Raw genomic sequence first — 91,506 nt, forward strand, 5'->3', positions numbered from 1 at the left:
CGCAGGAACAACGCATGCCCCAGCAACTCCTCCAGCCTGCGAATCTGCTGGCTCAGCGCGGGCTGCGCGATCTTCAACTGCTGCGCTGCCCGCGTAAAGTGCAGCGAATCCGCCACCGCGAGAAAGTACCGCAGGTGTCGCAGCTCGATCTCTTCATTCATAAGCCCAGCATATCAATACCAGCATTTCAGTTATTGGACGTATATACACCCCTTTGCGTAGCTTGGAAATAGAGGAGAGACGCATGCCCCTGCTGACCGAAGACGTGAAGCCCACCCGCAGCGAGATCGCCATCCGCGAGTTCCAGCCCGGCGACGCCGCCGACTTCCGCCGCCTCAACGAGGAGTGGATCACGCTCTACTTCAAGCTCGAGCCCAAGGATCGCTACACCCTCGAGCATCCCGAGGAGACGATCCTCGCGAAGGGCGGCCGCATCTTCTTCGCCATCCGCGAAGGCGTCGCGCTGGGCACCGTCGCACTCATCCCCATCGCACCCAACGAGTACGAGGTCGCCAAGATGGGCGTCACCGCAAACGTGCGCGGACTCGGCATCGGCAGCCAGCTCATGCAGGCCACCGTCGAAGCCGCCCGCGCCAGTGGTGCCACGCGCCTCTATCTCGAGACTAACCACGCGCTGCTGCCAGCCATCCGTGTCTACACCGCAGCCGGCTTCCGCGACGTCCCCGCAGACCGGCTCACACCCTCGCCCTACCAGCGCGCCGACGTCTTCATGGAGCTCTTCCTGTAGCGAAGATGCGCCGCAAACAGTAAGGGCATGGCGTATGCCATGCCCTTGCTGTTTGTCCGAGCAGACCCTCAGCCCCAGTCGTCGCGCACTGCGGCCTGGTCCGCAAAAACGTTGTCGAAGCGGTCCGTCTTCTTCAGCAGGATCTCGCCGTTCTGCTCGGTCTGATGCAGCAACAGCGCCTGCAGGCGCACCAGCTCCAGCATCGCGAGGAACGTGCAGATCAGCGCCCGCTCGCTCTTCACGCTGCTCAGCATGCGACGCAGGCTCACCGGCTTGTCTTCCATTAGCAGCCGTCGCTTCACAAAGTCGATCATCTGCGCCACGGTGACCGCGTCTTCATTGATCGAGTGCACCGGGCGCTCACGCAACCGATGCAGAATGTCACGGAAGACCAGCAGCAGATCGTTCGTGGTCGCTGCAATCTCGCGCTCGCCGTCAGGCGAATCCAACCCCTCTTCGCGGAGGAAGCTTCGCATGCCGGGCTGCGACCAGCTCGCGTCCTCGAGCATCTGCTTCTGCTGCAGCATCTGCGCCGCTGCCTTGAAGCGCTCATGCTCCAGCAGCCGCTCCACCAGCTCGCGCCGCGGATCTTCATCCGTTCCCGCAGCAACCTCCATCGGATCGCGCGGCAACAGCGTCTTGCTCTTGATGTGGATCAGCATCGAAGCCACGTAGACGAACTCACCCGCGGCGTCGACGTCAGCCTCGCGCAGATGGTGCGTGTACTCCAGAAACTGCGCGGTGATCTTCGACATAGGAATGTCGTAGATGTCGAGGTTCTGCTTGCGGATCAGATCCAGCAGCAGATCGAACGGCCCGTCATATACCTGGCCGATGGTGATCGAGAACGGAGACTGCGACGCCTGCTCCGGCGTGGGCTTCTCCTTCGCAATCTTCTTCGGCTCAGGCGCAGGAGGCACAGGCTTCGGCGCCAGCACCAGCGTCTCGCGCGGCGTGACGGAATCGATTGCTGCTTCCGCCTTCGCTTCGTCTTGTAAGTAAGCATTCAAAGCGCGGGCCTCCTGTTCTGAGGGCTCAGGAGCGACTCCTTTACTCTGTTCGTCGTTAGAGGATTCCATAAGCCTGCTCGGTCTCCGTGATGTCGAAGCTCGGAGTATATCCGCCGATGTTCAGGTAATAGCGGTCGTTTTCCCGTTCTATCGAAAAGGTGATGTTCCCCTTGCCCGCAGCTCGTTTTGCCAAGACCCAGTGTCCGAGAAAGATCTTCTGCGGCACAACGAAGTCATGCAGCATGTCGCGATCATCCCAGCACAACAGAACGATGATCTCGTACGTCTTCGGCTTGGTAGAAAATATCCATGCTTCATCGAGCCCGTTTTGTGTCGCGGCAACTACCAGAACGCGGCGCTTGTTCTGCGTTAGCCATACCCCTTCGCTCTCCGGGGTCAAAGCGGCCTCGGTCGGCAGAACCTCTTTTCTCCATAACTCGCGCACATTTCGCTGCAGGATTGCAGGGGCAAGGCCACGCCAATCTTGCATGTTCGAAAGGTCTCTGGAATTGCGGGCGTTTTCTGTATGCCACTGAGGAGTATGAATCCGCACTCCCTCAAGCCCGCGGGAGAGACCCGTAGCGTTACGGATCGCCGTCATGGTGTCAAGAGCTGCCTGCTCAGCACGCCGCGCGCCCTTCTCCAGCACTTCCCACACGAACCCCGGCTTCTCCTGCAACTCGGCTCGACGTGTCTGGATCGGTTGCAAGTGAGCGAAGACCGAGGCCCCCATCACCATCTTGCATCTGTCGCAGCGCAGGGTGGCTGTACGGCAACCCTCCCGAATCTGCTGGTCGATCTCAGGCTTGGAGAAAACACGATGCAGATCCCCCACAGGGCAAATTTCTGGGTCGCCGGGATCCTTCTGCGTCGGACGCTGCCCCCCGTTCGTCATGCTCTCCGCCTTCTGCATGACAACGGGCATAGGATCGGAGAGATAGATCGCGTTGCCGTAGCTCTTGGACATCTTCCGTCCATCCAGCCCCGGTAGCTTCGGGGTCTCCGTGAGCAATACGTCGGGTTCGCGCAGCAGCAACCTGTCCGGGTCGAGCTCAATTTCAACCCGCGAGGCGTCAAGCCCCAGTGAGCCAGAGCTAACTCGCTTTGGAGAATAGAGAGCATTGAACTTCCGCGCTACCTCTCGCGTCAACTCCACATGGGCGATCTGGTCGGCTCCCACAGGAACGTAGTGGGGGCGGTATAGCAGAATGTCAGCTGACTGTAACAGCGGATAGCCAAGGAATCCGTAGGTGTTCAGATCCTTCTCTGCCAGCTGCGCCTGCTGGTCCTTGTAGGTTGGCACCCGCTCCAACCATCCGAGAGGAGTGAACATGCTGAAGATCAGATGAAGCTCTGCGTGTTGTGGAACATGGGACTGAATGAACAGCGTGCATACCTCTGGATCAAGCCCCGCCGCCAGAAAATCCAAAGTAACGTCGAAAACGCTCTGCTTAAGCCGACTGGGGTCGGCATAATCCGTTGTCAGCGCGTGCAGGTCGGCGATAAAGAAGAAGCAGTCATAGTCCTGCTGCAGCTGCACCCAGTTGTGCAGCGCGCCCATGTAGTTGCCAAGGTGCAGCCGGCCCGTGGGCCGCATGCCGGAGAGCACGCGCGGGCGAGGAACGATTCGGGAAGTGGAAGCAATCATGCGTATGTCAGGGAACGCCGCAGACCGGCTCAGGTCCTGCCAGGAACCCAGCCGCGGGCGTGGAACCTTCAGAATACAGGAGCCGCCCACAAGTCAGTCTCGAGTACGGCGCAGAACAGGCGGTCGACCGAATCGACTACAGGTCGGGGGCCCAGTTCTCCGTGCGCAACGGAGGCATCGCGTGCGAGAACGCCCCATCGGCTGAGACCAGCACCGCGCCAGCACTTAGCGCGTGAGCCGCGATCAGCATATCCAGTGCGGAAAGCGTGCGTCCCCGACGGCTAAGGTCCTCACGCAGCGCAGCGTAGGCCGCGGCTGCCGCGCTGTCCCACGGCAGCACCTGCAGGTTAGCGAGAAACTCGTTCACCAGCTTGTGCAGCTGAGTGGCGCCAGGCTTTCGCGCCAGGCCATACCGGACCTCGGCCTCCGTGATCGTCGAGATGGCGATCACGGCCTGCCCTGCACGCTCCATCAACGTGGCCCGCGCCTCCTGACTGCGTCCGTTCACGAGGTACGACACCATGTTTGTGTCCAGAAGATACAGAGGAGCTTCCGCCGTCACAACGAATCCCGTTCCGCTGCCTCACGATCGTCCCGAGGCACCTCAAGAACGCCATTCCTGGCCACGGCTTCATCCAGCGCACGGAAGAGCGCGGTCCAAGGGCGTCGCGGCAACGCCGCCGAGAGCGTAATGTCTCCGCTCGTCGGGTCCTGCCGAATGAACACCTCGTCCGTACTGAAGCGATAGCGGGCGGGGATGCGGACGGCCTGGCTCCGTCCGCTCATGAACACCTTGGCCTTATCCTGCGTCGCCATGGGTCGCCCTCCCTCCGTGTATTCTGCTATATATCATGATACATAACAAAGCCGCCCACTTGGGCAGTAGAGTCGCCGGTTACACTCGCGTGAATATTGGCGGCCGCGCATACGGTGCCACGTGCCGTTGCCTATCCTTGATCCATGTCTCCCCTGTACGCCTCCTCGCGTGTCGCCTCCGCGTGCCTTCTCGCGTCCCTGTTTGCTGCCGGTGCTGCCTCCGCCCAGTCGACTGAAAAGTCCCAGGCCAGGCCCCACAACGTCATCATCTTTGTGGCCGACGGCCTGCGCCGCAACTCCGTCACCCCGGAGACCATGCCGGCCTTCTACAAGCTCCGCTCCGAAGGCGTCGACTTCCAGAACAGCCACTCCGTCTTCCCGACCTTCACCACCGCCAACGCCTCGGCCATCGCCACAGGCCACGGCCTCGGCGATACCGGCGACTACTCCAACGTCATCTGGCCCGGCACCTGGCTCGCCCGTCCCGACGCCGTTACCGGCGCGGGCTTCATCACGCCCTTCCTCGAAAACGACGAGATCCTCGCCGACATGAACGCCATCTTCAACGGCAACTACCTCGGCGAGCGCACCCTGCTCTCCGTCGCCCGCGAGCACGGCTTCCACGTCGCGTCGGTCGGCAAGCTTGGCCCCACCGCCATCCAGCAGAACGACTCCCTCGCCTGGGACCCCACCGGCTTCATCGACAGCAAGGGCGCCATCGTCATCGACGACGCCACCGGCACCGACGCCGGTCTCGCCCTGCCCATCGACGTGCAGGAAGCCATGGAGGCCGCCGGCCTTCCCACCCAGGCTCCCACCCGCTCCAACGGCTACCCCGAAGGTTCGAAGTGGAACAACGGCTTCTCCGGCGACGCGAAGAACCCTGGCACCCTGCAGGCCAACTTCACCCAGCAGCAGTGGATGATCGACGTCACCACAAAGGCCCTGTTGCCCATGTTCACCAAGGCGCCTTCGGACCCCGCGGAGAAGGAAGCTCCCTTCGTCATCCTCTTCTGGTCGCGCGATCCCGACGCCACGCAGCACAACCAGGGCGATAGCCCGCTCGCGCTCACTCCCGGCATCAACGGCCCCACCTCAGCACTGGCACTGAAGAACGCCGACCACTGCCTCGGCGAGCTTCTCGCCTGGCTCGACAGGCACCCCGCAGTCAAAGCCAATACGGACGTCCTCGTCACCAGTGATCACGGCTTCGCCACCATCAGCCGCCGCGAGATCGACGCGACCGGCGCCACCACCTCGGCCCCCGCAGCCAACCTGCAGGACGACGTCGCCAACCCGCTCGCGCACGATCAGGAGCACATGCTCCCCACCGGCTTCCTCGCGCTCGATCTCGGCGCCCAGCTGGGCCTCCACGTCTTCGACGCCGCCAAGCGCTCCACCACCACCGCATCGGTATACGAGCAGGTCCCCCTCACCGACAAGGTGCACTTTCCCTCCAGCGGCAGCGCTCTCCTCGGCGACAAGGTCACCCGCCTCGACGGTCAGGACGCAAAGATCCTCATCGCCACCAACGGCGGCTCCGACCTGCTCTACTTCCCGGCCGGCGACACCGCCCTCATCAAGGACACCGTCGCCGTGCTCGCTTCCATGGACTACGTCGGTGGCATCTTCGTCGACGACAAGTACTGCGCGGACCCTTCAGTCTGCGCGGGTGCTCTGCCCATGAGCGCTGTCGGCCTCGTCGGCCACAGCAACGTGCCCCGCCCGGCTATCGCCGTCGCCTTCAAACACTTCTATCTCGAGCCCGGCAACCTGCAGTCCGGCATCCAGCTCTCCGACAACGCGCTGAAGGAAGGCCAGGGCATGCACGGCGGCCTCGCCCGCGATCAGACCTTCAACAACATGGCCGCCATCGGCCCCGACTTCAGGCAGCACTTCGCCGACAACGCGCCCTTCGGCAACATCGACCTCGTGCCCACCATCGCCCACATCCTCGGCATCGAGATGCCCTCGGCAGGCGCCCTCAAAGGCCGCGTCGCTACCGAAGCTCTCAAAGAAGGCAAGCCCGCCGAAAGCAAATCAGCCGGCGAGCACAAGACCCTGGAGTCCACACCCACCACCGAGGGCCTGCACACCGTCCTCGAATACCAGGAACTCAACGGCGTGAAGTACTACGACCAGGCCTGCCTCGTCGCCAAAGACACCCACACCTGCAAGTAGTGCTGGCTCAGCAACACCTGCGCTCTGAGAAGGAACGGCGCGAGAGCTGCTCGTGCCACCGCCTACCTCATGGCTCAGAACCTGGACACCTCATAGCTCAACAGCAAACCCGAACCCTGCACACTCCGGGTGCCCCACGTCTCGCTTCTGAGACGTGGGTTCGCACCACCCTCAGCGCCCCTACCCGACCACTACACCCATCGCGAACCCGTCATAGCCCTTGTCGCCCACCGTCTGCAGCACCGTCCCACGCAGCCGCGGATGCTTTCCCATCAGCTCGATCGCCTGCCGCTGGCCCTGCACGCGAACATCGTCGCTGGCAGCATTCGCAAGCTCGCCCTCACGCACCACGTTGTCGATCAAAATCACCGACCCCACGCGCACCATCTCCATCGCCATCGCCAGGTAGTGAGGATTGTTGTCCTTATCCGCGTCGAGAAACACCAGGTCGAACGGCTCCGGCTTCTCCGCAAGCAACGCGCGCATGGATTCCAGCGCCGGCCCCACGCGCACCTCGACGACATCCGCAAATCCCGCCCGAGCAATGTTGCCCCGCGCAATCTCCGCATGCCGCTCGCTGAACTCCAGCGAGATCACCTTGCCTTTGCCCTTAGGCAGTGCCCGCGCCAGGCATATCGTCGAGTACCCACCCAGCGTCCCCAGCTCAAGAATCCGCTTCGCCCCCATCGACAGCGCCAGCAGCTCCAGGAACCTCCCCTGCGCCGGAGACACATCGATCGAAGGCAGGCCAGCATCGCCGTTGGTGGCAAGCGTCTGCTCCAGCACCGCGTCGGTACCCAGCAGCACCTCGCTTACGTAGTCATCGACAGCGACCCACTCCCGCGGCAATTCCGCCATGTGCAGCTCCTTCGTGTGTTGTGCAGGCTCTAAAGCTACAGCCAGGACAGCAATCCGTCGAAGACCCCGATCAATGGCGAGAAGATGATTGAGATCATCGGCCCCGCCAGCAGGAAAAACCCTACCAGCATCCACATGCCCAGCTCTTCATACTTCTTGGCCGCGTTGTAGGGAAGAAAGTGCAGTAGCAGCCGTCCACCATCGAAGAACGGAAACGGCAGGATGTTCAGGCACAGCAGCATCAGGTTCATCGTGATCGAGAGGTACAGTAGCAGCATCACCGGAAAGATCCCCGGCAACGGCGGCAGCGCATCGACGGATACACCTTTGCCCAGAATCTGCGCCACCTGCAGCGAGATGATCCCGCCCTCCGCATGATGCTTCAGTACCACCATCACAATCAGCGAAACGACTGCCGCAACAAACTGAGCACAGGGGCCTGCCAGCACGGCCAGCATCTCGCCGTTCTTCGAATGGAAGTTGCGATACGTCGTGGGCACCGGCTTGCCCCAGCCCAGCGGCAGCCGGTTATGGAAAATGAAGATCGAAAGCAGCGGCGACAAGCCCATGCCCCACGCATCGAAGTGCGCCATCGGGTTCATGGTGATGCGGCCCATCATGCGCGCCGTCGGATCGCCCAGCCGGTTCGCCATCCAGGCCTGCGTCATGTCATGCAGTGAAATCGAAAACACCATCATCACGAGCGTGAAGACGATGATGGCCAGGGCAACGGGACTCTGCGGCATGGAATCAAGAATACGGGAATCTCGTCCCTCATACCCGCGTATCGATCTGGCACTATCCCGGGTGCCCCGGGTCCCTCAAGGGACCCGGGCTAACTTCACCTCGAACATCCGCGCTCAACGACAACCGGGTGTCCCATATCTCGAAGAGATGTGGGTTAGCAGGATTTCTCCGACAGCAGGAAGCTCTGACTCGCCGAAGGCCGGGTGCCCCACGTCTCGCTTCTGAGACGTGGGTGCGCAGGATTCCAGAGGAACCACCTACTCGATCGCAAACACAATCTGCACCGTAGCCTCTGACTGCACCCGCTCCGGCGAGATCGCCAGTGGCGCCGGCGCATTCGCATCAGCGAACATGGCCTTGGCCTTCATCTCATACATCGGCCGCACCACCGTCTGCGTCACGTTGTTTGTCGCATACACCGGCTTGCCCAGCGTAGCTCCCAGGCTCTGCGCCATCGTCATCGCCAGGGCCTTCGCGTGCTCTGTTGCCTTACGCAGAGCTTCCTCATCCAGCGCGAGATTGCTCTTCATCCGCCAGGTGATGTCTCCGCTCTGGTTCGCTCCCGCCTGCACCGCTGCGTCGAGAATCACCGCCGCTTTGCCCGGCTCCGTGCTCACGGTCCATGTCTGGCTCACGCGAAACTTCGCGCCCTTCTGCTGCTTCTGCTCGTAGTCGCTCAGCCGAGCCACCTGCTGGGCGCGGCTCTGCATCTCCGCTTTGGTCGCGCCCGCATCCAGCATCGCCTTCACAATCCCGTTGGAGCTCTCCGACGCTGCCTTGTACGTCGCCTCGAGCGTCGCTCCATACACCGTGTAGCCCACCGAGAGGTCGGCCACCTCGGCATCCGCCTCCGCCTTCTCGGTCGCGGAGATCGTCAGCGTGCGATTGTCCTTCGAGATCGCCAGCGCAGGGGACTGGCTCATCTGGGCAGCAGCAGGAAGAACCGTTGAAGCCAGCAGCGCAAGGGGAAGGGCAGCAGCAAAAGAAAACCGGGAAGTGCTCATCATGTGTTCCTCCTGAGACGGTTGTAGACGTATCCGTCTCTGTGATGAACACTTAGACGCCATTGCCTACCACTAGTCGCGAGAGGAAATCCCTCCCAGGCCACACTACTCATCGGGATCCTTGCTCAGCAGGTCCGTCAGCGTCTCCTTGTGCTTCGGCTTGGCCAGTGCCTTCGCCTTCGGATCGGGCAACACCTTCGACGCCGGGGGAGTACCCACGTGATCCCGTGCCGCCGCCTTCACCGCCGCTGTCACCGAGAAAACACTCTTCTTCTTTGCCTTGGGCATACACCCTCCGTTAGCCATCCAGCCTACACAATCAGGACCGCAGTGCCCGCCCGCACTCCTGTTGCCAGTGCAGATATGGGATACTGACCCGTGCGACGAGTGCGGTCCCGGGCCATCCTGCTCCGGCGGCGCAAGGCGCGACGGGCAAAGGAGCCCGGGAGTCTGATGGAAGAGCGCGATTTTTTCGAAGAGCGGACCGAGCAGAAGAACCACCAGCTCACTTGCCCTCACTGCAATCAGGCCAATGAATACCAGGTCACCTGGCTGGTTCGCCGCAAGCGTGCCCAGGCACCCCGCGGCGCCGATGAGCTCGACCGCGCCAAGTTCGCTAAGGCCCAGAGCTACATGGTCCGCCGCGACGACATGCTCGGCTGCAAAAATATCCGTTGCCGCAAGCGCTTCGAGGTCGCCGGCCTCCAGTCCGTCGTCCCCTTGCAGGAGGCTCCCGTCGGCACCACCGCGGACCGCGAAGCCCGCCTCCGCTCCGCCTTCGGCAAAAGCCGCATCGGCGGCTAGATAGAGGCTGTGCCTGCTTCCTCTGTCTTGTCTTGCTGGGCCGATCCCGGCTTTGTTGGGGAGGGGCTTCAGCCCCGCCGTAAAGGCCATGCCGCAAGGCGGCTTCAGCCGCTGACGGGTGCGGTCGACCCCTGCAAGGGAGTCTTGCGGGCCATCCTCTCCACGCGCTTGACTGTGCGGTCACCGGCCGTCCCCAGCGCTTCCATTTGTGATCTAATGTCGCTAGGCATGCCTCGCCTCGCACGCGAGACGCCACAGCTTTTCGCAACACCCCTCAGGAGCTACACGATGGCAAATACGCTGATCCCCGTGGAAGAACGCAGCTTGACCCCGGATGAGGTCGAAGCCCTCGATCGTCGTCGCCGCCGCGGCCAGCTCCTGCTCGTCATGGGCTTTCAGTTCACCATCATCGCCACGCTCGTCACCCTCTGGGCCGGGCAGGACGCCACCTACGGCCCTGGCTGGGTTCACCCCATGCTGTACTGGGATCTCCTCCTCTGGGCCGCCGCGTTCACCGCGTTCGTCAACGGCCTGCGCCTGCGCCGCGGCAGCAACGAGTTCTTCAGCTACTAAGTTTCGGCCTCCGGCGCTCTCCAACGCCACGCAGACTCCGCGGCGAGCCCCTCAGGGCTCGCCGCTTTGCTGTTTGCCCCCCGCATCGTGCTAGACTTCTCGGAAATGCAACCGAGGAGTTGCGCATGCCGACCGAACCTACCCCCAACGTCATCGAGCGCTCCATCGAAATCGCCGCCCCGGTCTCCCGCGTCTGGGCCGCCATCGCCGACCACAAGGCCTTCGGCGAGTGGTTCGGCGTCGCGCTCGACCAACCCTTCCTTCCCGGACAGCCCAGCACCGGCTTCATCACCGTGCCCGGCTACGAGCACGTCCGCTGGACTGCCACCGTCGCTGACGTCCTGCCCGAACGCCTGCTGAGCTTCTACTGGCACCCCTACGCCATCGATCCGGCCATCGACTACTCCGGCGAGCAGCCCACCCTGGTCGAGTTCCGCCTCGAACCCACCTCCACCGGCACCCTCCTCACCGTCGTCGAGTCCGGCTTCGACCACGTCCCCGAGGCTCGCCGCGCCACCGCCTACCTCATGAACTCCCGGGGTTGGACGACCCAGGTCGCCCGCATCAAGTCCTATGCAGAGTGACAACCCGCAGCCGGTCCAGCAGGCCGAGATCTTCCGCGCCCTCGGCGATCCCACCCGCCTCGGTCTGCTCTCCCGCCTGACCAGCGGCGAAGCTTCGATCTCCGAACTCTCCGAGGGGGCGAAGATGACCCGCCAGGCCGTCACCAAGCACCTCCGCGTGCTGGAGCGCGCCGGCCTCGTCCACGCCGAACGCCTCGGCCGCGAGTGCGTCTACCGCATCGATCCCCGGCCCCTCGATCACGGCCGCGCCTTCTTCGAGCAGTTCTCCGGTCACTGGGAACGTGCCCTGTCCCGCCTCAAAGCCATGGTCGAAAGCATCCCGGAATGACCTCCGCCTCAGCCGCAATCGACGCAGAATGACGGAGCTTTCATGCATGCCACGCCAGGCCGGAGAACTTTCCCGTAGCTTCCTGCGTCCAATGCTGTAAGACTGGCCCCAGCGGCCACCAACGCGACAACCAGCATGCGACCCCTCTTCGGAACCCGTCTGAGCTCCGATCGCCCGTTTTCTCGGGGCGCGGGACGCTGCACGCAATGGGTTGCGCTGATCTGCCTGCTCTTCGTCGCGCTCGCGAGCACCGCCCAGGCTGTCCACGTCCACGGCGCTGGCCTCCCCGGCCGTACCGCCCAGGTCGCCAAGCAGCACGCCGGAACCGTCGCACCCGACGATTCCGTCTGCCCGCTCTGCGTGGCCATGCACTCGGCGCTGCCCGTGGCCGCCCGCCACGCTGTCCCGCCGCCGCGGCTCGTCATCGCAGAAAGCGCTCCCTGGCGCCTCGCCTGTGTCCAGGAAACAGAACACTTCGCGGGGTTCTCCCGGCCTCCACCTGCGGTCTCCGTTCTGCTCGGATAGCTCCTCCCGTTGCTGGCAGGAGGCGGAAGTGCCACATTCATTCCGCCTGGGTGCATCGTCAGGGCTCCTCAAGGAGCTGACCTACCCTAGCCGCCCCGCAATCGGATGCTGAGCCTCCCCCGCCGGAAGGACTGCAGCCGAGTCCCTGGAACATCGCTTCCAGCGACCCTCAACACGGCCTTCTCCGACGCACATACGGCCCCGCAGCGGTTCTTCCGTTCTCCGCACCGGGCCCCCGACGCCGCGCATGCGACGCGTACGACGCCTTGCAGCCGGCCACACACAGGAGTCTCTCTTTGACCGTGCAACACCTGACCTTCGGCCACCTTCGCCGCCATTTCCGTGCGCTTGGCACCCTTCTGTTCGCCGCCGTCTTCGCCCTCACCGCGGCTGCGCAGTCGAACTCCGGTACCGTCTCGGGCACCGTCACCGATTCCACCGGCGCCGCCATTCCAGGCGCCTCGCTGAAGCTCTTCAACGCCGTCAGCGGCTACTCGCAGGCCACGACCTCCGATGCCCAGGGACACTTCCAGTTCCCCAACGTGCCCTTCCACGGCTATTCGCTCAACGCCGCGTCGACAGGCTTCCAGACCTTCTCCAGGGCGGTCTCGGTGGACTCCGCCGTCGGCGTCACCATTCCGATCACGCTCTCCATCGCCACCTCGTCCGAGACCATCACCGTCGATGCTCCCATGGACCTCGTCGAGTCCGACCCCACCTCCCATACCGACATCGACCGCTCGCTCATCTCGCACATGCCCATCGAGAGCGCCTCCAGCGAGCTCTCAGCGATCGTCACCCAGGCCTCGCCCGGCGTCGCCGCGGACTCCAACGGCATGATGCATGGCCTCGGCGACCACGCCGAAAACTCCTTCTCCATCGACGGCCAGCCCATCACCGACCAGCAGAGCAAGGTCTTCTCCAACTCCGTGCCCGCCGCCGCCGTCCAGTCCCTCGAAGTCATCGAAGGCGCACCGCCCGCCGAGTACGGCGACAAGACCTCCCTCGTCGTCAAGGCCACCACCCGCTCGGGACAGGGAGTCACCACCCCCACCGGCGAGATCAACGCCAGCTACGGCAGCTTTGGCTCCTCCAGCGTCGGGTTCGATCTCTCCTACGGCGGCAAGAACTGGGGCAACTTCATCGCCGCCAGCGGCCTCAATACCGCCCGCTTCCTCGATAGCCCCGAGTTCACCGTCCTCCACGATCAGGGCAACGAGACCAACCTCTTCGACCGCATTGACGTGCAGCCCGGCATCAACGACACGCTGCACTTCAACGTCCAGTACACCCGCTCCTGGTTCCAAACCCCCAACGACTTCGAGAACCTCGGCGTGCAGGACCAGAACGGCAACACCCTCGGCAACACCGACCAGCGCTCCAGGATCGAGACCGTCAACTTCTCCCCCAGCTGGACCCACACCATCTCCAGCACTGCCGTCTCCAACCTCGGCTTCTACGTCCGCCGCGACTCTTACAACTACTACCCCAGCCACAACCCTCTGCTCGACTTCGCTCCCTCCCAGCAGCAGGAGTCCGTCGCCCAGCAGCGCTCCCTGATGAACACCGGAGCCCACGGCGACATCTCCTACGTCAAGGGCATCCACAACGCCAAGGCCGGCTTCATGTATGAGCAGACCTTCCTGCGCGAGAACCTGCAGACCGGCCTCACCGATCCCGGCGCCAACGCTCCCTGCCTCGACTCGGACAACAACCCCGTCAACGGCTACACCTCCACCACGCAATGTTCCTCTGCTGGCTACTTCGCCAACAACGGCACCAACTACAACGCGGCCAATCCCAACGCCTCCGCGCTGCCCACACCCTTCGCTCCCGTCCTGCTCGGCTACGACTTCACCCGCGGCGGCAGCTACTACTCCTGGCACGGCCGCGCCGACGTCAAGCAGCTCGCCCTCTACGCGCAGGACCAGATCACCGCCGGCCCCTGGCAGATCAACTTCGGCGTCCGCGGCGACTTCTATAACGGCCTCACCATCCAGCGCCAGGCCGAGCCCCGCACCGGTCTCAGCTACACCATCAAGAAGACCGGCACCGTCCTTCGTATCTCCTACGCCCGCACCCAGGAGACGCCCTTCAACGAGAACCTCGTCCTCAGCTCCACCGGCTGCGCGGACGCGGTCATCTACGCGGTCTTCAACGTCACCGGCGGCTGCACCTCCAACACCGCAACGCCCTTCAATCCCGGCTTCCGCAACGAGTTCCACGCGGGCATCAGCCAGTCCATCGGCAGTCACTTCGTCTTCACCGGCGAGTACCTCTGGAAGTACACCCACAACGCCTACGACTTCTCCGTCTTCGGCACCACGCCCATCACCTTCCCCATCGAGTGGCACAACTCCAAGATCCCCGGCTACGCCATCTCCTTCGCCATGACCGACTGGAAGGGCATCTCCGGCCAGTTCAACGCCTCCAGCGTGGCCGCGCGCTTCTTCTCCCCGCAGATCGGCGGCGTCGGCGCCGTGCCCGCCTCGGCCAGCACCACCGCCAACGTCTACACACCCTTCCGCATCGACCACGACGAGCGATTCAACGAGACCACGCATGTGCAATACAACATGCCCTTCCGCAAGTCGCTCTGGTACGGCGTGAACTTCCGCTATGACTCCGGCCTCGTCGCCGGCGCTGCGCCCTGCTACAACGCCAACGCCAGCGCCAACACGGATTGCCTCGGCTTCTCGCTCGACGCCAACGGCAACCCGCTGACGCAGGGTGGCCAACCCCTCATCAACCTCAGCCGCCTCACCGCGGACCAGCAGTTCCAGGCCGGCCTCGTCTGCAACGGCGTCAAGGCCACACCCACCGCAGGCTTCGATCAGTGCCTCTCCTCGCAGCTCACCTCGAACCTCATCAAAATTCCCGCATCCGGTACCGAGGATGCCGACAAGAGCCCCACGCGCATCGCACCCCGCGCCCTCTTCGACATGGCCATGGGCGATGACGATCTCTTCCACTTTCACCACGACCGCTACAAGTTCTCCGCCCGCGTCACGGCCATCAACGTCACGAACAAGTACGCGCTCTACAACTTCCTCTCCACGTTCTCGGGAACGCACTACGTCACGCCCCGTTCGGTCACAGGAGAGCTCGCCTTCCACTTCTAACCAGCACAACAACGCAACAAAGGCCCGCTGCTCACCAGCGGGCCTTTGTCTTTCCATCATTCCTGCCGGAACCTGTCATCTCAACCGACGCCTCACTCCTCGCTTCTCCCTGGACACCTCACACCTCTACAGCTCGCACTCCGGTTTCCGCAGCCTCGACGCACACCGTATCCCACCCCAGCTCCCCGAGCCGTCTACCATAGACACTCGATGTCTCAACCCTCTTCATCCGCGCGTTCCCGCGACACACGCATCCTCCTCGCCTTCGCCAGCGTGTATCTGTTCTGGGGTTCGACCTATCTCGCCATCCATGTCGCGGGGGAGCACCTCCCCGTACCCGTGGTCGCCGCCTGCCGCTCGCTGCTCTCCACAGCGCTCATCATCCTCATCTGCTTCTTCACCGGCAGGAGCATGCGCGTCCCCAAAGGCGAAGGCTGGCGTCTCGCCCTCGCCGGACTGCTCTTCATGTCCGCCAACAACATGCTCCTTACCTGGGGAGAGAAGATGGTGCCCTCCGGCTTCGCTGCACTCGTCGTCTGCAGCACGCCCATCATGATCGGCATCATCGAGGTCCTCATGGTCATGAGCGGCCGCAGCGGTGAGCCGCTCAACAAGCGTGGCTGGGCAGGCACGCTCATCGGCATGGCCGGCATCGCCGTTCTCGTCCTGCCGTCCATTCGCGCAGAGCTCGCCCACAAGGGAATCGCCGGCTACTCCAACCCCACCCGCGGCGTCATCGTTCTCCTCGGTGCAGCCATCGCCTTCGCCACCGGGTCCGTCTTCTCGCGCCGCTGCCGCTTCCAGGCCGATACCCTCGTCGCCACCGGCTGGCAGATCGGCTCGGCGGGCCTCTTCAACCTCTGCATCGCTCTCGTCTCAGGCGGCTTCCATCGCGCCGCATGGACCTGGCAGGGCGCGACGTCCATCGTCTATCTCTCCATCTTCGGCTCGCTCTTCGGCCTGGTCGCCTTCACCTACCTGCTCCAGAACGTCGCTGTCACCAAGGTCTCCACCTACGCCTTCGTCAACCCCATGATCGCGGTCCTGCTCGGCTTCCTCATCCTGCACGAACGCATGGTGCGCGCGCAGCTGCTTGGCATGGGCATCATCGTCGCCGGCGTCGCCATGGTGGTCTTCAGCCGTCTCGACCTGGGCAAACGCGAGATCGTCGGGACCTCGGGCCAGGCAGTCGAATAACTGAGCGCAGGTCGCAGCGTAGCGGCGATCTGCGTAGACGAAACGGCTGTCATCCTGAGCGAAGCAGGTCGCTGCGCAGCAGTGACCTGCGGAGTCGAAGGACCCGCCACGCCGCTCATCTCTGTGAGTATTCAGCCAACCTCAGCCCCGAAATCCGGGCCCAGCCTGTTAGCCTGCACAGCATGACGCTCCCTCGTAGCGCATCGCTGTCTTTGCTCACTCTCATCGCGGCATCTCTCATCGCCCAAAGCCCGCAGGAAACCAACCCTCGCGTGCGCGAGCTCATCCACGAGCTGCATCTCTCCGTGTTGCCACGCGAGTCCGGCTACCTCGGCATCATCGGCGTCACGCCTCTGCAGGCTGACGTGCATGGCCGCTCCCTCAGCGTGCAGAGCCAGAACTACTACATGCTCACCCGCGCGCTGCCCATCAACTTCCTGCATCGCCTCGAGCCAGCCGACACCCACATCCTCATCGAAGGCGGTCCCGTCGACTACTACATCTTCCATCCCGATGGCCACGTAGAGAAGCAAACCCTCGGCCGTGATCTAGCTCACGGCGAGCGCCCGGTCATCGCCGTCCCACCCGGCTGCGCCAAGGCCCTCGTGCTGCGTCCGGGCGCAACCTACGCCCTCACCGCCAACACACTCTCACCCGAATTCACCGCCGACCGCGTCACCATCGGGGCAGGGAACGATTTCATCACTCGCTACGTCAACAAAGCGCCCTGGGCCACAAGAGAATTCCTTCGCCAGCTCATCGGGCCAAATGCCAAGTGAGTAGAGGTAAGAGATTAGTGAGCAAACGAGGAGCAATACACACGTGGCCAATCTCACCACCGCAGCCCTCTACTCTCTACTCACTGACCTCTACTCACTCGCGCAAGTTTACTTGCGCTTCCACCGGACTCCATCCTTCGAGTCCTCAATCAAAATCCCCTTCGCCAGCAGGTCATTGCGAATCGCATCCGCCTTCGCGAAGTTCCGCTGCTTCTTGGCCAGCGTGCGCTCCGCCACCAGCGCATCGATCTCTGCATCCCCCAGCGATCCCGCACCGAACTGCGCCAGCACCTCAGGAGAAGCCTCATCCAGGCGACCCTCCGCCTCGGCCCAAGCCAGCGCGCTCTTCGTCAGCTCGCCATCGCGATCCTCAAGCACCGCAAAGATCGAATCGAACTTCGCCAGCAGCGCCAGCGTAGCTTCAGCATCGGCCCTGCTCAGCGAGTTCTTGTCCGCCGCCGCATTCACCGCACGCAGCACGTCGAAGATTGCTGCCCGCGCCTCGGCGGTATTCAGATCGTTCTCCAGCGCCGCGACAAACTCAGCCTCTTTCGTCGCAATCATCGGAGCCAGTGCTGCATCGCCTTCCGCAAACGTCCCCGCCTTCATCCCGGCCAGCACTCGCTGATAGAACGTCCGCAGACGCTCCACCGCCGCCGTCTCCGCCGCCAGTCCATCAAAGGTAAAGTTCAGCTGCTGGCTGTACGGCACGCTCAGCAGCAGGAACCGGATCGCCGAAGCCTTGTGGCCCTTCAACAACAGGTCGCGCAGCGTGTAGAAGTTCCCTTCGGACTTCGACATCTTCCTGCCTTCGACAAGAAGAAACCGCACATGGAACCAGTGCCGCGCGAACGGCTTGTGCGTCGCTGCCTCACTCTGCGCAATCTCGTTCTCATGGTGCGGAAACATCAGGTCCTCGCCGCCCGCATGCAGGTCGAAGCTCGGTCCCAGGTACTTCATCGCCATTGCCGAGCACTCGATGTGCCAGCCCGGCCGCCCCACACCCAGCGATGTGTCCCAGCTCGTCTCGCCCGGCTTCACGCCCTTCCACAGCGCAAAGTCCCGAGCCGCGTCCTTGTCGTACTCATCGACATCCACGCGCGCGCCGTCCTCGATGCCTTCAAGGTCCTTCTTCGCCAGTTTGCCGTACTCCGGAAACTTCGCAATCCGGAAGTACCAGCTGCCGCCCTCGGCCTTGTACGCAATGTCCTCGCTGGCCAGCGTCTCGATCAGGCGCACCATCTCCGGAATATTCTCCGTCGCCTTCGCAACCGCCTCCGGACGCTCGATCCCCAGCGCGTCTGAATCTTCAAAAAAGGCGCGCGTGAACTTCTCCGTGTACTCCCCGATCGGCAACCCCGCCGCCGTCGCGTTGCGGATGATCTTGTCATCCACATCCGTCACGTTCATCACGTGCCGCACGCCCCGCCCGCCCAGCTTGATCGCCCGCCGCAGCACGTCGACGTGCAGGAACGTACGGAAGTTGCCAATGTGCCCGTAGTCGTACACCGTGGGTCCACAACAATAAAAGCGAACAGTGCCAGCCTCGGAGGCATACAGCTCCTCGACCTGACCAGAGAGTGTGTTGAACAGTTTAAGCGGCAAGTGTCTGGGACTTTCTCAATCGAAATTCGCTTTTCTATTGTAGAGCCGCACAATCCGGGTGCCCCACATCTCGATTCTGAGATGTGGGTTCGCAGGATGTTTCAGGATGACCTCAACTCTGGGTGCCCCGGGTCCGGATTCTCGGACCCGGGCTTAGGAATCCAAGGCTCTCCGCAACGCCATCACCTCACCGGTCGCGCGCGACCGATGCGGAAGCCTTCATCGCCTCGTCCCGCAATTGGGCAACGTCGGCGAGGAAATAACGCCCTATCGGCGTCAGAACTGATCCCTCCCACCGATAGGCAGCATGGTATCGCTGGCCATCGTTCCCCTCCATGATCCACTCAGTGCCATCTTCTCCGCCCGGATCCCCCGTAGCCACAGCGCTGATCTTCCAGAAGTCCGCCACGACCGCATGTATCTCGAGAATCTCGTCACGCGAAAGCGCACGCGTCTTCCGCGTGACGCCTGACTTCGGCGCGTAGCCTCCAGCCCAATCACCGATTTCGGACGTCGCCGTCCCCGTGCCGTCCTTCTTGATCTCGACCCGAACGGCAATCGGCTTTGAAAAAGAAGGCAGCAGTGTAAATCGGTACTCTTCAGAGATCTCGGTCGTAAGCTCGACCATCGGCCGCTCGCCCAGTGCATTCAGCTCAGAAGAAAACCACTCATTCAGAAAATTTCCATCGTCGCCGCCGTTCGTCGCAAAGGTGCGCGAAGGGAATTGCAGAGTGGTCCTTGTCTGGGCAACCGTTGAAATGGCAGTAGCAAACGAGATGATGCAACACGAGAAACTCAGCATGCGGGAAATTCTCATGCAGGCATGCTACCCCACCCCTGTCGCACCAACACCCAACACCCAACACCCAACACCCAACACCCAAGAACTCACAACTCACAACTCACAACTACCCTCACCCCAACCGCAACTGTGGCGTAGGCTCCAGCGTGTCCTCCGCAAACCTTCCCGCCACAAACTTCGGCCAAGCCGCCGCCGCGATCATCGCCGCATTGTCCGTGCTCAAAGCAATCGAAGGAAACGCAATCGCAATCCGCTGCTTCTCCGCCCGAGCCGACATCGCTGCACGCAGCGCGCTGTTCGCCGCCACGCCTCCCGAAATCAGCATCCCGTGCGCCCCAAAGTGCTCCGCCGCCCCAAACGCCGCCCGCACGATGTTCCGCACTGCCGCATCCTGAAAGCTCGCAATCAGGTTCAGCGTCGCCGCATCAAAATGCCCCAGCGCCGCCGCCAGCGCCTCACCCCGAGGCTTCGTCTTGTCCAGCCCCGCAGCCTTCAATGCCTCAAACCGCGCCGCAATCGCCGGCTGCATCCCGTGCAGCTCGACATATCGCCGCACCGCCGTCTTCAACCCGCTGAAGCTCAGGTCGAAGCGCGTCGCATCGTCAGGCTCCTGCTCTCGCGCCGCAGCATCCTTCACCAGCTTCGGCGCCACATGCCCCGTGGCCTTCTGCTTGATCTGGGCCACCGCAAACAGCTCGCGATCCGCCACCCCATGCCGCGCCAGCGCGTCAATCCACGGCCCGCCGGGGTAGGGAAGTCCCAGCAGCTTCGCCACCTTGTCGAACGCCTCGCCAGCGGCATCGTCCACCGTCCGCCCCACGTTGCGATACCGCCAAAGCCCCTGCACGTCCTTGCTCGCGAGATACAGATGCGTATGCCCGCCGCTCACGACAACAGCAAGTAGCGGAGCCTTGCCCTCAAACGCCCCCGCACTCTCCATCAGCACCGCATGGATGTGCCCCTCAAGATGATTCACCGCGATCAACGGCACGCCCGCCGCAAACGCCACCGACTTCGCAAACGTGATCCCCACCAGCAGTGCTCCCGCCAGCCCCGGACCCTCCGTCACCGCCACCGCCGCCAGGTCCGAATACTTCAACCCTTGCAAGTCGCCATCCTGCCCTTGCAAGTTGTCATCCTGAGGAGCAACGCGACGAAGGACCTGCTTCTCTGCCAGTACCGCCTCTCCCGCAAGATGCATCGCCTCCCGCGTCACCGGCACAATCGCCCGCAGATGCTCCCGGCTCGCCAGCTCCGGCACCACGCCGCCATAGCTCGCATGCACCAGCTGCGACGCCACCACATTCGCCAGCACCGTGCCATCCTGCCGCACCAACGCCGCCGAGGTCTCGTCGCACGAGCTCTCAATCCCGAGAATCAGCCGTCCTTGCACTCCTTCCATCTTAGCGACCCCACTCCCTCATGGCTCATCGCTCAACACCTCACACCTCGACAAACAAAGAGTCGGCTTCGCAAAGAGGCGGCCTCGCAAAGAAGTGTGTTCGCAAAGCGTCGGCTTCGCAGAGCGTCATGTTCGAAAAAATCGTCATTCCGAGGCGCAGCCGAGGAACCCCTGTATTCCCTCGCAGCCGCACCATGCCTCCGCCTCCGGACAACGTACCCCGGCACCACTCCACCCCAACTGGCTATCATCGAAGCAGCGAGATGCCACGCCTCGACAACCCGGCCTACGAAGCTGCCCTCTCCATCGCCAGCCGTCTGCACGAGCTCGGCCACGCCGCCTACTTCGCCGGCGGCTGCGTGCGCGATATCCTCCTCGGCCTCCAGCCCAAGGACTTCGACGTCGCCACCTCCGCCACCCCCGACATCGTCCAGGCCGCCTTCCTCCGCACTGAATCCGTCGGCGCGCACTTCGGCGTCGTCCTCGTCATCAATGAAGTTGCGGGCGAACGCATCGCCACCGAGGTCGCCACCTTCCGCTCCGACGGCGCCTACTCCGACGGCCGCCGACCCGACTCCGTCCGCTTCTCCACCGACGCACGCCACGATGTCCTGCGCCGCGACTTCACCATCAACGGCATGCTGCTCGATCCCGTCTCCTTCGAGCACGGCGATCCCCTCACCGTCGAGCACCCCGGCCGTACCGCCTGCTGCGTCCTCGATCTCGTCGGCGGCCGCGGCGACCTCGAGCGCCGCATCGTCCGCGCCATCGGTGAGCCCCGCACCCGCTTCAACGAAGACAAGCTCCGCATGCTCCGCGCCATCCGCTTCGCCGCTCGCCTCAACTTCACCATCGAGCGTAGAACCATGGCCGCCATCCAGGCCCAGGCGGGCACCATCCACCAGGTCTCCTCCGAACGCGTCCGCGACGAGCTCACCCGCATCCTCACCGAAGGCGGCGCCCGCCGCGGCTTCGAGCTGCTCGATGAGTCCGGCCTCCTGGTGGAGGTCCTACCCGAGATCGCCCGCCTCAAAGGCGTCGAGCAGCCGCCCGAGTTCCACCCCGAGGGCGACGTCTGGATCCACACCCTCATGCTCTTGGATCACCTCAAGAAAGGCGCGAGCACGACCTTAGCCTGGGGCATGCTCCTGCACGACGTCGGCAAGCCCGCTACCTTCACCCCGCCCGACCCAACAAAGCCCGGCGACCGCATCCGCTTCAACGGCCACGTCGAGGTCGGCGTCGCCATCGCGCGAACCATCCTCAATCGCCTCCGCTTCTCCAACGACGACTGCGACCAGATCCTCGCCCTCATCAAGCACCACATGCAGTTCGGCGACATCACGAAGATGAAGCAGTCCACCCTCAAACGCTTCCTTCGCCTCCCGCAGTTCGACGAGCACCTCACCCTCCACTACGCCGACGTCATGAGCTCCAACCGCAACCTCGGCCCGTACAACTACGCGCTGGAGCAGCTCGAAGACCTCGGCCACGAAGAACTCCGTCCTCAGCTCCTCATCACCGGCCGCGAACTCATCGCCGCCGGCTACAAGCCCGGCCCCCAGTTCAAAGCCATGCTCGTAGCCGCCGAAGACGCCCAGCTCGAAGGCCAGATCCACACCCCCGAAGAAGGCCTAGCGATGCTCCGTGAACGCTTCGGCCCCAGCGTCGAAACGAATAGCGAATAGCGAGTAGTGAATAAAGAATAGGCACGAAGGGTGCCCCGGGTCCGGATTCTCGGACCGGGCTAACCGGCACAAGCCTCGTTGGACAAGCAACACCCGGGTGCCCCACATCTCGAAGAGATGTGGGTTCGCAGGATGCACACCGCCACCTCGGTGCTCGTCCTCCAGAACCCCTCGCGTCGCAGCCCTGTAACCTCACCCCCGTCCCCGCATCTCATTTCCAGAGGTCGCGCATGACCAACATCCTTCGCTCCACCCGCACGCTGCTCTCGTCCGCTCTACTATCGATCGCCGTCCTCGGCTGCCAGGCCGCCACCCACGGCACCATCCCCGCCGCAAAGGTCGATGACACGCTAGCCGCAAAGCCCGGCCGCGAGACAGCCATCTTCGCCGGCGGCTGCTTCTGGGGCACGCAGGCCGTCTTCCAGCGCGTCCGCGGAGTCATCTCCACCACCGCCGGCTACGACGGCGGCCTCGCCTCCACCGCCACCTACGACCAGGTCACCACCGAGACCACCAACCACGCCGAAAGCGTCAAGGTCGTCTTCGATCCCTCCAGGATCACCTTCGGCAAGCTCCTGCAGATCTTCTTCGCCGTGCACGATCCCACCACCCTCAACCGTCAAGGCAACGACGTCGGCACCAGCTACCGCTCGGCCATCTTCTTCACCACGCCCGATCAGCAGCGCATCGCCCAGGCCTACATCGCCCAGCTCGATGAAGCCCACGCCTTCCCCCACAAGATCGTCACCGCGGTCACAAAGAATACCGGCTTCTTCGATGGCGAAGACTACCACCAGGACTACGCCCTCAAGAATCCCAACGACACCTACATCCTCGTCTGCGACCGCCCCAAAATCGCCACCCTCAAATCCGAATTCCCCGACCTCTTCGTCGAATACACCGGCAAAAAGTAACTCGAAGCTTCTGCTTGTTGTCATCCTCGAAGAGAATCTGCTTTTCGAAGTTGGTGCCCCGCGGTCCCCACTGCCCCCAAGGTCAGTGGGGACCACGGTCTAACCCCAAGCAGTCAACTCGCAGCTCGAAACCCACAACCCGAAACTCGATCACACGTTCTTCGCTCCCTCACCGGTGGACAATCCCTCCATCGGGGTTGCGAGTCGCTTCTCCCCAAAAAGAGTAGGGACTCAAACGAGCGTCTTTGCCCCACAGCTCCCCCGCATCTTTTCCCGGAACTTATCCCTCTCCATCGCGTACTCTCTTCCACACCGGAGACGCCGATGACATCGCTGAAGCGAACCGCCCGCATCGCCGGGCTGTGGTATCTGGGCTTCACCTTGGGACCGTTCTATCTCCTCTACGTGCCTTCCCACACCATCGTGCGCAACGACGCCGCCGCCACGGCGGCGAAGGTGCTCGCCCACGAAACCCTCTTTCGCTGGGGCATGCTCGCCGAATCGCTCGGCGCAGTCATCTTCATTGCCCTCAGCCTCGCGCTCTATCGCCTCTTCGAAGACGTAGACCGCGACCGCGCGCGGCAACTCGTGGCTCTGGTGCTGGTCTCGTCGGCCCTGAGCCTCGTCACCTTGGTCTTCAACGCCTCCGCTCTCCTCGTCTTTCGCGGAGGCCCTTCCTTCTCCGGCTTCGATGAACCCACCCGTCAGGCCGTCGGGATGCTTCTCATCCGCATGCACTCGCAGGCCAACAGCATCAACCAGATCTTCTGGGGCCTGTGGCTGTTGCCCTTCGGATCGCTCGTCGTCCGCTCCCGCTTCCTTCCTCGCTGGCTCGGATACTGGCTCCTCGTGGACGGCATCGCCTGGGTGATCGTCGGCATCACCTGGTTCCTCGCTCCGGACTCCACGGACGCTCTGTTCCGCTACCTCCAGCCGATATTCTTCGCCGAAATCGTCGCCATGCTCTGGCTGCTGATCATAGGAGCCAGGGAACCGGTCGCCGCTATCCCGGCAAGCATGGAATAGTCGACAGCCGCTGTCGCCGGACCGCCTGCCAAAGCGACGAACCCCCCGCGCTCTTCATCGATGGCAGGCAGGAAGTAACTCACCGCGGCGGCCGCTCACGAGAAACCCGTTTATCCGTACTAACGTCTCGATCAAAGCATTCCCCGCAGATTGTGCTCATAAGCGGATTGGATCTCATACGGGTAATCTTTAGAAATGGGAAACAGGATGAAATTGGGAAAGATGACGCCGACCAATGAGCTAACCGAGGACGGTTGGATAACGCAATTGAAACACATAGGCGGTCAAGTCACCCGCGTGCTCGACGTCTTCAATTTCCTTGAGGAACTAACCAGACTCAGCAATGAAAGCGAGGCCGCGCTAAGTGCCTTCAATGCAACTCCGTTGTTCTGGAACGTTTTCCGGGATAGCCTCCAAGAGTCAATGTTCATGGGATTGGGGAGGCTTTGCGACAATTCATCCGATGTGATCAATGTAAGTCGCGTGCTTGCAGGCGCGATGGGGCATCCTGAGTTCTTCTCGAAAGAAGCTCTGCGGATGAGGCTGCTAAAGCGAAAATTGACGGATAGTCTCGCGGACCATCTTCTGGAAAACGCCTGGTTTCCCGTGAGCGCGGAAGACTTTAAGCCCCTAAAGGGGGCTGTCTCTTTGCACCTGCGTCGGATCGAGAAGAACTATTTGCCCATCAGAGGTTCATATTACGGGCACCGATCAGTAGGAATTGATGCCCGCGCACTGTTTGAAAACACGAACTCAACTGAGCTAGGGGAATCGCTCGACACATTGCGCCAGTTGGTGGGCGGATTGCATTTTTTGTACGATAACGGGGCCAAACCAATGGTGGACGTGAAGGGAACGAAAGCGTTCGATCTGATGTCGAGACGTTGCGTTCGCGACGTGGTCAGGGCTGTCGCAGGGCGCGAGGTATAGCAAGCACTCAGAGCTCCGTCGGTGTTGATAAGTACCGACATGTCGGCCTATCGCCATTGAGACACGAAACGCGACGCCGCGGATCAATACCCTCAACTCTGATGCACTTCCTCATTCCCCCATCACTGCAACTTATAAGCCACCGCCGGCGCAACCACCACCTCCGGAGCCTTCGCTGCCTCGATCGTCACCGCACCCTCCAGCCCCCTGCCGGTCACATCCGCAATCGACAGCAGCGGCCCTGCATAACCCGTCACGTGAATGTCCTTCAGTACCACATGCCGCGCATGCGTCAGCGTGATCCCCTTCGCGCAAGTTCCCGTCACGTTCTCCAGCGTGAACCCCTCCAGCGGCTTCAGCGGATGCACATTCATCCCATCCACCAGCACCGGAACATCCTTCACGCGCACGTTCCGAATCACCAGCCCCTTCGCATTCGGAATCCCATCCAGCCCCGGAACAGGATCTTCACCCAGCAGTCCACTCGCCGTCAGGTTGAAGCGCAGAAACCCGCCTGCCATGCGGCTTACGTCTAGGTCCTCGGCAGTAATGTTCTCCAGCGAGTGCCCACGCCCCACGCGGCTCTTGATGTACAGCGCGAACGTCTTCGCTCCGGTGAACTTGCAGCGCTCAATCTTCACGTTGCGAATCCCACCCGACGTCTCGCTCCCAATCCCGATGCAAGCAAAGATCGAGTCTGCAAACGTACAGTCGCGAATGACCACGTTCTCCGTCGCCAGCCCCAGCACATAGGCCTCTTCGCCACGGCCCGACTTCAGCGAGATGCAATCGTCGCCCGTCGCAATGTCACACCTCTCGATCAGCACATCGCTGCAGGAGTCGATATCAATGCCGTCGCCATTCCCACCCGTCGACCGGATAAAGAGATTACTGATCCGAATATTTCGCGAAGCCGTAGGATGCACCGACCACATGCTGTGATAACTCGTCGAAAATCCATCCAGCGTCACGCCATCGCAGCGCAGAAACTCAATCAGCGCCGGATGCCGCAGCGGAGCCGTCTTCGTCGGTCTGCCACCCAGCGCATCGCAACCCGCAATCTTCCCCTTGCCCACGATCGCCACCTTCACCGCGTCGATGGCATACACCAGGGCCACATGCCCGGGAATCCACCGGCCCTCCCAGCGCACCTGCGACACCGCATAGTCCGCCATCTCGGGCGAGCCCACAATCACCGCTCCCTCATCCAGCCGCAGCGTGGTGTGGCTGCGGAGCTGCAGGGAACCCGTCAGGTAGTTGCCCGCCGGAACCACCACCGTACCGCCACCCAGCACAGCGCAGCGATCCAGCGCCGCCTGCAGCGCCACGGTGTCCTTGGTCGCGCCATCGCCCACGGCGCCAAAGCTCTCAGCGCGCACATTCAGCTCCACGCCTCCGGCCGTCGGCTCAGCGTTGCTCGCGGCCTTCGCCGGCTCCGGCCCGAGTCCTGAAGCTCGCCCAAGTCCAGTAACTGCCGCCGCAATCCCCGTGGCCGTGTTCTGAAGAAATCTCCGTCGCTGCACCCTGCGCCTCCTCCAACGGGCGCGGCCGCGCGTCATCTCCGGCGCGCCGCTGCCTCACCCTGTTCGGACGTACGCATCATACGGGCTATCCGGTAGTCCGGTCGCCACATCTGTCTTACCGCCGACCAGCCCCGCCTTCCTGATATCCCACCTCGGCACCGCTCGTCGTCGCCAGATCGCCTTTCCGTCCCCCAAAACCGGTGTTGTCCTTTAGACTAAGAGGCGGAGATACAGCCAGTTGCACGTGCGAGGGCGTTCGATCTCCCGCCTGGGCACCATCCAGCGGAGCCGACGGATTGCACCCGTCTGCAGTCGCAGTGTGCCCTCGCCAGGACCCGATGATGACTCCGATTTACTTCGATGGTGGGAGCACGCCTTCCAAACTGCCGCCAGATCTATACCGTGCCAGCGATCCGCTTCACGAGCCAAAGACGCCCCGCGTCCTCGTCGTGGACGATGAGACCTTGATCGCCGATACCATCGCCCAGATCCTCAATAAGAATGGCTTTCGCGCAACCGCCGTCTACTCCGGCGCTGCCGCCATTGAGTTCGCCCAGCGCGAGTGCCCCGATCTCGTCCTCTCCGACGTCATGATGCCCAACATCGACGGCGTCGAGGCCGCCATTGCCATTCGCCAGGCCTGCCCCGACACCCGCATCGTCCTCATCAGCGGACAGGCTGCCACGGTCGAGATCCTCTCGCGCGCCAGCGAACGTGGCTACCAATTCGAGCTGCTCGCCAAGCCCATCCATCCCACGCAGCTCATTCGCCACCTTCGCGACTAAGCTGCCGGAACGATGGCCTGGACCCCGCTCCACGGCTGCAAGCCCCGCCACACTCTCTGAAGACCAACGCTTAAACGCCTCGGCCAGCGGCCTGCGCGTTCATGTACCCTTGCGGGGACATGTCTCCCCGCAGCCCGCTCGATCGCCGCCGCTTCGTCTCCTTGTCCCTCGCCGCCACCGCCTCGGCCGCTGCCTCTCCGTGGACCGCTCTCGCCCAGTCTGCGACCAGGGCTACCCTCGTGCTGCATCCCGACCAGCCCGGGCCCAGCGTCCCGGCCAACTTCCTCGGCCTCAGCTACGAGACCCAGCAACTCTCCGATCCCACCTTCTTCTCGCCGGCGAACAAGGGACTCATCGCGCAGCTCCGCGCTCTTGCGCCGCACGGCGTCCTCCGCCTCGGCGGCAACACCTCCGACTACGGCTACTGGAAGCCAACGCCCGACTCGAAGATGCCTCCGCGCAAGCCGCGCGAGTACAAGGTCGGCGACCCCGACCCCAACACCGCCTACGCTGTCACCCCCGAAGCCGTCCACAACCTAAACGCCTTCCTCGACGCCACCGGCTGGACCTGCCTCTACGGCATCAACCTCGGCACCAACATCCCCTCGCTCGCCGCCGAGGAAGCCGCCTTCGTCACCAAAACCCTCGGCCCCAAGCTCGAGTACCTCCAGATCGGCAACGAAGCCGACCGCTTCGGCTCCACCATCCGCGACCCCCAAACCTGGGGTGTCGATGCCTTCCTCGCCGAGTGGCTGACCTTCGCCAAAGCCATCCTTGCGAAGGTGCCCAACGCCATGTTCGGTATGCCCGACATCGCCTCCAACGCAACGTGGTTCGCCACCATCGGTGAAAAGCTCAAAGACGATCCCATCCGCGCGCACATCGCCTGCCTCTCGCACCACTACTACATCGGTGGGCCGCCCTCGAACCCCGAGATGACCATCGACAAGATCCTGCGCCCGAACCCCACCGTGCTCAAGCAGGCGGAGATGACCTCCGCCGCGGCGAAGAAGCTCGACACCCACTGGCGCATGACCGAAGGCAACACCTGCTACCGTGGCGGCAAGCCCGGCGTCTCCGACGTCTTCGCCTCCGCGCTCTGGTCGGCCGACTACCTGCTCCAGCTCGCCTCCCTCGGCTACGCCGGCGTCAACCTGCACGGCGGCGATGGCCAGATGGTCGCCAACTCCCTCGGCGGCAAGCTGCCCGGCGATGAGCTCGTCCTCGCCGCCCACGGCAATCCCGCCGAGCATCCGCACCCGTACTACACACCCATCGCTCACATCGGCGATAAGTATGTGGCCGAGCCCGTGAGCGTTGGCATGCGCTTCGCCGGCATCTTCGCCGGCGCGCAACTCTTCGCTCTCGACTTCGATCCCGGCCCGGTCAACGCCACCGCCTACGCCGGCAGGCTCGCCAACGGCCAGCATGCCGTCGCCATCATCAACAAGGACCGCACCCAGCCTCTGGCCATCGATCTGGCGCGCTACTCGCTCGGATTCACGCTCACGGCGCCTGCACTCGACTCCCGCAGCGCCGAGCTTGGTGAACCGTCGCGCTTCCGCGAAGTAAGCATCGTTCCACCTTCCTCTGCCATCATCCTGTACTCAACGCAGGGTTAGAGAACTCCCGATTACGTGGCACGAACGGCTGGTCGCAGCTCCAGCCATGAGAAAAGCCGCACAAATCGACACGGCTTTCGCCACGAAGGAAATGCTCGTGGCTTTGTTCGACGCTCCTGCTGTTAACCCGTCAGGCCGGTTCATCGGCGTGACGGGTCGACAACTCTCTTAGAAACTTCGTCGCCGAAGAATCAGCGCTTCGGGTCGAGTCGTCGCCCAAGACCAGTCCTCACCTCTCCTCCCGACGTTTCAACTTACCAACCAGCGGGAATGATGCGTCCCTCGTGACGATTCCGTCTCCCGAAACCTTCGTGGTGCTCCCTGCGAACCGGGCGCAGAAGTTTCCTTGACAAAACAATTCCGCGGGGCGGAGTATGTTCGCCGATTTAGAACCAGCTAGACTTGCGCCGCGAGTGGTTATACCGGTTCAGCTCGATAGGCGCACAACATGAGTGATGTCGGAGCACGATTTCAATCTCCACCGACTTATGCATCGTGCTGCCACGGTAATAGCGCGGCGTAATCCGCCCCGCATGCCATGGCTGCAGCTCAACGACCCTTTTTGCCTGGAGGCAAACCCGATGGAATTTACCTGCCGTGCAGTCCGGAGACTAACAACCGGACTCGCCGCACTTCTGCTCGTTCTGACATTCGCGCTTGCGCCCGCCCCCGCGCAGGTCGCTGGCACCGGCACCATCCAGGGAACCGTTACGGATCCCGCAGGTGCCATTATCCCCAACGCTAAGATCACGCTGACGGCGGAAGCTACGAAGGTAACCCAGGTCATCCAGACCGATAGCCAAGGGGCCTACGTCTTTCCGAACATACCGATCGGAAGTTATACCGTCAGCGTCGCGGCGCCTGGCTTTCAGACCTTTGCCAGCAAGAACAACGTGCTCGAGGTCGGCAGCAACATCGCCGTCAACGTTAAGATGACCATCGGTCAGGAGACCCAGACCGTTACGGTGCAGGCCGAAGGCCTCGCTCTCCAGACCGAGGACGCCAGCTTCAAGCAGACCGTCGATCAGCAGGACATTACCGAGCTTCCGCTCAACTCCGCCAGCCGCCAGATCACTGGTCTTCTTCTTGTCTCAGGCGGCGCCACCGCCGCGCCCGCGGGCGACTTCACCGGTAGCAAGTACTCCTACCAGACCATCTCCATCTCCGTCGCCGGTGGCGCCGGCAACACCACCCTCTGGCGTCTGGATGGCGGCGATAACAACGACTACATGGGTAACGGCAATCTCCCCTTCCCATTCCCGGACGCTCTCAGCCAGTTCAGCGTTGAATCCTCAGTACTGGGCGCGCAGGATGGTATGCACTCCGGCGGTCTCGTAAACGCCGTCACCCGCTCGGGCACCAACCAGTTTCACGGCTCCGCATTCGAATTCATCCGCAACAACTACCTCGATGCGACGAACTTCTTTTCCACCAGCAAAGATCAGCTCCACCAGAATCAGTTCGGCGGGACCTTCGGTGGCCCCGTCTGGATTCCGAAGGTCTTCAACGGTCGCGACAGGCTCTTCTTCTTCGCTGGCTATCAGCACCTCATCAGCAAGCAGTTCTCAGCAACCACTCAGGCCCATGTTCCCACCGCGGCCAACCTCCTTGGAGATTTCTCGGTAACCGATCCAGCAATCGGTACCATCATCACTCCGACCTCCTGCGCCACCAAGACCGTTCAACTCGTCGACCCCATCACCGGTGTAGCGCTTCCCGGCAACAAATACACCACCACCCCCGCCTGGAACGCGCAGGCTCTGGCGCTGCAGAAGTACCTGCCCGCGATCAACCCTGCCATCGACGTCAACAATTGCGGTCTCGTCAGCTACGGTATCCCGCAAAACGTCTTCGACAACGAGTTCGATACCCGGGTCGACTGGAACATCAACTCGAAACATAACTTCTACGGCCGTTACTTCATCGACGGCTACCAGGCACCCGCGTTTTTCTCGCCCACCAACGTCCTCATTACGACGGCCTCAGGCAACGTAGAGCGTACGCAGAGCTTGACCTTCGGCGAAAACTGGACCATCAGCAGCCGTACCGTCAACAGCGCTCATCTCACTGGCTTGCGCCGCGTTAATAATCGTGGCTATGCTCCGAATGACATCAATGCCGCAACCCTCGGCATCAACATGTATCAGGGCGAACCCAACGGCCTCTATCTCGCCGTCACCAATAAGTTCACCCTCGGTGGTGGCACGAACTCAGTCGCTCACTTCAATGACAACACCATCACCTTCAATGACGATGTCACTCTGTTGCGCGGCAAACACCAGTTCGTCGTAGGCGGTGAACTCGCCCACAATCAGCTCAACATCTATAACTCGTATGAGGTGAACGGTGTATTCACCCTCAGCGGCGTCTACTCGGGCAGCGGTCCCGCCGGCGGTTCTATCACCGGAGACGGCAACCTCGACCTCCTTCGCGGCGCAATGAGCGCCTTCCAGCAGAGCAAGGCGCAGCAGAACGCCCTTCGTGGCAACGTGCCGAGCCTCTATGCACAGGACACTTTCCACGCTACGCCGCAGCTTACGTTGGTTGCCGGTATCCGTTGGTCGCCGGAGTTCATTCCCGTCGACTTCTTCAATCGCGGAACCACCTTCAGCATGAGCGCCTTCCTGGCCAACCAGGTCAGCACCGTCTATCCCAATGCTCCGGCGGGAACACTCTACTACGGCGATCCCGGAGTACCTCGGCAGTTCACCAAGAACTCGCCGTGGCAGTTCTCTCCCAACGCTGCTCTGGCGTATGACATCGGCGGCAAAGGCAAGACCGTCATCCGCGCCGGCGCCGAGCTGATCTACGACGAAGTCAACTTCTTCACCGGTCAGCGCACGCAGCAGAACCCCCCGTTCGCCACGGCTGTCAGCGAAACCCAAACCTCTACCTCCGGTCCGCTCAGCCTTAGCTCGCCGTGGTCTGTAGGTTCGCTTACCGCCAGCCCCTTCCCGCAACCGGCTGTCCCCACTCCGTCGCAGGCTCTGTACTTCGCACAATCGCAGTACATCGTCATGCCCACCCAGTTCCATCCCTCATACACCACGCAGTGGACCGCCAGCGTCCAGCACCAGTTTGGACACGGTTGGCAGCTGCAGGTCGACTACATCGGCAATAAGACAACCCACATGCCGATGGGTATACCGCTCAGCCCTGCTGTCTTTATTCCAGGTGTCTGGGGCGCCGGTGGAACAGGTTGCTCGCCCATCGTCACCACAGGTGCGGCTGCCGTAAAGCCTGGCGCCGCCGGTACAGCTTGTTCCACCGCCGCCAACCAGAACTCGCGCTTCGCTCTCACCATTGCTAACCCCGCGCAGGGCAACCAGTATCTCGGTGGCGGCGGAGGTTCGGTGCTCGTGGGTTACGGTGGCATGGGCAACTACAACGGCATGATCGCCAGCCTGCAGCATCGCCTCTCCGATAGCTTCAGTCTGCTCGCCAATTACACGTGGTCCAAGTGCCTCAACATCTATGACGCCCAGGGCGACTACGCTGGCACTGGCCCTGAAAATCCTGCCAACCCCGGCTTCGATTACGGACCTTGCGGCTCGGACTATCGCGACGTGGAAAATATCTCGCTCGTCGCGACCAGCCGCTTCCATCTCACCAACGGTATCGTCCGCGCCGTCGTCAACGGCTGGGAGGTCGCTGCCCTCACACACATCACCAGTGGAGCACCCTTCAACGTCACCACCGGCACCGACGTTTCTCTCACCGACATCGGCAACGATCGCCCCAACATCGTCGCCGGAGTCCCTATCTACACCCACCTCGCCAACCGTGCGGGCTCTGGTGCCGTCAACCGCGGTTACCTCAATCCCGCTGCTTTCTGCGCCACCGCTTGCGCCACCGCTGTTACACCTGGCACCTTCGGAAACATTAGCCGGAACGCCTTCCGTGGTCTCCCTCAATACCAGTTCGATCCGCAGATCTCGCGCATCTTCAAGATCTACGAAAACCTCTCCACCACCCTGCGTCTCGAAGCCTTCAACGCGCTAAACCATCCCAACTTCTCCACCCCCACAGCGGCTCTCAACTCAAGCACCTTCGGACAGATCGGCTCCACCAGCAACGCCGCCCGCGTCTTCCAGGGCTCCATCAAGATCAACTTCTAGCCGACACGGCTGTACGTCCCATCCACCCCAACCCAGGGCCCGTGCGACCTCCCGTCGCACGGGCCCTGCTGTTTCCCCCCCCGCATCCAACTCATCAGCCTCTACCCCGAGGCCGAATCTTTTCAGGCAGGTACACTCTCAGCATGTGCGGAATCGTTGGTTACATCGGACCCAAGGCTTGTGTTCCCGTCATCATGGAAGGCCTCGCGCGCCTCGAATATCGCGGCTATGACTCGGCAGGCATCGCCGTCGCCGGCGGCCTTACGCCCGATGGCAAGCCCAACCCGCTGCAGCTACGCCGCGCTCCCGGCAAGCTCCGCAACCTCGCCGCCATCCTCCAAAAGGATCCCGTCCACGGCACCTACGGCATCGGCCACACCCGCTGGGCCACCCACGGCCGCCCGACCGAAGAAAACGCCCACCCCCACCGCGACGGCACCGGCTCCCTCGTCGTCGTGCACAACGGCATCGTCGAAAACTACCTCGCCCTCAAGAACGCCCTCATCGCCAAGGGCCACAAGTTCATGTCCGAAACGGACACCGAGATCATCGCCCACGTCATCCAGGACGAACTCGAACTAGCGTCGAAGGGATTGGGTGCCCCGGGTCCGGATTCTCGGACCCGGGCTACCACCGACGCCCCCGACAGCAACGAATCCCAAACCGTCCTGGACGACCCTAATCCCTATTCCCTAATCCCTAATCCCTCACTGCCTCTGGAAGAGGCAGTGCGCCGCGCCGTCAAACGCCTCACCGGCGCCTTCGCCATCGGCGTCCTCTCCGCGCACGAGCCCGACAAGCTCGTCGCCGCCCGCATGGGCCCGCCCGCCGTCCTCGGCATCGGCGACGGCGAATACTTCGTCGCCTCCGACGTCCCCGGCATCCTCCACCACACCCGCGATATCTACTTCCTCCAGGACGGCGAGGTCGCCACCCTCACCACCTCGGGCATCCTCCTCACCGACTTCGAAGGCGGCCTCAAACCCCTCAAAACCCAACGCATCACCTGGGACCCCATCCAGGCCGAAAAAGCCGGCTACAAGCACTTCATGCTCAAGGAAATCAACGAGCAGCCGCGCGCCATCCGCGACACCACCCTCGGCCGAGTCTCCCTCGATACCGGCAAGGTCTTCTTCGACGAGTTCAACATCTCCGAAGACGAGTTCCGCAAGACCACCGGCATCACCATCGCCGCCTGTGGCACCAGCTGGCACGCCGGCCTCGCCGGCAAGTTCATGATCGAGCGCCTCGCCCGCCTCCCCGTCGACGTCGACTACGCCAGCGAGTACCGCTACCGCGACCCCATCCCAAATCCCACCGACCTCGGCCTGCTCATCACCCAGTCCGGAGAAACAGCCGACACCATCGCCGCGCAGCAGGAGCTCATCGCCAAGGGCTCCAAGACCATCGCCATCTGCAACGTCGTCGGCTCCGCTGTAACTCGCCTCGCCGCCGGAACCATCACCACCAACGCCGGTCCCGAGATAGGAGTCGCCTCCACCAAGGCCTTCTCCGCCCAACTTACCGCGCTCTTCACCTTCGCGCTCTATCTCGCCCAGCTCCGCGGCACAGTTACCGACGAACAATCCCTCGCCCTCGTCACCGAGTTAGCCCGCATCCCCGCAAAACTCGAAGAAGTCCTCCGCACGGCGGACGACGTCTGCTGCAAGTTAGCCAAGGAGTTCTCCACCGCCCGCGACTTCCTCTTCCTCGGCCGGGGCATCCACTACCCCATCGCCCTCGAAGGCGCCCTCAAGCTCAAGGAGATCTCCTACATCCACGCTGAAGGCTACCCCGCCGGCGAGATGAAGCACGGCCCCAACGCCCTCATCGACGAGACCCTGCCCGTCGTCGTCATCGCCACCAAAGACCCCTCCGACCCCTCCTCCGTCCTCAAGTACGAAAAGACCCTCTCCAACATCCAGGAAGTCACCGCCCGCTCCGGCCGAGTCATCGCCATCGCCATCGAAGGCGACCACGAAATCTCCCAGCTCGTGGAACACACCATCTGCATCCCCCCCACCCACGAACTACTCCTCCCCATCCTCGAAGTAGTCCCCCTCCAGCTACTCGCCTACCACATCGCCGTCCGCCGAGGCTGCGACGTCGACCAGCCAAGAAACCTTGCAAAGAGTGTTACCGTGGAGTAATCCACACTCAGGAGGAGAGAATGCCGCGATCCATTGCGCTTACGGCCGTGACATTGCGCAATTTTCGCGCCTTTGAGAGCGCAACCTTGCGACTCTCGCCGATCACGATTTTGGTGGGGCCGAACAACGCTGGAAAGAGCTCGATCATCAGCGCCTTGAGAGTCTTGTCTAATACGCTTAGCAGCGTCGACCCTGACACCAGTCTTCTTCTCGAGGAGCTGGGGACGTACAAAGACGCGGTCTACCGGCACGAGACAAAACGGTCAATAGGCTTCAACCTGGAATTCGAGCTAGACGGAAAGATATCGAGTATCGACCTGAACTATGGATATCGTGTCCAACGGCGGGAAGTGGTATTGCAGCAATTCGTCGCCAGCGAGTTTCGCGATGGGCAGCCAGAACCAGTGCTTAGGACGGCGTTTACCGTTTCCACAGGGCACCAGCTCATCAGGGAATTGAAAGGTCTTCCAGAAGCCGCAAAAGCAAAAATGCCATTGCCATTTGTGCATTTCATGCCGCGGCTAGGTACCCTTATACTGGACCGCTTGTATCGTAAGCTTGGGCCACAGACAAGAGAAGAGGCGGCGGCCACGAACCAGCTGGGACTTTTTAGTAAGCCGTATTCTGAGCTCAATCGCGCCTTCGTGCGTTTGAATCGATTTCTAGTTTCTCTTCAATACTTAGGGCCTTTTAGGGAAAGCCCCGCAAGGTTATATCCGTTCACCGGTGAGCGGCCGTCAGTCCTCGGAGAAACAGGCTCAGGAGCCACAGATGTGCTAATGAGCGATTTCTTTCGCCGCGGTAACAAGAAGGGCATATTAACTAATAAGGTAAAGAATTGGCTTCGCGGCGCGCAGATTGCTGGTGACCTCGCGGTGGAGGCTCTTGGCGATAGGCACTACCAAGTGCAGTTGAAACATCCAATAACCGGGGAATCATCTAACATTGCAGATGTGGGGTTCGGTGCATCCCAAGTCCTGCCAATTCTTGTCGCCGGATACGATATCTCCGAAGATTCACTACTGATGGTGGAACAACCTGAAATCCATTTGCATCCCCGAGCTCAGGCGGAACTCGGAGAGTTTTTCGCCGATGTTTATAAGCGTGGAATTCAGACGATTCTCGAGACTCACAGCGAACACCTGATTATGCGGCTTCAGACGAAAGTTGCGCTCGGAGAGATACCCAAAGAGGACATCACCGTTCATTATGTGGAGCCTACTCCAGACGGGAAGCGAATAGTGACGTTGTCGATGGATGATAGAGGCATATTTCAGCAGAAATGGCCAAATGGGTTTTTTGAAGAAAGGCTGACCGAGGCAGTCAACCTCGCGCGAGCACCTCTGATGCGGGGCGGGGGCAATTAGCCGTGAGCGCAATCACCTGTGATTCTTGTGTCATGCAACAGTTCGCCGAGCACCTGGTGACGCAATCGAATCCTGAGATACAGGCCCTGATCGATGGCATCGTGACCCATCACAAATTCGCGCTGGATCTTGGCGGGAAGATGCAGCACCAGTGGCTGGAGACCTGTGGCCTTGTATTCGGCGAATATCTTTACAAGTGGCTCCGTGAAGGCAACATTGAATTTGTCGCAGGAAAGCTGCACCAGCAGCACAAGAAACACCTGACTACTAAACTTGGGTTTCCCTTTTCAACGCGGCACGAAGGCACTTTCATTGAGGTGGCGGCAGAGGCGTTTCCCCACATTCTTGTGGGGCAGGACATTGACTTCTGGGAGCCTACGGAGAAGGGCTGTAGCTCAGAAAGGCGCCTCGAAATAATGGCGGCTGGATCAGGTGCTGTATGCCGTTATTTGGATAGAAAACTCGGTGTCAGAGTGGTTACAGTCGATCAAGCAATTCCGCTAGTTTGTCATGGGTAGGTCCACATCGGACAATATTCGACGGTTGGAGTGCTGGACGTCCCGCCTCGCAAGGCGGGTGCGCTTTCACAGCAACGCTGCATCTGAACAAGAACATCCCGGAAGGGCCCGGTTTCAACCGGGCCGTCACAACGCCTCCCACAATCCGGCTTCAGCCGCTGGGGCCCCTTGCGCGTGGCGGGTGGCCCACGTCTGATTCACCAACATATCGGGTGCCCCATGTCTCGCTTCTGAGACATGGGTTTGCAGGATGCGCATGAAAACCACCCGCGCCGGGCTTCGTGTATCGTGCGCAATGCCGCTGGCCTTCGAGTACGACCCCAGCAAAGCCACAAGCAACCTGGAAAAGCACGGAGCCTCGCTCGCGGAGGCCATGACCGTCTTCGCCGACCCGTTCGCGGAGACATTCCCCGACGAACTGCATTCAGAAGACGAAGACCGATAGATCACGTTTGGACGACCATCGAGCCAGCGATTGCCGGGTGTCCCACGTCTCGCCTCTGAGACGTGGACGTTCGATCAGGCTCCCCATCCCGGACAGCAAATACCGGAAGGGCCCGGTTTCAACCGGGCCATCCCGACGCCGCCCACAATCCGGCTTTAGCCGCTGAGGTACCTCTTCGCGTGCCGCATCGGGACACCGTGCCCATCAGGCCGTAAATCGATGGCATCCACATCCTGAGATCGATGTACAAGGTCAGGATGTTTCCCAAGGGAAGTAGCTACTACGCGGATTGGCGCGACGGCCATGGCCGGAGGCGTCGTAAATCCTTTCCCACGCCGGACGAAGCGCTGGCGCACGAGGCGGGGCAGAAGCAGCTGGGCCGAAAGCAGCGAGCCACCAGAAGGAACGCAGCCCGCCGCAAAGCCTTGGACGAGATCGCCGCAGGCACCAATGTCGTCCTCATCGACGCCGACCTGATGGACGCCTTCCCCGACTCCGACGCCGTGAACGAAGCCCTCCGCAGCCTCAAGACCATCGCCGATCGGACAAAGAAGCTCGCCTGATTTCAGTAAGCATAGCGATATCAACCATTTACCTGAAATTGACTGGACTTGCTCACTCCTGCAAAGCATCCTTGAGTAGCACCACAAGGGTCTCTGTATGTTTCACAAAATCGTTCGTCGCTTCGAAATCCAACCCGAAACACCCGCCTCCAGCCCCACCAACCTGCACGTGATGCCTGCCCCTACCGGGCGCGGGGTCGCTGGCTCTCGTCTCATCGACCTGGTCCTCATCGCCTCCCGCCGCTGCTCCGCCTTCTTCGCGGAGGCCGCCGTGCTCGTCCTGGTCTTCGGCATCCTCGACTACTTCATGCTCAAGGGACGCATCGAGCTCGGCTGGATCCTCGGCGCGCTGGCCATCTCCCTCGGTCTCCTCGCCGCCAGCATCGCCATGGACTTCACCGCGCATAGCTGGGTCAAAGCCCATCCCTAGCGTCTCCGCCAAAAACTCATCCGTTCCCCTCGAAGCCGATTCGGACTAGGCGCAGCGCCAGCGGCACGCTTGCGACCCTCCAGGCCGCGACATGGCGCCCCCATGCCCGGACGCACGCAAACCAAAGTCACCCCCCACCCGTTAACTCGCTGCGGCACAAGACTTTGCCTACATCGCCCTTGGAATCAATACTTTGCGATAGAGGTCCCCACCTAACCCCAAGCAAATCAACACTTACCCAAACAGGGAGGGGGAGGGGGACCACCCCGCGTAGCTTCGCATCCGGATAAATGTCTCCCGGAGATCGAAAATTCGAGCACGACACGAATCATGCGGCCCAATCTGCTCCGCCGCACAACCATCCCTCGCCCGGGCCCCTCTGACTATTTGATTGCAGGCAGTCAGAGGAGACACAAGTGACCATCGTCCAGCACCACTCGGTCAACATCAACCGGTACGTGCAGTCCGCCGAAGGTACGCACAGCCTCATCGTGTGGCTCATTGTCGGATTGCTGGCAGGCTTTGTGACCGGCAAGATCATGCGCGGCGCGGGCTACGGTCCGCTGGTCGACATCATCGTTGGCATCGTCGGCGCAGTCGTCGGAGGGCTCATCATGGTGAACCTGGGCTACGCCGGCTCCGGCGGCTTCCTGTACACCGTCCTTGTCGCAGTGATTGGCGCGGTTCTGCTCACACTCCTGCTGCGCCTCGTCACCGGTGGGCGCTTCCGGAACTTCTAGCCCGCATCACGAGTCGCGCGATCAATGCCCGTAGCGCGTCCCGCGAAACGGGATGGTGTATTTCACGCCGATGGTCCCCGCCTTCACCCACTGGTCGCCAGAGTTGGTGATCGGGGAGTTGAAGCGCTCCATCTGCCCATCCAGCTTCAGCGCCCAACTCGGCGATAGCAAGAAGTCAAACCCTACGCCGGCGGCCCATACATTCGAGTAGGACCTGTAGTAGTACAGCGTGCCATCCCGATTCAAGGTGAGGTCGTGATAGTCCATCGCCCCCCGCCCGAAGAGGAAGTCCCCGTACGGCCGCACGAAATGTACCTTTTTCTCGAGCTTGATCCCGCCCAGGATGTCTTTCACTGCCACCACCTGTCCATCATTGATGGGATAGGTTCCGCGCACTTCGATGGATGGTGTCAGGCCAAAGAGCTTCATCAAGGAGAAGTCCCCACCGGCGGTGACGCTCATATTGCGCCCGTTGTCGAGGTCAGTGAAGCTGCCCGTAAAGCCGCCGAAGACGGAGATCCTGGCGTCCCGTTCCGCAGTCGCGTGGGCCTGGGCGCTGGCGCTGCGGCCTGAGGCGAAGCTTGCTGCCGCGAGGATTGCGGCGGCTGCGCTGAGCAGGCGGTACGTCGAAGAACGGAACGAAGAGAAACGGGAATTACGGAGCCCACCGGCTACAGCCATCTGCATAAGAAAAATGGACGCAGATTCGGGGTCCTGGGCTGTGTCGTTTCGGGCGTTGCAGGCTGGTTAGGCCGCACTTCGATGTGGTTAGGCGAAGCCTAGCCTTGGTGTCGTCGCAAGTTTCGCGCAGGCCGTGATTTGGAGCAACGTCGCGAGGACGTTGCATCAGGCTACCGTTCGCCGCGATAGCCCTTCAGTCTCAACCGGTAGACTACGCCGATGGTCGCGGCCTTCGCCCATTCGGTGCCCGTGTCGGTGATGGGAGAACCGTAGCGCTGGAGCTGTACATCGAACTTGATCCCAAAGTGTGACGTGAGATCGAGGTCAGCTCCACCACCGGCGTCATACACGTTGGAGAGCGACTGGATGTAGACGGTCGAGCCGTCTTTACTCAGCAGGCCGCCGTTCTGGTAGTTCAATTCGCCGCGGCCGACGAGCAGGTTTCCGTAGGGATGGATGCGGCCGAGGCTCTTCTCCAGCCGAAGACCACCAAGAGCATTCTTCAGCGCGACCGAGTTGCCATCGGAGAACGGGTAGGTGGCGCGCAGCTCGATAGCAGGCTGAAAACCGAAGAAACGATGGAGTTCAAGGTCCGCGCCGGCAGTGATGCCGACGTTGCGTCCGTCATAGAGACCGGTATAGGTCCCAGTGGCTCCAGCGAAGACGCTGAAGCGCGTGGGGCGATCCGCAGTGGGGCGAGCCTGCGCGCTGGCCATAGGGACGGCAGCCGATGCGGCGGCAAGGAGCAGGACAGCAGAACGAAGCAACGTGCGCGTCAAGTGATTCAAAGCAGGTCCTCTTGTGGCTGGCAGGTCCACTCCATTATCGCCGCGGCTTTGACGCTGAGCCGAATGGATTTTTCCAGGATAGGAGATCTCCTGAGCAAACAGCACCAATGCGGTATGCGGTCGGACCCTGGGACTCAGTAGCGCACTACCTGATCGGCGTGACCGCGGAGCCACCAGCACGGTGCATTGCCGCCCTGGGGATAGAGCGAGAAGCTACAGGGAGTTGTCGCTTCTCCCTGGGGGAAGTATTCCTCCTTGTTGCCCTTTTCTTCCGCGGCGACCGATTGAAAGGTTTCGACTGTCCCCATCCCTGTGCCGTGGGAGACGCGGATCTTCCAGACGGCGAAGTCGATGGGATAGGCCGCGAGTGCGGCGACAAAGGCCCAGAGCAGGATCTGTCCCATGAGCCGTAGCCAGAATCTGGCCCACATTCGAATACCTCCCACTTGCGGAATGCTTTCAAGCTAGCAGACGGACACGTCGGGCATCGAGTCGCGGCAAGAGCGAAACGTCACGCGGTCCGAGCCGATAGGGCAAAGAGAACGTCGATGAACCACAGACAGTCGCTGAAACGTCCTATAGCCATGGGTAAACTAACACTGTGATGAAATTTCGCTTCTTCTGCGCCGTCCTGGCGCTCCCTATGGGGCTTGCGGCGCAGACTGGTGCTGTGCAGCCTGCAGCTCTGCTGCCGGATGCACCAGCTCCCCAGATCTCTGGCTCGTTCGTTTCTGCTCCGTTGGTAGAGCTCGCGCAGGCCGCAACACCGCAGGCGCCTGCGGCCCCGTCCAGCAGCTCGTCTTCAAGCTCGTCCTCCAGCTCCGCCGCCCAGAGCGCGGAGCCGCAGACCAGTCAATCGCAGGACGGCTCGGAGGCGGAAGATGCCCGTCGCAAGCGCGAGATTGCCGAGCAGGAAAAGCAGCGCGTGCTGGGCATCGTGCCGGAGTTCAACCTCGTCAGCAGCGGCCAGGCTGCCCCGATTGGCCCGAAGGAGAAGTTCAACCTCTTCTTCCATAGCGCCTTCGACCCGTTCCAGTTTGCGCTCGCCGGGATCGACTCTGGTATCGAACAGGCGGAGAATACGTATCCGGAGTGGCACCAGGGGTTCACTGGCTTTGCCAAGCGCTACGGTGCTTCCTACGCGGACAGCTTCGACGGCAACCTGTGGGGCAATGCGATTCTTCCTTCCGTGCTGCACCAGGATCCGCGTTACTTCCGCATTGGCACCGGTACCTTCAAGCACCGCCTGATGTTGTCGATGCTTTCGACGGTCCGCTGCAAGGGCGACAACGGGAAGTGGGAGCCGAACTACTCCAACGTCCTGGGCAACATCATCGGCGGCGCAGTCTCGAACATTTACTATCCGTCCTCGCAGCGCGGCGTGGGGCTGACCTTCGAGCGAGGGTTGACGGTGACCGCTGAGGGAACGTTTGGGGCATTCCTCGAAGAGTTTTATCCGGATTACATGAAGTGGAAGCAGCACCGTCACGACCGCAAGGTCGCCGCAGCGGCGGCAAAGCAACCCTAGTCTCGCGGATGCAGCGTTACAGGTTGAAGAGCTCGCGCAGCCGCTTCGTTTGTGAGCGGCTGACCGGGACTTCGGTCTGTTTGCGGTCATCCATGCGGAGCTGGTAAGTCGACTTGAACCACGGCACAACCTCGCGGATGTGCTGGATGTTGACGACGTAGCTGCGATGCGCGCGCCAGAACTGCTCGGGGTCAAGCTGGTCCATCAGCTCCTCGAGGGTGCGGCAGTTGGAGTCGCCTTCGACTGTGTTGGTGACGACGGAGATGCGACCCTCTTCGATGGAAGCAAAGCAGACGTCCTTCTGATCGACGAGCAGCAGGCGGTTCTGGGTGCGGACGACGACCTTGCCGCTGCGCAGGGGCTGGCCGTTGCGTTCGATCATGCGGAGCAGGGCATCGAGCTTGGCTTCGGCTCCGGCCACGATGCCGGCGATGGTGCCGCGTGTAGAGCCCGCAGCAACATCGGTGACGGTCTCCTCGAAGTCGCCATCGTCTTCGGCGGACTCGGTGACACGCAAGGTGGGCGCGAGCTCGGGTACGGGCTCGTGGGGGCGATCGGCGGCACGATCGATGGCGGTAGCTGAGAGCCGCGCGCGAACCTTGTCCAGCGTTTTGACGACACGGCTGGCATCGAAGGGCTTCAGCAGGTAGTCGACGGCGTTGACCTCGAAGGCGCGGACGGCGTACTGGTCGAAGGCTGTGGCGAAGACAACCTCGGGCAGGCGGGCGCGCTTGTCGAGCGCGAGGACCTTGCGGAGCACAGCGAAGCCATCGAGGCCGGGCATGCGCACGTCGAGGAAGACGACATCGGGCTTGAGGGTGCGGATCTGGTCGACGGCGTCGATGCCGTTGGAGACCTGCGCGAGCACGTTCACGTCCCCGGCGGCGTCCAGGAGGTACTGCAGCTCCTGCCGGGCCAGAGGCTCGTCATCGATGATCAGCGCTGTGAGCGGAGGGGCCATCGGAAGGGGCCGCTGTCTGCGGCTCGAGTCTGATTCTACGCGCGTTGATGAAGGATCCGGGCCTGTGGGTGAGCAGGCCGCCCTCATTGCTTCACGAAGGCAACAGGCTGGCCGTCGTCAGGATCGCCCAGGTATTCAATGATGAGAATCTGGCCGGCGTGATGATCGACGAAGAGGGACATTCCATAGCCTCCGGCTGGAACGCCTTGTTGTCCTGCGGAAAATGCCAGGAGCAGCCGTTGCTGGCGATCCTCAACCGGAAGCGTCCATTTGCCGGAACCTGCCGAAGGTTCCGGATCCGAGCCGGATGGAGGAATGTATCTGGCGGAGAAGGTGCCGTCGGAATGAAGCTCGATGGTAGGTGTAGCCGGAGGAGTGAGCGGGTGCCCGTGGATGTCGGTTCCCACCCAGGTGCCGGTCATCTCTTTCTTCGTGACGGTTCGGGCCCGGCAGCCGATCGCAGGAACGGCTGCAACCAGCAGGAGGGCGCCCAGAATTGCATGACGCATGGAGCCAGTCTACCGGGAATCTAGCGGATTAGTCGCCGTCCGAGTAGACGCGGAGGCGTTGTGGCGCGCCGTCGGAGGCAAGGTCGTGCCCGCACTGGGTGCAGTAGACGTCGGTGATGCGCACGCCGCGGTGGCAGATGCCGCAGACCGGGGCGGTCTGGAACTGGCACTGCGGGCAGAAGTTATAGCTCGACGCGATGGAGGTCGCGCAGTTGGGGCAGCGGGAGAGCTCAGGCTGGCGGAGCAGGAAGTACACTACCGCGCCGATGCCGCCGGGCAGGATCATGCAGACGAGCATCCAGAGGGCGGGGCTCATGCCACGGCGCTGGGTGTCGCGGCTGACGTAGCCGATAAGGAGCACGTAGCTCGCCCAGAGGGCGCCCCACGTGTAGCTCATCATCAGCCGGAGGGCCAGGACCTCATGCTTGTGGTGCGGCATGACGACGTGGAAGACCCATTGCATGGCGGCGAAGACGAGTACAGCGCCGACCATGGCCCAGCGCGGGATCATCCGCAGCTCATCGTCACCGAAGTTCGCGCCGTTATCCTGGCGTCCGCTCAACCAGCCGTTCATTACCGAGCCTCGAAGTTATCTGCGTGGCGTGTGCGCCCGAGACGGAACCATACCATCAGCAACAGGGCGACGGTAATGGGGAGAGACCAGATGGTGATCAGGAACATCTGGTCGCTGGCATCCGGCACGCCTGTCGGGGTGATGTCGTTGCTGTCCATCAGGAACCACACTGCATAGCAGATGGAGATCAGCAGGGTGGAGCAAAGACCGATGGGAACCCAGAGGCTGCGCTGGCGGCGGCGCTGAGCCTGCATCACCAAAGCCTGTTCGCGGATGACGCGGTGGGTGCGGTTCACCACCGAAGATCGCGCACCGTTCATGAAGGAATTATCGGGAGTGCGTGGCCCGTCGTTCATCGATCAGCCTCCGAAATTCGCAGCGCCCGCAGGCGGGTCAGTTCAGGTTTTAGTGCGGCAAGACCGCGATAGAGGCGGGACTTGACGGTGGAGAGCGGAGCCCGTGTGACCTGCGAGATCTCCTCGAGGGCCATCTCCTCGTGGAAGCGCAGGCTGAGCACCTCGCGGTAGCTGGGCTCGAGTGTCAGCATGACCTTCTGGAGCTCGGCGGCGTTCTCGCGGAACTCGAACTGGTCGAGCGGACTTGGGCTGTCTTCGACGATCTCGAAGGGGCGTTCGTCGTCTCCGCCTTCGCGCATCTCGTCGAGGGAAGCCATAACACGCTTACGCGACAGGTCGATGACCAGATTGCGCGCAATCGTGAAGATCCAGGTATCGAAGCGGGCACGCCCGTCATACTGCGAGCCACGCTTGAGGACGCGGATCCAGACTTCCTGGAAGAGATCCTCGGCGACCTCGCGGCGGCTGGTGAGGAACATCAGGTAGCGCATCAGACGGTGCTGATAGGTCTCGATCAGGTAATCGAGCAGCTCGGTGTCATGACGCTTGAGTCCGCGTGCAATGGCTGCGTTATCCAGCTCGCCCGCGTGGGCCAAAGCGATCGCACTGGAAACAGCGCCCCTCATGTCCGGTATGACGTCTCCCATATGGAAATAGTCTCTGAAGCACGGTTATCGTGCGGTAAAGGTTTGTAACGGGGTTGCAATAGAGGATATCAGCCGGTCCGGGGATCCCGCAGCCGGGGGAATGCCGGGAACGCCACCAAGGTTGTGCAGGTGCCTACCAAGGTGGGATTTGTGGGCGTTTTTCTCTGTCCTACTGTGGAGCAAAAGCGCGATTCGCGCGGCAGTTGCCGCCGAAACGCCAGAGCGAAGCGGAGAAACAGATGAAGCTCTCAGGATTGATGCGTATTGCCCTCTTGTTCGGGTCGTCCATGTTGCTGTGCCACACGGGAGTAAGCCAGGCGCCGCCCTCGGGTGGCGGAGCGTACCTGGACAGCTCGACGAACTGGGATTTTTCGCTGGGCGGATCGTATGCGCGGGTGCTTTCGGGCACGTCCACGGGAAATGTCGGGGGCTGGAATGCCACGCTGGCGAACTTTCCTTATGACTCGCACCCGTGGATCGGCGCCATGGTCGATCTGGGTGGGTATTACGTGAGCCAGCCGGGGAAAGACTCTCAGTATTACAGCGTGATGGGCGGCCCGGCGGTGACGCTGCGGGTCACGCGGATCCAGCCCTACGCGCGGGTGATGCTCGGGCGCGTGTTGAAGAGCGCTTCGAACTCGACCACAGCGAGCACGAACGGGCAGGGCATGCCGCGTGTTCTCGGCAGTGGGAGCGAGCCTGCTGCCGATGCCTCGACGACCGCGAGCACGGGCTGGCAAGGCTACTTCGGCCTGGATGCCGGCGGAGGCCTCGACTACCCGATCACCTCGCGGTGCGCGGTGCGTCTCGAGGCGGACTGGACTCCGTTCTGGGTCAACTCCCAGAGGCAGAACAACGTGCGGGCGGCGGTGGGACTGGACTGGCGTTTCTGACCACGCCCGGCTGAGCTGTCGCGGCTACACTAGAGGGATGGACGTTCTCTACGGTTTGCACCCGGTGGAAGAGGCGCTGCGCTCCGGGCTGCGGCGGCTGGATCACGTGGCAGTGGCTCGCGAGCGCGAGGCCCGGCGCGATCCCAAGCTGGAGCGCATTCTCGAGCTCTGCCGCGAAAAGCGCGTGCGTGTGGTCACGGAGCCGCGGGAGCAGCTGACCCGGCACACCAAGACGGATCTGCACCAGGGCGTCGTCGCGTTCGTGCAGGAGCGCAAGTTCCTGGCGCTGGAGGACTTGCTGGAAGCTCCGGCAGGGCCTTCGGGGCACAGGTTCTTCCTGGCGCTGGATGGGGTCGAGGACCCGCACAACCTGGGGGCCCTGCTGCGTTCGGCCGATGGCTCGGGCGTGGATGGGGTGATCCTTACGGAGCGGCGGTCCGCGCCGATTTCGGCGGTGGTGGCGAAGACTTCGGCTGGCGCGAGCGAGCATGTGCGGATCGCCAAGGTGACGAACCTGACACGGACGCTCGAGGTGCTGAAGAAGAGCAATGTGTGGGTCGTCGGGCTGGATGAGCGCGGCACGCCGGACTATTCGGACTTCGACTTCAGGCAGGATGTCTGCCTCGTGCTGGGCGCGGAGGGTGCGGGGCTTCACGATCTGGTGAAGAAGACCTGCGATTATCTGCTGCGGATCCCGATGGCGGGGAGTGTGAGCTCGCTGAATGTGTCGGTGGCGGGTGCGGTGGTGATGTATGAGGCGCTGCGTCAGCGGCGGCCGGGCTCTGCTGCCCAGCCCGTGGCGGCGGAGTCCAAAGCCAAGAAGCCGCGAAAGGGTTTAGGTTCCTGATGCAAGGATTTCTTCGGCTGCCGGCGGTGATGTTGCTCGCTGGCGCCACGCAGTTTGTGGGGGCGCAGACGGCGCCCTCCACCGGAAGCAGCACGCCCAGCACGACGCCGGCTCAGACGCCTCAAAGTGAGCAGAAGCCCGATGGCGAACAGGCGCCGGCGCCTCCCAAAGGTCAGGTTCTCTTTCAGAGTCACGGTGATGCGCCGGAGGCTCCGGACCAGACGGGCGTGGAGCCGCTTCCCGCACAGGGCGCTGATAACGGGATGTCCAGCAGCTCTTCGTCGAATCCTGGAGAGCCGGATGCGGCTCCTGCGCAGATTGGCGAAGCAGAGAAGCCGACTGGCCCGGAGCTGAGTGACGCCGAGCGGTCCGCGCTGACGATCACGGGCTATGACCTGGACGCTCGGCTGACGCCTGCGCGTTCGCGGCTGGCGATGCGTGCGGTGCTGACGGTGCGCAACGACGGCAAAGAGCCGATGACGCGGCTCGCGCTGCAGGTCTCGTCGACGCTGAAGTGGGACTCGGTGTCGCTGGTGACGCCGGCGGGGACGCAGAAGCTGGCCGTAGCGCAGCACCTGCTGGAGACGGACACCGATCACACCGGAAGGGCCAACGAGCTGGTGCTGGCGCTGCCTGCGCCGCTGGCGCCGGGCGGGACGCTGAAGCTGGATGCGTTCTACTCCGGCGCGGTCACGCAGAATGGCTCGCGGCTGGCTCGCATTGGCGCCAATGCCACGCAGGCCGCCGATGCGGACTGGGATTCAGCGGGGCCGCGCGAGATTGCGCTGCGGGGCTTCGGCGATGTGCTGTGGTACCCAGTGAGCTCGCCGCAGTACTTCCTGGGACAGGGCAATGAGCTGTTCGAAGCGATTGGCCGGATGCGGCTCCGGGAGGCGCAGGCCAGCGTGCGGCTGCGTCTTGCGGTGGAGTTTCAGGGCGAGGCCCCTGTGGCAGCGTACTTCAACGGCCGGCGCGCGGAGTTGAAGGCGATCTCGGACAATGCGGATGCGCCGGTGGCGACGAACGCGGGGATCGCCACGACAGAGTTTGCCGCGGAGCCGATGGGCTACCGCGCGCTCAGCCTGTTTGTGCTGAGTGACAAGGAGACGTTGACCGCGGCGCTTCCGCTGGGTGTGGCGCCGCCGCCTCCGATGGTGACGGCGGCACCGATGTACAGCGCGAAGACGGAGAGTTCGAGCGCGGCGGGTTCTAGTGCGGCCGGGGCAAGTGCAGCGGCCGCTCCCGTGGTTGAAGCTGCGAAGCCGGAGCCGGTCGTGGCGTCGGAAACGGAAGGGCGGCAAGGGCCGCCGTTGCTGGCGGTTTCGGGCGCGAGCGACCTGATCACGAACCAGCTTCGGGACGCAGCGGAGAACGTTGCGCCGGTGATCCAGGACTGGTTCGGGACGCATCCGCTCTCGGCGCTCACGATTGTGGATCATCGCGGGCAAGCCTTTGAGGATGGGCCGCTGGTGGTTGCTCCGGCCGCTGCGCTGGCTTCGCGGGAAGATCCGTCGGCGCTGGTCTACAGCATGGCGCACGCGTGGGTGCAGACGGGGCAGCCGTGGATCGACGAGGGGCTCTCGGGCTTTGCCTCGCTGGTGGTGACGGAGAGCCAGCATGATCGCGATACGGCCATAGCGCAGCTGAATGACCTGCTGCGGCCGTTGTTGATTGCGGAGCCGGAGTTCGATTCGCAGGAGGCTGCGAACGCTCCGGATGCGGCAAAGGGCCAGCCGCTGATCGCGGCGACGTCGGAGGTGTACTACCGGCGCAAGGCGGCGGCGGTTTTCTGGATGCTGCGTTCGCTGATTGGGGACGAGGCGCTGAGTGCGGCGATCAAGACACTGGTGACGGAGCCTCCCTCGCACGGTAGCGCTGAAGAACAGGCCGTGGCGTTTGAGAAGCTGCTGGAGAAGACGGGCACGAAGGACCTGTCGTGGCTTTTCCACGACTGGGTGCTGAATGATCCGGGGCTGCCGGACCTGAGCTTCATCGATGTGACACCGCGGTCTCTGCCTGCGGGCAAGGGACACGATTCGGGCTGGCTGGTGGCGGTGTCGGTGAAGAACGACGGTGGAGCGACGGCGGACGTTCCGGTGGTGGTGCGCTCGGGAAACCTGACGCACGCGGACCGGATGCGGATTCCGCCGTACTCGCAGGCGGTGGTTCGGATCCTGGTGGAAGGAGCGCCAACCCAGGTGCTGCTGAATGATGGAAGCGTGCCGGAGGTCCGGACGTCGCAACATATCCGCACGCTGGACGTCGCACCGAAGTAGGCCGACGCAGAACAAGCGCTGAAAGAGCGATGGCAGACGGCGGAGTCAAGGTTAGGATGTTCGGAGACCCCGAGGACAACCTATGCTGATCCGCCGTTCGTCTGTGCTCTTCTGCTCGCTGCTTGCCGTCGCGATCTCCTCAACCTGTGTTGCTGCGCAAGCTGCGTCCGGGCCGGTTCCGGCAGGAATCGAGACGTTTCAGCTGCCGAGCCATGGAGCCTTGCTGAATGCGTTCGTGTATACGGCTGCGGGCGCCGGGCCGCATCCTGCGGTGGTGCTGCTGCATGGATTTCCAGGGAACGAGAAGAACCTCGACCTGGCGCAGGACATTCGCCGCGCGGGCTGGGATGTTCTTTACTTCGACTATCGCGGCTCGTGGGGCTCGCCTGGGGATTTCAGCTTCGAGCACACGATGGAAGATGTGCCCGCGGCGCTGGCGTACCTGCGCGATCCGGCGAACGCGGCGAAGCTGCGGCTGGACCCCAAGCGCATCGCCGTGGTGGGGCACAGCATGGGCGGCTGGATGGCTCTCGAGACAGGCGCGGTGGACCATGATCTGCTGGGCGTGGGGATCATCTCTGGAGCGGACATGACCGGGCGCATCCCGGAGAACTTTCCGCCACAGGCCATGCCGATCGTAGAGAAGAAAGTTGCTGAGTCACTGGCTGCAGAGGGCATGGCTCCGTTGGCCGGGTGCACACCCGAGAGCCTGGCGAAGGAAGCCATTGAGCATCGCGTGGCGTGGGCCTTCCGCACGAGCGCCGCGAAGCTGAATCATGTGCCGCTGCTGGTGGTGTCGTCGGACGATGGGCTGGCGGATGCGGATAACGCGATGGCTGATGCCGCTGCGAAGGCTGGCAACACGAAGGTGGTGAAGGTCCACTACGCGACGGACCATTCGTACTCGGACAAGCGGCTGGAGCTGTCGCAGACGGTGCTGGATTGGCTGGGAACGCTGCCGGGACATCCACTGAAGTAGGAGAGCTCTTGTCGCGATCTCGCTAACGCTTGTGCTTGCCTTTGGCCTTCCCGGTGGCTGGGGGCGCAGTGGCTACGCAGGTCTGAGGGCCGCCCCAGGGGCGTCCGCAGGTGATGTTGATGGGCACGGCTTTGGCGGGTTCGTCCTTCGCAGCCTTGGTGTCCGCGGACTTTGCATCGGAAGCCTTTGCGTCGGGCTTGGCGGGCGCCAGCGGGGCCCAGGTTTGGTCCAGATTGTCGCCGAGCGGCGGAGCCATGGCGATGTAGTCGCGGATCTCCTGCGGGGTGGCGGAGCCGGTCAGTGTGAAGCTGTAGGAGCCCTGCGTGGCGAGGCCGCTGAGGTTGAGGGCGGGCTTGCCTTCTGCAGCGACGTTGATGGCGCCCAGAGCGAAGCCCTGGGGCGTGCCAGCGATGGTGGGCGCGGCGAGTCGCGGGTCGGCCACAGAGGCGGGCGGCAGCTCGCCGTGAGCTTCGCCCTTCCACCAGCCTGGCTGGCCGTTCTCGGCTGGGATCCACTCGCCGGTGGCGGAGATGGCGCCTTCAGGAGCGTGGATCGCCTGCATGCGGCGGCTGAAGAGCTTGGCCCACTCGAGCAGGTAATTGTCGGGCACGTGGGTCATCGTGACTGCAAGGCCTGAGCCGCGCAGGCCGAGGATGTCGAGCTTTGCAGCCTTCGCCTCTACGGCTCCGGGCTGGTCAAAGCCGTGGGCCTGGGGGGTGGCGACGCCACAGGCGGCGTTTTCGAGGCCCGCATCGGTGATGTTCAACGTGCCGTCGCAGCGGATGCTGAGATCGAGCGGATTTGCGGGGAGGAAGTCGGCGCGGCGGAGGTCGTTGACCGTGGCATGGGCACGGACGGTGGCGTGTCCCAGGCCGCCGGCCACGGCGACGTCGATGTGCAGGGTGCCGCGCCACTCGGCGTCCTGCCCGGTGACGATGCGGCTGGCTTCGCCGAGCGGGGCATCGCGCCAGGTCAGCTGCAGGTCAACGGGGACCCCGGCGAGCGTGGGCGCGCGTTGCAGGGAGCCTTCCACGCGGAGCATGCCGGGGTCGGAGATGTTGGTGTCGGTGCGGGCGGGCTTGGCGTCGAGACGGATGCGCCACTGCTGCGCGGAAGGAAGCCAAAGGGCGAAGTCGGCATCAGTGAGGGAGAAGGGCATCTTCTCCGCGCCCACCTTGAGGTTCACGCGAGCGCCGGTGGCTTCGATGTAGGGAAAGCGTGGGGACGTACCGGCTTTGGGCTGCGAGGTGGGGGCGGTGTCGAGCTGCGAGGCGTGCATGAGCAGGCTCTCGAGGTTCCACTTGCCGTCGGCGTCGCGGACGAGGTTGAGGCTGGGCTCGACGAATCGGATGGTGGAGAACTCCACCTGGCGACGCCACAGGGAGCTGGGGCGCAGGGTGGCTTCGACGACGTTGGCGCGGATGATGGGCTCGAATCCGAAGTGGGGGTCTTCGCTGACGACGAGGTTCTCCAGCGTGAAGCCCGGCATGGGCAGCAGGTGCAGGGAGACGCGATCGAGGTGAACCGGGCGGCCGAGGCTTGCGCTGATGCTGGCTGCAATACGCCGCTGGTAGCGGTTCACGTTAAGCATCGGGGGCGTAAGGATCAGCAATCCCAGCAGGACGAGTATGCCCAGCAGCACAAGCCAGTGCCAGCGCCGTGGGCGCATGCCCCTGGCGAGATCTTCATCGAGGACCGGATCGATACTGCCCCAGGCCGACATCTAAAACGAATCTCCTGTTGCTGAGAGCTTGAACGAGCGTGCCGCACCGTCTTCGCGGGGAGGACGGACGTGAAGGCGGCGGCTTCGTGTCGCGCCTTCAGGAGATGCGGCCTACTTCACGACGTGAAGCGTCCGCGACCAACGGGTCTGGTCGAAGATGTGGATCAGGACATGGAACATGAAGCTGACGCGCTCTCCGGTGCTGGTCTTGTTTTCTTCGTCCGCGGGGGTGAGGAAGGACCAGTAGACGAAGAGGGGCCGGCCCATGATGTTCTCGACGGGAACGAAGCCCCAGTAGCGGCTGTCGAGAGACTCGGTGCGGTTGTCGCCCATGGCGAAGACCTTGCCCGGGGGGACGACGACGTCGCCGTTGACGATGCGTGTGGGCAGCTCCTGCCGCCAGACTTCGGTCAGCTGCTGGCCGTAGTCCGGAGTGATGGCGGGGAAGTCGTCACGGTAGGGGATGTAGCCGTCCTGCGCACCGGGCTGAGAATCATCGGGCATGCGCGCGAATCCTTCCTGGACGGGCTTGCCGTTGATGAAGACGTGGCCGTGCTCGAGGTGGATGTGGTCACCGGCGATGGCCATGGCGCGCTTGACCAGGATCAGGTCGGGGCTCTCGGGATTGGGCTTGAAGAAGACGATGATGTCGCCGCGCTGTACGGGGCGATAGTGCACGAAGGGCGCCCAGGTGGTTGCGGGAGAGAGCGTCTCGCGATCGACGACGACGTGATCGCCGATGAGCAGCGTCTTCTCCATGGAGCCCGAGGGGATGACGAAGTTCTGGAAGACGAAGCCCATGACCCACAGGCCGATGGCGAGCACGAAGGCGATGGACGCAATGGCCTCGAGCGGGGTCTCGGTCTGCAGCTCCGGTTCGGTGGAGTGGATCGTCTGAGGCTCAGTGACCGGGTTCAGGGGGGTGGTGCTCACAGTCGTTCCAATCTCCTGGCGGGTCCGCGCCGGGCGCGAAACGGGCTCGCCTCAGTGTAACCGCTGGGTGGGAGGGTGGGACCGGAGATTCGCGGAGCTGAGAGCGAGTTGCTGTTGCCGGAACGGGCCCTGGGACGGCTTCTAGCGCAGGATGCGCGCGGCGCGGAAGCCATCGCCGAGGACCTTGCCGAGGCGGCCAAGCGTGGAGGCCGGTGGTGGCGGAGTCGGCTCGAACTGGCGAGCTTCGGCGGTCTGGCCGCTCTTCCAGGAGGTGGAGAAGTACACCACCAGCGGGCGTCCCACCATGTTCGCCTGCGGCACGAAGCCCCAGTAGCGGCTGTCTTCGCTGTTGTTGCGGTTGTCGCCGAGGACGAAGTAGTGGTCAGGGGGGACAACCACGTCCGCGCCCACGATCGACCGGCGCAGCATCAGCCACCAATGCTCATCGACGTCGGGATCGGCTTCGCGGAGATTGGGAAATTCGTCCCGAAAGAGGTTAGGCCGTGAGGGAGCATAGACCGCGTAGCTCTCGGAGATGGGCTGACCGTTGACCAGCACGCGGCCATCGCGGAGGCGGATGCGGTCGCCTGGGAGGCCGATGACGCGCTTGACGAGGTGGCGCGACGGGTCGGGAGGGAAGAGGAAGACGGCGAGATCGCCGCGATGCACCGGGGTGGCGGGGAGAAGCATGCTGCCAAGCCTGCCTTCGGCGGCGTAGGAGCGCTTGTCGACGAGCAGGAAGTCGCCGACGTTGAGCGTGGGCTGCATGGAAGCGGATGGAATGCGGAAGGGCTGGATGACGAAGGTGAGCAGGAAGAGCGCGATGATCAGCATCTCGGCCAGCGAGCGCACCATCGCGACCGGGCCGTAGTGCGGACCGGATCTCACGCGACGCCCCGGGTTGCGGCGACCTCGGCTGGCCCAAGCTCTTCGAGAGCGAGAGCTGCGGCACGCTGCTGCGCTTCCTTCTTGCTGGGACCTTCTGCGGAGGCGAGGATCCGCACGCCGTCGTCGGTCTCGAGGTGGGCTTCGACGGCGAACCGCTTCTGGTGGGCCGGGCCGCTCTCGCCGATGTCGACGTACTTGAGCTTTCCGGAGCCGGCGGCCTGGACGCGCTCCTGCAGCAGGGTCTTGTGGTCGCGCAGGGCGCGGCCCTCGCCGGAGGCTTCGAGCTCGCGGTGCAGGTTCTCGCGCTCGGGGCCGAGGAGATAGCGCTCGACGATGCGGCGGACCGGTCCGAAGCCTGCCGTGGCGGCATGTTCTCCGCCGGGAGCGCTGGCGTCGAGGTACATGGCGGCGATGATGGCCTCGGCTGCATTGGCGAGGACGGTGGGCTTCTTGCGGATGCCGTTGAGTTCGGCGCTGCGGCCAAGGAGCAGGTGCTTGCCGAGGTCGAGCTGCTCGCCCATCTCGGCCATGCGCTTGCGGCTGACGAGGCTGGCGCGCAGTCGGGTGAGGTCGCCTTCGCCGCACTGCTGGAACTCGGAGAAGAGAGCTTCGGTGACCATGAGGCCGAGCACGGCGTCGCCGAGGAACTCGAGCTGCTCGTTGTCGGTGCCGGGAACGTTGCGGGGCTCGCGCCAGCCGTTGGTCTGCTGGATGGCGAGGGTTGCGGCGGTCTGGCCGCCTTCGTAGGGGAAGGAGCGATGCGTGAGCGCGAGCTCGATCAGCTCGGGACGGCGGAAGCGGTACTCCAGCCGGTCCTCGAGCTCCGCCCATCGCGAGGGGGGCGTGTCCGTTGGGGTCGGCTCGGGCTCGGCTTTGCGCTTGCGGGTGCTCATCGCTCTTCAGCTTTCTACTCTACGCGCGGGACGGGGCGCCGTACTTCAGGGGCTGAAGCCCCAGGTTTCTCGAATGATCCACGATGTGTCATTTCGACCGGAGCGGGATAGTTTCATCGTCCTGCGTAGCGGAGAAACCTGCTGTTTGCCCGCACCGGCAAACAGCAGGTCCCTCGACTTCCCTACGCTCCGCTCGGGATGACACATTTTTCAGCATTTCATCAGTCCAGAGCCCGCCGAATCGATCAATACAGCCTAGTTCGGCGGGGTGCCGACGGGCGGCTTGGACGGCGGTGGGTCGGGCTGGTAGGAGTCCTTCTCCTTCTTACCGGTGGGATCGAAGTCCTTGTCGTCGTCATCGTCGGAGCTGGACTTCTGGGCGCGCTGGGGCAGCTTGTAGGGCCTGGCGATGCCAGCCTCGGCGGCGGCCTTCGTGTCGGGACGGCTGTCGCGGGAGGCGAGTGCAGCTTTGTACTCGGCGACGGCTTTGGCGCGCTCGGGGGTGCTCTCGGAGTCGTAGAGTCGGCCGAGGTAGATGTGCGCCCAAGCGACGGTGCGGGGATCGGGAGCAGCAGAGGCCTTGCTGAGATCGAGGGTCCTGGTGAAGCCTTCAAGAGCTTCGTCGGGGTGTCCCTGCATGAGTTCCACGCGGGCGAGGACATACTGGGCGTGGGCGTGGTCGCCTTTGGGGTCGGCCATCGCCTTGTCGGCGAGGTCGGCGGCGTCGCCGTCGTGACCCTGCATCAGCAGGATTTCGGCGCGGTCCATCGCTGTGAGCTGACGGGCCTGGGGCATGGACGGCCGCAGCGGGTCGGGAGGGACGGTCTTCACGAAGAGGACCTGCTCGGCGTGGTGGAGTTCACGCTGGACGTCCATGCCGTAGATCATGGGGGCGATCTCGTCGCGCAGGCCATCGCCGATGCGGCTCATGCTGGTGAGCTGGTTGTAGAAGTACTCAGTGAGAACCCAGCCCTGGGCCTCATCGACATCGATGAGTTTGAGGCGGGCGAGGTCGTTGGCCTTGTCCCAGGCGGTCTTCTCGGCCTCGTAGACGTCCATGTCGGAGCGTTCGTGGATGGTGCGCGGCTTGACGGGGCGCGGTCCGGGCACGACGTAGAGGTGGGCTTCGATGCCTTTGATCAGGCATTCGGTGAGCAGGGCCGGAGCATCGGACTTGTAGAAGAACTCGAGTGGGGCGTCCTGCACGCCACGCAGGATGGGCTGAATGCGCTCCATTGCCGAACCACGGCTGTAGACCATGGGCTCGACCGTGTAGTGCAGGTAGATGTGGCGGATTTCGTCCATCCTCACCGGGTCGCCGGCGGAGTTGTCGGGGGACATCTGGACGATGTAGTCGGTGCCGTAGATGCGGGCGTTGGTGATCTCGGGCGCGAGCATGGGCTCAAGCAGCACGAGGAAGCGGCGGCCGTCGTAGGTGGAGACCGGCTGGTGCAGGTAGATGTTGGTGTCGAGCACCATCTGCGCCATGGGATCGTGGACACGCGCAATCAGCGCCTCGTACTCAGGGCGATGACGGATCCAGATCAGGTGGAGGTCGATGTCTTCGGCAAACTGGCGGAGCTTCGGCAGGATGTTGATGACGGAAGCGGCCTGCGGAGGCAGCTGGGTCTCGTCCGCGTTGGGGGTGAGCTCCGGCGGGGGCGAGAGGTAGAGCGCGAGCGAGACATACTGGCCGACGTTGAGGCCGGAGTCATTCTGGCGATGCTGCTGGATGTATTGGCAGACGGCGTCGCGGCTGGTGCGTGCAGCCTCGGACTCCTCAAGGGCCTTGTTGAGCTCGGCGCGGATCTTTGCACGGACAGGCATGGACTGGTCGAGGCCCTGGTCGTAGCCGCAGACGTTGAGCGCGACGGCCATGTCGAACAGCGGCTCGTTGGTCTCGAGCGTTACGGAGGAGCTGCCGGGCTGGATCTGCGCGGCGCGCGGGCGGGCCACGGGGTTTGTCTGGTCGCTGGCGCGCTCACCGGGGCCGGACGAAGAGCTGGTGCCCTGCTGCTGGCCCGGAGGCAGCGTTGGGTCGTCGGAGCTGGACGAGGAGGCTGGCTGCGGCTTCTGCTGGTTGCTCAGCGTGGCCGGAGCTTGAGCTGACGGGGTCTGCGCCGGCAGAGCCAGCGAAAGGCTCAGCAGCGAACCGGCGGCGAGGGAGGAGACGGCGAAACGCATCGGGAAGAACGAACCCTTGGAGGGCGATGTCGCAAACGGGAGCAAGCGGGACACAGTACAGGTGTGACGCACCCCAACAGTGTATGGGAAGCAGCGCATGGCTGGACGGAAACGGGGATTCCGGGGGAAAGCGGTAAGAACCGGCTAGCCTAGCCGCGGACGGAGATACCCGAAAAGGTGACCACTACGTGGCCCTTGACCGGGACTCCGAACAACGTTGCGGGCTGAAAGACGCTGGTGAGCAGATTGCGCTCGATCTGGACGGAGGTGTCCTGATCCCTGGGGCCGGCGACGATGGAGTAGTCGTAGACGCGACCGTGGGTGTCGACCATGGCGTCGACGATCACCGGAACATCGTGGCGGGTCTCGACCGGCGATTGGGGCACTTGCGAATACAGGTACCTCGGCTGCACCAGGTGCGCCATGTTGTCGTCGTCGGCCAGTACCGCGTTGGAGAGGCCAAGAACCGAGACAGCGCTGCCGAGCAGGACGATGGTTGCGGAAAGGCCGCCAGCCAAGCGCAGCGCCAGGGGAGCGAGTTGGCGATCCCAGGCGAGGGCGAGCTGTTTGCGCAGGGGGAGATGGGTGCCGCGGGTACGCTCGAGGCTCAGAGCGTTGCGAAGGTCCTGTTGGAGACGCTCGGGAACGCGTACCGGAGCAGCGGCGGCCAGCGCCTGCTGCATGTTTCGAAGCTCTTCAAACTCCAGGGCGCAGGGGGCGCATTCCTCAAGGTGCGTAGCGATGGAGGCCATCTCCACACCGGTCGTGGTGCCATCGAGGTAGTCATCAAAGCAAGCGCGGACGTGGAGACACACCGCATCGATTCCATCGATCGCGTCGTGTTCGTTCCAAACGTTCTGCACTGCCAGACTCACCTTGTACCTGCTCTCAGGATAGATGTCGGACGGGTGGAAGAAGTCGCTGTGGAAGTTTCCCTCGAAGTTTCTCTTGGGGATTCCTTGGGAGGCATCAGGGCGACCTTCAGCGCGGCGCGGCCACGGGTCAGGCGGCTCTTTACCGTGCCGAGATTGACCTGCAGCATGTCTGCGATCTCTTCATAGCCGAAGCCTTCGATCTCACGCAATACCACTACCGTCCGGTAGGTCTCGGGCAGGGTTTCGAGTGCCGCCTCGACGCGCTCGCGCAGCTGCTTGCGGGCGGCGTTGTCGAAAGGAGAAGCGTCATTTGCGGCCAGCAGGTCAGCCAGGCAGAAGGTCTCGCCGTCGGCGTTCTCCTGTGGCGTGTCGACGCTGAGCTCGAGGCGCTTGTGGCGTCCCCACCAGCGACGCTGGTTGCTGGCTTCATGCAGGGCGATGCGATAGATCCAGGTGCGGAGGCTGGCTTCGCCGTGGAAGGTCCGGATGTTGCGGAAGACTTTGACGAAGACTTCCTGGGTGACGTCGGCGGCGTCGGAGGGATCGCGCAGGCTGCGGGCGATGAGGGCGTAGATGGGGTGGCTGTACTGCGCGATGAGCAGCGCAAAGGCCTGCTCGGAGCCGGCCTTCAGCTCTTCGACGAGGCTTTGCTCTTCCGCTCGAATTCCAATCGCGCTTGCCAGATCGCTCATCGCGTTCCTCGCCCGGTTGCCACGACGCTTGAAGCGGCGTCTCCCCAAAATTGGGGGGTGACGCTTAAAGTAGGGCCCCGATGCGGTTGCTGTCCAGCGTCGCCCCGGAGGTGCATCGATTTGAGACTGCTCTGCTGCGGAAATTCAGATCGAGAATCTGCACAAAATATGGTGCGCCGCCGGCGGCGGGGTGCTCGCTCACCCCCCACAATAGACACCGGGAATCAGCGATTTGTTCCCGATATTCGCACCGATCGAGGACTGAGAGCGATTTGGGCATGCCCTACGATGATCGTGTCTCGTTAGATATGTTTTCCAGGATCCGAATGCCATCGATCGTCTCTCGCTTTGTATGGTCCGCGACAAACCAGTTGCTCTTTTCCTGCGCGGCCCTGCTGGGTTGCAGGACGCCGGGGGAGAGCAGCGTTCAGGCTTCGGTGCCCGGCGTGAGGCCAGCTCCGGTGTCGGGCTACCGCGTGGTCGCCACGCTGCCGCACTCGGTCAGCAGCTTCACCGAAGGCTTCTTCTACCTGAACGGGCTGTTTTATGAGAGCACCGGACTGAAGGGGCATTCGGAGCTGCGGGTGACCTTTCCGAAGACGGGCGACCTGAAGCTGAAGGCCGGCCTTTCCCCGGATCTCTTTGGCGAAGGAATTGTGGATGTGGGGCGGTATATCTACCAATGGACCTGGCAGGCGCACCGGGGGATCATCTACTCAAACCGAACGCTGCAACAGGTGGGCTCGTTTACTTACAGCGGCGAAGGCTGGGGGATGACTCGGGATGACAGCGACATCATCACCAGCGATGGATCGGCGACGCTCAGCTTTCGCAATCCGGCTAGCTTCACGGTGACGCGGCAGATTACGGTGCGGGATGCGGGGCAGCCCGTCCCGATGCTGAACGAGCTGGAGTACATCAAGGGGAGCATCTACGCGAACGTGTGGCACACGAATCGCATCGCCAGGATCTCACCGAGTGATGGCCGCTTGCTGGAATGGATTGATCTGTCCGGGCTCGAGCCCGATGCAGAAGAGCGCGACCCGGAGGCCGTGCTCAATGGCATAGCCTATGACCAGAAGGGCGACAGGATGTTCGTTACCGGCAAGCTGTGGAAGCACATCTATCAGATCGAAGTCGTGCCGCCGACGAAGTGATCCTGAGCCTGCAGGGCTTGGCGGATGAGAGGCGTTGCAGCAGCACAGGCTCTTTCCTCTGTGGGCCGGTTTGACTTGAAGCGGCCGAGAAGCGACAATAAATGAAGTCCTTCCCTTGAGTGGGCCTGTGGCGCAGCTGGGAGCGCGCTTCCATGGCATGGAAGAGGTCATCGGTTCGATCCCGATCAGGTCCACCAAACAACCCCTTACAAATCAAATAGCTACAGGAAGCAGCACTCCTCCTTCCCTTAGCGACTTTGTGTCATTTTGTGTCAGAGACGTTTGCGCGCGTTTTGCAGCCTTGCGCCGGCCCTCGACCACTGCGCCGGTTGAATCCGACTTTTTCCGATTCGGAGCACTCAATCCGCGCAACTCACGATTAATCGAATTGATCGTCGATTGCACGCTCGCCGGAATCTCCTGCATATAGACGTCCGTGGTGGTCGCGGTACGCGAGTGCCGCATGACCCCCTGCACATCTGTTACAGTCCCCTTTTTCTGGGCCAGTGTCGCGATAGTTCTGCGAATGACCTGGAAGGTGAGCTTCGGCAAGTTGAGATCGCGAGCAAGTTTGTGAAGCACTCGCTTGCGATAGTTGTCCGTGTCCAGGAACCCTCCGACTTCATTAGCGAAGATGAAGTCCTCCTCAGACAGAGACGGCGACTTCGTCTTGTCCTTCGCCGCAGCTTCTTGAGCACGCTCTTCGCACTCAAGTCGCCACGCTTGCAGATCGTCGGCGAGCTCACGCGGGATATGGATGACCGTGAGACTCTTCTTCGTTTTCCCCCAGTCACGGATGTTGCCCTTATAGACAGTCTCCGCGACCGTGAGAGTGGACGCTTCATAGTCGAAGCGCTTCCATCGGAACGCGAACAACTCGCTCGGACGAAGCGCATTGGTCATATCAAGCTCAAGCAAGATGCGATCTCGAAGATTGAGCTTCGAGAGAGCCAGCCGAAGTTGATTCCATGTGAGTGTTGTCGTGTCCGTTGCTCGCAGTTGTGCAGGCACTTTGATCTTGCGTGCAGGATCCTTGACGAGGAAGTCCTGATCGACTGCCTCGGCAAAGATATCCCGAAGGTACGCACGCATCTGCAAGACACGGTCCTTTGATCCGGTTACGGCCAGCTTGTTGAGGTGGAGTTGCAAGCTGAACTTGTCGAAGTTGACCAGCGGGATCTCGCCCAAGGGTTCGACGAGATCGGACTGAATGAGGAACTTCTTGGTCTTAGCCGTTTCTTCTTTCCAAACGGCTTCTTTGAGTGGCAGGAATCGGTTCGTGACAAACCATGCGAAGGTAACGGACCCATCGTTCATGATTCGGGTCGGGGAACCGGGCTGCCCCAGTTGTTTCGTGATCTCACGTTCCAGGGTCTGACCGGCTTCGGTCTTCGTCATCTTCGATTTCGGCCGAGGCTCACTGGAATGCGAACGGACTTCTGCTCATTCGTGGCCGGATCGTTCACCACCTTTCGGTAGTATCCATACCACTGCTTTCCGCGAGGCGTGACGTAGCCTCGTTGGTGCGTTGTACCCATTTCATTTCCTCAGTTCTGTGGCGGGAAAGGATAGGGCCTATCTCGATTTTACCGGCGGTTTCCGCTGGAGAAAAGAGATAGGCCACGCGAGGTCGCCACGATTCGGATCGTTGGAGATCGGCAGGAAAGGTGTGTCCTCCGTTAGGAGGGGTAGGCTTTACGTCACCTCACGCGTCGACGCAACACGCTCAAGCGCTCCCGCTCTTCGATGAATGTTTCGATACCGCTCGCGCGATATCGCAAGGTCCCGTCTCCGATGCGTATCACCGGCAACCGCGGGGACTTGCGCGAGGAATGATCCCAGACCCAATCGGTGCTGACGTGGAGTCGGGCGGCGACTTCCTCTGCCGTGAGCAGAGGCTCGCGATCTGGCGCGGGCTGTGTAGAGGCGGCAGCTGACATGGGCATCTCCTGTGGATTCAAGTAGGCTTCGCCGGTTGTACCGGTGCCGTCAGCATGAGGTGGAGGGGAGCGCGAGTCCAATTGATGCTATTTATCGGGTGATATATGGCATGTATCGGATGGGCACGCGCGAGAGTAAGTTTGGCCACTTCGCGCAATTTCTCTTGTGACTTGTTCTTCCTCAGGCCAGGATGGCAGCGCGAGCGGCTTTCTGATTCAGGGCCACACTTGTTGGATCGTACGCAGTCACCGCTAATGCAGAGTCTTGACCTATGTACGATTGGGCTGAGTTCAGGCACTTCCGCTATCTGCTTGCCATCCTCGAAAAGGAAGGCTTCCGTGCTGCCGCGGAGTTTCTCTATACAACGCAGCCCAACCTAAGCGTGCAGGCCAGGCAGTTTCAGGAGAACCTCTCTGTTCGGCTGCGCTCCGCAGGTGGATCCGACACTCTTCCGCCGTGCGCGTGAGTTTCATCAAGAGCTGATGCCGTCCTGTACCGTTCAACCGATGTACGGGGACACCCTGCAGCTGGCAGATGAAGTTGCAAATGGATTCCTGGACGCAGCCCTCGTCCAATTGCCTGTCGACCATCCAGAGCTCCACATTGAACAGCTGCACCGCGAGCCGCTCGTCGTCTGCTTGCGCAATGACGATCCTCTCGCTACCAAGTCTCTCTTGAGAGTGGTGGATCTAAAGTCCCGTGCCGTGGTCTTCCATGATCCTCAACGCCATCCCAGAGCGCATGCGAGGCTGCTTGAACTCCTTGCCGAGGTGGGACTTTCGGTCGAACACTTCGCACGCGGTTCGAACCTGGCGGAGATGATGGAGTTGGTCAGAGAGGGATACGGCTTCGCTTTCATTCGCGAAGGCATGGCGCTCGACTCGGAACTGGTCGCACGTCCGATCGCCGGCGTCGACTGGACCGTCGATATCGCGATCGCATATCACCGGGAGCGCCACCCCAATACCGCGCCGATCATTGCTCGAAAGCTTCGGCAGCCGCAGGGGCTCCTCCATCAAATCGAGGGCAGGGATACACAGCTGCCCTCTGCAGGTCGCAACTCTCTTCCGCCGAAGCGGCCCCCTCAATCTGTGGGCGCGAATGCTTACGTCGCGCGACCTTCTCGACGGAAGGCCTAGTGCATCCATGTCTACATCTCCGCGATAAATGCGAACTATCACCCCGATAAATACGAACTATTGGACGAGGTCGAACAACGCGCCCATGATCTCGGCATGACGCGGCGAGTGAGCCGTCGCTGGAGGCATCCATGTCCGAGACTAATCCGATTTACTTGGAGTCAAGCGAGACAGCCACGCAGGCGAAGCTGATCTCGGAGCTCGCAAGCCTTCCTCCCAAGCCACCTCGCTCCAAGCTCGAACCGCATCGCGAGCTGATCCGCGACCTCCGTCGCAAAGGGCGCACCTATCGCGAGATCTCGAAGTTGTTCGCAGATTGCCTCGGACTGATGGTGGCCCACAGCACGCTCCACTCCTTTGTGAAGGTCCGCGCCCGTCATCGCAAGCAAGTTCAATTTGAACTTCCCGCACCCGAAATAGTTAGCACATCCTCCTCAGTGAGCAAGCCCATAGCCGCTCTGAAGCAGAAGCCGTCTGCCCCACAGACTGGGCGCCCGCGCTTCGTCTTCCGCGAGAACGAACCCCTGACTCTCAAGCACCCGGAGATTTCGCATGAGTAGCGAGCGTGTCATCTTCACGATGAGTGGAAAGGGCGGCGTAGGTAAGACCGGTGTCATGGTCGCGCTCGCAGAATGGTTCACAGCGAACGGCATCACAGCCAAGCTCCTCGATCTCGACACGGAAAACAAGGCGCGCGGCTCTCTGAAACACTTCTTCAATGGCTCTGTCACCAAGGTCAACATCCACACGCCGGCGGGTCTCGACGCATTTGTCGATCACCTCGACTCCGGAGCCGAGATCATTCTTGCGGACATGGGAGCCGGGGCTGGTCAGATTGCTGCTGATTGGTTCGAAGCGATGCACGAGGATGTCGCAGCGCTCGGCGTTAGCTTTACAGCGCTCGGCGTTGTGACTCCAGACCCAGCGAGCGTAGAGAGCGTGCTCGCCTGGGCAAGTCGACTACAGGATCGGGTCGAGTACGTTATCGTCGAGAACGCCACGAGTCCACAATCCGACTTCACTTACTGGACTGCTACGGAACAGGCGAAGAAGTTTCGCGAGGCGTTCTCTCCAACCATCCTGCAGATGGAGTTCCGGCTGGCAGAGCTAGAGAATCCCGTTCGTCAGCACGGGATTCGACTCGGGGATGTTGCGGAGCGCAAGGCGAAGGTGGAGGAGTTGAAGCGTGCTTCGCTCGTGATGAGGGCGCAAAGCTATCGTCGTCGTCTCTTCGCGCAGTTCGATCAAGTGAAGGAGGCATTCCTTCCATGAGTCGCGTCGAGCCGGAGCAAATTGATCCAACCGGAGAGGAGACATTGTTTGATGCGCTTTCAAGACTGGTTCCGCAAGATCTTCAGCGGCAGTACTACCGTGTTCTCGCTCACACCAAGTCTCTCAGTCCCGATGACGAGATGCTCCGCATCCTGGAGGCGATGGGTATTCTTGCTCTCGTCACTCGTCACACTCCGGCTGATATTGCGTTGGAGCGCGAGCGGTTGACTGAACTGTTTCAGCTACATCGCGCATCACCAAGCGCCGCCCAGAAGAGCATGCAGCAATATGCGGGCTTGATCCATGAGCGTTTGGCCCAGCTTACCGTTAAAGTAGAAGCGGGGCTCAATCCACAAGAGATCTCGAAGCTCCTGGGGGAGAGTCTGCGACAGCACTTCACGCAGTCGGGAATTACCGAGACCGCAAAGGCCCTGGAACAAGTGGCGGCAACCCTGCTGAACGTTAGGAATTACTTAGCAAACGCGTTTACGGAGATGCTCGACCCACACGACGGAATCGCGGCGCGAGTCGATCACGCCAATCGGCGGCTAAATCAGGTTCTTGAGTCGCGGGCGCACCAACTGGATCGGCTCCTCAACGACGTCAACTCGCATGTGCTCAGAGTGTGGATGCCGATAGTGACGGTTGCCGCGCTCCTCATAGGCTTTGGCCTGGGAATGGCCTTGCGGTAGACGTGCGAGAGCGTGAGTCAATTTGGATTGCTTGGTGCTGGTGGGCGAGCGTTTTCAATCCACGCCTCTCGTGTGAGGGGCGACATCTGATCCTGCGTTAGCTTGCTCCTCCGGAGACCAACATCTACGTGTCGCAATCGAGCATGCTGTTGAAGGTTGCGGGGAAGAAGGGTACAACGGTGATCTATATGGGAGATCGGTCGGAGCCAAATACCCTGTGGGACTCACGCTACGTCTGGATGCCGCTGGAGACTGCAATGGGCAGATGAGGCTGCCGCCTCCTCAACCATGGTCCCTGGATGTGAAGGCTGCCGTCGCTCATATCCTCCCGGAACCGGCGCAACGGGCATCTGAGACGGCGGCTGCAGGTCATTGAGTCGATACCTTCTGAGCGTCAGAGCGTAAGTGCTTCCCCGCGATGGAGTTGTATGCGGAGCGAATCGACGCGATCATTCCGGAACATACGACAGGCGGCGGCCCTGCGACGACGGCGTCGCAATGAGCCGATGGCCAGGATAGTGGTATCGAAGCTGCTGGATGCTGGCCTGCTTGCTTCGACGAGCCACGTCGCTAAAGTGAAGTTGGGATTTCCCCACGCTGTTGTGGAGCGATGGTCTCCGGTACTCTACCCTGCAGCAAGATATCGTGCAGAAGTCTAACGTCAGTTCGGGCTGTCCGCCCACGCCCAGTCCGATCGCCCAACAGGTTGCGGCAGCATTTCGGCAGCTAAGACTGCCAAATGTTCCGGTGTCGCCGGTCTGTCCGGCTAATGTGTAGCTATGCCACACCGAGTACACCATCGATACCAACGCCCTGTCCGGCGACCAGTCATTCTCTGAGTTCGCAAGCGAAACGATCCAGTGTGCGATTGCGTCAGGCGCGGCACGGCGCCTCAGAGGAAATTCCTCTACTCTTCAACGGTTTCTTCGACAGCCTGAGCCGAAGCTGGAAGGTTTATTGTCTACTGAGATTCCATCACCGCTGTCCGAGGCTATACAAGAGACTTGTACGTCCGTCGCAAGGCCGCGCTGCAAGAAAGGTCAATTCCGGTGGAGCAACGGCATCGCCAAATTAGAAAGCAGGAACACTGCCCTCAAATGGATTCGTTCCTCCTCATCTGGCTGGAGCGGCGAGCCTTCGCCGTTTTCTTGTTGTGGCTCGCTGTGCAGTTTGTCCCAACTGTCCAAGCGCAGACGCCCCTCTCGCAAATGTATCACCGTGGTTGGACTGTGCAGGACGGAGCGCCGAACAACATCGAGGACGCAATCCAAGGCCCAGATGGTTTCATCTGGATCACGACCGATGACGGCGTGTTTCGTTTCGACGGTGTCACCTTTGAGCGTTATCGACCGCCCGCCGGTACTGCGCTTATATCCGACCGGATGAACAGTGTTTCGGTCACCCCGGACGGCAGCCTCTGGCTCGCTTACATGCTTGGGGGCGTGACGAGAATCAAGGGGAATCAGCTGACCAACTTCACGGAGAAGGACGGTCTTCGTTCCGGCCACATAGGGGCAATCAGTCAAGATAAAGACGGACGGACCTGGATCATCGGGAGCCGAGGTTTGCAATTCATCCGCGGAAACCATGTCACCCAATTTCATGGAGCTCATGGAGAGGGAGACATTTACGGAGAATCTGTTACTGTCGACCGCGATGGCAATGTATGGATGGCCCAGGGGGCAAATACGATCCGAGTTCTTGAACGCGGATCGGACCAACTCAATGTAGCTTTCCGCGGACCGTACGCCGGGTGTGTGAAAGCACACGACGGCGGAGTCATCTGTTGGCCTTATAAAATCAGCGATCCTGTCCTGCATCTGGCGGTATCCCATGGAAAGGTCTCGTCCGGCCGGCTCGCTACCGGCACCTCCGGTATTTTCGACCTTCTCGCTGCAAGAGATGGAACGATTTGGATGGGCACGGAGAAGGATGGGATCGAGCGCTTTGATGCGGAATCGAACAAGCTTGCGCGCAACTCAAGAATAAAGATCGATGTGTTTGGCCATAAGGATGGTTTGACAGGAAAGAGAGCGTCCACGATCTTTGAGGATCGCGAAGGCAGTGTATGGGTCGCCGGAGACAAAGGACTAGATCAATTCAGAATGGTTCCTGTACATCAGGTGACCCTCGATGCATTTCTGACGACGCTTCCAACCAACGGGATATGGCCGCACTTCATCATCGGAACACGACGTCTAGTTGACGTGACATCCGATACCTATTCGCCGCTGACGCGAGAGTTCGAGTCGGGTCATCAACCACGCGCGGAGTTCCGTGGCGACGATGGGACGATCTGGGTTGGAGGGACCGATGGTTTGTGGCGATATGTCAATCGTCAGTTCTCACGCGTAGCACTTCCAGTGGATCTCCAAGGCATCGACCGAATCATTCAGACCGTGGTAGAGGATTCCTCGCATGGTATCTGGGTGACGATTTCCAACAACGGCCTGTACCGTCTGAAGGATGGACTTTGGGCTAGACGTGGAGGATACGTAGGGTTGCCGGATAAGACGGCGTATGCGGCGCTTCGCGATGGCCGGGGTGAACTCTGGTTCGGTTTCCTAAAGAATGTTCTCGCGCGGGTCAGTTCCGGACGGGTCACCGTTTTCGGATCGTCCGATGGATTGAGCATCGGCGACATTCGAACGTTGAATGAAAGGGACGGGAGCATCTGGATCGGAGGCGAACACGGAGTCGTTGTGTATAACAACGGGAAGTTTGAGCCCCTACGGTTACGGGAAGCTGAACTGGTTCGTGGTGTCACCGGCCTCGTGTTTCTGCCCAACGGTGACCTGTGGGTCAACGCGGCATCTGGAGCCTACCAAGTCAAACACGACGAACTCGTGGCGTGGGAATCCGATCGAATGCATGCGGTTCGCTGGAGAAAGCTGGATTACCTTGACGGTCTGGACGGCATACCGAACCCGCTCCTTGGCAATCCGTCCGCAGCGGCCTCGCCGGACGGGAGGCTTTATTTCGGCATGAACGGCGCCTTGGAGTGGATCGATCCCAATCGGCTTCCGACAAATCCGATCCCGCCGCCAGTTTGGATTACTGACGTTCGTACGTTGGATGAAGACTTCGTTCCAGGGGAGCAGACCCTACGTCTTGAGCCGAACGTAAGGAACCTCGAGATCAGTTACAGCGCGCCGAGTCTATTGATTCCGGAAAGAGTGCGGTTTCGCTACCGACTACAAGGCTTCGATAGTGCGTGGGTCGAGGCCGGAAGTCGCCGTAAAGCGATTTATTCGAAGCTTCCTCCGGGGACCTACACCTTCCAGGCAATTGCCTGCAACGATTCAGGCGTATGGAACCGCTCTGGAGCTTCCATCTTGCTGACGGTCAAGCCAACGTTCTCTCAGACAATCTGGCTTAGGCTGTGCATAATCGTGGCGCTGTCAGTCCTTTTCTTTTTATATTTCCGAATTCGGTTGAACCGGACCAAACAGCGCATCGCAAACCGCATGTACGAAATTTTAGGAGAACGGCAACGCATTGCGCGGGACCTACATGACACGCTACTCCAAAGTGTCCAGGCCTTGATGTTCAAGGTGGGAGTTGCCGCAAGAAAACTGCCCGTGGATGATCCGGTACGACCCCTTCTGGAGGCGACGCTAGTCCAGTCTGATCAGGTCTTGATGGAGGGTCGAAAATTGATCTCGTCACTGCAGACCAAGGAGGAACCATCGGAAGCATTACTGGACTCTTTGCGGGTGATAGGTGAAAGTCTGCGACATACGTATCCGTCGACAGAGTTCTTCGTGGATGTCCGAGGCTCAGAGCGAATCCTCAGCACCGTGGTGAACCCGGAACTGTGCACGATTGGGCGCGAAGCGCTCACAAACGCATTCCAACACGCGAATGCCGCGCATGTCTGGCTGGAACTCAACGCGACGCCCGAAGAATTGAGGTTGAAAGTGCGGGATGACGGTAACGGCATCGACGCTCAAATTCTCGCTCGGGGATATCGTGACGAACATTGGGGACTTCGAAACATGAAGGCGCGATCTGAACGCCTCGGAGGTCGATTTACGCTCAATAGTTCATTGGGAGCCGGGACAACGGTCGAAGTTGCAGTGCCAGCATTCGTGGCATACAAAGATGCTCCTGGCGGCCTGCGGGAACGGTTCCGCAGACTCTTTCGTTGACCGGAGAACGCTCTGTTGCCGATCCACGGAAGCCGTAGTTCCTCGCCGAAATATCCGAAAAGCGAAGGTAATAGACAAGTTTCCACCAGATCATCCGCGTAGCATTTGAGTGCTGAAGTTCGGGGGCTCTGCTTGCTTTTCCTGAACTACAGCGGAAAGGCTGCCACCATGTTTCGTAGAGCGACGCACGCCCTTGCGTCACTGCTTCTCTTGACCGCGACGTGCTCAATGTTTGCTCTGACTGTGACAGTAGATACGGACTCGGCCAAAGCAGTGCTGAACGCCCTCGAAGATCCTCAGGTGACGCACGAGACATGTCTGAAGATCGCTGCAATGCCTGGCAATCAAGGGATCATCGGTAAGACGAATGAATTCAAGATTACGGCGAACGATCAGTTGTTCGCCGATGCCCTCTACGATGCCGCCCACGGCATACCTGTGACGGATCTTGAAAAGCGGATCTATGACTTCGACGCGGTAAAGCAACGGAGTTCAGAGCATCGGGCGATGCTGCATGAAATAGAAACGAACCCCGAGCGTTTTCAAAAGCAGGTGGAAAGACGAATTGCGCTCTTCACGCCGGCAGGTTCGGACTTCCATTTGAAGGGATTTATTGTCGCAGGCGGCGACGGGGGAGGCTATACGTTTGGCTCAACGGACTTCTATCTCAATATTGGCAGAGTTGACGAGATCATAAGTGCAAAGAGCATCATGACTCACGAACTCTACCACGCTGTGCAGGGAGCTTTTGACAAGGATCGCGGTGTTCTCGCGGAAGTCCCACCACCGACTAATATGCCTCCCGACGAGCAGGCCTGTTTGAAGACCGCTCATCTGTTTATGGATCTGTATGCGGAAGGTACGGCAACGTATGTGGCCGACGTATCCCTGCTGGATCATGTTCAGTCGGAGGGCGGACTGCGGCAGAAGACAGACCTAGCCGATGGTGTCCAACACTTCCAGTGGGGGGCCTCCTTGCTAGAAATGTCGGTACTGTCCTTCCAGGCAGATCATGCGATGGCCTTTGACGATGTCTACGACGTTGACTTCTACGGCCACGGAGTTTTGTACAGTGTTGCCTATGTGATGTCCAAAGCAATCGTGGAACAAAACGGGGCGCAGGGGCTCACCGCCTATCTCAGGCGCCCACCATACGACTTCGTGCTTGGATATACGAGGCTTGCAGCGTATGGGAAAGACAAGGATCATCCGGTCCTTGGTCCGAACACGATCGCTGCCGCGGAAAAGCTTGCGAAGGGATGTCGCGCCGGCTCATGAGAACCCGTCCGACCGCAACCGGTCTAAGGCGGGATCACGCGGCTTTGGCCGAAGGATGAGATGTTCATCTAGAGCCGAACGCTAGGAGCCATTGATGTGCTAGTGATGGTCGCTTGAGCCAGAAGAGAGCTGCGCCGGACATCTCCACACCTCAACAGAAATGGGAAACATCTTTCCCGGCAGTTAAATGATTCTGTGTGAGAAGAACCTCCCCGACATTCGAATCGGCCGAGTTCACGAATTACCTCTTTTCTTTGCAGTGAAACTTTGCTCGTGCCTGGAGGTCATGTCAGCAATTCATTCCGTCAGCCGCTAGAAACGGAACTTCGAGCCTTGCACTCAACCCCCGGGGTTAATTGGGCGATGGAAGAGACACAGAGATGATGTCGAGGACGTCTACCTGTGCTCTGGTTGCTTTGAGTTCTAGACCCAACTGTTCATGCATTGCGGTGAAGATTCCGGGAAATGAGGCAGGATTGGAACTGGCATCGGTACTGTGTTCGTCGTTCTGCGGCCCATCCGGAGTGTAGTGCAGCTCAAATTCGAACCGTCCCCGGATATCGGTCTGGTCCACGATTGGTCGATTCAACTCCGGCGGTGCGAATCGCTGCAGGTAGATGCCGAAGTCTCTTACCGTTCCACCGTGGACGTATAAGTTTCCAGGCGGCACAAGCCCTCCAGAGACTATGCTGCTCGGATCAGAACTAGGCGACTTTAGTTTGATCGTGCGCTTGCCCCTCACAATTGCGTATACGGGAAGTTCACGAACCTCTCGATGCAAGACGACAAGAAATCGCTCGGTTAGAAGATCAGCCGTCATCGTTTTTAGCTCTTCAAGCGAGGGCCTCCGTTCCATCTCCGGATCACCCAAGATATCGAATTGTCTCGTTCGAACCCAGTCGGGCCCTCCTACTATCTGGCTCGCATGAACGTTGTAGGCGAACTTCAGCAAGTCCTCTACCGTAGTGCCGCTGGTCGCAAATGTGGTTCCGCGGCTCTACATGTGTCTTTCTGTATTCGGCGCGCTCGGCTTGATCGTGGCCAGTTGAAATTTCTGCTGCGCCTGCACATACGTACAAGACATAGACAAATACAGCAATAAGGTGATTTCTACCGAAGAATTCATGCGGTTTGCTTTTCTTTGTCCTCTGATCTGGGGATAGGGAGGTAAGCTTGGCGATCATGCTTCCATCTGAAAGGCTGGCCGCAGTCCTCTATCAACGACCGCAGTTCTTTGATCGAGACTTGCTCCGTGTCGTGGCCATCTGCTAGTACGGTGCTTGGGAAGAGTCCGAAGCGAGGAAAGCCAATAGTTGGCGCGCAAAGGATTCATGCCACTGAAACAACGATCCGTGCCCAGCATCCGGATAGATAAGCAGCATGGCATTCGGCAGATTCTCGACCAGTCGATACGAATTGGAGGCCGGAATCATCTCGTCCTGGACTCCGTTCACGACGAGCGTCGGCTGCCGAATTTGTCTCAGGTCTGCGAACGGTTCACCCTTCTGTACTTCCCATTCCCGGAATGCGGCCAACTGAGCCTGAGCAACATCAGGTCCGGAGGCGGGCTCTCGGTCATCCTTCCGTTCGTCGAGACGCCTGATGAACTCTCCACCCGCTCGCTGGCTCGCTTCACTCGGCGCAAAGAAGACCTTCTGGAGGATCTGATAACCCTTGAGGCTCCGATCCTGAAAGTATCGCCCGAGGCTGGGCTTGTCGAGATGCATGATGTCCGTTCCACCACGTGGCGCCGTTCCCACGAGGACAATCTTCCGAAATGCATTCGGGTTATTGAGAGCGATCTGCTGCGCGATCATCCCGCCGAGGGAGAAGCCGAGGACGTCACAACTCTGAATCTCCAATGCTTCCAGAAAGACCTGAACGTGCTCAGCCATCTCATGAACAGTCTTCGGAACCACACCGGTTGAGCGGCCGATGCCGGCGTTATCGAACACGATGAGATCACGTTCCTTCGCCAGTGCGTCAGTCATGGCTGGATCCCAATTGTCGAGCGTACCGGTGAAGTGCTGGAGCAATAGCAATGGGCATTGAGATGCCTTTCCGAAGCGGCGGTACGCGTATGTCTCTTTGCTCGTAGCCAGCAAGAGCGTCTTGGCCGTTGTGCTGATTGACATGATTGGATCGTCCTCCTGTTTCCTGGCGCGTGCGCATTCCCGCGCCCTGCTGCGTTACACGGTGGCGCGCTGGTCTGCGAGACAATCTGCCTTCGGTCTATGCGCCTCAGGCACCTGGAGACGAAAGCGTCGACGATACCTACCTGGTGGCAAACCAACCACCCGTCTGAAGCTCTCGGTGAACGTCTGCTGGTCGGCATAGCCGATTGCGACTGCGATTTCAGTCAGGCTCGCGGACGACGCGACCAGTAACTGCTGTGCACGCGCAACTCGTGTCTCTAATAGATACTTGTGAAATGAACAGCCAAAGCTTTGGCGGAACGCTCGACCAAAATGTGCGACCGATAGACCACATCGCTCCGCCAACCCATCCATCGATAGGCTCTGACCTAGCGGGTCATCCAGGGCCTCGGAGATCGTCCGCTTGTGTCTCGGTGAGAGGCCACCGGTAAAGCGTTCTTCCGTAGGATTTGTCATCCCGTATCGATCAAGCAAGTGAGAGTAGAGGGTCAAGGTGAAATACTCTGCGACGTCCTTCGGGCACCGTTGCTTCGCGAGCAGTATCGGGCGGGCGGCTCTGGACAGAGTTGTGAGCGTGGCATCAGGACCGAAACTTGGAGCGCTCAGCACCCCAGTCCTGGGTGGATTGCTTCGCTGCGCAAACGCACGAAGCGCAGCCCGTGATACCTCGTAGCGGATGATCTCACCGTCTAACGCGCTTAGATTGGTGGCAGTCGATCGGGGGGGTAAGAGGAACAGTTCCCCTGGATGTAGAAGGGCTTCTTTCCGCGAGCCATCTGGTAGATACAGCATGATGGAACTTGGGCATTTCGCATCTACCTGAACCAGGGCAGCAAAGGATTGCGGAGATACCGTCAGTATGTCACCGGCGGGTAATGTTGAGATTCTCAGAGATGCCTCCGTGGCAGGGCGACCAGTTCGAGAGGATTTCCCTCGGTCACCCACTGCATTGAGCGAAAGCGTGAAGCTGGTACTCGGGAGTTTGGCTTTTTGCTCTGTCATAGATGCCGTCAACTCATGCGCCTGCGAATCCGGAGGAGTTCGATTGTGCTGGTGGTGGGTTCGCACTCCTTCTCCACAACCTCGGAGGAACACCTGTGATGGCAGTGAACCGCCGTGTAAAGCTCGACTGGTCCGCAAAGCCACAATCGAGGGCAATTTGGGAGATTGGATCGCTCGATTCCTGCAGACGCGACTTTGCTTCTTTGATTCGCTGGTGGATCCGATAACGATGGAGCGGCATCCCGTACGTCGTTTTGAACAGTTTGGAGAAATGGCACACCGAAAGCCGACAACGACGAGCAATCTGCGACACTGAAGCGCATTCACCCGTCGCTGGGGCCAACGCTTCCATAAGAGCAGAAAGTTGCCACTCCTCGAATCCGCAACGATCCTTCCCATCGTCGCCAGCTTGCAGATACCCCAAGCGCGCGCAGAGCAGTTTGGTCATACAGGCTGCAACGTATGAACGCTGACTCCGAAGGGGAAGGCACGTCATAAGGCTTACGGCAAGCTCACCAACTATCGCGTCGTCAATGCGAATGCGATGTTGGGTTGCTGCGGATGAACTCGCGCGAAAGTTCACATTAAGGAGTGTTTTGTGGATTCGAAGATCCAGAACTCCCGTTGGATTTGACCTGACATCAAAGGCTGTCGTTGCCGCAGCTGGCTGGCTTTCGAATGACACGGTGCAGCGAAACAAGAATGCTTCTTGGAAGGTTGGCCTCGCAATGACTCTGTCACGCGGAGCGATTCGCAATTCCGTCGCTTTGTCATTTCGCCATATGTGAAACGGAAACGCGTCGAACTTTTCACGTGAGCGTTCCATCGGCGTCATGGGACGGTTCTGGACATCCTTGGGCATATGGGGCTCCTGTCTCAGTTCGCTCCCAACGGGAACTTGCACTTCCCATGCTGCCCTTAGGAACATTGACTCGATAAGCCTCAAAGGGATTCAGAGCGCTACCCTCTTTAGTAGGTAGTCGAGGCTGCGAAGCGCCGTAGAGACATCGCAATCATGCATTCGATCCGCCGAAGATGGGAAGATCTCTGCGACGGTCACTCCGAAAAGAATGGATTCTGCAGGCGAATGCGGGCTAGAGGCTCGCCAGGAAGCTCTTGCCCGGCAGCATCGCATGACACAATCTCGTGCGTCAGTGGTAGCAAGATGCCGTTTATCTCTTGGTAGCAGGAAGCGTAATCGGCACAGCCTGTACCCTCGGCTCTCCCCGGTGTGTACCGAGTCCGCCTCAGTAGCCTATCCGCACCGTAGTAGGCATATTGCACACGTGAAGGCACCTCCAGTTCTGGCGGAAACCCAATTCTGACGACGCGCCATGTCTCGTCCTTCTCATGCCAAGGTTCGATCTCTTCTACCGTGAACCCTGGGCTCGTATATAGAAACGGGGCAGTAACGCAATGTCGAATTGCGAAGCCAAGCACGAACGCGGTCCGTGGCAGATCCAAGTTTCCTTCGGAGCAAGTGACCCATGGTGTTCTCTCGGAAACTGGAAAGATCTTTGGCTGGCCACCCGGGCGAGCGAGGAATGAGACGAGATCGGGCTCGACCATAATGTAATCACCGGATATGTCCGTTAGAAAGACGATGCGCTGCTGCCGCAAGGAAAAGAACGCTCGGCGTGGCGGAATCTCGTTCGATGACGCTGGAGGAGGGCAAATGTGTCCCTCCATCTGAATTTCGGTGACGAGGTCAGAGAGTGTATTCCACCGTCCCAATCCGCCGTGAGCTTCGACAACTTCATCAAGCAGGCTAGACACTCTTCACCTCTCGCTTCGTCGTACCGCTCGCCAAGTCCAAACAAAGAACCTGCCAGGTCACCGGCGCCATGCGGATGGGTTGCGATACGCCATGCTAGAACAATCTCCTTTCCACGCTCTTTCCCGAAAGGTGCGTTCTTCGGAGAAAGCTTCAGTTGTTCGCGTTGCCTCCCTCGCAGGTGAGAAAAGTTGCCTCCGTTGTGCAGACTGCGTTCCACTCTAAGCGGCCCGGACAGTATCCGGAATCATGCGCCTTTTAGCGAAGGATGAGACTTTCGGCCAAGACCAAAGAGGCGCTGAAACGTACGGTTAGTTGAGGCTCCCGGCTGTGCGACTTCGCCGGTCCTGCTCTTGAACTCATGGGAGACACTCGAACAATCAAGGGGACCCCGGATGCCAACTCGTCTCATTCGTTCTGTGGTCGTCGTTAGCTCGGAGTGAGTCATGCCACAGGGCAAAGCCGTGAAGCAAGCAGTATGCCTGGCGTGCTATCTGATGTCGGCAGTACCCGGGACAGTTTTCGCTCAATGCGCTTCCACTGCTGTCACGGCGAAGGCTGCGCTCGAGTGCGCCGCTCAAAATGTCCCAAGCGACTCCGTGGCAAAGTTAGATCCTTCGAAGGACTATTCTCTGGCGGAACTCATCGACATTGCCGAACACAATAATCCAGAGACGCGTGCCGCATGGGAACGCGCGAAGCAGCGCGCGGAGACATTGGGGATCGCACGAAGCTCGTACTACCCCATCCTCGTCGGCATCGCCACTTTCGCCGATCAGCGGTTCGTCAGTCCATTCCCTGAAGCACTTTTGCCGCGGGGATACTCCATGGTGGAAACTCCGGTGGCCCAACCTCAGATCGCGCTTCAATACCTCTTATTTGACTTCGGGAAAAGGGGCGGCGAAGTCGCGACGGCGAGAGCGGAGGCACTGGCGGCCGGATCTCAATTCATACACGCCAATCAGGAGGTCGCGTTCGCGGTATCGAAGTCTTACTACGATCTCTTGACCGCCGAGGAACGGAGCGAAGCTGCCAGGGCAATTCTCAAAACAGCTCAAACCACGCAAGACGCTGCAGAGGCCAAACTTCAGAATGGGCGTGCCACGTTGCCTGACGTGCTCAACGCTAGGGCGGAGACGGCACAAGCGAATTTTGATCTGGCTTCTGCGGACGGTCAGGAGCAGATTGCCCGAGTCGCTTTAGCAGAGGAACTGGGCGCGGAGCCCTCGCCAGACATTCGCATCGACGCGACGAAAAACGCGCCCCTTCCCGACATGCTGGACCTTCCAATCAAAGCACTCGTAGACCGTGCAATAGCGGATCGCCCCGACTTACAGGCGCAGATGCTTGAAGTTCAAGCCGCCGATCAGGAGATTAGAGTTGCCAAGGGCGCCTACCGCCCCAGTATTGTTCTCTCCGGCGATGTGGCGCAAACCGCGATCTGGCCAACCGCAGATAATTCGGGCCTCGGTTCTGCAAACGAACCTACCTGGACAGTATCGCTCGGTATCCAGTGGCGGATCTTTGACGGGGGAGCACGGAAGAATGAACTCGCCATAGCTCATTCGAAGAGACGCGAGGCAGGTGACACCTTCCGTGATCTGCGCGACCGAGCGCAGCGCGAGGTGTGGACGAGTTACATCGCGTTTCAGACGGCTGAGCGGCAACAGCAAGCCGCAGTGGCCCTGTTGCATTCCGCCAATGAATCGTACAGCTCCTCGCTGGACGCATACCAAAGCGGGGTGAAGAACCTGGTCGATGTCGTCACGGCGGAGAAGCAGTTAGCCCTGGCCCGCCTTTCCTCCGTGAGTGCACGGTCTCAGCTACTGCTGCAAGCTGTACAGCTGGAATTCACGACGGGAAACCTTCTGCGAAATCTTCCTCCCGCGACTAGATCTCAGAAACAGGATGGCCTATCACAATGATGGTTCGTCGCAAGCAAGTCATCATCTTGGCTCCGTGCACCCTCTGTATCGGCTGTAGCCGCGCGCCCTCGATTTCGGTTGTCGGATCATTCTTTCCGGTATGGATGTTGTGCCTCTTGATTGGAACGGTTCTGACGTTTGTGGCGCGAATCCTGCTTGTGCGGTCCAGGCTCGAGACGGAAGTGGGGCCTTTGGCTTTGTTCTACCCCTCTCTGCTCACTCTCTGCGCCTGCCTGCTGTGGCTGATCTTCTTCCGATAGGAGTACACGAATGCCCACCGATCCAGGGATACCAAAGCGCCGTCAAGTGGGTCGCATCCTCCAACTCGTGGTCGTTTCGCTCGCCGTCGTTTTGCTTGTTCTCGTCGTGCTCGCAACGGATCGCAACCCACGCACTGACGATGCAAGCGTACGAGCTAACCTCATCGAGATCGCTCCGGAAGTCAGCGGGCGCCTCGCGGAGCTTCCGGTCAAGGACAACACGTTCGTCAAGCAAGGCAGCCTGCTTTTTGTGATTGACCCACGCGATTATGAATACGCTTTGCGGCAAGCGCTGTCAGACCAGGACAATCTTGAGCAACGTATCTCGGACGCCCGGAGGAAGATCGCTGCCCAAAACAGCGCTGTGGGTGCGGCTCGTGCTGCAGTCCTGAACACCACGACGGGCGTCAAGACAGCCGGCAGCGGAATTGCGGTTGCTCAAGCGACTGTATCGAGGGCTAAAGCTGCCACGATTGCTGCGGAGGCGCGTTGGCGCTACGCGCAGAATGACTTACATCGGCTGGAACCATTGCTAACGAAGCAGTACGTCACAATCGATCAAGTTGATCTCGCGAGGACGGCCGTAGACACCGCTCGGAGTGCATACGATGAATCACTTGCTGCCCTCAGCGAAGCCCAGGCGCAAGAGACGCAGGCGAAACTTCGTCAACAATCCGCGAGCGATCAAGCGACGCAATCCGAAGCGCTCCTTGGGCAAGCTCTGCACGTCGTCGACACGCTGGATATCCTGATGTCGATGCGGCCTTCGCTTGCTGCGAAGGTGGACCGTGCGCGCCTCGATCTGGAACGATGCAGAGTCGTAGCTCCGTTTGATGCGTATGTGACCAACATGAACATCTCCGAGGGCGCGTATGCGAAGCCCGGCTCTCCGATGTTCACCCTGATCGACTCACGGAATTGGTATGTCATCGCCAATTACCGGGAAGGCAAGATCAAGAACATCCGTATAGGAGACCCTGTCGATCTTTACTTGATGGGACATCCCGATCGCAAGTTTCGTGGAAAAGTCGAAAGCGTCGGCTTTGGTGTGTTGCCGGAGGACGGAAAGGTTGTTGGGGGCCTACCGGATGTTGATCGCACCTTGAACTGGGTACATCTGTCGACCCGATTTCCCGTCCGTATTCGCGTCGAAGACCCGGATCCTGAGTTGTTTCGCATCGGTGCGACTGCGGTAACGGTTGTGCGATGAATAACCGCACCCGGTATCTGCCATCGCTCAGAGATAGGCCTTTCATCGAACGCCTCTGGAGGGATCTGCAGCCGACGCCAGGCCGTCTTGCCAGAGCATTGCGAATCACGCTTGCAACGGTTCTCCTCCTGACGATCATGCTGGTACTCCAGATGCCTTTCATGGCATACGGGCTCTACGCCATCTTTGTCGCAGCCGTCGAGAGTCCATCGGCCTCGCTTCAGACCGGCATCGCGCTGGTCGGCACTGGCACGATCGCCGTCGGTATTGAACTGTTGCTAGTCTCTCTGACCGATAACGATCCAATCGCACGGGTCCTCAGTGTGACGATCGTGACCTTCCTTGGGGGAATGATTGTTGGGTGTACGACCAAGCCCAACCTGGGGGCAAGCTGGGGCCTTCTATTCTGTCTCCTTATCGCTACGTGGGATCGCCATGTATCCGAGACAGTTCTCGTGAGCAACTCGCTATGGCTCCTGGCCGCGTTGTCACTCTCAGTGCTTTGCACTGTCTCCGTCGAATACATCTTCGGGAGCCGGACTCCCGTGGATGATCTCCGGAGGCAATTCGCCCTACGGTACCGCTCGCTGGCTTCGTTATTTGCCGCTTGCAGCGAACAGGTGCCAGTTGCGACGCGGCATGAAGCAGCGAGCGCGGTGTCGCGCTTGGCTGTTGCCGGCGCCAATGGGATGCTTGATCTCTATCACGCGATCGTGGATCGGAATTTTCCGGCCAAATCGCTGCCCGCAAACGTGCAGCTCCGCATCATGGTGTTAGCACGTCTCATGGATGAAGCTGCCGCCTTTGGGTTCAAGGACGAGGCGGTCTCAGATTCACTTTTTCAGCGACGCTGCAAACGTCTGGCAGCAACATGCACGGAACTGGCGGCCGAAGCTGGGAACCCATCGCAGCCGGCTTATGAGAATCGCGAGGCCGGAGACCGTCTACTGTCCAGGATCGAAGAATTGGTGGATTTCCTCTGTCTCCCTCCGGACGCGAAGGAGCGGCTGCCCCATCAACGCCTCAGGTTGGTTCCGACCAGGAAGATTCCATTGATCATTCCAGGTGCGATGAGAAAGCCTGAGAATGTCGCGTTTGCTCTGAAGATCAGCCTTTGTGCGACGATCTGCTACATCGTCTATCACGCAGTCGATTGGCCTGGAATTTCAACTTCGGTTACGACAGTCATGGTCACCGGACTCAGTACGACCGCAGCTATGAAGCAGCGCCTTAGCTTTCGCCTGATGGGATCGATCACGGGAGGTTTGCTCCTCGGGCTGGGTGTGATCGTTTTCCTATTCCCGTTCATGGACTCCATTACAGCGCTGGTCGTACTGGTCGGCATCGTGGCATTCGGTATAGCGTGGATCTCCGGTGGTACGCGCTTCGCTCTGGTCGGTGCGAACATTGCGTTTGCCTTCTATTTTGTGGCCTTGGCAGGTCCTCGAGCTGCAACAGAACTCGCGCCTGCCCGGGATCGCCTGTTCGGCATTCTGCTGGCGATCCTGGTGATGTGGGTTGTGTTCGATTGGATCTGGCCGGTTCGCACGGTGACAACAATGAGAGGGATCCTTGCTTCAACGCTCAAGAATGCCTCCGATCTTGTCAGCCTGTGGCTCGCAGGAACTCCGAACGGGGGGAAGAATCAAGAAGAGACTCTGCGTCGGAGGATAGGGTCAGATCTGGCAGCCCTACGGGTCTTAGATGAGACAGTGGAGTACGACCTTGGAGCCGGTCCTGACGATCAAACTGTGACGAGCGATCTGATCGTTGAGGCCTCGCTTTCCACCGCGGCCTTGGCTTGGGGCCAGGTACTTTTCTTGAATGACCTCGCAGAAGATTTGCGACTGAAAGACCAAGTGGATCCGGGGTTATGGACTGCGGTCGGCAACGGGCTTGTTGCTATGGCTTCGGCGGTCAGTTCGGGTGCACAGAATGTCCTTCCGAATATTGAGTGGCCGATGCCGGAAGCCGCGTCAAATGAATACGAACGGACCCTGCTTGCTCGCTATAGAAACATCAGGATGTTGGTTTCGGAGCTTCTTGAGCGTAATGCAGCGTCATGATCGTTTGACCGAACCCAGGGGCGTTCCAGCAGTAGACTGACAGCTATGAGCTGCGACTGATGGGAGATTGAGTTGGAGTGATTTCATCGGCACGCCACAGGGGGCGCCTCGAAACCTGTTACAAGAGAAACCGCCCGACACATGTTGCGCCCGGGGGGTGCGTTGGAAGTATTCAGATCACTCTCAAACTGGATTGACGGTGCGGAGGAACGTCACAAGTTGTTCGTTCACTTCAGCCGAGGCTTCATGTTGTACCCAATGGCCCACGTTGTCGATCTCGAGATTGCCAACGAGGCCGGGGAGAGCAGGCCGGAGTTTGTCGAACGGTGGATACAAAGCGGCCAGACCGTCTGCCTTTCCAGATATGTAAAGCGACGGCTGGCTCACCCTCGCTCCTTTCCATGCAGCGGACAAATAGAAATAGGGCTCAGCCGCGCGATAGTAGTTCAGCGCACCGTGAAAGCCCGTGCGTTGGAATTCAGTAATGTTGTGGCCGACGTAGTCGGGGTCGGCCCAGGATGGTAACGGCCCTGGGGCTGGCCGATGGAGACTCCGTGCAGGATCCATCGGATTCCACCGTGTTTCGAACGGTGCAGAACCTGACGCCCAGTACAGCATCCCGGGGATTGTAACGGAGGCATCAGCCCAGATCTGATCTGCCTCCGGCTTTATCTGTTCGAACATGTAGAAATCATTCTGGTGGCCTGCCTGCCGCATCCGTTCGAAGACGCTCACATCGCCACGCGGAACGTAGGGAACACTCATACAGAACACCGCCTTGAAACGGTCAGGACGCATAAGCGCCGCGTTCCAGGCGTGAGTAGCTCCCCAGTCATGCCCCACAATCACAGCGCTCTCGATGTTCAGAGCGTCGAGTAAGCCGACAGAATCGCCCGCAGTATGCAGCGGGGTATAGAGGTTTGGGTCTGCCGGCGCTGAACTTCTTCCATATCCGCGCATATCAGGAGCGATGGCTCGGTATCCAGCGGATGCGACAGCCTTCATCTGTCGCCGCCAGGTGTAAGACGTGTCCGGAAAACCATGACAAAAGAGCACCGCTGGCCCTTCGCCCTGTTCAGTCACATGCAGGGAGATACCATTCGTAGCAACGTCAAACGCTTTCACTGGAGTAGTGTCCATCCTTGCAAGAGTACTGGCTGTTGCTGCGCGGCCGAACAGACGGCCACGGCCCACCACTGCGCTATTCGCGAGAAAGGAGCGCCGTGAGATTGACGAGACTCGAGCGGATTGGCATTCCTCTGTGCACCTAGGTGTTAGGCGGCTCTCTCCAGAGCGCATCGATAGATTCATCTTGTCGCCATTCATGCATTCACCTCACGGCTTCCGCGGGTTGAACCAGCGGAGGGGATTCTCAGGACACGGGCTCTCATCTCGACCAGTTCTACGAAACTCCGGGTCACAGCCTTTTGGCGTCAAGCCAGGTTCGGATGGCGTGGACGCTTTCGGCCTTGCATTCGAGCGGTAGCCAATGGCCTGAAGGCAAGCTCGTGACTGACAGGTCCCTGCAGGTATCGCGCATCGGATCTCCAACCCGATTGTGGTTGATGTCGCAGAGCCCATCGAAGTCACCATTGAGGAACAGCACAGGCTGGTGGAGCCGCCCCTGCTCGGGAGCGGCGTCAGCATACGCCAGGTTGGCGGTGTCATTCAGATACCACGAGTTCCCCGGACGAAACCCTGTGAGTCGGAAAGCTGCGACTAATGCATCGAAGTCCTGAGTTGGCCAAAGCGCGGGGTCGGGCGCGACAGCGGGAGCATGGTGGTCCTCCCCGAACCAGCCTCCATTGCGAGTGACCAGCGCGGACCGGTAAAGCTTCCCCGCGGAGGCCGGGGTCCCGCTGCGATAAATTGCCGCCAATGTCGCGGGGATATCCGCATCGAAGTCCGCGACCGTTTGATCGAAATGGGTCAAATAGAAGCGGTAATAGTCCCATTGGCCATCCGGGTACAGATCCGCTGGATACAGCTGCCTATCAACGAGCGGGACAAGAGTCGGCAAAGCAAAGGCAGCTGGGAAATACGGGACGGAGACAAAGACGACACCACGGATACGGTGGGGATGATGCGCTGCCAGCGCGCCAACCACTGGGCTTCCCAGATCATGGCCAACCCAGACAGCAGGATGCGCACCGAGATGGTCATGAAGTTCAACCATATCCTGAACGACTTCGCGGAGAGCATACGCTTCAGGGCCCGAGGGGGCTGACGATGCGCCATATCCTCGCATGTCGGGTGCGACACAACGCCAACCATCAGACGCGAATGTTTCGACCTGTGCACGCCACACGAGACCGATCCCGGGCCAACCATGCAGGAAGACCATGAGCGGGCCGTCCGCTGGGCCTGCCTCCCAGTAACGTGTTGTGTGACGGAGCGTACTGAACGTATGAGAGGTCAAGCTGGATTCTCCTTGAGGGAAGCTTCTCCTGCGGCTTCTTGCGACGCTCCGCCGGGTAAGAGGCTAGCTCCGATGGCAGCCAAGCTCCTAGGAAAGCGCGGGGAGAAATAAGCGATTCGGTAACCGGTTCCGTCCCTTGGACAGCCGTCCACGCAGACCTGTCGCGTTTGAGGCTCTTCTGGCGGTTTCTGCGTCGGGGGTTCACAGATCTCATCCTCGGAACTGCTGCGCCGTCTATCTCTTCGAGCCTGTCGCAGGTTGGCGCCGGCGCCGATCACTAGTCAGCCGCCAGCATGGCTCGGACCACGTCCTCGGGCGCATCGACCTGAGGCCAATGACCGGCGGGCAACGTGACTAGGGTCGCATTCGCAAGCTTGGCTACCAAGTCTTGAGCCACGCCAACATTCAGGTATGGGTCCTTTTCACCCCAGACCAATTGGAAAGGTATGTCGAGGTGCTTCAGGGCCGGGAGGTGTGCGTCGTTTCGGTCGACTTCATCAAAGAGTTCGCCGGTCAACTTCGCGAAGGCGAATCCAGCGCTAGGCGTCTGTCGGAAGTTCTGATCGATGATGGGAGCCAGAAACTCCTCGTAGTGTTTCGCTTGGAGTTCGGAAAGATCCGTCTTGAACTGTCCGCGCTGGAAGTTCAGGATCCACGCGAACTCCTTTGGGTCCGACACCATAGCTCTCGTCATGGCTGCCAGGCTCGTGGTCGCGAACAGTTCAATGAACTCCGGAAGCTTAAGAGATGGCGCTGAACCGTAGAAGCAATTGAAGAGGCAGACGCTGGCCGTTCTGTCCGGGTGCTTCAACGCAAAGTTGATTGCCGTCGGGCCACCCGCGTCGTGTGCAACGGGAATCGCCTGGTCGAGATTCAGGTCCTCGACTACGGCTTCGAGGTCTCTCAGCTGCTGCTCAAAGCTATAGGTGTATTGCGGAGATTTATCAGATCCGCCGAATCCGAGAAAGTCGAACGTCACGACGCGGCGGCCTTCCTTAGCAACGAGAGGTGCCCATTCGTCAAAGATGTGAAGATTGTCCGGAAACCCATGCAACGCTACGTACGCAGGTCCCGCTCCGGGGTAGTCGCGAACAAGCAGATTACCTTGTCCCTGGTTGATGCGATGTTCCTGGTATTCCATGATCCCTCCGCTTGCGGGCAAGAAGCCGGTGTGCGCTAGGCGCGGCTTCTCAATTCAAGAGTAGGAGGGGCTCTGTCCAAGAACTTGTCTGATTCGTTTGGAATTTGGAAAAACCAGTGGCTTTGTCTGGTCGTCGACCCCGGCTTCGCGCCGAAATTATGTGTTGAGAAAGCCTCGCTTCAGCGCAATCATCACCGCATGGGTGCGGTCGTTCGCACCCAGTTTCGAAAACACGCTCTTCATATAGCCCTTGACTGTATGCTCGGTCAGTCCAAGACGTTCCGCGATGATCTTATTGGAGCAGCCGGCCGCAGCGTTCTGTAGGACTTCGATCTCTCGGGGAGATAGGGCGTCAGAGTTCAGATGCTCCATCAGCCCCGTCGCTACCTCTGCAGGAATCTTCGTTTGGCCGGCGTGCACACACCGTATGGTATCGATCAAATTATCGCGGAGCATGTCCTTTAGCAGATAGCTGGAAGCACCCGATTTGAAGGCTCTGGCGGCTTGGATATCGCCTGAGTACGTCGTCAGGACAACGATCTTTGCCAGTGGAAACTCGTTGCGGATGGAGACGAGAGCCTCCATTCCATTCATCCGAGGCATTTGAAGGTCCATCAATGTGACGTCTGGAAGCAACTTTCGGTATGACTCCACCGCTTCCTGGCCGTCCTTGGCCTCTCCCACGAGTTCCATATCGTCTTCTTGCTGCAGGGCAAACGCAATCCCGTCCCGGACGAGCGGATGATCGTCGGCACAGAGCACTCGGATGCGATGGTGGTTCGGCATATTTTCATTCCCGGTTACGCGAGCAGCGACGCGCCCTGAGAGGCGCAGATGGCTCATCTTCGCACCGTCGCTACCATCAGGGCAATCAATCGTGAGGCGGCAGGTTCGCGGGCGGCTCCGTTGTATCAAGATCCACGGTCGTGCCGACTCACACGAAAAATGAGCGAGGCGGCAAAGAACGGATGGCGTGGTGCAGCGATGATGAACACTGGCAGCAGTTGGAAACGTCTGGGCAGGTCAACCAGGCACTGATTGCATTTCCATGAAGTCGACAAGGAGACCCCGGTGCCCGCCCCTCATACAGCCAGTCCGTTTGCCTCGATGAAGATCAACCACACAGCTATTCGAGTGCCCGACTTCGATACCGCGGCTGCTTGGTATCAGGACACGCTTGATTTCCGTGTAAAGCAATCCCTCAACTTCGCTGGGGTCACATTCGCCTTCGTCTATCCGGCGGGCGATGACAGTTTTCACTTCGAGCTTCTTGCCGGCCCCGGCGCAGAAGATCGTCCGTTATACAAGGACTTGCACGAAAGCTATAAAATGTCCGGGTGGCACCACCCGGGCTTTAGCGTGGACAGTGTCGACGACACGATTGCGGAACTCAAACGCCGTGGAACGACTATTGCCAGCGAACCCCATGATGTACCTGCGATGGGCCTGCGTGTCGCATTCTTTGCGGACCCCTGGGGTAATCTCTTCGAGCTCATTCAGCAGATCAGCAAGTAGCTGAAGTCGTCGTATGAAGGTGGCCGGCGAGGCTTTTGCAAATGTTGCCAGTTGTTTTCGTCCGGTCAGCCAGATTCGTTGCTAGCAGCTTTTCCCCATAGCGAAGCACTGGCACATTCGTCTCCGGTCTGGTACCGGTGGTCTATGCGGTTCGGCGTCTCGAAGCGGATAACTCTATGAATGATCCCAATCCAGCGTCCTGTCCCCAACAACTCGATATTGATTCGTTGGTCCAACTTGCTCGCCGCAATGATCCTGATGCCTTCAATGAGCTCATGCGCAGGCACGATGGCGCTGTACGCCGCACCGCATACTCCATTCTGAAAAATCTCCAGGACGCCGAAGATGCAGCCCAGGAGACTTACCTCCGGGTGGTGGAGAAGCTCAATACTTTCGAGGGTGCTTCAAAGTTTTCAACGTGGTTGACCCGTATAGCGATCAACACAAGTCTGATGCGTCTGCGGAGGCAACGTTCACGGCCAGCCTTCTCGCTTGAGGAGCTAACGGACGGCGATGCTTCTTCTTTCCCTCCGCTCGCGGATCCGCGCCTCGATCCGGAAGAGCAATTTTGCAGCGCGAACATGAGGGCGCGTTTGAATGAGGCTGTGCGCAATCTTCCCTCGCATCTCCGGGAGGTTGCTGAGGACCAGATCTACGCGGAGCTGCCTATCAAGGACTCCGCAGACAGAAGGGGCATCACCGTGGCCGCTGCGAAGTCACGCGCCCATCGTGCACGCAGGCTCTTGATAGGTGCTCTTCAGCCTCCACCTCCCCAGCTTCACCCTTTCCGCGTGAAGGACGAGATGGCGACGAAATGACAGACTTGTTCACTCGCCGTGCAGGGGGTTACTCACGAGCTTCCCTACCATCAGAATGCCGTCGGGAGCGGCAATCGCCTCAGGGGTGCGAGTAAACTCTCCCGTCGCGGCGGATCTGATCGGCAGGTCTTGTCCTCGGAAACGAAGCCGGGCATTCATTATTTCCGCCACCCGGGGTGCCCGTTTGCCCACATCAGATTCTTAACGCAAAGAATCACAATGATGAATCTAGAACGACTGGTATTAGCAACTCGGCGCTGTATCGTTCGTATTCCACAGTCTCGGAATGAGGGGCTCCTATGTCGCAACTGATCGGGAAAGTGGCAATCGTGACCGGTGCATCGCGTGGTATCGGAGCAGCGATCGCGCAACGTCTCGCAGCAAACGGCGCGAGTGTTGCAATTACCTATGCGAAGGACACCGACGGAGCGGCCGCGGTGGTCAGCGAAATCGAAAGCGCCGGTGGCAGAGCAATGGCCATCCAAGCTGATGTGACAGACGCCGCAGCCGTGCGGCACGCAATTGAAGACGCCGTCGCAAGTCTCGGTCGCTTGGACATTCTCGTGAACAATGCCGGTATGGCCATCCCGAAGAAATTCCAGGAGACGACCGTCGAAGACTTCGACCGGATCATCGACACGAATCTGCGGGGAGTCTTCGTCACCACGCAGGCAGCGTTGGAACATATGAATGACAATGGGCGCATCATCAACATTGGCTCCTGCGTGGGTGAGCGCGCAATGTTGCTGGGTCTGGTCGCGTATGCGTCCACTAAAGGGGCAGTCAGGATGTTCACGCAGGCCCTGTCGCGAGAAGTAGGCCACCGTGGCATCACCGTGAATAATGTTCAACCCGGCCCAATTGATACAGATCTCAACCCTTCCGATGGCCATCGGTCGACTGCATGGAAGGCGGCGATCGCGCTTGGCCGATACGGTCGCGTTGAGGAGGTCGCAGCCTTGGTCGCGTTTGTCGCAGGCCCGGAATCTTCTTACGTTACAGGCGCAAACCTTACGGTGGACGGTGGTACCAACGCCTAGAGAGTCCATATCCGCTCGTTTGTATCCCGTTGGCCACTCTTACGCGCTTGCTTTGCACCGCAGCACCAGCCCGTGTTGAGACCCGACTGCTACAGGCGGTTCAGTTGACCCAAATGGATCCAATGCAGGGTGCCCGATGGCTGCTGCGTGCAAGACCGCCTGAATATCCGCAATAGTTATGTCGATACTGCATGTCGCGGGGTAGCGTGAGGCGGAGAAGTAGATAGGGCTCCGATAGGTTGGGTGTGACTGCCTTCGATCATCGCGCCGTTCCGATCCGCCAATCGATAGCGACGAGTCTTTCTAGCCAGGATTGACAGAAGCATTGACGATGCGCTGGCATACGCACACGGGAGCGAGCTTTCGGTACGCGTGATTGTCGGAGCGGGATCACCGGCGGGACACTTCTAATCTTGATTCCAGGGCCGCACCGCGGATGAGGCTCCGACTACTAAACAAGGAGATTGGGCCGTGGAGCATTGCAACAAGGACACGGGCGGATGCCGCGTTGTTCATGGCGTTGTTCCGCGCAACGTGGACTACTACATGATCCCGGTGCTGCGATTGCCGGTGCGACGAGAGCTAGCGGGTAGCGTGAGAGGCCGAACAGGTTCCGAACGCGATCAAACACTGTCTTGCTCCGTACGAGACCTGTTCGAAAGCTGTCGAAGACGGCCATCACCTAAGCCGACAGGCTTAGGGATGGTGTCTCTCTACCTCACCCTCGCTCATCGTTGCACGGACCTGAGCTTGGGCAGTGAGCGCGCAGCAGCAGATGCGACGAGGACAGCGCCCGCCGGGATGTCGTGCGCCGAAAGGTTGGCAGGCGGTGTCGAGAAGACTCGTAGGTAGATCAGGAGCGAGCGATGGAGAGGCGGGACTGGACGGGGCGCGCGTCCCACCTCCCGAGAATCTTCGAAGAGAGGTAAGCGGCTGGCCGCGGGAAGGGAATTCGTCATAGCATCGGAAGAAGTCGGCGGTATTTCAAGCGCGGCTATGGAGGTTTGATGAACGTAAAGAATTTGCTCGCCGAGATCGATGCTGAGATCGCGAGGTTACAGTCGGCACGCGCGGCATTGGCCGTTCTATCGGGTAGTGCTACTGCCCCGAAGCGGGGTCGTCCGAAGGGCAGCAAGAACGTGGTTTCGAGCGTGGTTGGAGAGCGCAAGCCGCGGAAGATGTCGGCGGAGGGGCGCAAGCGGATTGCGGAGGCTCAGAAACGCCGCTGGGCTGAAGCGAAGAAGGCTGCTGACGGGAAGTAACGATCGGGTGTACTCAAAGAATCCGCTGCGCGAGAAATCCGGGCAGAATCAGCAGTCACTGCTGATGATTGAGCTTACTTTGCGGCAACAGTAGAGAACGAAGGCGGGACAGGCCCCGGTAGAAGTGGCCTCTCACGCTCGCATAGGACATGCCCGTCTCTTCGATGATCTCGCGCAGCGAGTTTCCCTTGAAGTAGAAGAGCTCCAGGACGCAGCACTGCTCGGGAGTGAGATCCTCACGGAAGCGCTTGAGCATCTCTTGCCCATCGATCTTCTGAACGATCTGCTGTTCATGATCTCTGCCTCCCGTACCAGGGGGATGGCGGTCCTCGAGTTCTTCCGACGCATAGAAGCGTCTCGCCATCAGATATCGTCGACGATCAAAGGCCCGGTGGTAGGCCATCTGGATGATCCAGGACATGGCTGTGCTCTTCGATGGGGCGAAGACACCGGCATGGTGAAGGACGTATAGGAACACCTCCTGCCGGAGATCCTCGGCTTCTCCTTCGTCGCGCAGGATTCTGAAGCCGACTGCCCGCACGGCAGTTGCATGGCGGCGGAATAGTACCGACAGCGCAGAGCGATCGTTCGCGGCAGCGAGGGCGAGGAGCGCCTCGTCCGTGGCCTCCGCGCAGGCGAAGCTCGACTGCTGGCCAGAGCAACTGGCGGACCGACCTTCTTGGATATCAGCGAGCTGCGTTTGCGAGAGATCGATCGGCCAGGTGCTCATAGAGTCCGCCGCCTCAGGTGCATAAGTGGAGGGAAGGATCGGCCGAAGTAGTGTGAAGTAGGCTTCACTCTTGAGCTCGACTTTACCGCCATTCTTTGGGTATGGCAACTCCGGATATTTGCGTGATCGTCGGGCAGAGGATACGGGAGTTGCGCACGGAAAAGGGCTGGTCGCAGCAGTTGTTGGCCGACCACTCTGAGCTATCGCGGGAGCATGTCAACAAGCTGGAGACGGGACAGGTCGAGCCAGGTCTTCGGGCGCTCGAGCGCATAGCACTCGCGCTCGATGTCACGCTCCCGGCTCTAGTCGAACGCTGACATTCAAGCTGGCGAAGGAGCGGTTGCCGATCCTCGGCGCCGGTCCAGCAGAGGGCGCTAATTCGACCGCGGTCGTTTTGCCTTTTCGTTCCGTGATGCGCGAGGCTTCTTTGCCACCACTTTCGCAGCTGTACCTTCGGCCTCTCGAGATCCTCCATTGCCATCAAGGAACTGCACCCTCGGTGGCTTGCCAGCCCGTATGCGATCTTGCTCCTGCTCCCCGACCATCAGGTAGGCATCCTCAGGATCGCGGAGGTTCATTTCTTCTGTTCTGCGAAGGTTCTCGAACAGCCAACTCTCGATGTGCTCGACGTCGCCCATGCGGTCCAGGACATCGCTGGTGACGGAGGATCGGATCTGCTGGATGAGGTGCTGGTGGTAGAGGATATCGTCGGGAGGCGGGCTCAATCTTGAACTGATCTCTCCCACAAGGTCGACCATCTGTTGGGCGCAGACGTTGAGGTTGTATAGACGCTCGTAGACTGGGAAGCGGAGGCTCGCCGGCCCGTTACGAGCAGTAGCTGTAGCAAGTTCCCACGCACGCCGCCGCTCTTCGGAGACATGGCTTTTTGAGGAACATAGCTTGGATACGTTGCCTTGTATCGGAGGGCGTCCTGCGGGTACTTTTGGAGACAGCCATGTCATCGCCTTTCTTGGAAGGTGAGGTGTGGTCAGGGATGCGCCGGTGCTCGTAACATCGGCGTGTCCCGTTAAATTGGACGGCTCCATCGAGGCGACGGAGCTCAAACATCGTTTGAGCGGAACGATACCATAAGTAGTTGACTACGACAATCACAAATACCATTAAACTCGATGAACTCGTTTCCCAAGCTGAAGCTGCTCGCATTCGCGGAGTCTCAAAGCAGGCCATCGCGAATTTGATCAAGCGCGGTCGCCTGAGAACGACCACTGTTGCCCGTCGCATTTTGCTCCATCGCTCAGAAGTAGAGTTGTTCGAAGCATTACCCAAGACCGGTCGCCCGCCCCAAGAGTCTGTAATTAAACGGAAGCCCAGGAAATCCCGGAAGTAGCCAAGTCATTGTGCTTTTTGGGATTTGCTTTTACAGGAGCGAGTGCCATCGTGCGTGTAGGGAGTTGCTCAGAAGTCGCGGGCAATGGCATCGAGGTCTGAGCGATCAGTCGGCCTGCCCATCGATCCACTCCTCTAGCTTTCGCTTCAACTCTTCTTTGCTTGGCAGGTAGAGCTGGTATTCACGTGCATGAATGTTGGCGTCTTTCGGTAGCGTGATCTCGACCAGGGCCGCGTTCTTCTTCGTGCACAGGACGATGCCGATGGTGTGATTCTCTGCTTCCGTCTTGACGAAGCTGTCGAAGTAATTGACGTACATCTGCATTTGGCCAAGGTCCTGTGACCTGCCCCCAGCAAACTCTGCCAGTTGGATCTGGAGTTCTCTCGTAATGGGAACGGGAGGACGGAGGATGAAGAAGAGTCGGTTTAGCG

At 60.8% G+C, this 91,506-nt stretch carries 86 protein-coding genes, 1 tRNA gene and 1 pseudogene (1 of these 88 only partly in view); 48 read left to right on the forward strand and 40 right to left on the reverse strand.

The window, feature by feature from the left end; all coding sequences use genetic code 11:
- Positions 1-161: the beginning of a LysR family transcriptional regulator gene (locus tag C4S68_RS19305; RefSeq protein ID WP_103934739.1), read on the reverse strand. It extends 745 nt beyond the left edge of the window; 161 of the gene's 906 nt are visible here — the first part of the coding sequence; it begins with the start codon at positions 159-161; its stop codon lies beyond the left edge, outside the window.
- Between the two features lie 83 nt (positions 162-244).
- Here C4S68_RS19305 and C4S68_RS19310 point away from each other — a divergent pair, with 83 nt between their 5' ends.
- Complete coding sequence (locus tag C4S68_RS19310) at positions 245-748, forward strand: GNAT family N-acetyltransferase (RefSeq protein ID WP_103934740.1); 504 nt, start codon at positions 245-247, stop codon at positions 746-748.
- A gap of 68 nt (positions 749-816) precedes the next feature.
- On the opposite strand, the gene C4S68_RS19315 is transcribed toward C4S68_RS19310, so the two are convergent.
- The 4 genes from C4S68_RS19315 to C4S68_RS19330 all read right to left on the reverse strand — a co-directional run bounded on the left by C4S68_RS19315 (position 817) and on the right by C4S68_RS19330 (position 4,222).
- Positions 817-1,758, reverse strand: coding sequence for a segregation and condensation protein A (locus tag C4S68_RS19315; RefSeq protein ID WP_235011721.1), 942 nt, complete (start codon positions 1,756-1,758; stop codon positions 817-819).
- Positions 1,759-1,813: 55 nt separating this feature from the next.
- Positions 1,814-3,406: a tryptophan--tRNA ligase gene (gene trpS, locus C4S68_RS19320; protein WP_103934742.1), complete on the reverse strand. Its 1,593-nt coding sequence runs from the start codon at positions 3,404-3,406 to the stop codon at positions 1,814-1,816.
- 136 nt (positions 3,407-3,542) lie between these two features.
- Positions 3,543-3,968 carry a type II toxin-antitoxin system VapC family toxin gene (locus C4S68_RS19325; protein ID WP_268807304.1) on the reverse strand — a complete coding sequence of 142 codons (426 nt, stop codon included), beginning with the start codon at positions 3,966-3,968 and terminating at the stop codon, positions 3,543-3,545.
- On the reverse strand, positions 3,965-4,222 hold the full coding sequence (locus C4S68_RS19330; protein WP_103934743.1) for an antitoxin: 258 nt from the start codon (positions 4,220-4,222) through the stop codon (positions 3,965-3,967). Before C4S68_RS19330 ends, C4S68_RS19325 begins: the two co-directional genes overlap by 4 nt.
- A gap of 144 nt (positions 4,223-4,366) precedes the next feature.
- On the opposite strand from C4S68_RS19330, the gene C4S68_RS19335 reads away from it, so the two are divergent.
- A complete protein-coding gene (locus C4S68_RS19335; RefSeq protein ID WP_103934744.1) occupies positions 4,367-6,403 on the forward strand; it encodes an alkaline phosphatase family protein in 2,037 nt (678 codons plus the stop codon).
- A 180-nt stretch (positions 6,404-6,583) separates the two neighbouring features.
- Here C4S68_RS19335 and C4S68_RS19340 read toward each other — a convergent pair whose 3' ends face one another.
- The 4 genes from C4S68_RS19340 to C4S68_RS19355 all read right to left on the reverse strand — a co-directional run bounded on the left by C4S68_RS19340 (position 6,584) and on the right by C4S68_RS19355 (position 9,300).
- Positions 6,584-7,261: an O-methyltransferase gene (locus C4S68_RS19340; RefSeq protein WP_103934745.1), complete on the reverse strand. Its 678-nt coding sequence runs from the start codon at positions 7,259-7,261 to the stop codon at positions 6,584-6,586.
- A 35-nt stretch (positions 7,262-7,296) separates the two neighbouring features.
- A complete protein-coding gene (locus C4S68_RS19345) occupies positions 7,297-8,007 on the reverse strand; it encodes a site-2 protease family protein (protein WP_103934746.1) in 711 nt (236 codons plus the stop codon).
- A gap of 258 nt (positions 8,008-8,265) precedes the next feature.
- A complete protein-coding gene (locus tag C4S68_RS19350; RefSeq protein ID WP_160115247.1) occupies positions 8,266-9,015 on the reverse strand; it encodes an SIMPL domain-containing protein in 750 nt (249 codons plus the stop codon).
- 102 nt (positions 9,016-9,117) lie between these two features.
- Positions 9,118-9,300 (reverse strand): hypothetical protein, encoded by a 183-nt coding sequence (locus tag C4S68_RS19355; protein WP_103934748.1) that lies wholly within the window; start codon positions 9,298-9,300, stop codon positions 9,118-9,120.
- A gap of 165 nt (positions 9,301-9,465) precedes the next feature.
- Between C4S68_RS19355 and C4S68_RS19360 the strand changes: the two genes are divergently transcribed.
- The 8 genes from C4S68_RS19360 (at position 9,466) to C4S68_RS19395 (ending at position 16,924) form a co-directional block, all read left to right on the forward strand.
- A complete protein-coding gene (locus tag C4S68_RS19360) occupies positions 9,466-9,816 on the forward strand; it encodes a hypothetical protein (protein WP_103934749.1) in 351 nt (116 codons plus the stop codon).
- Positions 9,817-10,104: 288 nt separating this feature from the next.
- Entirely contained in the window at positions 10,105-10,389 is a 285-nt protein-coding gene (locus C4S68_RS19365; protein ID WP_103934750.1) for a hypothetical protein, read from the forward strand.
- 125 nt (positions 10,390-10,514) lie between these two features.
- Entirely contained in the window at positions 10,515-10,973 is a 459-nt protein-coding gene (locus C4S68_RS19370) for an SRPBCC family protein (RefSeq protein WP_103934751.1), read from the forward strand.
- Positions 10,963-11,301, forward strand: coding sequence for an ArsR/SmtB family transcription factor (locus C4S68_RS19375; protein ID WP_103934752.1), 339 nt, complete (start codon positions 10,963-10,965; stop codon positions 11,299-11,301). The genes C4S68_RS19370 and C4S68_RS19375 overlap by 11 nt, the downstream gene beginning before the upstream one ends.
- 135 nt (positions 11,302-11,436) lie before the next feature.
- Complete coding sequence (locus C4S68_RS19380) at positions 11,437-11,826, forward strand: hypothetical protein (protein WP_103934753.1); 390 nt, start codon at positions 11,437-11,439, stop codon at positions 11,824-11,826.
- A 302-nt stretch (positions 11,827-12,128) separates the two neighbouring features.
- Positions 12,129-14,948 (forward strand): TonB-dependent receptor, encoded by a 2,820-nt coding sequence (locus tag C4S68_RS23815; protein ID WP_268807306.1) that lies wholly within the window; start codon positions 12,129-12,131, stop codon positions 14,946-14,948.
- A gap of 210 nt (positions 14,949-15,158) precedes the next feature.
- The gene (locus C4S68_RS19390) at positions 15,159-16,145 is read left to right on the forward strand and encodes a DMT family transporter (protein ID WP_103934754.1); all 987 of its coding nucleotides are present in this window, start codon (positions 15,159-15,161) and stop codon (positions 16,143-16,145) included.
- Between the two features lie 182 nt (positions 16,146-16,327).
- The gene (locus tag C4S68_RS19395) at positions 16,328-16,924 is read left to right on the forward strand and encodes a cupin domain-containing protein (RefSeq protein WP_103934755.1); all 597 of its coding nucleotides are present in this window, start codon (positions 16,328-16,330) and stop codon (positions 16,922-16,924) included.
- Positions 16,925-17,032: 108 nt separating this feature from the next.
- Here C4S68_RS19395 and cysS read toward each other — a convergent pair whose 3' ends face one another.
- The 3 genes from cysS to C4S68_RS19410 all read right to left on the reverse strand — a co-directional run bounded on the left by cysS (position 17,033) and on the right by C4S68_RS19410 (position 20,733).
- Complete coding sequence (gene cysS, locus C4S68_RS19400) at positions 17,033-18,529, reverse strand: cysteine--tRNA ligase (RefSeq protein WP_103934756.1); 1,497 nt, start codon at positions 18,527-18,529, stop codon at positions 17,033-17,035.
- Positions 18,530-18,716: 187 nt separating this feature from the next.
- Complete coding sequence (locus C4S68_RS19405) at positions 18,717-19,331, reverse strand: hypothetical protein (protein ID WP_103934757.1); 615 nt, start codon at positions 19,329-19,331, stop codon at positions 18,717-18,719.
- Between the two features lie 112 nt (positions 19,332-19,443).
- Positions 19,444-20,733 (reverse strand): tRNA (adenosine(37)-N6)-threonylcarbamoyltransferase complex transferase subunit TsaD, encoded by a 1,290-nt coding sequence (locus C4S68_RS19410; protein ID WP_103934758.1) that lies wholly within the window; start codon positions 20,731-20,733, stop codon positions 19,444-19,446.
- 263 nt (positions 20,734-20,996) lie between these two features.
- Between C4S68_RS19410 and C4S68_RS19415 the strand changes: the two genes are divergently transcribed.
- The 4 genes from C4S68_RS19415 to C4S68_RS19430 all read left to right on the forward strand — a co-directional run bounded on the left by C4S68_RS19415 (position 20,997) and on the right by C4S68_RS19430 (position 25,291).
- The gene (locus C4S68_RS19415; RefSeq protein WP_103934759.1) at positions 20,997-22,421 is read left to right on the forward strand and encodes a CCA tRNA nucleotidyltransferase; all 1,425 of its coding nucleotides are present in this window, start codon (positions 20,997-20,999) and stop codon (positions 22,419-22,421) included.
- A gap of 230 nt (positions 22,422-22,651) precedes the next feature.
- Entirely contained in the window at positions 22,652-23,335 is a 684-nt protein-coding gene (gene msrA, locus C4S68_RS19420; protein ID WP_103934760.1) for a peptide-methionine (S)-S-oxide reductase MsrA, read from the forward strand.
- Between the two features lie 324 nt (positions 23,336-23,659).
- A complete protein-coding gene (locus C4S68_RS19425) occupies positions 23,660-24,361 on the forward strand; it encodes a DUF4386 domain-containing protein (protein WP_103934761.1) in 702 nt (233 codons plus the stop codon).
- Between the two features lie 207 nt (positions 24,362-24,568).
- A complete protein-coding gene (locus C4S68_RS19430) occupies positions 24,569-25,291 on the forward strand; it encodes an AbiU2 domain-containing protein (protein WP_146072233.1) in 723 nt (240 codons plus the stop codon).
- 122 nt (positions 25,292-25,413) lie between these two features.
- Here the strand turns inward: C4S68_RS19430 and C4S68_RS19435 are convergent, their stop codons facing one another.
- Positions 25,414-26,814, reverse strand: a complete 1,401-nt coding sequence (locus C4S68_RS19435; protein ID WP_235011722.1) for a glycoside hydrolase family 28 protein — start codon at positions 26,812-26,814, stop codon at positions 25,414-25,416.
- Between the two features lie 338 nt (positions 26,815-27,152).
- On the opposite strand from C4S68_RS19435, the gene C4S68_RS19440 reads away from it, so the two are divergent.
- The 10 genes from C4S68_RS19440 (at position 27,153) to C4S68_RS23675 (ending at position 39,552) form a co-directional block, all read left to right on the forward strand.
- Complete coding sequence (locus tag C4S68_RS19440) at positions 27,153-27,599, forward strand: response regulator (RefSeq protein ID WP_235011723.1); 447 nt, start codon at positions 27,153-27,155, stop codon at positions 27,597-27,599.
- A gap of 119 nt (positions 27,600-27,718) precedes the next feature.
- Entirely contained in the window at positions 27,719-29,221 is a 1,503-nt protein-coding gene (locus C4S68_RS19445; RefSeq protein WP_103934764.1) for a hypothetical protein, read from the forward strand.
- A 581-nt stretch (positions 29,222-29,802) separates the two neighbouring features.
- Positions 29,803-33,339 (forward strand): carboxypeptidase-like regulatory domain-containing protein, encoded by a 3,537-nt coding sequence (locus C4S68_RS19450; RefSeq protein WP_103934765.1) that lies wholly within the window; start codon positions 29,803-29,805, stop codon positions 33,337-33,339.
- Positions 33,340-33,482: 143 nt separating this feature from the next.
- Positions 33,483-35,489, forward strand: a complete 2,007-nt coding sequence (gene glmS / locus C4S68_RS19455) for a glutamine--fructose-6-phosphate transaminase (isomerizing) (RefSeq protein WP_103934766.1) — start codon at positions 33,483-33,485, stop codon at positions 35,487-35,489.
- 20 nt (positions 35,490-35,509) lie between these two features.
- Positions 35,510-36,856 carry an AAA family ATPase gene (locus C4S68_RS19460; protein WP_103934767.1) on the forward strand — a complete coding sequence of 449 codons (1,347 nt, stop codon included), beginning with the start codon at positions 35,510-35,512 and terminating at the stop codon, positions 36,854-36,856.
- A 32-nt stretch (positions 36,857-36,888) separates the two neighbouring features.
- Positions 36,889-37,374 (forward strand): hypothetical protein, encoded by a 486-nt coding sequence (locus C4S68_RS19465; protein WP_103934768.1) that lies wholly within the window; start codon positions 36,889-36,891, stop codon positions 37,372-37,374.
- A 256-nt stretch (positions 37,375-37,630) separates the two neighbouring features.
- Positions 37,631-37,819: a BrnT family toxin gene (locus C4S68_RS19470; RefSeq protein WP_235011724.1), complete on the forward strand. Its 189-nt coding sequence runs from the start codon at positions 37,631-37,633 to the stop codon at positions 37,817-37,819.
- Positions 37,820-38,061: 242 nt separating this feature from the next.
- Positions 38,062-38,382, forward strand: a complete 321-nt coding sequence (locus C4S68_RS19475; protein WP_103934770.1) for a hypothetical protein — start codon at positions 38,062-38,064, stop codon at positions 38,380-38,382.
- Positions 38,383-38,479: 97 nt separating this feature from the next.
- Positions 38,480-38,812, forward strand: a complete 333-nt coding sequence (locus tag C4S68_RS23440) for a hypothetical protein (protein ID WP_200821595.1) — start codon at positions 38,480-38,482, stop codon at positions 38,810-38,812.
- 416 nt (positions 38,813-39,228) lie between these two features.
- Positions 39,229-39,552, forward strand: a complete 324-nt coding sequence (locus C4S68_RS23675; RefSeq protein WP_235011725.1) for a GlsB/YeaQ/YmgE family stress response membrane protein — start codon at positions 39,229-39,231, stop codon at positions 39,550-39,552.
- Between the two features lie 21 nt (positions 39,553-39,573).
- Here the strand turns inward: C4S68_RS23675 and C4S68_RS19490 are convergent, their stop codons facing one another.
- The 3 genes from C4S68_RS19490 to C4S68_RS19500 form a co-directional block, all read right to left on the reverse strand.
- Complete coding sequence (locus tag C4S68_RS19490; RefSeq protein ID WP_103934771.1) at positions 39,574-40,239, reverse strand: hypothetical protein; 666 nt, start codon at positions 40,237-40,239, stop codon at positions 39,574-39,576.
- 164 nt (positions 40,240-40,403) lie between these two features.
- Positions 40,404-41,021: a hypothetical protein gene (locus C4S68_RS19495; RefSeq protein WP_146072234.1), complete on the reverse strand. Its 618-nt coding sequence runs from the start codon at positions 41,019-41,021 to the stop codon at positions 40,404-40,406.
- A 134-nt stretch (positions 41,022-41,155) separates the two neighbouring features.
- A complete protein-coding gene (locus tag C4S68_RS19500) occupies positions 41,156-41,452 on the reverse strand; it encodes a hypothetical protein (protein ID WP_103934773.1) in 297 nt (98 codons plus the stop codon).
- Positions 41,453-41,625: 173 nt separating this feature from the next.
- Between C4S68_RS19500 and C4S68_RS19505 the strand changes: the two genes are divergently transcribed.
- On the forward strand, positions 41,626-42,549 hold the full coding sequence (locus C4S68_RS19505) for a hypothetical protein (protein WP_103934774.1): 924 nt from the start codon (positions 41,626-41,628) through the stop codon (positions 42,547-42,549).
- A gap of 16 nt (positions 42,550-42,565) precedes the next feature.
- On the opposite strand, the gene C4S68_RS19510 is transcribed toward C4S68_RS19505, so the two are convergent.
- The 5 genes from C4S68_RS19510 to C4S68_RS19530 form a co-directional block, all read right to left on the reverse strand.
- A complete protein-coding gene (locus tag C4S68_RS19510) occupies positions 42,566-43,510 on the reverse strand; it encodes a LytR/AlgR family response regulator transcription factor (RefSeq protein WP_103934775.1) in 945 nt (314 codons plus the stop codon).
- 83 nt (positions 43,511-43,593) lie between these two features.
- Positions 43,594-44,019, reverse strand: coding sequence for an META domain-containing protein (locus C4S68_RS19515; protein WP_103934776.1), 426 nt, complete (start codon positions 44,017-44,019; stop codon positions 43,594-43,596).
- Positions 44,020-44,047: 28 nt separating this feature from the next.
- A complete protein-coding gene (locus C4S68_RS19520) occupies positions 44,048-44,581 on the reverse strand; it encodes a zinc ribbon domain-containing protein (protein ID WP_327333878.1) in 534 nt (177 codons plus the stop codon).
- 11 nt (positions 44,582-44,592) lie between these two features.
- Positions 44,593-44,949: a hypothetical protein gene (locus tag C4S68_RS19525; protein WP_103934778.1), complete on the reverse strand. Its 357-nt coding sequence runs from the start codon at positions 44,947-44,949 to the stop codon at positions 44,593-44,595.
- The gene (locus C4S68_RS19530) at positions 44,946-45,575 is read right to left on the reverse strand and encodes an RNA polymerase sigma factor (RefSeq protein ID WP_103934779.1); all 630 of its coding nucleotides are present in this window, start codon (positions 45,573-45,575) and stop codon (positions 44,946-44,948) included. Before C4S68_RS19530 ends, C4S68_RS19525 begins: the two co-directional genes overlap by 4 nt.
- Positions 45,576-45,835: 260 nt before the next feature.
- Here C4S68_RS19530 and C4S68_RS19535 point away from each other — a divergent pair, with 260 nt between their 5' ends.
- From C4S68_RS19535 to C4S68_RS19550, 4 genes are all read left to right on the forward strand, one after another.
- Positions 45,836-46,489, forward strand: a complete 654-nt coding sequence (locus C4S68_RS19535; RefSeq protein ID WP_103934780.1) for a hypothetical protein — start codon at positions 45,836-45,838, stop codon at positions 46,487-46,489.
- Positions 46,490-46,526: 37 nt separating this feature from the next.
- Complete coding sequence (gene rlmB / locus C4S68_RS19540) at positions 46,527-47,336, forward strand: 23S rRNA (guanosine(2251)-2'-O)-methyltransferase RlmB (protein ID WP_103934781.1); 810 nt, start codon at positions 46,527-46,529, stop codon at positions 47,334-47,336.
- Positions 47,336-49,612, forward strand: coding sequence for a gluzincin family metallopeptidase (locus C4S68_RS19545; RefSeq protein ID WP_103934782.1), 2,277 nt, complete (start codon positions 47,336-47,338; stop codon positions 49,610-49,612). Before rlmB ends, C4S68_RS19545 begins: the two co-directional genes overlap by 1 nt.
- Positions 49,613-49,694: 82 nt before the next feature.
- Positions 49,695-50,591: an alpha/beta hydrolase family protein gene (locus C4S68_RS19550; protein ID WP_103934783.1), complete on the forward strand. Its 897-nt coding sequence runs from the start codon at positions 49,695-49,697 to the stop codon at positions 50,589-50,591.
- A gap of 22 nt (positions 50,592-50,613) precedes the next feature.
- Here the strand turns inward: C4S68_RS19550 and C4S68_RS19555 are convergent, their stop codons facing one another.
- From C4S68_RS19555 to C4S68_RS19585, 7 genes are all read right to left on the reverse strand, one after another.
- Complete coding sequence (locus C4S68_RS19555) at positions 50,614-52,314, reverse strand: AsmA family protein (RefSeq protein ID WP_103934784.1); 1,701 nt, start codon at positions 52,312-52,314, stop codon at positions 50,614-50,616.
- A 111-nt stretch (positions 52,315-52,425) separates the two neighbouring features.
- Complete coding sequence (lepB, locus tag C4S68_RS19560; RefSeq protein ID WP_235011726.1) at positions 52,426-53,247, reverse strand: signal peptidase I; 822 nt, start codon at positions 53,245-53,247, stop codon at positions 52,426-52,428.
- A 141-nt stretch (positions 53,248-53,388) separates the two neighbouring features.
- Complete coding sequence (gene lepB / locus C4S68_RS19565) at positions 53,389-54,135, reverse strand: signal peptidase I (RefSeq protein WP_146072236.1); 747 nt, start codon at positions 54,133-54,135, stop codon at positions 53,389-53,391.
- Entirely contained in the window at positions 54,132-55,028 is an 897-nt protein-coding gene (rnc, locus tag C4S68_RS19570) for a ribonuclease III (RefSeq protein WP_103934786.1), read from the reverse strand. Before rnc ends, lepB (C4S68_RS19565) begins: the two co-directional genes overlap by 4 nt.
- A gap of 255 nt (positions 55,029-55,283) precedes the next feature.
- On the reverse strand, positions 55,284-57,212 hold the full coding sequence (locus tag C4S68_RS19575; RefSeq protein WP_103934787.1) for a tetratricopeptide repeat protein: 1,929 nt from the start codon (positions 57,210-57,212) through the stop codon (positions 55,284-55,286).
- A 149-nt stretch (positions 57,213-57,361) separates the two neighbouring features.
- Entirely contained in the window at positions 57,362-58,075 is a 714-nt protein-coding gene (locus C4S68_RS19580) for an anti-sigma factor family protein (protein ID WP_160115248.1), read from the reverse strand.
- Positions 58,076-58,083: 8 nt separating this feature from the next.
- On the reverse strand, positions 58,084-58,779 hold the full coding sequence (locus C4S68_RS19585) for a sigma-70 family RNA polymerase sigma factor (RefSeq protein ID WP_103934789.1): 696 nt from the start codon (positions 58,777-58,779) through the stop codon (positions 58,084-58,086).
- A gap of 326 nt (positions 58,780-59,105) precedes the next feature.
- Between C4S68_RS19585 and C4S68_RS19590 the strand changes: the two genes are divergently transcribed.
- Positions 59,106-59,936, forward strand: coding sequence for a glutaminyl-peptide cyclotransferase (locus tag C4S68_RS19590; protein WP_103934790.1), 831 nt, complete (start codon positions 59,106-59,108; stop codon positions 59,934-59,936).
- A gap of 121 nt (positions 59,937-60,057) precedes the next feature.
- Positions 60,058-60,133 (forward strand) — tRNA-Ala (locus tag C4S68_RS19595).
- A gap of 16 nt (positions 60,134-60,149) precedes the next feature.
- Here the strand turns inward: C4S68_RS19595 and C4S68_RS19600 are convergent.
- On the reverse strand, positions 60,150-61,334 hold the full coding sequence (locus C4S68_RS19600) for a site-specific integrase (protein ID WP_103934791.1): 1,185 nt from the start codon (positions 61,332-61,334) through the stop codon (positions 60,150-60,152).
- Between the two features lie 814 nt (positions 61,335-62,148).
- On the opposite strand from C4S68_RS19600, the gene C4S68_RS19610 reads away from it, so the two are divergent.
- From C4S68_RS19610 to C4S68_RS19640, 7 genes are all read left to right on the forward strand, one after another.
- Positions 62,149-62,343, forward strand: coding sequence for a LysR family transcriptional regulator (locus C4S68_RS19610; protein ID WP_103934793.1), 195 nt, complete (start codon positions 62,149-62,151; stop codon positions 62,341-62,343).
- Positions 62,312-63,016 (forward strand): LysR family transcriptional regulator substrate-binding protein, encoded by a 705-nt coding sequence (locus C4S68_RS19615; RefSeq protein ID WP_103934794.1) that lies wholly within the window; start codon positions 62,312-62,314, stop codon positions 63,014-63,016. Before C4S68_RS19610 ends, C4S68_RS19615 begins: the two co-directional genes overlap by 32 nt.
- A 131-nt stretch (positions 63,017-63,147) precedes the next feature.
- Positions 63,148-63,576: a hypothetical protein gene (locus C4S68_RS19620; protein ID WP_103934795.1), complete on the forward strand. Its 429-nt coding sequence runs from the start codon at positions 63,148-63,150 to the stop codon at positions 63,574-63,576.
- Entirely contained in the window at positions 63,569-64,288 is a 720-nt protein-coding gene (locus tag C4S68_RS19625; RefSeq protein ID WP_103934796.1) for a P-loop NTPase, read from the forward strand. Before C4S68_RS19620 ends, C4S68_RS19625 begins: the two co-directional genes overlap by 8 nt.
- A complete protein-coding gene (locus tag C4S68_RS19630; RefSeq protein ID WP_103934797.1) occupies positions 64,285-64,980 on the forward strand; it encodes a hypothetical protein in 696 nt (231 codons plus the stop codon). The genes C4S68_RS19625 and C4S68_RS19630 overlap by 4 nt, the downstream gene beginning before the upstream one ends.
- A gap of 1,097 nt (positions 64,981-66,077) precedes the next feature.
- Entirely contained in the window at positions 66,078-69,131 is a 3,054-nt protein-coding gene (locus C4S68_RS19635) for a sensor histidine kinase (protein ID WP_103934798.1), read from the forward strand.
- 273 nt (positions 69,132-69,404) lie between these two features.
- Entirely contained in the window at positions 69,405-70,409 is a 1,005-nt protein-coding gene (locus C4S68_RS19640) for a DUF5700 domain-containing putative Zn-dependent protease (protein WP_160115249.1), read from the forward strand.
- Positions 70,410-70,761: 352 nt separating this feature from the next.
- Here C4S68_RS19640 and C4S68_RS19645 read toward each other — a convergent pair.
- The 4 genes and pseudogenes from C4S68_RS19645 to C4S68_RS24000 form a co-directional block, all read right to left on the reverse strand.
- Positions 70,762-71,388, reverse strand: a pseudogene (locus C4S68_RS19645) (TIGR03435 family protein); the annotation flags it as partial.
- A 289-nt stretch (positions 71,389-71,677) separates the two neighbouring features.
- Entirely contained in the window at positions 71,678-72,514 is an 837-nt protein-coding gene (locus C4S68_RS19650; protein ID WP_160115250.1) for an alpha/beta fold hydrolase, read from the reverse strand.
- A gap of 84 nt (positions 72,515-72,598) precedes the next feature.
- Complete coding sequence (locus C4S68_RS23995) at positions 72,599-73,567, reverse strand: helix-turn-helix domain-containing protein (RefSeq protein ID WP_103934802.1); 969 nt, start codon at positions 73,565-73,567, stop codon at positions 72,599-72,601.
- 13 nt (positions 73,568-73,580) lie between these two features.
- Positions 73,581-74,495 (reverse strand): helix-turn-helix domain-containing protein, encoded by a 915-nt coding sequence (locus C4S68_RS24000; RefSeq protein WP_103934803.1) that lies wholly within the window; start codon positions 74,493-74,495, stop codon positions 73,581-73,583.
- 1,292 nt (positions 74,496-75,787) lie between these two features.
- On the opposite strand from C4S68_RS24000, the gene C4S68_RS19670 reads away from it, so the two are divergent.
- The 4 genes from C4S68_RS19670 to C4S68_RS19685 are packed head-to-tail and all read left to right on the forward strand — an operon-like array spanning position 75,788 to position 80,802.
- Positions 75,788-77,266 (forward strand): TolC family protein, encoded by a 1,479-nt coding sequence (locus C4S68_RS19670; RefSeq protein WP_103934805.1) that lies wholly within the window; start codon positions 75,788-75,790, stop codon positions 77,264-77,266.
- Complete coding sequence (locus C4S68_RS23820) at positions 77,266-77,526, forward strand: YtcA family lipoprotein (RefSeq protein ID WP_103934851.1); 261 nt, start codon at positions 77,266-77,268, stop codon at positions 77,524-77,526. Before C4S68_RS19670 ends, C4S68_RS23820 begins: the two co-directional genes overlap by 1 nt.
- A 10-nt stretch (positions 77,527-77,536) precedes the next feature.
- The gene (locus tag C4S68_RS19680; RefSeq protein ID WP_103934806.1) at positions 77,537-78,736 is read left to right on the forward strand and encodes an efflux RND transporter periplasmic adaptor subunit; all 1,200 of its coding nucleotides are present in this window, start codon (positions 77,537-77,539) and stop codon (positions 78,734-78,736) included.
- Positions 78,733-80,802 carry an FUSC family protein gene (locus tag C4S68_RS19685; protein ID WP_103934807.1) on the forward strand — a complete coding sequence of 690 codons (2,070 nt, stop codon included), beginning with the start codon at positions 78,733-78,735 and terminating at the stop codon, positions 80,800-80,802. Before C4S68_RS19680 ends, C4S68_RS19685 begins: the two co-directional genes overlap by 4 nt.
- A 183-nt stretch (positions 80,803-80,985) precedes the next feature.
- Here C4S68_RS19685 and C4S68_RS19690 read toward each other — a convergent pair whose 3' ends face one another.
- The 4 genes from C4S68_RS19690 to C4S68_RS19705 all read right to left on the reverse strand — a co-directional run bounded on the left by C4S68_RS19690 (position 80,986) and on the right by C4S68_RS19705 (position 85,205).
- Entirely contained in the window at positions 80,986-81,927 is a 942-nt protein-coding gene (locus tag C4S68_RS19690) for an alpha/beta fold hydrolase (protein WP_235011727.1), read from the reverse strand.
- A gap of 292 nt (positions 81,928-82,219) precedes the next feature.
- Entirely contained in the window at positions 82,220-83,146 is a 927-nt protein-coding gene (locus C4S68_RS19695; protein ID WP_103934852.1) for an alpha/beta hydrolase, read from the reverse strand.
- 352 nt (positions 83,147-83,498) lie between these two features.
- Positions 83,499-84,362: an alpha/beta fold hydrolase gene (locus tag C4S68_RS19700; protein WP_103934809.1), complete on the reverse strand. Its 864-nt coding sequence runs from the start codon at positions 84,360-84,362 to the stop codon at positions 83,499-83,501.
- Positions 84,363-84,518: 156 nt separating this feature from the next.
- Positions 84,519-85,205, reverse strand: coding sequence for a response regulator transcription factor (locus tag C4S68_RS19705; protein ID WP_327333883.1), 687 nt, complete (start codon positions 85,203-85,205; stop codon positions 84,519-84,521).
- Positions 85,206-85,433: 228 nt separating this feature from the next.
- Between C4S68_RS19705 and C4S68_RS19710 the strand changes: the two genes are divergently transcribed.
- The 4 genes from C4S68_RS19710 (at position 85,434) to C4S68_RS19725 (ending at position 88,997) form a co-directional block, all read left to right on the forward strand.
- The gene (locus tag C4S68_RS19710; protein WP_235011728.1) at positions 85,434-85,877 is read left to right on the forward strand and encodes a VOC family protein; all 444 of its coding nucleotides are present in this window, start codon (positions 85,434-85,436) and stop codon (positions 85,875-85,877) included.
- 176 nt (positions 85,878-86,053) lie between these two features.
- Positions 86,054-86,695 (forward strand): RNA polymerase sigma factor, encoded by a 642-nt coding sequence (locus C4S68_RS19715; RefSeq protein WP_103934811.1) that lies wholly within the window; start codon positions 86,054-86,056, stop codon positions 86,693-86,695.
- Positions 86,696-86,994: 299 nt separating this feature from the next.
- On the forward strand, positions 86,995-87,735 hold the full coding sequence (locus C4S68_RS19720; RefSeq protein WP_103934812.1) for an SDR family NAD(P)-dependent oxidoreductase: 741 nt from the start codon (positions 86,995-86,997) through the stop codon (positions 87,733-87,735).
- 1,007 nt (positions 87,736-88,742) lie between these two features.
- The gene (locus C4S68_RS19725; protein WP_103934813.1) at positions 88,743-88,997 is read left to right on the forward strand and encodes a hypothetical protein; all 255 of its coding nucleotides are present in this window, start codon (positions 88,743-88,745) and stop codon (positions 88,995-88,997) included.
- 55 nt (positions 88,998-89,052) lie between these two features.
- On the opposite strand, the gene C4S68_RS19730 is transcribed toward C4S68_RS19725, so the two are convergent.
- Positions 89,053-89,727: an RNA polymerase sigma factor gene (locus C4S68_RS19730; RefSeq protein WP_103934814.1), complete on the reverse strand. Its 675-nt coding sequence runs from the start codon at positions 89,725-89,727 to the stop codon at positions 89,053-89,055.
- Positions 89,728-89,828: 101 nt separating this feature from the next.
- Here C4S68_RS19730 and C4S68_RS24005 point away from each other — a divergent pair, with 101 nt between their 5' ends.
- Positions 89,829-90,044, forward strand: coding sequence for a helix-turn-helix domain-containing protein (locus C4S68_RS24005; RefSeq protein ID WP_103934815.1), 216 nt, complete (start codon positions 89,829-89,831; stop codon positions 90,042-90,044).
- Positions 90,045-90,101: 57 nt separating this feature from the next.
- Here C4S68_RS24005 and C4S68_RS23010 read toward each other — a convergent pair whose 3' ends face one another.
- A complete protein-coding gene (locus C4S68_RS23010; RefSeq protein WP_146072238.1) occupies positions 90,102-90,773 on the reverse strand; it encodes a hypothetical protein in 672 nt (223 codons plus the stop codon).
- Positions 90,774-90,823: 50 nt separating this feature from the next.
- On the opposite strand from C4S68_RS23010, the gene C4S68_RS24010 reads away from it, so the two are divergent.
- Positions 90,824-91,075 carry a helix-turn-helix domain-containing protein gene (locus C4S68_RS24010; protein ID WP_407641114.1) on the forward strand — a complete coding sequence of 84 codons (252 nt, stop codon included), beginning with the start codon at positions 90,824-90,826 and terminating at the stop codon, positions 91,073-91,075.
- 105 nt (positions 91,076-91,180) lie between these two features.
- On the opposite strand, the gene C4S68_RS19745 is transcribed toward C4S68_RS24010, so the two are convergent.
- Positions 91,181-91,506, reverse strand: a 326-nt coding sequence (locus C4S68_RS19745) for a PDDEXK nuclease domain-containing protein (protein WP_146072239.1), incomplete at its 5' end; no start/stop codon positions are given.

Source organism: Bryocella elongata, assembly GCF_900108185.1.
Lineage (GTDB): Bacteria > Acidobacteriota > Terriglobia > Terriglobales > Acidobacteriaceae > Granulicella > Granulicella elongata.

What these genes read in the sequence shown, in the direction of transcription:
- C4S68_RS19440 (WP_235011723.1), top strand. Translation starts at nt 27,153, where the DNA reads ATGATGACTCCGATTTACTTCGATGGTGGGAGCACGCCTTCCAAACTG.
- C4S68_RS19450 (WP_103934765.1), top strand. Translation starts at nt 29,803, where the DNA reads ATGGAATTTACCTGCCGTGCAGTCCGGAGACTAACAACCGGACTCGCC.
- C4S68_RS24005 (WP_103934815.1), top strand. Translation starts at nt 89,829, where the DNA reads ATGGCAACTCCGGATATTTGCGTGATCGTCGGGCAGAGGATACGGGAG.
- C4S68_RS19375 (WP_103934752.1), top strand. Translation starts at nt 10,963, where the DNA reads ATGCAGAGTGACAACCCGCAGCCGGTCCAGCAGGCCGAGATCTTCCGC.
- msrA (WP_103934760.1), top strand. Translation starts at nt 22,652, where the DNA reads ATGACCAACATCCTTCGCTCCACCCGCACGCTGCTCTCGTCCGCTCTA.
- C4S68_RS19505 (WP_103934774.1), top strand. Translation starts at nt 41,626, where the DNA reads ATGAAATTTCGCTTCTTCTGCGCCGTCCTGGCGCTCCCTATGGGGCTT.
- C4S68_RS19590 (WP_103934790.1), top strand. Translation starts at nt 59,106, where the DNA reads ATGCCATCGATCGTCTCTCGCTTTGTATGGTCCGCGACAAACCAGTTG.
- C4S68_RS19410 (WP_103934758.1), bottom strand. Translation starts at nt 20,733, where the DNA reads ATGGAAGGAGTGCAAGGACGGCTGATTCTCGGGATTGAGAGCTCGTGC.
- rnc (WP_103934786.1), bottom strand. Translation starts at nt 55,028, where the DNA reads ATGAGCACCCGCAAGCGCAAAGCCGAGCCCGAGCCGACCCCAACGGAC.
- C4S68_RS19730 (WP_103934814.1), bottom strand. Translation starts at nt 89,727, where the DNA reads ATGAGCACCTGGCCGATCGATCTCTCGCAAACGCAGCTCGCTGATATC.
- C4S68_RS19545 (WP_103934782.1), top strand. Translation starts at nt 47,336, where the DNA reads ATGCAAGGATTTCTTCGGCTGCCGGCGGTGATGTTGCTCGCTGGCGCC.
- C4S68_RS19575 (WP_103934787.1), bottom strand. Translation starts at nt 57,212, where the DNA reads ATGCGTTTCGCCGTCTCCTCCCTCGCCGCCGGTTCGCTGCTGAGCCTT.
- C4S68_RS19350 (WP_160115247.1), bottom strand. Translation starts at nt 9,015, where the DNA reads ATGATGAGCACTTCCCGGTTTTCTTTTGCTGCTGCCCTTCCCCTTGCG.
- C4S68_RS19610 (WP_103934793.1), top strand. Translation starts at nt 62,149, where the DNA reads ATGTACGATTGGGCTGAGTTCAGGCACTTCCGCTATCTGCTTGCCATC.
- C4S68_RS19550 (WP_103934783.1), top strand. Translation starts at nt 49,695, where the DNA reads ATGCTGATCCGCCGTTCGTCTGTGCTCTTCTGCTCGCTGCTTGCCGTC.
- C4S68_RS19415 (WP_103934759.1), top strand. Translation starts at nt 20,997, where the DNA reads ATGCCACGCCTCGACAACCCGGCCTACGAAGCTGCCCTCTCCATCGCC.
- C4S68_RS19680 (WP_103934806.1), top strand. Translation starts at nt 77,537, where the DNA reads ATGCCCACCGATCCAGGGATACCAAAGCGCCGTCAAGTGGGTCGCATC.
- C4S68_RS19530 (WP_103934779.1), bottom strand. Translation starts at nt 45,575, where the DNA reads ATGAGGGGCGCTGTTTCCAGTGCGATCGCTTTGGCCCACGCGGGCGAG.
- C4S68_RS19630 (WP_103934797.1), top strand. Translation starts at nt 64,285, where the DNA reads ATGAGTCGCGTCGAGCCGGAGCAAATTGATCCAACCGGAGAGGAGACA.
- C4S68_RS19345 (WP_103934746.1), bottom strand. Translation starts at nt 8,007, where the DNA reads ATGCCGCAGAGTCCCGTTGCCCTGGCCATCATCGTCTTCACGCTCGTG.
- C4S68_RS19725 (WP_103934813.1), top strand. Translation starts at nt 88,743, where the DNA reads ATGAACGTAAAGAATTTGCTCGCCGAGATCGATGCTGAGATCGCGAGG.
- C4S68_RS19715 (WP_103934811.1), top strand. Translation starts at nt 86,054, where the DNA reads ATGAATGATCCCAATCCAGCGTCCTGTCCCCAACAACTCGATATTGAT.
- C4S68_RS19360 (WP_103934749.1), top strand. Translation starts at nt 9,466, where the DNA reads ATGGAAGAGCGCGATTTTTTCGAAGAGCGGACCGAGCAGAAGAACCAC.
- C4S68_RS19695 (WP_103934852.1), bottom strand. Translation starts at nt 83,146, where the DNA reads ATGGTCTTCCTGCATGGTTGGCCCGGGATCGGTCTCGTGTGGCGTGCA.
- C4S68_RS19490 (WP_103934771.1), bottom strand. Translation starts at nt 40,239, where the DNA reads ATGCAGATGGCTGTAGCCGGTGGGCTCCGTAATTCCCGTTTCTCTTCG.
- C4S68_RS23995 (WP_103934802.1), bottom strand. Translation starts at nt 73,567, where the DNA reads ATGACAGAGCAAAAAGCCAAACTCCCGAGTACCAGCTTCACGCTTTCG.
- C4S68_RS19600 (WP_103934791.1), bottom strand. Translation starts at nt 61,334, where the DNA reads ATGACGAAGACCGAAGCCGGTCAGACCCTGGAACGTGAGATCACGAAA.
- C4S68_RS19370 (WP_103934751.1), top strand. Translation starts at nt 10,515, where the DNA reads ATGCCGACCGAACCTACCCCCAACGTCATCGAGCGCTCCATCGAAATC.
- C4S68_RS19355 (WP_103934748.1), bottom strand. Translation starts at nt 9,300, where the DNA reads ATGCCCAAGGCAAAGAAGAAGAGTGTTTTCTCGGTGACAGCGGCGGTG.
- C4S68_RS19405 (WP_103934757.1), bottom strand. Translation starts at nt 19,331, where the DNA reads ATGCTGAGTTTCTCGTGTTGCATCATCTCGTTTGCTACTGCCATTTCA.
- C4S68_RS19470 (WP_235011724.1), top strand. Translation starts at nt 37,631, where the DNA reads ATGAAAACCACCCGCGCCGGGCTTCGTGTATCGTGCGCAATGCCGCTG.
- glmS (WP_103934766.1), top strand. Translation starts at nt 33,483, where the DNA reads ATGTGCGGAATCGTTGGTTACATCGGACCCAAGGCTTGTGTTCCCGTC.
- C4S68_RS19620 (WP_103934795.1), top strand. Translation starts at nt 63,148, where the DNA reads ATGTCCGAGACTAATCCGATTTACTTGGAGTCAAGCGAGACAGCCACG.
- trpS (WP_103934742.1), bottom strand. Translation starts at nt 3,406, where the DNA reads ATGATTGCTTCCACTTCCCGAATCGTTCCTCGCCCGCGCGTGCTCTCC.
- C4S68_RS19390 (WP_103934754.1), top strand. Translation starts at nt 15,159, where the DNA reads ATGTCTCAACCCTCTTCATCCGCGCGTTCCCGCGACACACGCATCCTC.
- C4S68_RS19720 (WP_103934812.1), top strand. Translation starts at nt 86,995, where the DNA reads ATGTCGCAACTGATCGGGAAAGTGGCAATCGTGACCGGTGCATCGCGT.
- C4S68_RS19585 (WP_103934789.1), bottom strand. Translation starts at nt 58,779, where the DNA reads ATGAGCGATCTGGCAAGCGCGATTGGAATTCGAGCGGAAGAGCAAAGC.
- C4S68_RS23440 (WP_200821595.1), top strand. Translation starts at nt 38,480, where the DNA reads ATGTTTCACAAAATCGTTCGTCGCTTCGAAATCCAACCCGAAACACCC.
- C4S68_RS19340 (WP_103934745.1), bottom strand. Translation starts at nt 7,261, where the DNA reads ATGGCGGAATTGCCGCGGGAGTGGGTCGCTGTCGATGACTACGTAAGC.
- C4S68_RS19515 (WP_103934776.1), bottom strand. Translation starts at nt 44,019, where the DNA reads ATGCGTCATGCAATTCTGGGCGCCCTCCTGCTGGTTGCAGCCGTTCCT.
- C4S68_RS23010 (WP_146072238.1), bottom strand. Translation starts at nt 90,773, where the DNA reads ATGGAGCCGTCCAATTTAACGGGACACGCCGATGTTACGAGCACCGGC.
- C4S68_RS19555 (WP_103934784.1), bottom strand. Translation starts at nt 52,314, where the DNA reads ATGTCGGCCTGGGGCAGTATCGATCCGGTCCTCGATGAAGATCTCGCC.
- C4S68_RS19635 (WP_103934798.1), top strand. Translation starts at nt 66,078, where the DNA reads ATGGATTCGTTCCTCCTCATCTGGCTGGAGCGGCGAGCCTTCGCCGTT.
- C4S68_RS19525 (WP_103934778.1), bottom strand. Translation starts at nt 44,949, where the DNA reads ATGAACGACGGGCCACGCACTCCCGATAATTCCTTCATGAACGGTGCG.
- C4S68_RS19425 (WP_103934761.1), top strand. Translation starts at nt 23,660, where the DNA reads ATGACATCGCTGAAGCGAACCGCCCGCATCGCCGGGCTGTGGTATCTG.
- C4S68_RS19475 (WP_103934770.1), top strand. Translation starts at nt 38,062, where the DNA reads ATGTACAAGGTCAGGATGTTTCCCAAGGGAAGTAGCTACTACGCGGAT.
- C4S68_RS19330 (WP_103934743.1), bottom strand. Translation starts at nt 4,222, where the DNA reads ATGGCGACGCAGGATAAGGCCAAGGTGTTCATGAGCGGACGGAGCCAG.
- C4S68_RS23820 (WP_103934851.1), top strand. Translation starts at nt 77,266, where the DNA reads ATGGTTCGTCGCAAGCAAGTCATCATCTTGGCTCCGTGCACCCTCTGT.
- C4S68_RS19670 (WP_103934805.1), top strand. Translation starts at nt 75,788, where the DNA reads ATGCCACAGGGCAAAGCCGTGAAGCAAGCAGTATGCCTGGCGTGCTAT.
- rlmB (WP_103934781.1), top strand. Translation starts at nt 46,527, where the DNA reads ATGGACGTTCTCTACGGTTTGCACCCGGTGGAAGAGGCGCTGCGCTCC.
- C4S68_RS19310 (WP_103934740.1), top strand. Translation starts at nt 245, where the DNA reads ATGCCCCTGCTGACCGAAGACGTGAAGCCCACCCGCAGCGAGATCGCC.
- C4S68_RS19445 (WP_103934764.1), top strand. Translation starts at nt 27,719, where the DNA reads ATGTCTCCCCGCAGCCCGCTCGATCGCCGCCGCTTCGTCTCCTTGTCC.
- C4S68_RS19535 (WP_103934780.1), top strand. Translation starts at nt 45,836, where the DNA reads ATGAAGCTCTCAGGATTGATGCGTATTGCCCTCTTGTTCGGGTCGTCC.
- C4S68_RS19460 (WP_103934767.1), top strand. Translation starts at nt 35,510, where the DNA reads ATGCCGCGATCCATTGCGCTTACGGCCGTGACATTGCGCAATTTTCGC.
- C4S68_RS19365 (WP_103934750.1), top strand. Translation starts at nt 10,105, where the DNA reads ATGGCAAATACGCTGATCCCCGTGGAAGAACGCAGCTTGACCCCGGAT.
- C4S68_RS19510 (WP_103934775.1), bottom strand. Translation starts at nt 43,510, where the DNA reads ATGGCCCCTCCGCTCACAGCGCTGATCATCGATGACGAGCCTCTGGCC.
- C4S68_RS19500 (WP_103934773.1), bottom strand. Translation starts at nt 41,452, where the DNA reads ATGTGGGCCAGATTCTGGCTACGGCTCATGGGACAGATCCTGCTCTGG.
- C4S68_RS19685 (WP_103934807.1), top strand. Translation starts at nt 78,733, where the DNA reads ATGAATAACCGCACCCGGTATCTGCCATCGCTCAGAGATAGGCCTTTC.
- C4S68_RS19705 (WP_327333883.1), bottom strand. Translation starts at nt 85,205, where the DNA reads ATGAGCCATCTGCGCCTCTCAGGGCGCGTCGCTGCTCGCGTAACCGGG.
- C4S68_RS24000 (WP_103934803.1), bottom strand. Translation starts at nt 74,495, where the DNA reads ATGTTCCTAAGGGCAGCATGGGAAGTGCAAGTTCCCGTTGGGAGCGAA.
- C4S68_RS19465 (WP_103934768.1), top strand. Translation starts at nt 36,889, where the DNA reads ATGCAACAGTTCGCCGAGCACCTGGTGACGCAATCGAATCCTGAGATA.
- C4S68_RS19395 (WP_103934755.1), top strand. Translation starts at nt 16,328, where the DNA reads ATGACGCTCCCTCGTAGCGCATCGCTGTCTTTGCTCACTCTCATCGCG.
- C4S68_RS19700 (WP_103934809.1), bottom strand. Translation starts at nt 84,362, where the DNA reads ATGGAATACCAGGAACATCGCATCAACCAGGGACAAGGTAATCTGCTT.
- C4S68_RS19430 (WP_146072233.1), top strand. Translation starts at nt 24,569, where the DNA reads ATGAAATTGGGAAAGATGACGCCGACCAATGAGCTAACCGAGGACGGT.
- C4S68_RS19625 (WP_103934796.1), top strand. Translation starts at nt 63,569, where the DNA reads ATGAGTAGCGAGCGTGTCATCTTCACGATGAGTGGAAAGGGCGGCGTA.
- C4S68_RS19335 (WP_103934744.1), top strand. Translation starts at nt 4,367, where the DNA reads ATGTCTCCCCTGTACGCCTCCTCGCGTGTCGCCTCCGCGTGCCTTCTC.
- C4S68_RS19380 (WP_103934753.1), top strand. Translation starts at nt 11,437, where the DNA reads ATGCGACCCCTCTTCGGAACCCGTCTGAGCTCCGATCGCCCGTTTTCT.